Origin of the sequence: Stutzerimonas balearica DSM 6083, from assembly GCF_000818015.1 — a bacterium.
Classification (GTDB): Bacteria; Pseudomonadota; Gammaproteobacteria; order Pseudomonadales; family Pseudomonadaceae; genus Stutzerimonas; species Stutzerimonas balearica.
The window spans coordinates 285,238-396,182 of record NZ_CP007511.1 but is presented as its reverse complement, the minus strand read 5'-3'; the positions used below and the strand labels follow the sequence as shown (position 1 = coordinate 396,182).

Genomic DNA, 110,945 nt, shown 5'->3' with positions numbered 1-110,945 from the left:
GGCTCGAGCAGCAGCCATTTGGCGACAAAACCGCCACTGGGCGGCAGCCCGATCAGGCTGCCACCGGCCACGGCAAAGGCGGTCAGCGCCACCGGCACGTTCTGGCTGGCTCCCTTCATCCCGCGTACGCGCGTGCTGCCCAGAATGCTCTTCAGCTCACCGGCAGCGAGAAACATCGAGGCCTTGGCCAGCCCGTGCGCCAGCACGAACAGCCACAGCGCAGCGTGCAGTCGCGGGTCCTGCAGCTGCAGCAACAGGCCGAGCGCGAGCAGCGCATACCCCAGCTGGGCCACCGTCGAATAGGCGACCAGGCTCTTGAGCAACGGCGCACGCAGCGCCGACCATCCGCCCGCCAGCAGCGCCAGCACGCCGGCGGCGGCGAACAGGCCACCGGCCTCGCGGCCCAGCTCGGCGGGGGCAATCTCGCTCCACAGCAGCCAGAGGATGTACAGCGGCCCCTTGACCACCAGCGCCGAAAGCAGGGCGCTGACTGCCGTCGGCGCCGCGGCGTGGGCCGGTGGCAACCACAGGTGCAGTGGCCACAGCGCCGCCTTGAGCATCAGGCCGAGGCTGGCCAGCAACAGCGCCGTGCGGGTGGCGGCATCCGCCTCGGCCAACGCCGCCAGCGAGGGGATGTCGAGTACGCCGTAGCGTCCGTAGAGCAGTGTCACGCCCAGCAGATAGGCCAGCGAACCGGCGAGCGACAGCAGCAGGTAATTGAGCGCCGGCTTCCAGGCCGCATCGCCGGCCAGTGCGACCAGCGCCACCGCGCAGAGGGCGAGCAGCTCCAGCGTGACGTAGAGATTGAACAGATCCGCTGACAGCCAGAGCGCCGCGAGCGCCGCCTGCAGCAGGCAGGACAGTGGCCAGAAGTCCTCGCCGCCCGCCGCATGGGCGATGCGCGTGGCGTACAGCGCTACCAGCAGGTGCAGCAACGCGGTGAACAGCAACAGCAGCGCGGCCAGCGGGGTCAGCCGCAGGCGGATCGCCAAGCCTTCCGCCCAGCCACCGACCAGCAGCTGCTGGCTGCCACCGGCGAGGACCTCGACGAGCGCCAAGGCTGCGGCCAGCAGGCTGGCGAGGCTCACAGCGACCACCCAGCGTCCCGGTCGACGCGGCCGGGCCAGCAGCAGCCAGAGCGCGCCGGCCAGCGGCAGCAGCAGGCTGAGCAAGGCGCTGTTCATGACCGTTTCTCGTCGCGGCGGGCCAGGCCGTTGACCAGGCGCAGGGCCAGGGCCGTGGCGCTGACGGCCACCACCAGACCGGTGACCACCAGCGCCACCAGCAGGGGATCGGTCGGCGTGTGGCGCGCCGCCAGGGCGATCATCAGCAGGAACACGCCACTGCCCATCAGGTTGATGGCGATGATCCGCCGCAGCGGCTGGCGCAGGGTCAGCAGGCCATGCAGGCCGAGCAGCCAGAGCCCGAGGCCAAGGGCGACCCACAGCAGTGTGGCGTTCATCGCTGGCGCTCCGCGCGCTCGCCGACCACCAGCAGCGCCAGGCTGAGGCCGATGGACAGGGTCGCGGCGGCCTCGATCAGCAGGATCAGCGGTTTGGCCCAGCCGCTGGGATAGGTCAGCCAGCCACGCCCGAACCAGGCGCACGCGGCAGCCACGCCGACGAACAGCAGCAGCCCGCCGAGCACCGCCAGGCGCAGCGGCAGGCGGTGCCAGCCGAGCGGCGGCAGGGCATCGGCCAGGCGCAGCAGCACCAGCCCTGCGGCCAGCACCGCGCCGGCCTGAAAGGCGCCACCGGGCGAGGCCGCGCCGCGCCAGAGCACATAGCCGCTGGCCAGCACCAGCAGCGGCGCCAGGGTCGGGGCCCAGGCGCGCAGCAGCGGCCAGGGCCGGCTCAGCGCCAGCCGGGCCGGGCCGCTCTGCCGGGCGCCGAGCAGCGCCAGCAGCAGCACCGCCAGTTCGAGCAGGGTGTCCCAGGCCCGGAAATTCAGCAGCACGGCCGTCACCGGGTGGCTCACGCCGCTGTCAGGCAACGCCGCCTCGACCGCTGCCGGCAGCGGCGAACGCGCCTCGGCCAGCGGCGCCACGGCATCGAACAACAGCCAGAACAGGGGCAACAGCACCGCCAGCACCGCCAAGCGCCGCGGTGCCGGCAGGCGCGGCTCGCTGCCTTCCAGCGGTTGCCGGGCCAGCGCAGCGAACAGCAGCACGCCGGTGAGGCCGGCGCCGATCGCCGCTTCGGCGAGCGCCAGGTCCGCCGCGCCGAGACGGGCCCAGACCAGCGCCAGGATCAGCCCGAAAGCGATGAACAGCAGCACCGCCGCGTACAGCTGGCGGGCATGCAGTGCCCCGGCCGCCAGGCCGAGCAGCAACACGCCGAGGGTGCCGTCGAGCAGCAGCTCAGTCATGCCCGTCCTCCTCGCTCTGCCGCGCGAGCAGCTGGCAGGCGACGGCGCCGGAGGCCAGGATCAGCAGCCAGATCAGCAGCATCTGCGCGATTGCCAGCAGGCTGTCGGCGCGCAGCGACAGGCCGAGGACGATCAGCCCGAGGCCCAGGGTGTCAGCCTTGGTCAACGCATGCAGCCGGCTGACCGCATCGGGGAAACGCAGCAGGCCGAGGCTGCCGGCCACCAGAAAGCCGAGGCCCGCCAGCAGCGGCGCCCAGCTGGCCCAGTGCAGCCAGTCACTCATGGCGGCTCCGCCGCAGCAGCTGGACCAGCGCAGCACTGGCGATGGCCGCGAGCAGGGCCAGCAGCAGCGCCACGTCACGCAGCGCCGGCTGCTGCCCGGCGTCGGCCAGCACCAGCAGGACCGCGGTGCCGGCAGTGCCGAAGAGCTGGATCACCAGCAGCCGGTCGACCCGAGCCGGCCCGCGGACCACGCGCACCAGGCCGAGCAGCAGGGTCAGCAGCACGAACGCCGCGAGCACTGTCATGTGCCCCTCCCCTCGCCGAACAGCCGCTGCAGCCGCCGCTCCAGCTCCGCCACGGTCGGCTCCCAGGCCTGCGTGGCGTCGAGCACATGGACGCGCAACACATCGCCCTCGATGCGCGACGCCAGGGTCCCGGGCAGCAGCCCCACCAGCGCCGAAAGCAACAGCCGCACGCGCGGCACGCGGCTGGCCAGGCGATAGCCGGCCCAGGCCGGTGCGACGCTCCGGGGCGAACCCAGGGCCCGCCGCGCCACGTCGATGCCACCGATCGTCATGTGCCAGAGGAAGAAGCCGAGAAACCCCGGCAGGGCGCGCCAGCGCAGCCGCCAGGGCTGCAGGCCCAGGCGCAGGCTCAGCCAGGTGGCGAGCAATACCGCGGGGATGCCGACCAACCAGCCGCGCCCCTCGCTGAACAGCGCCCAGAGGGCCGCGTAAGCGAGCAACCAGCCGAGCGGGTTGAAGCCTGGGTGTCTGCGCATGGTGCGATCCATGGGGTTTTCCCGAGTCATGGCTTCTTTGTTTGACAGTCGAGGCCAAGAGTTCGGTGCTGTCCACTGCCGGCCCGAGCCGCCTTGTTTCAGCAGATTGCCGTTTCGCTCCCGCCCGCCGCGGCCCGGCAACCGGCAAGGAACGCCTGCGCCGCTGGCGGGTCAGTGATCTGAGCGCCCGCGCGCGCAGCGACAACAAGACCAAGCCGCCTCGCGGGCACCGACAGCGGCCCGGCCCGACGGCACGACCAAGGAAATCGCCATGAGCGCCATCGTTCTGCTGCTGATCGGCCTGGGGGCCATGAGCCTCGGCTACCTGTTCTATTCGAAGTTCATCGCCGAGAAGATCTACCGGCTCGACCCGAACTACCGCACCCCGGCGCACAGCATGCGCGACGGCGTGGACTACGTGCCCACCAACAAATTCGTGCTCTGGGGCCACCACTTCACCTCGGTGGCCGGCGCCGCGCCGATCGTCGGCCCGGCGATCGCGGTGATCTGGGGCTGGGTGCCGGCATTTCTCTGGGTGGTGCTGGGCACGATCTTCTTTGCCGGCGTGCATGATTTCGGCGCGCTCTGGGCCAGCGCACGCAACAAGGGCCAGTCGGTCGGCATGCTCAGCGGCCGGCTGATCGGCTCGCGCGGGCGCAGCCTGTTCCTGGTAGTGATCTTTCTCGTCCTGCTGATGGTCAACGGCGCCTTTGCCGCGGTGATCTCCAACCTGCTGGTGTCCACGCCGACCTCGGTGATTCCGGTGTGGGGGGCGATCCTCGTCGCGCTGGTGATCGGCCAGATGATCTACCGCTACAACATGAAGCTGCTGTGGCCGTCGGTCGGCGGGGTGATCGTGCTCTATGCGCTGATCCTGCTCGGCAACGCCTATCCCATCGTGCTCCCGGAGAGCGTGCTGGGCCTGTCGGCCAAGTCGTTCTGGATCCTGCTGCTGTTCCTCTACGCGGCGATCGCCTCGCTGCTGCCGGTATGGGTGCTGCTGCAGCCGCGCGACTACATCAACGGCCTGCAACTGTTCGTCGGCCTCGGCCTGCTCTACCTGGCGGTGCTGTTCGGCGCACCGGACATCGTCGCCCCGGCCTACAACGCCGAGATGCCGGCCGACACGCCGAGCATCGTGCCGCTGTTGTTCGTCACCATCGCCTGCGGCGCGATCTCCGGCTTCCACGGGCTGGTCGCCTCGGGCACCACGTCCAAGCAGCTGGACAAGGAAACCGACGCCCGCTTCGTCGGCTACTTCGGCGCCATGGGCGAAGGCATGCTCTCGCTCGCCGCGATCATCTGCTGCACCGCGGGCTTCGCCAGCCTGCTCGACTGGCAGCAGGTCTACACCGCGTTCGGCCAGGGCGGCGTGAACGCCTTTGTCGCCGGCGGCGGCACCCTGCTGGCCAACGGCCTGGGGCTGCCGGCCGACCTCGGTGCCACGGTGCTGGCGGTGATGGCGATTCTCTTCGCCGGCACCACCATGGACACCGGCCTGCGCCTGCAGCGTTTCGTCATCCAGGAAGCCGGCGAGCTGGCCGGCTTCAAGGTCAACACCCTGGTCGGCACCCTGATCGCCGTCGGCGTGTGCATGGCACTGGCCTACGGCGCCGGCTCGGACGGCACCGGCGGCATGGTCATCTGGCCGCTGTTCGGCACCACCAACCAGCTGCTCGCCGGGCTGACCCTGGCGATCATCACCGTGATCCTGATCAAGCAGGGCCGCCCGGCGATCTACACCCTGGTGCCGCTGGTGTTCCTGCTGGTGATGTCGATCTATGCGCTGCTGGTGCAGATGGGCCAGTTCTTCCGCGCCGAGAACTGGCTGCTGCTGGGCATGGACGTGATCATCCTCATCGCTGCGCTGTGGGTGACCTTCGAAGCGGTGATCGCCATGCGCGGCGGCCGCGATCCGCTGGTCGACGTGCCCACCGACGAGCCGCTGCCGTGAAGATCCTCGCCCAGCTCTCGGCCGGGCTGCGCGAGTTCTACGTCGCGCCCTACCGGCGCACCTTCGCCCGCGCCCGGCGCGACGAGGAGGACCTGTTCATGCTGCTGGTGTTCTCCGAGATGCTTGGCGTACCCAACCCGGCGGCCTGGTACACCCTGGAACTGATGCCCGAGCTCTACGAGCGCTTTCACGACTGGCACCGGCGCATGGGCATGGAGCGCTCGCCGCTGGAGCACATCGGATGCTGCTGACACTGGCCGCGCGCCGCCGCGTGCTGTTCTTCAGCGGCAAGGGCGGCGTCGGCAAGACCACCGTTGCCGCCGCCACCGCGCTGGCCCAGGCCGAGGCCGGGCGCCGCGTGCTGCTGGTATCCACCGACCCGGCGCACAACCTCGGCCACCTCTGGCAACGCGAGGTCGGCCCGCAGCCGGTACGCCTGGCGCCGGCGCTCGACGGCCTGGAGCTGGACCCGGAGCTGACCACCCGCGAACACCTGGCGCAGGTCGGCGCCGCGCTGCGTCAGCTGATGCCGCCGCACCTGGCCGGCGAGGTCGATAAGCACATGGCGCTGTCACGCGAGGCGCCGGGCATGCACGAAGCCGCGCTGCTCGAGCGTATCGCCGACACCCTGCTCGACGGCCTGGCGAGCTACGATCTGCTGGTGTTCGACACCGCGCCTTCGGGCCATACCGCGCGGCTGATGGCGCTGCCGGAAATGATGACCGCCTGGACCGAAGGCCTGCTGCAGCGCCAGCAGCGCCAGTCGCGCTTCAGCCAGGTCCTGAAGAACCTCGGTCAGGACGAGGGCCTGGGGCGCAACGTGCTGGGCGGGCCCGAGGAGCAAGCGGAAGGCGACCGCGGCGCGCGCATCCGGCGCATCCTCAACCGGCGCCGCGAGCGCTTCGCCGCACTGCGCGAGCTGATCGGCGACAGCGAACGCTGCGCCTTCGTCGTGGTGCTGGCGGCCGAACGCCTGCCGGTACTCGAGACCCTGGAACTGCACGACAAGCTTGCGCGCAGCGGCATCGCGGTGGCCGCCCTGGTCGTCAACAAGCGCTCACCGAACGATGCCGGCCGCTTTCTCGCCGAACGCCACGCGCAGGAGGCGCAGCACCTGGCCACCCTGCGCCAGCGGCTCGGCCAGCTGCCCTTGCAGGAGCTGCCGTTGCTGCCCGGCGACGTGGTGGGCCAGGCCGCCCTGCAGGCCTTCGCCCGGCGCCTTGCCGAGCACTGAACCGGCGCCGCCGCCCGGCCGGCCCTACACGGCGCGCGTGCTCAGCTGCTCGGCGATGTACTCGGCCTGGCGGATCGCCAGGCTGACGATGGTCAGCGTGGGGTTTTCCGCCGCGCTGCTGGTGAACTGGCTGCCATCGGAGATGAACAGGTTGGCCACCTCGTGGCTCTGCCCATAGCGATTGCAGACCCCGTCACCCTCCTTCGCGCTCATCCGGCAGGTGCCGAGGTTGTGCGTCGAGGGAAACGGCGGCAGACGATGCGCCTTGGTCGCACCCACCGCCTGGTAGAGCGCCTCGCCCTGGCGGTAGGCGTGCTCGCGCATGGCCAGGTCGTTGGGGTGATCGTCGTAGTGGACGTTCGCCACCGGCATGCCCCAGGCATCGCGCACCGCCTCGTTGAGGGTGATGCGGTTGGTCGGCCGCGGCATGTCTTCGCCAACGATCCACAGCCCGGCGAGATGGGTGTAGCGATCCATCACGCGGGTGAAGTCGCTGCCCCAGGCGCCCGGATCGAAGAACGCCGCCATGAACGGCAGGCCCAGCGACAGCGTCTCCATCTCGTAGCCGCCGGCGAAGCCGCGTTCGGGACGATGCAGCACCTCGTCGCTGATGATCCCGGCCATGATGGTGCCGCGGTAGAAGTGCACCGGTTCGTCGAACTCGGCGAACACCGAGCCGGTGGTGTGGCGCATGTAATAGCGCCCGACGGTGCCCGAGCCGTTGCCCAGACCGTGGGGAAACAGGCTCGACTGCGAGTTGAGCAGGATTCGCGGCGTCTCGATGGCATTGCCGGCCACCGCGACCACCCGCGCCTTCTGCCGCTGCAGCCGGCCCTCGGCATCGGCGTAGACCACCGCACTGGCGCGGCCATGGGCGTCGTGCTCGATGCGCAGCACCTGCGCCTGGGTGCGCAGCTCCAGCTTGCCGGTAGCCTCGGCGGCAGGGATCTCGGTGTAGAGCGTCGACCACTTCGCGCCCATCTTGCAGCCCTGGAAGCAGAAGCCCAGCTGCTGGCAACCGGCACGGCCGTTGCGCGGCCGGCTGTTGATCGCCATGCGCCCGGTGGAGCAGTGCCGGTAGCCGAGTTTCTGCGCACCGGCGTACATCACCTTGAAGTTGTTGTTGCCCGGCAGCCCGGGGATGTCGTGGGTGCGGGTCACGCCCATCTTGTCCTCGGCGCGCGCGTAGTACGGCGCGAGGTCTTCGAGGGTCAGCGGCCAGTCGAGCAGGTCGGCGCCGTCGATCGCGCCGTAGGTGTCGCGGGCACGGAATTCGTGCGCCTGCAGGCGCAGGCTGGCGCCGGCCCAGTGCGTGGTGGTGCCACCGACGGTCTTGCAGATCCACGCCGGCAGGTTGGGAAAATCGCGGGCGATGCGCCAGGAGCCGGAGGTGGTGCGCGGGTCGCCCCAGCTCAGCTGGTTGAACGAGGGCCACTCGTCGTTGATGAAGGTCGCCGGGGACTCGCGCTTGCCGGCCTCGAGCAGCACCACCGGCACGCCCTTCTGGCACAGCTCGTTGGCCAGGGTGCCGCCACCGGCACCGGAGCCGATGATCACCACTACCGAATCGTCGTCGTACTGATAGGTCGTCATCTGGGTCACCTCAGGCAAAGGGCTTCGGGCTGGCGTTCAGCGGCGGGTCGGGCAGCCAGGACAGGTCGTTGAAGCCACGGTGCAGGTAGCCGCCCTTGGGAAAGGAGGCGCCTTCATAGCCGAAGTGCAGGTAGGCCAGCTCGTTGCTGTACAGCGCGGTCACCGCCACGCCGCGCACCTGGGCGAAAAACGGCTGCGCCTGCAACGTTTCGAGGATCGCCTGCTGTTCCCCGGCATCGGCCGCCAGCCAGTCGCCGCCCGCGGCGCGGTCAAGCGTGACCACCCCTTCGCGCAGCAGATCGGCGAGCCCCGGGTCGGCGGCGGCACGGCTGTCGAGTTCCTTGACCACCAGGGCGTAGACGGCATCCTCCATGCTGTCGTGGGGATAGAGCCGGCGGACCATGACCAGCAGGCGCTCGGCCTGGTGGCCATCGAGGCGGCTCAGCGGCAACGACCAGCTGCGCGTCGGCGCGGCCAGCGCCACCGGGCCGTTGACGAACAGCAGGGTGCCCATCAGCAGGCTGCCGGCGCCCTGCAGGAAGCGCCGGCGGTCGAGCGTCATCTCGCTCATGGCATGTCTCCTCTTGTTGTTCTTCTGGGCAGGACGGGACAGGCCTGCCTTGGAAGCCATCCTAGGCAGCCTTCGCCGGCGCCGGGTAACACTGAGGTACTACGTTTGTGCGCAGGGATTTGTGTGCAACGGTTTGTTCGGAAGGGTCGCGCGGGCGCGCCTGCGAAGCCGGGACTGCGAGGTTGGCGGAGCCATTGCCGAACCGATATGGTCCTATGCGCGTACCTGCCCGCCGCGGCGGGCCATTCACAACGTCGCCGGGATGGCGCAACCGCAACCTGGAGCCGCTATGTGCAATCTGTATTCATCCACCGACCCTTCGCTCTACGAACACCAAACCCGCTCGATCCGCCTGCAGGGCGCGGTGACCAGCGTGCGCCTGGAACGCGAGTTCTGGTCGATCCTCGAGGAAATTGCCGCCGGCGAGGGTTATGGCGTGCCGCAGTTCATCAACCAGCTGTACAGCGAGGTGATCCTGCGCCGCGGTGAAGTCGGCAACCTGGCGTCCCTGCTGCGCGTGGTCTGCACGGTCTATCTGACGCATGGCCGGCAGTCGGCCAGAACCCTGGAGCTGCTCGCCATGCCGGCACGGCAGCGACGCGGTGCGGCGAGCAACGCCCAGGCCTGAACCGCGGCGTAGTAGTCCGGTGCTACCCGTGGCCGGCGGGCGTGCTTCTAGAATGGGCCGCCTTGCCTAGCCCGATGGAGAGCGCTCAATGCCGTTCAATACCGAACTTCAGCCCGGCGTCTGCGAACAGCCCGATGCCGAGACCCAGGACTACGTGTTCAACCACACCATGCTGCGGGTCAAGGACCCGGAGCGCTCGCTGGACTTCTACAGCCGTGTGCTGGGCATGCGCCTGCTGCGCCGGCTGGACTTCGAGGAGGCGCGCTTCTCGCTGTACTTCCTCGCCATGACCCGTGGCGAGGCGGTGCCCGAAGATGCCGCCGAACGGCAGCGCTACGCCTTCGGCCGCCAGTCGGTGCTCGAGCTGACCCACAACTGGGGCACCGAGTCCGACGACAGCCAGTACCACAACGGCAACGCCGAGCCGCGCGGCTTCGGCCACATCTGCTTCTCCGTACCGGATATCGAACGCGCCTGTGCGCGCTTCGCGCAGCTGGACGTGTCCTTCGTCAAGACGCTCGACAAGGGCATGAAGCACGTCGCCTTCATCCGCGACCCGGACGGCTACTGGATCGAGATCGTCCAGGCCGACCTGCTCGGCGAACTCGGCCGCACTTGAGCCGCCTCAGGGCGCCAGCTGCCGCACGAACCAGTCACCGGCGAGCCGCGCCACCTCTTGCAGGCTGCCCGGCTCGTCGAACAGGTGCGTGGCGCCTTCGACCAGCGTCAGTTGGTGCGGGCAGCGCAGCCGCGCGGCGGCGTCGCGGTTGAGGCGCAGCACTTCGTGGTCGCGCCCGCCGACGATGAACAGCGTCGGCGCATGGACCTGCTCCAGGGCATCGGCTGCCAGGTCGACCCGCCCACCGCGCGAGACCACCGCGGCAATGTCCGCCGGGCGCGAAGCCGCGGTGATCAAGGCCGCGGCGGCGCCCGTGCTGGCGCCGAACAGGCCGATGCGCAGCTCGCGCAGCCCGGCGTCCTGACGCAGCTGGTCGACTACGCCGGTCAGCCGCTGGCTGAGCAGCGGAATGTCGAAACGCAGGCGCCGGGTCAGTTCGTCGAGGGGCTGCTCCTGTGTGGTGAGCAGGTCGAACAGCAGCGTGGCCAGGCCGCGCTCGTTGAAGTAGCGCGCCACGTTGCGGTTACGCGGGCTGTGCCGGCTGCTGCCGCTGCCATGCACGAAGACCACCAGCCCGCACGCCTGCGGCGGAACGCGAAGGTCGCCATGCAGCCGGGCCCGGCCCAGGGTGAAGCGCATCGGGGTGCTGACGAGCGGGTTCATGCCGGTTCACCTCCCCGCGCCCAGGCCTGCTGCAGCAACTCCACCACCTGGCGGTCGGAGGTCTGGTCGAACAGTTCGTACCAGCGGCCGATGGCATAGAGGTCGTACGGCATGTGCAGGCAGACGACCCGATCGGCGATCCGCTCCAGCTGCGCGACGCTCTCGGGTGCCGCCACCGGCACCGCCACGGTGATGCGCGTAGCGCCCAGCTTGCGTACCGCCTCGGCCGCCGCACGCATGGTCGCGCCGGTGGCCAGGCCATCGTCGACGAGGATCACCGCGCGGCCCTTGATCACCGGTCGCGGGCGGTCGGCGCGGTAGGCCTTCTCGCGGCGGTACAGCTCGTCGGTTTCCTGGACCATGGTGGCATCGATCTCGGCCTGCGAAGCATGGCTGAGCCGGACCACGTCGGGGTTCATCACCCGCACGCCGCCACTGGCGATGGCGCCCATCGCCAGCTCGCGGTTGCCCGGCGCGCCGAGCTTGCGCACGACCAGGATGTCCAGCTCCAGCCCCAGCCGTTCGGCTACCTCGAAGGCCACCGGCACACCACCGCGTGGCAGGGCCAGCACCAGGGCGCCGGCCCAGTCGCCCAGCTGGTGCAGGCGCTCGGCCAGCGCCTGGCCGGCATAGCGGCGGTCGGGAAAGGGAATGGTCAGGGACATGGTCGTCTCCTCCGCGTCGGCGAATATCGTCTGAGTCTGGCCCAAGTTGCGGCCGACCGCCTGTCCGGCCAGGCAGCGCAGACGGCGCATCGAAACCTGCACCAGTGAACTACGCTGAAAAGGCCCCTCTCCTTACTTGTCGAGACTCTGAAAATGGACAAACAGCGTCAGCGCCTCAGCGACAAACTCCTTTAACCCGAACACCACGACCCCTACCTCAAGGCCTGGCATCAGCGCAGCGATACGCTTTGCCCGCAGTGCGGCGCCGCCTACCAGGAAGGCCGCTGGACCTGGCAGGGGCTGGTCAACCCGGCCGATGCGCAGGAAGCGCTGTGCCCGGCCTGCCAGCGCATCGACGAAGACGTGCCGGCCGGCACCGTCAGCCTGCACGGCGCGTTCGTGCTGCAGCACCGCGACGAACTCTGCGGCCTGATGCGCAAAACCGAGGAACTGGAAAAGCGCGAACACCCGCTCGAGCGCCTGATGGCCATCAGCGACGCGACCGACGGCCTGGAGGTGACCACTACCGGCGTGCATCTGGCTCAGCGCATCGGCCATGCGCTGGAAGCGGCCTACGACGGCGAGCTGAAGATCCACTACAACGACGAGGAATACTTCGTCGATGTGCACTGGCAGCGCGACTGACCCTCAGCACGGCTGCGGTGGCAGGGCTGCCGCCGCGACCTGACCGCTGGCCGCGAGCAGTTGCAGGTAGTCGTCGTAGCGATAGGTCGGCCCGTCGAGGCAGGCGTAGCTCGCACCGATGTAGCAGTGCCCACAGAGCCCGACGCCGCAGTGCATGCGGCGCTCCAGCGACAACCACACCCGGTCCGCCGCCATGCCGGCTTCCAGGCAGCAGCGCGCCACCGCCAGCATCAGCGCCTCGGGCCCGCAGCTGAGCACCAGGGCCGGCGCCTCGCCTTCGCCCAGCCACTGGCGCACGACGGTGAGCGGGTTGCCGCCCGGCAGGCCGGCTTCGCCCTGGTCGAGCGTCTCGATCAGCCGCAATCGCGCCCGCCACCGCTCGCGCTCGCGCCCGAGCACCTGGTGGGCCCGACTGCGGGCGGCGTAGACCAGCGCCAGCCGCTCCGGGGCCTGTTCGAGCAAGCCGGCCAAGGGCGCCAGCCCGCAGCCGCCAGCAACCGCCAGAACACGTCCGGTCGCCGGTAGCTCGGGCCAGGGGCGGCCGAACGGGCCGCGATAGCCGAGCACCGCGCCCGCCTCGAGGGCGAACAGCGCCGCGGTGAGGCTGCCGGTCCGGCGGATCAGCGCGCTGAAGCGGCCGTTCGCATCGGGTGTGCTGACATAGGTAAAGGCGGCCTCGCCAACACCGGGCAGAGCGAGCATGAAGAATTGCCCGGGGCGCCCCCTCGGCTCGTCCCGCCGGGGCTCGAAGGCAAAGGTGAAATGCCGCGCGGCCTCACCGTCGGCATAGGCCTCGAGCAGGCGCAGCGGCCTGGGCGTCAGGTCGATCATGGCTGGCTGATCCTCTGCATCACCTGGTGCACGCCGATGCTCCCGGGGCAGACCGCATCGCAGCGGCCGCAACCCACGCAGCCATCGCGGCCGAAGCGCTCGGCAAAGGCCTCGCCGAACTTGTGATACCAGAAGCGCTGCACGCGCTGGCCCGGGCCGGCGCTGGGGTTGTGGCCGCTGGCTTCCTTCTGGAAGCCGGCATACAGGCAGGAATCCCAGACGCGCTCCTGAACGACACCGCCCTCGCCCGCCTGCTGCGCTGGCGCGAAGCACGAGCAGGTCGGGCATACCGAGGTGCAGCCGGAGCAGCCGAAACAGCGCAGGCCCAGTTCGTCCCAGGCGCCCTGCGCTACGGTTCCGGCGTTCAACGCTGCGCGGCCGGCGGCGATCGCTGGCTGCTCGCCCTGTTCGGCGGCCACGCGCTGGGCATTCGCGGCCCGCTCGTGCACCCAGCCCGGCGCGGCGGCGGGCAGCGCCAGCCCGGCGAGCGCCCGCTCGCCCGCCGCGGAGGCCACCAGCAGCAACCAGTGCGCATCGAGCCGCGAGAGGATCAGGTCGGCCGTCGCCGGGCGAACGTCCGGCCCGCTGTCCATGCGCGCGCAGAAGCCGTGCCGGCAACTGTGCGCGCAGTCGACACCGACCAGCAGGGTGGCGCGACGGCGCAGTTGATAGTGCGGGTCTTCGGCGAAGAAGCGGTCCTGATAGGCGATCGCGGTCAGGTCGCAGGCGCTGAGGCCGAACAGCACCTGCGGTTGCGGCTCGGGCAGCAGCGCAATGAAGCGGCCGTGCTCGTAGCGGAACAGCGCCTCGCGCTCGGCGAAGAAGAACGCCTTGGCGGCGAACTGCGGCGTCTCCTCCGGCGCGGCGAAGGGCAGCGCGGAGCCGGCCTCCAGCCGCTGCCAGCGCAGCGCGCCCTGGCTGTCCGGCAGCGGTTGGTAGAGCTGCCGCCCCTCGCCCAGATGAGCGCGCAGCAGCTCGGGCGATTCCAGTTCAAGGGCCTGCATGGCAGTCCTCCGGGGGCCGTTCGAGTTCGATGCGCGGCGCCTGGTCGGCCGGCAACGGTTCGAGCGCCACAGCGCAGGCCTTCAGCTCGGGCATGTGGCTGATCGGGTCCTGGGCGCTATTGGTCAGTCGATTACAAGGGGCCTCGCGGAAGTGATACGGCATGCCGACGGTGCCCGGCGGCACGTCGTCGGTCAGGTGTGCCCGCGTCTCCAGCACGCCGCGCCGCGAGCGCACCCGTACCCCCTGCGCCTCGTGCAGGCCCAGCTGCGCCGCGTCCTGCGGGTGGATGAACAGCAGCCCGGCCGGCGTCTCCCGCTCGAGCAGCGGCGACTTGCGGGTCATCGCCCCGCCGCCGTAGTGGAAATGCAGCCGGTGCGTGGTGAAGCAGAACGGGTATTCGGCGTCCGGGCATTCATCCGGTTCGACCTGCGAAACGGGCAGCAGCTGTGCGCGCCCGCGCGGAAAACTCTGCACATGCAGGATTGGCGAGCCCTCGGGATGCGCCGCATCGCACGGCCACTGCAGGCCGCCGGGACGCTCGAGCCGCGCATGGCTCATGGCGCTGAAGCAGGGCGTCAGTGCCGCCATCTCGGCGAACACCGCGGCGGCATCCGCCCAGCCCATGCCGGAATAGCCCATGCGCTCGGCAAGGGCGGCGAGGATCTGCCAGTCCGCGCGCGCCTCACCCGGGGGTTCGACCGCCTTGCGCACCTTAGCTGCGTTACGGCCTTGGCGAAATGGCAGTTTGTAAGTTGTGGCTTTGTGGATTACTTTTGCGCAGCAAAACCACAAAGCCGCGACTTACAAACTGTCCAGCGCACGTAGTGCGCGAGTTGCAGCACTTTGTTATGTGATTAAATGCCAAAACTGCCTATTTAAAAAATACCTTTGTGATCAACTACGGACCTCGGAATACCATTACTGTCGAAGTAGCCAACCCAATATTTTATTGTTTTAACAACATAGTCAGTTAAGTTTTCAGTTGTGCCGTCCGTGAATGTAACGATAAAACTTGGGCTTTCTTGAGTTTGAGATTCTCGATACTCGGCACTTTGCTGAGCTTTTTCCATTTTTTCCGGTATGTTTTCATTTGAGTAAAACGCAACACCCTGTGTTGTTGAGGATGAAGTTCCTTTTACATCCGGGGTGTACATAGTAATTTTGAAATGCTTTACTGAATTAGCTATATCCTTTGCTATAACCAAATGTTTTTCAGTGTCCCATGTTTGGTTGAGCTGCTTTTTGTTTCCTTGCTGAGAAAGATGGTTGATGCACCAGTCTCGTAGAGAGTGAGCCGTAACTGAAAAATTAAAAAAATGATCCATTACATTCTCTGGGTTTTCCTCAAAATTTATCCTATTACCCTCTCTCACCAGCTTAAGCAGCATGTCTTTTGGCTCACCAATTCCGGAAATGAACGACACTCTCTATCTCCTTTCACATAACGTTTGGTTAAGGGGCCGGCTTTAGCCGGTCCCGAGTGAGCGAAGCGAGCGACTTGAACCAATTGTTATGAGCTTTAACTCGCATCCCATGTGCAGTATTTTTTGCCGTTACAGGTAAACAAGTAAACGGAAACATTAAAGTTTCCATCTTTGTGATTGGCTATGCGTTTCTCAGGGAGCATTTCCCATAGCCAGTCCATGTCAGAGTTTTCTTTTTCAAAATCTGAGAATGAACCTTTAAACTCGTCTTTATCTACAAAATCTGCCTTGGATGCCATTCGCTCGAAAACGCAATACTGACCATTAATAAAAGGCCAGACTCTGTCTTGCCATGTTGGCAAGGCTGGCGTTCTATATATGATGGTTTCCTGTTCTTCGACACTACCTTCGAATGCTTCGTTGGTTTCGATTTCTAATTCTTTAAGTTTTCCATCTGCAAGGCAATTGTCGCATATGCAGTCGATTTCATTTCCTCCATAGAAACCGCCAGCATCAAACCACAAACCCACTGCGCCACAAATAGAGCATTTCGAATTATCGTCGGCTCTGAATGCAAAATTTTCTGGGTCGCGAAAGTATTTGAATTTCATATTGCTCATAACGATTAAGCTAACGGGCAGACAAAAGCGCAGCTTTTGGCTGTCCAGCGAACGAAGTGAGCGACAGTTGAGCGCATTGTTAGAGGTTACACTCTAAGTATGCGTCGGTGGCTTTGACTAGGTCTTTGATGAAACGAATTACTTTTTCAAGCTCATCGCGCTTGATTAAGTGAGCCGCAGGCGAGCCATTATTCAATGGCTTGGAGCGGTGTACTGCGTCGCCGCGCTTTGAAATCCATTGGTTCAGTGCTGTCTTGGCCTTTTCTGGCCCATGGTTTGCCCAGTTCCAGCCTTGGGTTACATCGATGTCGAGATAGTCGACAAATAGTTTTTTGGTTTTGTCCGAGGTTGGGTTGTGGAACTGCTTTAGCTCAACCTGCAGTTTTTTCAGGATGAAATTTCCAACATAGCTGCCTGCAACAGCAGCAAGGCGTTTTTGAACCCCTTCTGTCACTCTGTCTTCTACGTATGTTTCCCATGCCGTTAGCGCCATTACCAGCCCCGCGCGCTTCAATACTTCGGCATTTGGCGGCGGAGGATTTGCATTTATGGCGTCAAAATGAGCAAGGAGCTCTTCGGCGTCTTTTATTCCGTGCTCGAATGAGAGTTTGGCAAGGGACATCTTGTAATCTCTAACGTTTGGTTAAGGGGCGGGCTTTAGCCCGTCCCAGTGAGCGAAGCGAACGGCCTTGAACCAGTTGTTAGGCAGAGATGCCTGAGCCGGCACGTTGCTGATTGCGGCACGATGACCGAGCCGTTGCGAAGATTCAAGCGCGTTCGCAGTAGCAGGAAAACACTTTTGCACGGTGCTTGCGCGCGAGCCAGGGCGATGATAGGCGATAGCTTGCACGGGCGACACGGCGCCCTGGCCGCTTGCGCATAAGTGGCGATGAGACAAGAAATGATGCGACGGCTAAACCAACTTCCATATTGAGCACGTCCTTAAAAGAGATAACCGCCTAACGATTAAGCTAACGGGCAGACAAAAGCGTAGCTTTTGGCTGTCCAGCGAACGAGGTGAGCGACAATTGAGCGACTTGTTAGGGTGGTGCGCCAGTTCAACTACATTGTCGATTTAATAATTCTATTTGAAATTTATGTTTTGAAAATGCTCTCGCCTTCTTGAAGGATTTTTGTGTATGAGTCTAGGTGTTTCCTTAGCGTTTCTGTTGCTGGCGCTGGAGGTGTTTCAAAGAAATATAGCTGAGCAGCTGTTGTTACGGGATTAAACGAGATGACTTGACCAATTTTGGTCGGGCCCTCTTTCAGTAGAAAGTCGCGATTTCCGCGGAAGAACTCCACTGCGGGATGGCCTTTTAACTGTGTGAACCATTTTCCCCAAGATGGGTGATTGCTGCACTTACTTTTTAGTCAATGCAGTGCGGTTCTTGCGAAAATAATTGATGCGTCGACATAGGCTTCGAATTCGGCACGTTGATCGGGTGTGCATTTCTCAGCAAGGTGTAAGAAGAACTCAGCGCGGCCTAAAGCTGTTCGCGAATGAGCAGTGCTCATGGTGCCCCCTGTTTTATTTTTGGAGTGAATTTTACCCGCTGCGAAGCCTGATAAGCGATTTAATGTTCTTCTTTGTTTTTGAAAATTGATGCTACATTTCCGCCTAAATATGACGGTTCTTTTTTGATTGAGTCTTCAAATGAGTGTTCTTCCTCGTTTTCTTGTGCCGCCAGAGCGGCGCGATTCTCTTGGAACTCAGCGCGGGTGCTCGCCCACGTGTCAGTTATAAACTCGCCTAGGGCTGCGCTCATTTCGACGCATTTACGCATTGCCTTAAACGATGCTTCGCCAATTTCATATGTTTTGAAAGATTCTCCGCATTTTTCACAGGTTCTAGCCCGTACATATACGTTTATATAAGGATTTTCAAAATATAATGTTCGGGTGGTGGGCTGGGGGCTCTCGACTCGGCATTCCGAAACTGAGTGGCATGATTGGCAGTACATTATTGTCATGTGATTCTCCTTTAGGCCTAACGATAAGCTAAGGGGCGGGCTTTAGCCCGTCCAAGCGAACAAAGTGAGCGATTTGAGCGACTTGTTATGTTCTTTTCGCCGATTTTTCTCTAGCCTTTCTTTTCTACAGGAGGGCAGGAGACATTAATTATTTTATGGCAGCTCTTACAGCTAACCAGCTCGCACATGCCACCTGCTCCAAACGTGTGTGGGCATAATGTTACGTCGAAACCGTGGTCATTCTCGCAGTATGGGCACTTGGGGTAATAGCCTAACTTGCTCTCTACGCTTTCCATTCGAACCTCCGTTGTTGGTGATGGTAAAGGTCGGTGCGCCAGCCAAACTGAATACGCACCTAAGCATTACACTTTAGCTAGGACTAACGAAGCTAGCAGAGCCAGCCCGAAAGCTGCTAATGGAGTGAATGATGCAGCCAAAACTGCAAACAAAGCCCCAAAAGCACCCAGCCTCAGGTGCAAGCTTGCTGAACTTGTTAAATTAGGTTTAGCCATTGGCTCTCCTTCTTTAACTGGCCTCAGTCTTTCAAAATACCTGGATCAAGGCCGTCCAGACTTTTGCTGCTTTTTTAAATACCCGCCAATTTTCAGGAAGCAGCAAACCAGGCGGGCCGGTTAATGAGCGCACCCAAGGATGCCACTCATTGTTCTTGCACATAACGTTTGGTTAAGGGGCGGGCTTTAGCCCGTCCCAGTGAGCGAAGCGAACGGTTTGAACCAGTTGTTAGGCTCGGTACTGAGATGAAAGCCGCTGCCGAAAACCACACTTTGGCTTTACCAAAACAGCCCTGCAAAAGGCATGATGATTGCGATCATTAACTATTCTGGCCAACTGTTAGAAGAATGACGTGAAACTCTCGTTTGGCCATGCGTGTTTGCTATTGACTTGTTGTGAAAGAATTCTGTTCTGCAGTGCGGGCATATATTTGCGTCACGCCGCGCACTTTCTTTGCACTGCGGGCAGCTCTTCAATATTGATGCAAACAATGAGTGTGGCAAGGCAATAATCAAAACAAGAGTGCCATATACCCACCAGACAAAGAAGCGCCGCCCTTTGAGTGCTGCAATTATAGCCGGGATAAGACCCAAAATTAATGCAATGAAAAAGATCATGAAATTTCCTGTGTGTATATAACTGCGTTTTCCGATTGTTTTGCTTGGCCTAACGCCGCGCTCACCGGCAAATTTGGAGCGAAGCGGAAAATTTGTCCGAGTGCAGCGCCTTGTTAGTTTTGATCATTTTCATCCCAAAAATGAAGAACCCTTTTTTCTCTAAGATCTTTCTTGACCTTTTCAACGACTTCTTTCATTTTTGGGTTTTGCTCATTCTCCGATAGCACTTCCATTGCTTTGAAGATTGCCTCTCTACCCTTGCTAGTTAAATGACGCTTGGCCATTGAAGCCTGTATTGTGCTGCATGCAAATCTATAGGGAAAAGGATTAGCTTCGATCTCTTTTAGCCGTTCCCGATATTCTTCCGTTACATCTTCCCAATCTGACAAGGAATCTGCCTCTTTATCAAAATGGGCTGGAGCCACCTTACTCGGCTGCTTACCGTCTAATATTCTTACCCCTGCTTTTTCATACACTTTTGCAATTAATTCTGAACAGAATGACGAGTGATCAGTTCCAGACCCCATGAAGACCTTGTTGTAGTCTTGCCGAAGGAAATATAAGCCTGCCTTCCCAAGCTTCTCCTGCTGTTCCTCGGAGATTCCCTTTAGGCGAATAGCCCTCCATTCACCTTTACACTCTTTGAGTTCTTCAAGAATAAATGTGATATGAACCCCGCCATCGCCCGTTGCGTGGACAAATGTGCCATCTCCAAGCCCAAGCTCTACATGGCTAGAAATTGCGTTCTTGTAAATTGCCTTCTGTGCCATAGCAAGTCCTGAAGATATTTTGTTATCTCCAGTGACTAGCAATACATCTCCAATTAGCACGTAACCTCCTTAAAAACTAACGCCAGCCATAAGCGGCGCCCTGGCAAGGGCGTCCGGTGGAGGGCCAAAGGCCCGTAACAAACTTAATGGCCTTGTTGTACATTTACTCGAACCAAGTCTCGAAATGCTTGGCTACTTTTTTATTGAACGCATTGAATATGTGTCCAAACACAAACATTGCTCCACCCAGGATAGCCAGCCAAAAGAAAACTGCCCAGGCAGCCGCATTCACCTCGGCACCTGCCTCAACCAAAGCCATGACCTCGCTAAATAATGAGGGAACGAATGATGTGAGAATCAATAGGGCTGCTCCAGAAGCAGCGCCCATTAGGGTGTGTAGGAATCCTTTCACTGATGCTCCCTTTGTGTATAACGTTTGGTTAAGGGGCCGGCTTTAGCCGGTCCCGAGTGAGCGAAGCGAGCGACTTGAACCAATTGTTATGCTTACGGCTCGTTGGTGTTGGTGGCTGAGCGCTCAATTAGAACCTGCTCCATAGCTCTTTTTATATCAACATCTGATGGGGACTTTAGCGTGAAGTAGAAGCTTATTGCCCCAACCACAAAGCTGATAATCGTTATTATGTAAGCTCTGCTTGTCTGCTTCTTTGTTTTTTCTTGCTCTAATTTGAGTTCAGTGTATTTGTTTAGAGTTGATGTTATTGGCAGAAGAACATGTTTGTCTGATTCATCTTTTGATGATTCAATAATTTTAAGCAGCCTGGATAGAGATGGTTTTACCTCATCAGGCAGCTCGTCAAATGGTTCTTCTTTTTCGATTTCAACTACCAAATTCTGTAACTCTGAAAAAGCTTTTGGCTCATTAACCTCAGCATAAAGTCTATAAATTACATCGCGACTGCTTTTAGGGGATAGGTCGAAGCCGCGGCCAATTAATGTAATGTCTTTTGCGGAAAGTGAAACTGATGATGAGAGCTTATGCTTTATATTTCCTTTCATCCTCTCCATGTTCTTTCTTTTCTGAATCGTCATCCAGAAAACGAAAACTATAGCGCCAGCTATTACTGCAATGTAGAAGGCTGCCATGAATAAGTTGAATACTTCATTTGTCACATTGCACTCCTAAGATGCATAACGATTAAGCTAACGGGCAGACAAAAGCGCAGATTTTGGCTGTCCAGCGAACGAAGTGAGTGATAGTTGAGCGCATTGTTAGGTGGCAAGCGCACGCTGGAATTGCTCTCTAAGCTTTGGAAGTTCCTCTGCTATGTAGTGTGCTACACCTCCACGCATGTTCGACCAACTCGGGTGATAAAGCTTTCCAACGGGTAGGTTGTGTCTAGCTCTGACGTTTGGCCTTACAAGATAGTCGAATGCCTCACCGCCGAGAGCCAGCAAAAACTTTGGCTTCAACATCTCTATCTCGCGATACAGAAATGTACCTGCGCAGGTGTTTTTGGTTGTGTCCGGCAACGAGTCAGTTTTGAGGTTTGCGGAGTGGCACTTAACTAGTGCAGTCATTGCCACGCGCGAGAATACAGCATCGTGCTCAGCAGGTACGTTAAGGATGACAGAAACCCAGTTGATAATATTTGCATGATAGCGGGACGTGATGATTTGATTCGTTCCGAGAAACCGGGTGCGCACGAAATCTTCGTGAGCATTGACTCGATCTCGACCGCCTAGCGGCGCGTATAAAGCGTTTTCTCTCGGATCGGATATTCCAGGGTTCTTGCTGACCAGAAGTATGTCGATGCCGGAACTCTCGTCTAGACAGTAGAAGCTTCGTCCCATAATGCCGTTGATTGGATCGTTCTGCACTCCATTGCACTGCCTAGCACATGTGGTCACGTTGGCGTAGAGATCTATTAGTTCCTCAGAGCACGGCATATTCTTGCTACCTAACAGTGATTAGACCGCATGCGGCGTTAACGCGTAACGGTAGCGTTCGGTATAACTCCGAAAACACGGAGTCGCTTTGTAAAACATTTCCCTCTTAAAACAATGCCTTAGCTGATCGATCATGGCTTCCACTGTGTTCGCTTGGCGGTTCTCTATTGTGAATCCAGGAATACTGTACAAACAACCAGCCAAGGAAGTCATATGGATAGCCAACCGCCCAAGCCGCGCCTGCGGGAGCAGTTTCAGGCCGTGATGCGCGCGCATCACTACAGCATCCGCACCGAGAAAAGTTACGGGTACTGGATACGCTTTTACCTGCGGTTTCACCAGATGCGCCATCCGCTGGAGCTCGGGCCTGCCGAGGTCAACCAGTTTCTGAGCTGGCTTGCCAGCGAGCGCCACGTGGCGGCGGCCACGCAAAATCTGGCGCTGAATGCCGTCGTGTTTCTGTACGCCCGTGTACTTGAGCGACCGCTGGGTGATATTGGCGAGACGATCCGAGCCAAACGCCCACCGCGCTTGCCGGTGGTGCTTTCGCACCAGGAGGCGCTGGCGATCATTGGTCGGCTGGCACCACCCTATGATCTGCTGGCGTCGCTGATGTATGGCGCAGGCTTGCGCGTGGTGGAAGCTGCGCGGTTGCGGATTAAGGACATCGATTTCGACAAGCAGGTCATTATCGTGCGTGACGGCAAGGGCGGTAAGGACCGCACCACCTTGCTGCCAACCAGCCTGACTGCGCGGCTGACGGAACGGATTGCGCTGATTCGCGCGCGGCGGCAGGCGCGGGAGGCGTTCTACCAGGTGCCGGTGACGGTGCCCCACGCACTCAAACGCAAGTACCCCAGCGCTTCCGGTTCGCTGCAATGGCAATGGCTGTTTCCCTCCGCCGGGGTATGCATGGATGCGGACGGCGACCCGGCTCGTCATCACGTGCATGTCAGCTCCATTCAGCGTGCCATCAAGCAGGCGGTGCAGGCCTGTGGGTTGGGCAAGCCGGCGAGTTCCCACACCTTTCGGCATACCTTTGCTACCGAGCTGCTGCGCCGGGGCAGCGATATCCGCACGGTACAGACGCTGCTCGGGCATGCCGACGTGCGCACGACGCAAATCTATACGCATGTGCTGGGCCAGGCATTTGCGGGGGTGCGCAGCCCGCTGGGTTGAGCGGTAGGGCGACCCATGGTTGGCGTCTGGGTATTGATGACGGCGGTCCCTGCCAGGAAGGTGGCGACGTGCCACTATCCTGGAAGGGTAGTTCGCGCAGATGCCGTGGCTCAAGTCCATGGGCGCGATTTTTGGATAGAAACAACAAAGGCGCCCGAAGGCGCCTTTGTCTGACTGCAACGGCGTTTAGACCTTGCTGCGCTCGTAGCGCTTGCGGTCGTTCTCGTTCAGCATCTTCTTGCGCAGGCGGATCGACTTCGGCGTGACTTCCACCAGCTCGTCGTCAGCAATGAATTCCAGCGCCTGCTCGAGGGTGAATTTCAGTGCCGGGGTCAGCTGGATGGTCTCGTCCTTACCCGAAGCGCGCATGTTGTCGAGCTTCTTGGCCTTGGTCGGGTTGATCACCAGGTCGTTGTCGCGGCTGTGGATGCCGGCCAGCTGGCCTTCGTAGACCTCGTCGCCCGGGCTGAGGAACAGCTTGCCGCGGTCCTGCAGGGTTTCCAGCGAGTAGGTCAGCGCAGTGCCGGTAGCCATGGAGACCAGCACGCCGTTCTGGCGGTTGGTCACTTCACCGGCCTTGATCGGCCCGTAATGGCTGAAGGTCGAGGTCAGAATGCCGGTGCCCGAGGTCAGGGTCAGGAAGGCGTTGCGGAAGCCGATCAGGCCGCGCGCGGGGATGGTGTATTCCAGACGGATACGCCCCTTGCCGTCGGGGATCATGTTGGTCAGATCGCCCTTGCGCAGGCCCATCTGCTCCATCACCGGGCCCTGGTGCTGCTCCTCGATGTCGATGGTGACGTTCTCGTACGGTTCCTGCTTCTCGCCGGCCTCGTTCTCGATGATCACCACTTCCGGGCGGCCCACGGCCAGCTCAAAGCCTTCACGGCGCATGGTTTCGATCAGTACCGACAGGTGCAGCTCGCCGCGGCCGGAGACCTTGAACTTCTCCGGGCTGTCGCCCTGTTCGACGCGCAGCGCCACGTTGTGCAGCAGCTCCTTGTCCAGACGATCCTTGATATTGCGGCTGGTGACGAACTTGCCTTCCTTGCCGGCGAACGGCGAGTCGTTGACCTGGAAGGTCATGCTCACGGTCGGCTGGTCGACGGTCAGCGGCGGCAGCGCCTCGACGCTCTGCTGGTCGCAAAGCGTGTCGGAGATGAACAGCTCGTCCATGCCCGAGACGCAGACGATGTCGCCGGCGGTGGCTTCTTCCACCTCGACGCGCTGCAGGCCGTGGTGGCCCATGATCTTGAGGATGCGGCCGTTGCGCTTCTTGCCGTCGGCGCCGATGGCGGTCACCGGGGTGTTGGAGCGGACCTTGCCGCGGGCGATGCGGCCGATGCCGATCACGCCGAGGAAGCTGTTGTAGTCCAGCTGCGAAATCTGCATCTGGAATGCGCCTTCGGTGTCGACCTTGGGTGCCGGCACGTGGTCGACGATGGCCTGGAACAGGGCATCCATGTTGTCGTCCATGGCTTCGTGATCGAGACCGGCGATGCCGTTCAGGGCGCTGGCGTAGACGATCGGGAAATCGAGCTGCTCATCGGTGGCGCCGAGGTTGTCGAACAGGTCGAAGATCTGGTCGATGACCCAATCCGGACGCGCGCCCGGGCGGTCGATCTTGTTCACCACGACGATCGGACGCAGGCCGGCCTTGAACGCCTTCTGGGTCACGAAGCGGGTCTGCGGCATGGGGCCGTCCTGGGCGTCGACCACCAGCAGCACGGAGTCGACCATCGACATGACGCGCTCGACCTCGCCACCGAAGTCGGCGTGGCCGGGGGTGTCGACGATGTTGATGCGGTAGTCGTTCCACTTGATGGCGGTGTTCTTCGCCAGGATGGTGATGCCGCGTTCGCGTTCCTGGTCGTTGGAGTCCATCACGCGCTCGCCTTCGGCTTCCTTGCGGTCAAGGGTGCCGGAGAGCTTGAGCAGCTTGTCGACGAGGGTGGTCTTGCCATGGTCGACGTGGGCGATGATGGCGATGTTTCTGAGGTTCTCGATCACTTTGGTTACCTAAAAATATGCGGGAAGCGTGAAGCCGAAACGGGACGGAAGGCGCAGGCAGCAGCCCGGTCGGGAGGGTGCTTGCGTCGAATGACGATACGGCTGGTCGGACGGGCGCTCTTCACTGGGCGCTTCCAGCAACGGCTTTCGGGCTTGCCGGTCGGTAGACCCGCACGTTCTGGTGCCCCTCGCTCAGCAGGTGATGAGCATGCAGGCGGCTCATGACACCTTTATCGCAATACAGCAGGTACTGGCGGTTGCCATCCAGTTCCTTGAAGCGGTTGTTCAGCGCGTAGAAGGGCACCGTTTCGACTTCGATGCCGGCCAGCTCGAGGGGTTCGTCCTCGGCCAGGTCCGGGTGTCGGATGTCGAGGACGACCTGGCCGGGAAGCGCTTCGCCGACTTCCTCGACCGAGAGGTCCTGGCCCAGTTCATCGATGACCCGGTCGATGGCGACCTGTCGGGTGTTCGCCAGGGCGCGCTCAAGAATCGCCATGTCGAACTGCTTTTCCTCGTGCACGACCCGGTAGCCCTTGGCTCGGGTGGTCGGGTTCACCGAGATCACGCCGCAGTATTCGGGCATGTTGCGGGCGAATTCGGCGGTGCCGATGGCCGTCGCGGTGTCGATGATGTCCTGCTTGTGGCTGGCGATCAGCGGGCGCAGGACGAGCATGTCGGTAGCCGAGTCGATCACCTTGAGGTTGGTCAGCGTCTGGCTGGACACCTGGCTGATCGCCTCGCCGGTGACCAGCGCATCGATGCTCAGGCGCTCGGCGATCTGGGTCGCGGCACGCAGCATCATGCGCTTGAGGACCACGCCCATCTGGCTGTTGTCGACCTTCTGCAGGATTTCGCCGACCACCTCTTCGAAGGGCACGCTGATGAACAGCACGCGGTGCGAGCTGCCGTACTTCTTCCATAGATAGTGGGCCACTTCCATCACGCCCAGTTCATGGGCGCGGCCGCCGAGGTTGAAGAAGCAGAAGTGGGTCATCAGCCCGCGGCGCATCATCTGGTAGGCCGCGACAGTGGAGTCGAAACCGCCGGACATCAGCACCAGCGTCTGCTCCAGCGAGCCGAGCGGGTAGCCGCCAATGCCGTCATGCTGCTGATGCACGACGAACAGGCGCTGGTCGCGGATCTCCATGCGCACTTCGACTTCCGGCGCCTTCAGCGAGATGCCGGCGGCGCCGCAGCGCTGGCGCAACTGGCTGCCGACGTGGCGCTCGACGTCCATCGAGCTGAACGGATGCTTGCCGGCACGCTTGCAGCGCACGGCGAAGATGCGCCCCGGCAGGCGCTCGGCATAGTGCGCCTGGCATTTTTCGACGATGTCGTCCAGGTCGCCCAGCGGGTATTCGTGGACCTCGAGAAAATGCGCAATGCCTGGCATGCAGCGCAACCGCTCGATCATCTCGCGCAGCGCCTTGGCCTCGCCGACGGAAGTCTCCACCTCGATGTTGTCCCACACACCCTCGACCTGGAGCGCAGGGTCCAGATCCTTGAGCACGGCGCGGATGTTTTTCGTCAGCTGACGAATGAAGCCCTTGCGCACCGGTGGGCTCTTGATGGTGATTTCGGGGAAAACCTTGACGATCAGCTTCATGGACGCAGCGCGTGGCCGGCGAGGCCTGAAAAAGAGGGGCGCGGAGTATAGCGGAAATGGCCAGACCTTTAGTCGGTTTTCTGCACCACTGGCGCAAGGCACCAAAAGGAGGCAGCGCACTGCAGAGGCGCACCATTAGCGTGCACAGCAATGGCATGGATAGGCTGCCCTGACCGGGGGCCAGAGGCGCAGGCGGCGCCGGCGGGCGCACCGGACCCAACTCGGAGCACTGGCATGCAATTTGCTCTCTTGTGAGGCAGGTCGCCTTGGCGGAACATCGCCACCCGGCTTCAACCTCGATACAGGGAAGCTACTGTCACGCTTCCACCACTTGGAGAACACCCATGTCGAAGTCGCTTCAACTGATCAAAGATAACGATGTGAAGTGGATTGATCTGCGCTTCACCGACCCCAAGGGCCGCCAGCATCACATCACCATGCCGGCCCGCGACGCCGATGACGACTTCTTCGAAGTCGGCAAGATGTTCGACGGGTCTTCCATCGATGGCTGGAAGGGCATCGAAGCCTCCGACATGATCCTGCTGCCGGACGACAGCACCGCCGTGCTCGATCCGTTCACCGAAGAGCCGACCCTGATCCTGGTCTGCGACGTCATCGAACCTTCGACCATGCAGGGCTACGAGCGCGACCCGCGCGCCATCGCCAAGCGCGCCGAGGAATACCTCAAGTCCACCGGCATCGGTGACACCGTATTCGCCGGCCCGGAGCCCGAGTTCTTCATCTTCGACTCCGTGAAGTACAAGTCGGACATGTCTGGCTCGATGTTCAAGATCTTCTCCGAACAGGCTTCCTGGAGCAGTGACGCCGACCTCGACGGCCGTCAGGGCAACAGCGGCCACTTCATCCGCGTGAAGGGCGGCTACCTGCCGACTCCGCCGGCCGATCCGGATCACGAGATCCGTACCGCCATGTGCAACGCCCTGGAAGAAATGGGCCAGGCCGTCGAAGTGCACCACCACGAAGTGGCCGGCGCGCAGAACGAAATCGGCGTGAAGTTCAACACCCTGGTGGCCAAGGCTGACGAAGTTCAGACCCTGAAGTATTGCGTGCAGAACGTCGCCGCCGCCTACGGCAAGACCGTGACCTTCATGCCGAAGCCGCTGTACGGCGACAACGGCTCGGGCATGCACGTGCACATGTCCATCGCCAAAGACGGCAAGAACACCTTCGCCGGCGAAGGCTATGCCGGCCTGTCCGATACCGCGCTGTACTTCATCGGCGGCATCATCAAGCACGGCAAGGCGCTGAACGCCCTGACCAACCCGTCGACCAACTCCTACAAGCGTCTGGTTCCGGGCTTCGAGGCTCCGGTCATGCTGGCCTACTCGGCCCGCAACCGTTCCGCCTCCATCCGCATCCCGTATGTCGCCAGCCCGAAGGGCCGTCGCATCGAGGCGCGCTTCCCGGATCCGTCGGCCAACCCCTACCTGGCCTTCGCCGCGCTGCTGATGGCCGGCCTGGACGGCATCCAGAACAAGATTCACCCTGGCGACGCCGCCGACAAGAACCTGTACGACCTGCCGCCGGAAGAAGCGGCCAACATCCCGCAGGTCTGCGGCAGCCTGAAGGAAGCCCTGGAAGCGCTGGAAGCCGACCACGAGTTCCTGCTCAAGGGCGGCGTGTTCACCAAGGACTTCCTGGATTCCTACGTCGAGCTGAAGGCGGCCGAGGAAATCAAGGTACGCACCTTCGTGCACCCGCTGGAATACGATCTGTACTACAGCTGCTGATCGCCGAATCGAGGCCGGCCAACACCGGCCTCGACCGCGCCCACGAACCCCGCCACCCGGCGGGGTTCGTCGTTTATGGGCCACCCGGGCCAAGCGATGGCCGCCATCAGCAGGGCGTCGCAATTCCGCGCGATCGAACTTGCCTGCCATAGCTGGCGGTGCAAGGCTTCGATCACCCAACCCCCGCGGAGCCTTTCCGATGCGCAACGCACTGCTCGGCCTGCTCGCACTGCTGGCCCTCCAGGCACATGGCAGCGAGATCTACAAATACACCGATGCCCAGGGCAACACGGTGTTCACCAACCAGCCACCGGAAAACGTCCAGGCCCAACCCGTCGAGCTGCCGCCGGCCAACACCGTCGATATCCGCACGCCGGAGCCGCCACCGCCGTTGCCGGGCGAGGCGCAGCAGAACGGCCAACCCTATCGGCACCTGGCGATCGCCGGCATCCCCGACGAACAGGCGCTGCGCGCCAACAACGGCACCTTCGTGGTCAGCGCCGAGCTGGACCCGCCTCTGCAACCGAGCCATCGCCTGCGCTTCGTGCTCGACGGCATTCCGCAGGCCGAGCCGAGCCAGGCCACCAGCCTGCAGCTGAACAACATCGACCGCGGCCAGCACCGCCTGGAAGTACAGATCCTGCAGGGCGAACGCGTGATACAGCGCAGTGAACCGCAGCTGTTCACCGTGCAGCGTGCCCACACCTCCAGCCCGGCCCTGCGGGGGCGCTGAGGGTGCAATTGCTCGCCTGGCTTTTGCTGGCCCTGCTGGCCGCCCCGGCACAGGCCGGCATCTACAGTTATCTGGATGCCGAGGGCAACCGCGTCTTTACCGACCGCCCCACTACGGCAGCCGAGCCGATCGAGCTCAAGCCGGCGAACCAGATGCCAGCGATGCCGCTGCCCGCGCCCGCAACACAAGCACCGCCCGCGACGCCCGCACGCGCCGGCTACCAGGCGTTGCGAATCATCAGCCCGGCGGCAGATGCCACCGTCCGCGACAATGCCGGCAACCTGACCATCAACGGCGCGAGCGAGCCACCGCTACGCCCCGGGCACCGCTACCAGCTGCTGTTCGATGGCCAGCCATACGGCGAGCCGGGCGAGTCGGGCACATTCGCCCTGCACAATGTCGACCGCGGCACGCATCGCATCGCCCTGCTGATCCTTGCTGCCGACGGAAGCGAGCTGGCCCGCAGCGCCGAGCAGGACGTCCACCTGCGGCGCATGTCGCTGGCTCAGCGCCGCAAGGCTCGGCCCTGTGCGAAAGACGACTACGGCGTGCGCCTGGAGTGCCCGCTGAAGGACAAGCCGGAAGAAAAACGCGACATCCCGTTCGTGCCCTATCTATGATCAGGCGGCGCACTTTTTTGGTGCGCTAGCTCGCCAACGGCTGCGGGAAAGCCCAATTTGGTTCACGCAGCCTGCCCGAGGCGTGCAGGGAACCGCCATTTCGCGCCGCTATGGCGCGTTGGTTTGCTTCTTGCATTTGACGGTCTACCCACCGGATGCGGACCCGCCATGATCAACGATGCCTTGCAACGCCTGCTGCTCGAGAATCTGACTACCGCAACCCTTCTGCTCAATGCGCGGCTGCGCCTGGAGTACATGAACCCGGCTGCCGAGATGCTGCTGGCGGTCAGCGGCCAGCGCAGCCACGGCCAGTTCATCAGCGAGCTGTTTACCGAATCCCCCGAGGCGCTCTCGGCCTTGCGCCAGGCAGTTGCCGAAGCCCATCCGTTCACCAAGCGCGAGGCGACCCTGACCTCGGTCAGCGGCCAGACGCTGACCGTCGACTACGCCGTGACGCCCATCCCGACGCAGCAGGAAACCATGCTGCTGCTTGAAGTGCTGCCGCGCGATCGCCTGCTACGCATCACCAAGGATGAGGCCCAGCTGTCGACCCAGGAAACCACCAAGCTACTGGTGCGCGGCCTGGCCCACGAGATCAAGAATCCGCTGGGCGGCATCCGCGGAGCGGCGCAGCTGCTGGCCCGCGAGCTGCCCGACGAGCACTTGAAGGATTACACCGAGGTGATCATCGAAGAGGCCGACCGCCTGCGCAATCTGGTCGACCGCATGCTCGGCTCGAACAAGCTGCCGTCGCTGGCGATGACCAATATCCATGAGGTGCTGGAACACGTTGCCAGCCTGATCGAGGCCGAGTCACAGGGACGCCTCATTTTGGTGCGCGATTACGACCCAAGCATCCCGGAAGTGCTGATGGACCGCGAGCAGATGATCCAGGCGCTGCTCAACATCATGCGCAACGCCATGCAGGCGCTGGCCGGGCAGACCGAACTCGGGCTCGGCCGGCTCACCTTGCGCACGCGCACGCTGCGCCAGTTCACCATCGGCCATGTGCGCCATCGCCTGGTCGCACGCATCGAGATCATCGACAACGGCCCGGGCATCCCCGCCGAACTGCAGAACACCCTCTTCTACCCGATGGTCAGCGGCCGCCCCGACGGCACCGGGCTGGGCCTGGCCATCACCCAGAACATCATCAGTCAGCACCAGGGCCTGATCGAGTGCGAGAGCCATCCGGGGCACACCGCCTTCTCGATCTTCCTGCCGCTGGAACAAGGAGCCACAACGCCATGAGCCGAAGCGAAACCGTCTGGATCGTCGACGACGATCGCTCCATCCGCTGGGTGCTGGAGAAGGCCCTGCAACAGGAAGGCATGGACATCCAGAGCTTCGACAGCGCCGACAGCGTGCTCAACCGGCTGGCCCGGCAGCAACCCGACGTGATCATCTCCGACATCCGCATGCCGGGCACCAGCGGTCTCGACCTGCTGGCCAAGATCCGCGAACAGCATCCGCGCCTGCCGGTGATCATCATGACCGCGCACTCGGACCTCGACAGCGCAGTGGCCTCCTACCAGGGCGGCGCCTTCGAGTACCTGCCCAAGCCGTTCGATGTCGACGACGCCGTTTCGCTGGTCAAGCGGGCCTACCAGCATGCCCAGGAGCAGCAGGCCCAGGCGCCGACGCCCGATCAGCACCACACGCCGGAGATCATCGGCGAGGCGCCGGCAATGCAGGAGGTATTCCGCGCCATCGGTCGCCTTTCGCACTCGAACATCACCGTACTGATCAACGGCGAGTCCGGCACCGGCAAGGAGCTGGTCGCCCATGCCCTGCACCGCCACAGCCCGCGTGCAGCCTCGCCGTTCATCGCGCTGAACATGGCGGCGATCCCGAAGGACCTGATGGAATCCGAGCTGTTCGGCCACGAGAAAGGCGCGTTCACCGGCGCGGCCAGCCAGCGCCGCGGGCGCTTCGAGCAGGCCGACGGCGGCACGCTGTTCCTCGACGAGATCGGCGACATGCCGGCCGATACCCAGACCCGCCTGCTGCGCGTGCTCGCCGATGGCGAGTTCTACCGTGTCGGCGGGCATACCCCGGTGAAAGTCGACGTCCGCATCATCGCCGCAACCCACCAGGATCTCGAGGCGCTGGTGCAGGCCGGCAAGTTTCGCGAGGACCTTTTCCATCGGCTCAACGTCATCCGCATCCACATCCCGCGCCTGGCCGACCGGCGCGAGGATATCCCGGCGCTGGCGCGGCACTTCCTCGCCAACGCCGCACAGGAACTGGCTGTCGAGACCAAGCTGCTCAAGCCGGAAACCGAGGAATACCTCAAGCACCTGCCCTGGGCCGGCAACGTGCGTCAGCTGGAAAACACCTGTCGCTGGATCACGGTGATGGCCTCCGGGCGCGAGGTGCATGTCAGCGACCTGCCGCCCGAGCTGCTGCACCAGCACGGCGAGACGCAGCCAGTCGACGACTGGCAGCAGGCACTGCGCAACTGGGCGGATCTGGCCCTTGGCCGCGGCCAGTCGAACCTGCTCGACGAGGCGGTGCCGGCCTTCGAGCGGATCATGATCGAGACCGCGCTCAAGCACACCGCCGGGCGCCGTCGCGATGCCGCGCTGCTGCTCGGCTGGGGGCGCAACACACTGACGCGCAAGATCAAGGAGCTGGGCATGCGTGTCGACGGCGCCGACGAGGACGACGGCGAGGAGGGCTGACGCCGCGAGGCTCAGGATTTGGGGATCAGGGCTACCCTGAGGGCCTGGTCGCGATCTCCTTCGAGGTGCCAGCGACCCTGCAGCGGACGGGTGGCGACGAAGTGCAGCAGCAGGCCCGTCTCGCCGGGCTGCAGCCGCCAGCGCACCGGCATGCCGGCCAGCTGCAGCTCACCGCTGCGGCCCGACGCCTCAGCCGCCAGCAGCAAGGCGAAGGCGCCGTCGACATCCTGCTGCTGACGTACCTCGGGCTCCCCGTCGAACACCAGACGCAGTCCATCCTCGGTCGGTTCGATACGCTGCAACCGCACCGGCTCGGGCGTATCGAGCCGGCCGAGCATCAGCCCGACGAGAAAGCCGATCAGCACCAGCGAAGCGAAAAACCGCCGGCGCAGGCGCGGCATCGGGTCTGGCGCAGTAGAATCGCCGCGGTCGTCCACTCGGGTGCTGCGCATGTTTCACGTGATCCTCTTCCAACCGGAAATTCCACCGAACACCGGCAACATTATCAGGCTCTGCGCCAACACCGGCTGCAGCCTGCACCTGATCGAGCCACTGGGCTACGAGCTGGACGACAAGCGCCTGCGCCGGGCCGGCCTTGATTACCACGAGTACGCCCCGGTGCGCCGCCATGCCGATCTTGCCAGCTGCCTGGCCGCACTGGGCATCGCCCCGCCCGGCACGCCCTGCGACGGCACCGCGCCGCGCCTGTTCGCCTTCACCACCAAGGGCTCGCAGGCCTTTCATGAGGTCGAGTTTCGGCGCGGGGATGCCTTCCTCTTCGGCCCGGAGAGCCGCGGCCTGCCGGACGAGGTACGTGACGCCTTCGCTGCGCAGCGCCGCCTGCGCCTGCCGATGCGCCCCGACAGCCGCAGCCTGAACCTCTCCAACACGGTTGCCGTGGCGGTCTACGAAGCCTGGCGCCAGCTGGACTTTGCGATGGACTGAACGTTGAAATGCCGGTGACGGCCCCCATATCACCCGCATTCGGGCATTCATCGCCCCGCTGCGTGGAGATTTCCCCCTTGACCACCATCGTTTCAGTGCGCCGCAACGGCAAAGTCGTCCTGGGCGGCGACGGCCAGGTTTCCCTCGGCAACACCGTGATGAAAGGCAACGCCAAAAAGGTCCGTCGCCTCTATCACGGCCAGGTACTGGCCGGCTTCGCCGGCGCCACCGCCGATGCCTTCACCCTGTTCGAGCGCTTCGAAGGCCAGCTGGAGAAGCATCAGGGTCATCTGGTCCGCGCCGCGGTCGAGCTGGCCAAGGACTGGCGCACCGACCGTTCGCTGAGTCGCCTGGAGGCCATGCTCGCGGTGGCCAACAAGGACGCCTCGCTGATCATCACCGGCAACGGCGACGTGGTCGAACCCGAGCACGGGCTGATCGCCATGGGCTCGGGCGGCGGCTTCGCCCAGGCCGCCGCGCTGGCACTGCTGCAGAAGGCCGGCGACGACATGTCCGCCCGCGAGATCGCCGAAACCGCCCTGAACATCGCCGGCAGCATCTGCGTGTTCACCAACCAGAACCTGACCATCGAGGAGCTGGACAGCGCGATCTGACAGGCCGATGAAAAACCGGTTGCTGCGGCAATACCGCCTTGCCCGCCTCGCCCAGGTTTTCGAGCTGCCCGTTCATTCACTGTCCAGCTCCCGGAGTATTGAAAAAATGTCCATGACGCCCCGCGAGATCGTCCACGAACTCAACCGCCACATCATCGGCCAGGACGACGCCAAGCGCGCCGTGGCCATCGCCCTGCGCAACCGCTGGCGGCGCATGCAGCTGCCGGCCGAGCTGCGCCAGGAAGTCACCCCGAAGAACATTCTGATGATCGGCCCCACCGGGGTCGGCAAGACCGAAATCGCCCGGCGCCTGGCCAAGCTGGCCAACGCGCCCTTCCTCAAGGTCGAAGCGACCAAGTTCACCGAGGTCGGCTATGTCGGCCGCGATGTCGAATCGATCATCCGTGACCTGGCCGACGCGGCGCTGAAGATGCTGCGCGAGCAGGAAGTGCACAAGATGCGCCACCGTGCCGAAGACGCCGCCGAGGAGCGCATTCTCGACGCCCTGCTGCCACCCGCACGGCCGGTAGGCTTCTCCGAGGAGCCGGTGCAATCCGGCGATTCCAACACCCGCCAGCTGTTCCGCAAGCGCCTGCGCGAAGGCCAGCTCGACGACAAGGAAATCGACATCGAGGTCGCCGAAAGTCCGGCTGGCGTGGAAATCATGGCCCCGCCCGGCATGGAAGAGATGACCAGCCAGCTGCAGAACCTCTTCGCCAACATGGGCAAGGGCAAGAAGAAGAGCCGCAAGCTGAAGATCAAGGATGCGCTCAAGCTCGTCCGTGACGAGGAGGCCGCACGCCTGGTCAATGAGGAAGAACTCAAGGCCCGCGCGCTGGAGGCGGTCGAGCAGAACGGCATCGTCTTCATCGACGAGATCGACAAGGTCGCCAAGCGCGCCAACGCCGGCGGCGCCGACGTGTCACGCGAAGGCGTGCAACGCGACCTGCTGCCGCTGATCGAGGGCAGCACGGTGAACACCAAGCTGGGCATGATCAAGACCGACCACATCCTGTTCATCGCCTCGGGTGCCTTCCACCTGTCCAAGCCCAGCGACCTGGTGCCGGAACTGCAGGGCCGCCTGCCGATCCGCGTCGAACTCAAGGCACTGTCGCCGGAGGACTTCGAGCGCATCCTCACCGAGCCGCACGCCTCGCTCGCCGAGCAGTACCGCGAGCTGCTCAAGACCGAGGGGCTGCAGGTCGAATTCCTCGAGGACGGCATCAAGCGCATCGCCGAGATCGCCTGGCAGGTCAACGAGAAGACCGAGAACATCGGCGCACGTCGCCTGCATACGCTGCTCGAGAGGCTGCTCGAGGAGGTTTCGTTCAGCGCCGCAGACCTGGCGGTCAAGCAGGATGGCGAGGCGATCCGTATCGATGCCGCCTACGTCAACGAGCACCTCGGCGAACTGGCGCAGGACGAAGACCTGTCGCGCTACATCCTCTAACCGCTGCGGCCGATCCTTCCGGAGCGTTGCATGCGCATTCCTACTGCGATCAAGCTGCACAAGGCCTCGAAGACGCTGGAGCTGGAGTACGGCGCCAGCGAGCGCCATGTCCTGCCGGCCGAATTCCTCCGCGTGCATTCGCCCTCGGCCGAAGTGCAGGGCCACGGCAACCCGGTGCTGCAGACCGGCAAACTGAACGTCGCGCTGGACAAGGTCGAGCCGGCCGGCCAGTACGCGCTGAAGCTCACCTTCAGCGATGGCCATGACAGCGGGCTGTATTCCTGGGAGTACCTCGACCACCTGGCGCAGAACCAGCAGGCGCTCTGGTCCGACTATCTGCAAGCGCTGGAGAAGGCGGGCAAGTCACGCGACCCGGACGAATCGGTGGTCAGGCTGATGCTCTGAGCACGCAGCCGGAGGATGGATGTCGCTTCCTGCATCCACCTCAGCGCGGCGCGGTGGATCGGTGAAACGCGAGCAACGCTGGCTCGATGTCCACCTCTGGCGGAGCACAAGCGCGATGCGCCGGCTCAGGCCAGTGCCTTGTCCAGTGCGCGCTCGATCTGCCCCTGGATGCTCGGCCCCATCGCCGACAACAACAGCCCCAGGTTGAGCAGCACCTTCACCCGATCCTCGCCCACTTCAATGTGGCCGTCCGCGCCGCTGCGCCGTACGGCCAGCACGTCGCCCTGCCACTGGCAGCTCACACCGAACTCGCTGGCCAGCCGTCCGGCCAATTGCTCGGCCTTGGCACGCGCGGCTTCGCGACCGAGGCTGTGGGAACGCTCAACGATGATTCGGGCCATGCCGACTCCTGACTGCGGGCCGATGAACGGCCGGCACTATACAGCAGCGCGGCGGCAGCAAAACCGCGCAGCCCGATCCAGATCAAGTTTTCCGCTCAGGCCATCGCCCGCCCCGGCACAAGCGTGGAGCTTGCCAACGCCTTTGGGTTTAGAATGCCGCGACATTCTTCCGGTGACAGTGACATGACCGATCCTCGCAAAGTGCATGACGCAGAACCGACCACCCACTTCGGCTACAAGAGCGTGCCGGAGAGCCAGAAGGCGCAGAAGGTGGCCGAGGTGTTCCACTCCGTGGCCGCCAAGTACGACCTGATGAACGACCTGATGTCTGGCGGCATCCATCGCCTGTGGAAGCGCTTCACCATCGAACTGTCCGGCGCGCGTCAAGGCAACCGGATTCTCGACATCGCCGGCGGCACCGGCGACCTGACCCGGCAGTTCTCGCGCATCGTCGGGCCTACCGGCGAGGTGGTGCTGGCCGACATCAATGCCTCGATGCTCAAGGTCGGCCGCGACAAGCTGCTGGACAAGGGCGTGGCCGGCAACGTCAAGTTCGTACAGGCCGATGCCGAGAAGCTGCCCTTCCCGGACAACCACTTCGACGTGGTCACCATCGCCTTCGGCCTGCGCAACGTCACCCACAAGGAAGACGCGATCGCCTCGATGCTGCGCGTGCTCAAGCCGGGCGGCCGCCTGCTGGTGCTGGAATTCTCCAAGCCGACCAACCAGCTGTTCTCCAAGGCCTACGATGCCTACTCGTTCAGCCTGCTGCCGATGATGGGCAAGCTGATCACCAACGACGCCGACAGCTATCGCTACCTGGCCGAGTCGATCCGCATGCACCCGGATCAGGAAACCCTCAAGGGCATGATGGAAACCGCCGGCTTCGAGCGCGTGACCTATCACAACCTGACCGGGGGCATCGTCGCCCTGCACCGCGGAATCAAACCCTGATGCTGCGCCAGGCTCTGCTTGCCAGCGCCGAGCAGGGGCTCAACCGCGTGTTGCGGCTGGACCCCACGGCCCTGCCGCGCCTGGCGCGGCTGGCAGGACGCATCATTGAGATCGACTGCAGCGCGCCGGCCATGCAGCTCTTTGTGCTGGTCGAGGAAGACGGCCTGCGCCTGGCCTCGAGCTGGGCGGCCGACGCCGACTGTCGCCTGCGCGCACCGGCCTCCAGCCTGGTTCGCCTGCTCGTCAGCCGCCAGAAGACGGCCGTGCTGCACGAGCCACAAGTCAGCATCGACGGCGACAGTGGCGTGCTGATGAGCCTGGCCGAAGTGCTGCAGGACCTCGAACTGGACTGGGAATACGAAGCGTCGCGCTGGCTCGGCCCGGTCGGCGCGCAGCTGCTCGGCACAGGGGTGCGCACACCCACCCGCTGGCTGCGCGAGAGCGGCGATTCGCTACGCCAGGACCTGGCCGACTACCTCACCGAGGAAAGTCGTGCACTGGTCGGCCAGCAAGAGGCCGAAGTCCGCTTCAGCGAAATCGATGAGCTCAAGCTGGCGCTCGACCGCCTCGAGGCGCGCATCGAGCGCCTCGCCCACAACCTCGCGCCAGAAAAACCCGAATGAAGCTGTTCGCCGCCGCCGCTCGCCTGTTTCGCATCCTGCTGGTGGTGATCCGCTACCGCCTCGATGACATCCTGCTCGATCTGCCGATGCCATTCTGGCTGCGCGCCAGCAGCTATCTGCTGCCCTGGCGCTGGATCCCGCGCCGCCATAGCGCCTTGAGCCGCGGCGCCCGCCTGCGCCTCGCGCTCGAAGGGCTGGGGCCGATCTTCATCAAGTTCGGCCAGATTCTCTCGACCCGTCGCGACCTGCTGCCGCCTGATATCGCCGAGGAACTGGCGATGCTGCAGGACCGCGTCCCCCCTTTCGACTCGGCCGTCGCCACGGCACTGATCGAACAGCAGCTCGGCGCGCCGATCGACAAGCTGTTCGCCCGCTTCGACACCAAGCCACTCGCCTCGGCGTCGGTCGCGCAGGTCCATGCCGCACGCCTGCACACCGGCGAAGAAGTCATCGTCAAGGTCGTCCGGCCGAACCTGCGCCCGGTCATCAGCCAGGACCTGGCCTGGCTGTTCCTGCTGGCACGCTCGGCCGAACGCCTCTCCGCCGACGCGCGACGCCTGCACCTGGTCGAGGTGGTCGACGACTACGCCAAGACCATCTACGACGAGCTCGACCTGTTGCGCGAGGCGGCCAACGCCAGCCAGCTCAGGCGCAACTTCGAGGGCTCGCGGCTGCTCTACGTACCGCAGGTGTACTGGGACTACTGCCGCCCGCAGGTGCTGGTCATGGAGCGCATCTACGGTGTTCCGGTCACTGACATGGCGGCGCTCAAGCGGCAGAACACCGACATGCGCCAGCTGGCCGAGCGCGGTGTGGAGATCTTCTTCACCCAGGTGTTCCGCGACAGTTTCTTCCACGCCGACATGCATCCGGGGAACATCTTCGTCAGCACGCGCGAGCCCTGGAGCCCGCAATACATCGCGGTGGACTTCGGCATCGTCGGCAGCCTGACGCCGGAGGACCAGGACTACCTGGCGCGCAACCTGGTGGCCTTCTTCAAGCGCGACTATCGCAAGGTCGCACAACTGCACATCGACTCGGGCTGGGTACCGGCCGAAACCAAGGTCAACGAGTTCGAGGCGGCGATTCGCACCGTTTGCGAGCCGATCTTCGAAAAGCCGCTGAAGGACATCTCGTTCGGCCAGCTGCTGGTACGCCTGTTCCAGGTGGCGCGACGCTTCAACATGGAGGTGCAGCCCCAGCTGGTGCTGCTGCAGAAGACCCTGTTGAACATCGAGGGACTGGGACGCGAGCTCTATCCCGAGCTGGACCTGTGGACCACCGGCCAGCCCTACCTCGAACGCTGGATGCGCGAGCGCATGAGCCCCAAGCAGGTGCTGAAGAATGTGCAGGCCCAGGTCGAGCAGTTGCCACACCTGGCCAACATGACCCGCGAGCTGCTCGAACGCATGTCGCACCCGCATGCCGACAACCCACCGCCGCCCTGGCAGCACCACCCGCGCGGCTGGCCGCTGCGGCTGCTGGGCGCGCTGCTGCTCGGCGGCGGTGCGGTACTGGCCGCCGAAGCCGCGACCTTGACCGCCGTGGCGGCATGGCCGGCCTGGCTGATGCTCGTCGCGGGTACCTATATCGTCGTACGCCGATAGCCAGCTGCGGGGGCGGCTGGCACACTGGACGGCACTGAGCGGAGAATTCGATGAACTGGCTGGACGAGATCAATTGGAACGCCGACGGGCTGGTCCCGGCGATTGCGCAGGACCACCAGACCGGCCGTGTACTGATGATGGCCTGGATGAACCGCGAGTCGCTGCAGCTGACGGTGCAGGAGAGCCGCGCCATCTACTGGTCACGTTCGCGCGGCAAGCTGTGGCGCAAGGGCGAGGAATCCGGCCATGTGCAGAAACTGCACGAGCTGCGCCTGGACTGCGACGCCGATGTGATCATCCTGATGGTCGAGCAGATCGGCGGCATTGCCTGTCATACCGGGCGGCAGAGCTGTTTCTATCGGGTACTGGAGCAGGACCAGTGGAAGACCGTCGAGCCGGTACTCAAGGACCCGCACGCCATCTACGCGGAGCACAAGCATGAGTGACACCCTGACCCGGCTGGCCGAAGTGCTCGAGGCGCGCAAGGGCGCCGCGCCGGAGAGTTCCTATGTCGCCAGCCTGTATCACAAGGGGCTGAACAAGATTCTGGAAAAGGTCGGCGAGGAATCGGTGGAAACCATCCTGGCCGCCAAGGATGCCGCAGGCAGCGGCGACTGCAGCGACGTCATCTACGAAACCGCCGACCTCTGGTTCCACAGCCTGGTCATGCTTGCCGCCCTCGGCCAGCATCCGCAGGCGGTACTGGATGAGCTGGATCGACGTTTCGGCCTGTCCGGGCACGCGGAAAAAGCCGCGCGCCCGCAAAACTGATTCACTTCGGAGACAACATCATGGGTCTTGGCGGCATCAGCGTCTGGCAACTACTGATCATCCTGCTCATCGTCATCATGCTGTTCGGCACCAAGCGCCTGAAGGGCCTGGGGTCGGACCTGGGCGATGCGATCAAGGGCTTCCGCAAATCGATGGGCACTGACGAGGAAAAGCCCGGCGTAGAGGAAAAACCAGGGCAGACCATCGATGCCCAGGCACGCAAGGTCGACGATCCGGCGAAAAAAGACTGACACAGGCGCGCCGCGATGTTCGATATCGGTTTTACCGAACTGCTGCTGGTCGGGCTGGTGGCGCTGGTGGTGCTCGGCCCCGAGCGCCTGCCCGGTGCCGTGCGCACGACGGGCCTGTGGATCGGCCGGCTCAAGCGCAGCTTCGCCAACATCAAGGCCGAAGTGGAGCGTGAGATCGGCGCGGACGAGATCCGCCGCCAGCTGCACAACGAGCGTATCCTCGATCTGGAGCGCGAGATGAAACAGAGCATCATGCCTCCGGGCAACAGCGGTGCCTCGGCGCCGAGCAGCCCGCCGAGCCCGGCTGCCGAGCCTTCGGCAGCCGCACCGGCCAAGCCGGCCGGCGATGCCGAAACGGCACGCGAGGATGTACCCGCCGCGGCTTCCGAAAAGCCCTCCGCCCCGACTGAACGCCCCAATCCATGAGCAAGCCGTCCCTCGACGATCAGGAAATGCCGCTGATCGCGCACCTCACCGAGCTGCGCAAGCGCCTGCTGCGCAGCGTGATCGCCATTGGCCTGGTGTTCGCCGGGCTGTTCTACTTCTCCCAGCAGATCTACGCGCTGGTGGCCGCTCCGCTGCGCGCCTACCTGCCCGAAGGCGCGACGATGATCGCCACCGGGGTGGCCTCGCCATTCCTCACCCCGTTCAAGCTGACGCTGATGGTCGCGCTGTTCGTTTCGATGCCGATCATCCTGTATCAGATCTGGGGCTTCATCGCGCCCGGCCTGTACAAGCACGAGAAGCGCATCGCGGTGCCCTTGCTGATCTCCAGCATCTTCCTGTTCTACGCTGGGATGGCCTTCGCCTACTTCGTGGTGTTCCCGATCATGTTCGGCTTCTTCGCCAGCGTGACGCCCGAAGGCGTGGCGATGATGACCGACATCGGCCAGTACCTGGACTTCGTGCTCACGCTGTTCTTCGCCTTTGGCGTGGCCTTCGAGATTCCGGTGGCGACCTTTCTGCTGATCTGGGTCGGCATCGTCGAGGTGCAGACGCTGCGCAAGAGCCGGCCCTACGTGCTGGTCGGTTGCTTCGTGATCGGCATGGTGCTGACGCCCCCCGACGTGTTCTCGCAGACCCTGCTGGCGGTGCCGATGTGGCTGCTGTTCGAAGCCGGCCTCCTGTGTGGCAGCATGATCAGCAAGCGTGAAGCCGCGTTCCGCGGCGATGCCGAAGGCGACAGCGAAGCCGACAGCCAGCCACCCGCGCCGCGCCCGTGAACCTGCTGCTGCTCGAGCCGGCCGACTTCATCGCCGCCGACCGCGTGCTGCTGCGCGGTCGGCGGCTGAAGCACATGCGCGAGGTCCATCGGGTCGAGGCCGGTGAATGCCTGCGGGTCGGCCTGCTCGGTGCGCAGATGGGCAGCGGTCGGGTGCTGCGACTCGATGAGCAAGAGGCGGAACTGGCGGTCGCCTTCGACCAGCCGCCGCCGGCCAAGCTGCCGATCACCCTGCTGCTGGCCCTGCCCCGACCGAAGATGCTGCGCCGGGTGCTGCAGACGGTCGCCGCGATGGGCGTGCCGCGCCTGGTGCTGCTCAACAGCGTCCGGGTGGAAAAGAGCTTCTGGCAGACGCCCTTTCTCGAGCCCGCTGCGATCCGCGAGCAACTGATCCTCGGGCTGGAACAGGCCCGCGATACCGTGCTGCCGACCGTTACCCTCGAGAAGCGCTTCAAGCCGTTCGTCGAGGATCGGCTTCCCGCGCTGGCCGCCGGCACCCGCGGCCTGGTCGGCCATCCGGGCGATTACCCGCCCTGCCCGCGCGCGCTGAGCGAGCCGGCGACGCTGGCCATCGGCCCCGAGGGCGGCTGGATTCCCTACGAGGTTGAAAAGCTTGGCGAGGCCGGGTTGCAGCCCGTCCAGCTCGGCGAGCGCATCCTGCGCGTGGAGACAGCCGTCAGCGCGCTGCTGGCTCGCCTGTATTGAGGCACTCGCCGCGCCGATGAACGGCGGGCACAGTGGCGCCGTGCCTCGGTCAGATGCACGTACCCAACGAGTAGGTGACTGCCCATGCGCCCCCTGACCATCGACATGCACCGCCTCGAATACGCGCTGGACCACCGCGACACCAGCGAGCACTACCTCGACCTGGAGACCGGCCAGATCCTCGCCGTGCTACCCGGCCAACCGACGCCCGGCGCCGAGGAGAAGTACGACGTGCAGGACGACCGCCACCTGCACATCGAACCCCTGGAGTTGGCCCAGCACCTGGCCATGCGCGAGGCGTTTCTGTTCACCCAGCACGATCCGCACGCGCACGCGGTACTGGCCAGCGCACTGGGCGGACGCAAGCCGCTGCGCACCTTCGACTTCAAGCTCGAGGATTTTCCGGCAGTGCGCCAGGCCTGGCTGCGCTACCAGGAGGTTCAGCTGCGCGAATACGCCACCACCTGGCTACGCGAGAACGGGCTGGAGCCGGCCCACACGGCTAGCTTTCCAGCAGAAAGGTGACCGGCCCGTCGTTCTGCAGGAAGACCTGCATATCGGCGCCGAAGCGCCCGCAGGCGGTCGGTGCGTGCTGTGCGCGCGCCCGGCTGAGCAGGTAATCGTAGAGCGCCGCCCCATGCTCCGGCGGCGCCGCGCTGGAAAAGCTCGGCCGTAGCCCGCTGCGGGTGTCGGCCGCCAGGGTGAACTGCGAAACCAGCAGCAGGCCGCCCCCGACGTCCTTGAGCGAGCGGTTCATGCGCTCCTGGTCGTCGGCGAATACCCGGTAGTTGAGCAGCTTGTGCAACAGCTTGTCGGCACGGGCCTGGTCGTCGTCGCGCTCCACCCCGACCAGCACAAGCAACCCCTGATCGATCGCCCCGATCACCTCGCCAGCCACCTCGACCCTGGCCTGACGTACCCGCTGGATCAGCGCCTTCATCAGGCGTCCTCCGCCGGCGGCAGGTCGAGCAGACGGTGCGCGATATCCGCCGCCGCCCGCACCAGCGCATCGGTGATGCCGCATTCGGCCGCCGAGTGGCCAGCGTCGCGGATGATCTGCAGCTCGCTTTGCGGCCAGGCCTGGTGCAGTGCCCAGGCATTGTCCAGCGGACAGATCGAATCGTAGCGCCCGTGCACGATGATGCCCGGCAGGTGAGCGATCCTGGGCATGTCGCGCAGCAGTTGGTCGGGCTCGAGAAAGGCCTGGTTGATGAAGTAGTGGCATTCGATGCGCGCCATCGCCAGCGCCCGGTGCGCATCGCCGAAACGGTCGACGACCTGGTGGTTGGGGCGCAGCGTGGCGGTACGCCCTTCCCAGCAGGACCACGCCTTGGCGGCGTGCATCTGGGCGATCTGGTCGCTGCCGGTCAGGCGCGCATAGTACGCGCCGATCAGGTCGTCGCGCTCCTGGGGCGGGATCGGCGCAAGAAACTCTTCCCAATAGTCGGGGAACAGCCGGCTCGCGCCGTCCTGGTAGAACCAGCTCAGGTCCTGCGGGCGGCAGAGAAAGATGCCTCGCAGGATCAGCGCATGCACCCGCTCGGGATAGGTCTGGGCGTAGGCCAGCGACAGCGTCGAGCCCCAGGAACCACCGAACAGCACCCATTTGTCGATACCCAGGTGCTCACGGATGCGCTCCATGTCAGCGATCAGATGAGCGGTCGTATTGTTTTCCAGGCTCGCATGCGGCGTGGAGCGGCCACAGCCGCGCTGATCGAAGGTGACGATGCGATAGATGGTGGGGTCAAAGAACCGCCGGCTCAGGGCATCGCAGCCGCCGCCAGGACCACCGTGCACGAAGAGCACCGGCAAACCGTCCGCCACGCCGCTCTCGTCGACATAGAGCACATGGGGCTCCTGCACCGCCAGCTCGTGTCGCGCATAGGGTTTGATCTCCGGATACAGGCTCTGCATGGCACACTCCCGCGTCTGCATGGCGGGCATCGGGCCCGCATGAGTTTTCCCGGCATCATAACGAGGTTGGAGCACTTGGGCATGTCACCCCGCATCCTGCTAGCGCTGTTGCTGAGCCTCCTGCTCGCCGTGGGCGGCTGCGAACGCGACGACGCGCAGGCCGCGCTCGAAAAGGCCGCCAGCGAACTGCAGGAGAGCCTCGAGGCGAAACGGGTCGCCGCCCTGCGCGACGCTCTGCACCCGGACTTCCTCGCCCAGGACAGGCACGACCGCAACTGGGCGACGCGCACTGCCGGTACGCTGTTCCTACGTCACCGAAAGGTGCGGGTGCTGGTCCTCAGCGGATCCAGCTGGATCGATCCGGCGCTGCCGGCGCGCGGCTTCAGCGAAGCGCAGGTCACCCTGAGCGGCGCCGAAGGCCTGCTGCCCGAGCGCCTCGGGCATTACCAGGTGCGCCTGGAGTGGTGGCGCGAAAACGAGCGCTGGCTGCTGGCGCGTCTGTACTGGCAGTGAGCGGCGGCTCACTGCGTCTCGCCGCGCCAGATCAGCTCGCGGGTGTCGTAACCACGCGCATGGGCTTCATCCAGCAGACGCTCTCGCGTCTCGGTGGAAACCTCGGGCGTGCGCGAAAGCAGCCAGAGGTACTCGCGGTCCGGGCTGCCGACCAGCGCCACGCGGTAGTCGGGATCGAGATAGAGCACCCAGTAATGACCGCGGGTCAGGGTCGGGAACAGCCGGCTGAACCAGTTATCGAAGCGCACCCACAGGCGATCGCTGCGGCCGGGCTCCTGAGGCACCGCTGTGCCCGTCGCTTCCTGCCATTGGACATCCTCGGTCCGGCAGCGATTGGTCACCGCGACACGCTCGTCGCCCTGCAGGCGATAGTGCGCCTCCGATTCCACGCAGTTGCGCTGGAAGAACATCGGCAGACGGGCCAGTTCGTACCAGGTGCCCTGGTAACGGGCCAGGTCCACCTCACCCGCGGTGTAGGGTTCCTGAGCCGGCTCGCTGGCACAGCCGGCGGTCAGCAAGAGGGCGAGGAGCAGGCTCGGAAAACGCATGAAACCTCCGTCATTTCAGGCCTTTGCCGGAGAACATCATGACCTGGTCACCGGCGAACTGGATGCTGATGAAGCGGTTCTTGTCGCCCCAGGTGCAGCTCGACATGCCGAGCGCTCCGGCACACTCCTCAGGCTTGCCCAGCAGCTGCTCGACCTGCGCCCGGCTCATGCCGGCCTCGAGCTTGGCGTAGTTCTCCTGAGTGATCGGGCTGCAGCCGCCAAGCGCGAGCAGAACGGTCAGCAGGGCAAAGGGACGCAAAGACATATCGGACTCCTTGAAGTGTCTAGACACGATAGCGGGCCAGAGATTCAGCGCCAGCCGCGCTCAGAAGCCTGAGCCGGGCTCGGCCAGATAAGCCAGTTCGGCCGCCGTCGAATCACGGCCGAGAATGGCGTTGCGATGCGGAAAACGCCCGAAGCGGGCAATCACGGCGCGGTGGCGCTGTGCGAAATCGAGAAAGTCGGCGAACAAGGCCTGCTCGTCCGCTGCCGCATGCTCGCGCAGCGCACCGAACTGCAGCACCGCCTGCTCCTGCAGGGCCAGGTTCTCGGCGTGCTCGAGCACCAGATAAACGAACACCCGCTGGATCGGCGCGAGCAGCACGTCGCCACCCTGCACCAGGCCGTCATGCACGAGATGCTGCGCGCGGGCATCGCCGGCAAACGCCTTGGGCGTATTGCGGTAGATCATCCGGGGCAGCTGATCGAGCAGCAGGATCAGCGCCAGCCAGCCCTGCGGCGTCGCCGCCCAGTCACCAAGCCCGCCACCGAGCGCCTCGTCGACCTGGCTACCGAACCGCTCGGCGGCCTCGGCATCCTGCTCGGGGCGATAGCCGAACCACAGCCGGTGCTTTTGCGCAGCGACCTCCCCGGCCGTGGCGCCGTCGCCGAACCACCAGTCGAGCAACGCCTGCCAGGGGGCCTGCATGGCTCAGGCCTGGTGGTAGCCGGTCACGCGCTCGACTTCTTCCTTCGAGCCGAGGAACACCGCCACGCGTTGATGCAGCGATTCGGGCTGGATATCGAGGATGCGCTGCGTGCCATTGGTGGAGGCGCCGCCGGCCTGTTCGATGATCATCGACATCGGGTTGGCCTCGTACATCAGGCGCAGCTTGCCGGGCTTCTCCGGCTCGCGGGCGTCGCGCGGGTACATGAAGATGCCGCCGCGCGTCAGGATACGGTGCACATCGGCCACCATCGAGGCGATCCAGCGCATGTTGTAGTTCTTGCCCAGCGGGCCTTCCTTGCCGGCCAGCAACTCGCTGACGTAGCGCTTGACCGGCTCTTCCCAGTGGCGCTGGTTGGACATGTTGATGGCGAACTCGGCGGTCGATTCCGGCACGCGCAGGTTTTCGTGGGTGAGCACGAAGCTGCCCAGCTCGCGGTCGAGGGTGAAACCCATCACGCCGTGGCCGAGGGTCAGTACGAGCATGGTCTGCGGGCCGTAGATGGCGTAGCCGGCGGCGACCTGCTTGGTGCCCGGCTGCAGGAAGGCTTCCTCGCCGAGGGCGTCGTTCTGGCTGAAGCAGGCATCCGGGCAGCGCAGCACCGAGAAGATGGTACCCACCGAGACGTTCACATCGATGTTCGAGGAGCCGTCCAGCGGATCGAATACCAGCAGGTACGCCCCCTTGGGGTACTTGCCGGGAATCTGGTAGGCGTTGTCCATTTCTTCCGAGGCCATGCCTGCCAGGTGCCCCCCCCACTCGTTGGCCTCCAGCAGGATCTCGTTGGACAGCACGTCGAGCTTCTTCTGTACCTCGCCCTGCACGTTCTCGCTGCCGGCGCTGCCCAGCACGCCGCCCAGCGCGCCCTTGGAAACCTGATGGCTGATGGCCTTGCACGCACGTGCCACCACCTCGATAAGGAAGCGCAGGTCCGCCGGGGTATTGTTACTGCGGGTCTGCTCGATCAGGTAGCGGCTCAGGGTGATGCGTGACATGGACTGGCTCCAGAGGGGGAAAAAACCGACGCAGTTTAGCAGGCCGGTGGAAAACAGACTCCCCTCAGACCGGCGCGCCCCGGGCAGAGTTCAGCCCCGGGCGGCAACTGGCCAGCGTGCTACATGACCTTCCAGATCTCCGTGGCGTACTCGCTGATGGTGCGGTCCGAGGAGAACCAGCCGGTACGCGCCGTGTTGAGCACGGCCGAACGCCACCAGGCGTCCGCATCGCGCCAGCGCGCCTCGACCTCCAGTTGCGCCTGCCAGTACGCCTCGAAATCGGCGCAGACCATGAAGGTGTCGTGCCAGCCGAGCCCGTCGATAAGGCCGGTGTAGCGCCCCGGATCGTCGGAAGAGAAGGCGCCGCGGCGAATTGCCGAAAGCACCTCACCCAGACGCGGCGAGCCGATGATGGTCGCTTCGGCGTTGTACTCGCCGGCACGCTTGCGCGCCTCGACCTGCTGCGCGGTGAGGCCGAAGATGAACATGTGCTCGCGGCCGATCTGCTCGCTCATCTCGACATTCGCCCCGTCCAGCGTGCCGATGGTCAACGCGCCGTTGAGCGCGAACTTCATGTTGCTGGTGCCCGAGGCCTCGAGGCCGGCAGTGGATATCTGCTCGGAAAGGTCGGCCGCCGGGATGATGTCCTCGGCCAGGCTGACGTTGTAGTTGGGCAGGAACACGACCTTGAGCAGGCCACGCACGGTCGGATCGTCGTTGATCGTGCGGGCGATGTCGTTGGCCAGTTTGATGATCAGCTTGGCCTGGTGGTAGCTCGCCGCCGCCTTGCCGGCAAAGATCTTCACCCGCGGCACCCAGTCGCCGCCCGGGTCGGCGCAGATCGCGTGATACAGCGCGACGGTGTGCAGCAGGTTGAGCAACTGGCGCTTGTACTCGTGGATGCGCTTGACGTGGACGTCGAACAGCGCCTCCGGGTCGACCTGGATGCCGAGCCGCTCGTGAATCACCTTGGCCAGGTGGCGCTTGTTGGCCTGGCGCTGCTCGGCGAAGCGGCGGCGGAACTCGACCTGCTCGGCGAAGGGCTCGAGGTCGCGCAGGCGCGTCTGCGGTGAGTCGAGCACGTCCTCGCCAAGCGTCTCGACGAGCAGCCGGGTGAGCCTCGGGTTGGCCTGGTACAGCCAGCGGCGGAAGGTGATGCCGTTGGTCTTGTTGTTGATGCGCTGCGGATAGAGCCGGTGCAGGTCGGTGAACACCGTCTTGCGCATCAGCCCGGTGTGTAGCGCGGAGACGCCATTGACGCTGTGCGAGCCGAGAAACGCCAGGTTGCCCATGCGCACGCGGCGGCCATGGCCCTCTTCGATCAACGACACCGAGCGCAGCAGTTCGCCATCGTGCAGGCCGCGGTTGCGCAGGGCATCCAGGTGCTGGGCGTTGATCAGGTAGATGATCTGCATGTGCCGCGGCAACAGGCGCTCCATCAGGCCCACCGGCCAGGTTTCCAGCGCCTCGGGCAGCAGGGTGTGGTTGGTGTAGCAGAGCGTCGCGGTGGTCAGGCTCCAGGCCTTCTCCCAGGGCATGCCATGCACGTCCACCAACAGGCGCATCAGCTCGGCCACGGCGATCGCCGGATGGGTGTCGTTGAGCTGGATGGCCGCGTAATCGGGCAGGTTGTCCAGCGTGCCGCGCTGGTCCAGATGTCGACGCAGGAGATCCTGCAGCGAGGCGGCGACGAAGAAATACTCCTGGCGCAGGCGCAGTTCCTGGCCGGCCTCGGTGCTGTCGGCCGGATAGAGCACACGAGAGATGCTCTGCGCCTTGGCTTCCTCGGCGACCGCACCGATGTGGTCGCCAGCGTTGAAGCGCTCGAGATGGAAGTCGGCCTCGGCGCGCGCGCGCCACAGGCGCAAGGTGTTCACGCTGGCCCCGCGCCAGCCGACGATCGGGGTGTCGTAGGCGTTGGCGCGCACGCCCTCGGCCCAATGCCAGAAGTGCCGCGGCTCGCCATTGCCGTCGGGCAGCGCAGTGACGTGGCCGCCAAAGCCGATCAGGTAGCTGACCTCCGAGCGTTCGAATTCCCAGGGGTTGCCGAAATCGAGCCAGGTCTCGGTCTGCTCATGCTGCCAGCCATCGACGATCACCTGGCGAAACAGCCCGTGGTCGTAGCGGATGCCATAGCCGTGCGCCGGCACGCCGAGTGTGGCCATGCTCTCCATGAAGCAGGCGGCCAGGCGCCCGAGGCCGCCGTTGCCCAGCGCCGCGTCCGGCTCGGACAGGCGGATGCGGTCCAGGTCCAGGCCCAGCTCGGCGAGCGCCTGGCGCGCCGTGTCCAGCAGGCCGAGGTTGCTCAGGCTGTCGAACAGCAGGCGTCCGATGAGAAATTCCAGCGAAAGGTAATAGACGCGCTTGCAGCCCTTGTCATAGGTCTGTCGGGTGCACTCCATCCAGTGGTCGATGACCCGGTCGCGGGTGGCCAGCGCCACCGCCTCGAACCAGTCGAACTCGGCCGCATGCTCGGGATCCTTGCCGACCGAGTAGGTCAGCTTGCGCAGCACCTTTTCACGAAAGGCGGCCACTTCATCGGCGGTGGGAGCGTTGGGTTCCTGCGTCATGAATTACCCTCGCAAGCAAGAGAATCTGGAAGAACGACGGCACCTGCAGGCCGGCAGAAGGCAGTCTAGACAGCTCGCGGGGCATCCGGCCGTCGCCTGGACCAGCGGTTCGCCATTCGAACGCAGGGCAGCGCTGGAAATTCCCCGGGCAGAGGTTATGATCGCGCGCCCCTGCCCAGCGACAACCGCCGTGAAGACCCGACTGATCGCCTCTGCCGACCCCGAACGCCTGGAAACCTGGGTGCGCTACAGCAACGGCCTGTGCCGCGATTGCCAGGCAACCTGCTGCACGCTGCCGGTCGAAGTGCGCATCGACGACCTCATTCGCCTGCAGCTGGTCGATGAGTTCGAGCGCGACGAGCCGGCCAAGCAGGTGGCCCGCCGCCTGTCCCGCGAAGGCGTGGTCGAGCACTTCAACCAGAAGCACGGGCTGTTCACGCTGACGCGCATGGCCAATGGCGACTGCCTGTTTCTGGATACTCGCACGCGTCTGTGCAAGGTCTATGACAAGCGCCCGGATACCTGCCGCAACCACCCGCGCATCGGCCCGCGCCCGGGGCATTGCGCCTACGTCCGCAAGGCGGGTCGCTGAGCCGGCGCGAGGCGGCCAGATCGCGCCGGGATCGCGGAAGAACGCCGAGCGGAACTGGCAAAAACGTGACTCAGCGGTCATGCTTGGCGTCTGCCTGTATCTCCGTCACGTTTTAGGAATCCAACCGGCATGAGCCGCGAAAGCCGCTATCTGGAAGCCATTCTCCACCACGACATTCCGCTGACCCGTTCAATGGGCCTGCGCGTCGATGTCTGGGAAAACCACGAGCTGCGCCTGAAGGTCCCGCTGCAGGCCAACATCAATCACAAGAGCAGCATGTTCGGCGGCAGCCTGTATTGCGCGGCGGTGCTGGCTGGCTGGGGCTGGCTGCACCTGCGCCTGCGCGAGGCCGGTATCGACGACGGCCACATCGTCATCCAGGACGGCCGGATCGAATATCCGCTTCCCGTGGTCGACGACGCCACGGCCATCTGCAACGCCCCGGTCGAAGGCGCCTGGGAGCGCTTCGAGGCGATCTACCGCCGCCGCGGCCGTGCCCGCCTGGAGCTGCACAGCCGCATTCTCGCCGCCGACGGCCGTGACGCCGTGCGCTTCACCGGGCAGTACGTACTGCACAAGTAAGCCGCGACGAACGGCGCCCGCCGGATGACGGCCTGGCCTATGCTGGGCGCTTTGCCCGGAGGAAAAATCCGGCATGCGCATCGGCGTCATTTCCGATACCCATGGCCTGCTGCGTGCGCAGGCCAGCGTGGCCCTGCAGGGCTGCGACCTGATCATCCATGCCGGTGACATCGGCAAGCCTGAAGTGCTCGACGCTCTGCGCCAGATTGCGCCGCTTCAGGCCATTCGCGGCAACGTCGATGTCGCGGACTGGGCGACGGCCCTGCCCGAGGAGTTGGACCTCGAGTACGAGGGCCGGCGCCTGCATGTGCGTCACGACCTGAAGACGCTGGCGTTCGACCCGGCCGCCCGCGGTTTCGCCGTGGTCATCAGCGGCCATTCGCACAAGCCCTCGATCGAACGGCGCGACGGTGTGCTCTACCTCAACCCAGGCAGCGCCGGGCCGCGGCGCTTTCGCCTGCCAATCTGCCTGGCGCTGCTCGAGCTGAGCGCAGAAGGCGCCGCAGCCCAGCTGATCGAGCTCAGCTGACCCCGGTATAGCGGTCGGCACGGTGGTTGATTGCCAGCACCAGATTCAGCGCCACCGCGCCGAGCACCGAGAGCAGCACCCGATCCAGCGGTACCGCCAATACCGCGCCGAGCACGATCAGCGCATCGATACCCATCTGTACCTTGCCGGCGCGCACGCCGAAACGCTCCTGGATGTACAGCGTCAGGATGTTCACTCCGCCGAGGCTGGCGCGATGGCGGAACAGCATGAGCAACCCGACGCCCATGGCGAACCCCCCAAAAAGCGCGGCGTAGACCACATCAAGCCTGGCGAACTGGACCCAGTTGGGCATCAGTTCCGCATACAACGAGACCAGCCCGACCGCGCAGGCGGTGCGCAGGGTGAACTTCCAGCCCATGCGCCAGATCGCCAGCGCATAGAACGGCAGGTTGACGAGAAAGAACAGCGGGCCGAACGACCAGTCGCTCAGGTAGCTGAGCAGAAAGGCGACACCCACGGTGCCACCCGTGAGCAGTTGCGCATGGCTGTAGAAGGTAATGCCGAGGGCGACCATGGCGGTGCCGAGCAGCAGCGCCAGGAGATCCTCCCACAGAGGATGGCGCACAAAGATCGGGGCGACCCGGTCGGTGGCCGGGGCGCCGGTTTCATCGGATGACATGGTCAGATTCCCGTTGGCGACGCGCAGAAGCTTAGAGAGCCACGCCCGAGCACGCCTTGGCCTCGGTCAAGCGCGGCGGTCGGCGCGTACCCAGGTCTCGAAACGGTACGCCGGAGCGTCGCCTTCGGCCGGATGCGCCTCGCGCTCGACGCACTGCCACTCGGCCTCGTCGAAGGCCGGAAAGAAGGCATCGCCTTCCGGGCGCGCATCGATGCGGGTGAGATAGAGCCGCTGCGCACGGGCCAGCGCCTGGGAATAGAGCTGCGCACCGCCGATCAGCATCAGCTCGCCCGCGCCCTGCTCCAGCGCCCACTGCTCGGCCCGCTGCAGCGCAGATTCGAGATCGGTGAAGGTCTCGGCGCCCTCGAGCTGCAGGCCGGCCTGGCGACTGACCACCAGATTGAGCCGGCCCGGCAACGGCCGACCGAGTGAATCCCAAGTCTTGCGTCCCATGATCACCGGCTTGCCGAGGGTCATGGCCTTGAAATGGCGCAGGTCCGCCGGCAGGTGCCAGGGCATGCTGTTGTCGCGCCCGATCACGTGCCGCTCTGCGAGGGCCGCGATCATCGCGAGGGGAAGTGAGGGCTGAGTCATGCCCGCGAGGATAGCAGAGCGCCAGGGCGAGCGGCACGTGCGCATGGTCGGGCAGCTCACCTTGTAGCCCGGCGCCCTGTCTCAGGCATTCGCGCCACGCTCAACGCACACCCGCTTTGCCTGCTCGCTACCGGCCAGCGACGAATGCCCGGCAAAACCTGAACCAACCGTTCGTCGGCTTTTGCCTTTCAGAACCAGAGGCCGTTCGCCATCCGGGCCGTGCCGCCGCGCGGCTCGTCGGACAGATGCCGATCTGCCAGCAGTGCTCAGCTGTGGAAAAACTTGTATACAAAAGCTGGCATAAAGCGCATTCAATTTTCTACAGTGGCAGCACAATAAAAAAGACGGGAGAAGCTACCCCATGTCAGTCGCGTCCGCCCCCGAAAAACGCCCCGAATACGAAAACCTCGGCATCGGTGCGAACCTGGCCTACGGCCTGCAACACGTGCTCACCATGTATGGCGGCATCGTCGCCGTGCCCCTGATCGTCGGCCAGGCGGCCGGCCTGTCACCGGCCGACATCGGTCTGTTGATCGCCGCCTCGCTGTTCGCCGGCGGGCTGGCCACGCTACTGCAAACACTTGGCATCCCTTTCTTCGGTTGCCAGCTGCCCCTCGTGCAAGGCGTCTCCTTCGCTGGCGTGGCGACGATGATCGCCATCATCGGCAGCGACGGCGCCGGCGGGCTACCGGTGGTGTTCGGCTCGGTCATTGCCGCCTCATTGATCGGCCTGCTGATCACGCCGGTGTTCTCTCGCATCACCAAGTTCTTTCCGCCGCTGGTCACCGGCATCGTCATCACCACCATCGGCCTGACGCTGATGCCGGTCGCGGCGCGCTGGGCGATGGGCGGCAACAGCCAGGCCCCGGATTTCGGCAGCGTCGCCAACATCTGCCTGGCTGCGTTCACCCTCTTTACCGTGCTGGCGCTGAGCAAGCTGGGCAATGCCAGCATCTCGCGCCTGTCGATCCTCCTGGCGATGGTGGTCGGCACCCTGGTCGCGGTGTTCTTTGGCATGGCCGACTTCTCCCAGGTGCTCGAGGGGCCGCTGGTCGCCCTGCCGTCGCCGCTGCACTTCGGCGCGCCGGAGTTCCAGGTGGCGGCGATCCTGTCGATGCTCATCGTCATCGTGGTCACCCTGGTGGAAACCTCGGCGGACATCCTCGCGGTGGGCGAAATCATCGAGACCAAGGTCGACTCCAAGCGCCTGGGCAATGGCCTGCGCGCCGACATGATCTCCAGCTCTCTGGCGCCGCTGTTCGGCTCCTTCACCCAGAGCGCGTTCGCGCAGAATGTCGGGCTGGTCGCGGTCACCGGCGTGAAGAGCCGCTACGTGGTAGCCACCGCCGGCCTGATTCTGGTCACCCTCGGTCTGCTGCCGGTGATGGGACGCCTGATCGCCGCGGTGCCCACCGCCGTGCTCGGTGGCGCCGGCGTGGTGCTGTTCGGCACGGTGGCCGCCAGCGGCATCCGCACCCTGGCGCAGGTCGACTACCGCAACAACATGAACCTGGTGATCGTCGCCACCTCGATCGGCTTCGGCATGATCCCGATCGCCGCACCGAGCTTCTACCACCACTTCCCCGCCTGGTTCGAGACGATCTTCCACTCCGGCATCAGCTCGGCGGCGATCATGGCGATTCTCTTGAATCTGACCTTCAACCACCTGAAGGCCGGCAACTCCGATCAGCAATCGGTATTCGTCGCCGCCAGCGAGCGCACGCTGCGCTACCAGGACATCGCGGCCCTGCACGATGGCGACTACTTCCGCAACGGCAAGCTGTATGACGCCGACGGCAACGAAGTTCCGCTGGTCGACGCTCACCATCACGCCGCACCGCCGCCGCGGCCACAGATGCGCGCGGCCAGCTCGAGCAGCGCCTGAGCCCAGCCGGCGGCCAGGCAAAGCAAAAGGGCGGTCATTCGACCGCCCTTTCGTTTCAGGCCTTGCTGGCCACCTTCTGCAGGTTTTCGTGAATCTTGAACAGCACGATCAGCAGCTCGCACCAGACGCGCGTGCCGATCAGGCCGAACACCAGCACAGCCAACCCGGACCAGAGCCCGCCGCCGAACATACCGGCCATGAGTGCGATCGAGCCGACCACCACGCCGACCAGCCCGAGCCAGTACAGCAGCGTAATGATCTTGGGTGTCACCATCGCGTCGAAGAACAAGGTTTGTTTCATGAAAAGTCCCTTTTTCGGTGCGCAGGGGCAGCGAGCACATGGTGCTGAGCATCGGCCGGTCCCTGGCGGATGATGCGGCGAACCGCGGAGTCGATCGGTTGATCGGCGGCGCATACTAACGGACAGCGCCCCCGCGTCATTTGACCGATTTCACCCTTCCAATCGGGAGCGGTTATCCTGCCGATCGAGCCCCACGACGAGAAGCCGCGTGCCTGCATCCGCACCGTTTTCACCCGAGACCCCAGCCGACCCGCTCGATCGCCTCTGGCTCACCGAGGCCGTTCGCCTGCGCGAAGAACACGCCGGCCCCCTGGAGGACGACGAGGCCAATCGCCAAGCCCGCGCCGCCGGCGGCGAGCTGCAGGCGAGGATCGAGCACCGCGCGCTCTGGCTGGCGCGTCGCGACGGCCTGATCGAAGCCCTGATGCACTGGCGCCAGGGCGCCCGTCTGGGCGCTTTCGCCCTGGCGTTGCTGGCTGCTGCCAGCGGTGCCGGGCTGGCCTGGGCGGCCCTGGGCGACGGTACGCGGCCGGTCAACGTGTTCTGGGCGCTGGGCAGCCTGCTCGGGCTGAACCTGCTGACCCTGCTCGGCTGGCTGCTGGCCTTTTTCCTCACGCGTGACAGCGGCGGCGCCCTCGGCCGGCTCTGGCTGTGGCTCAGCGAAAAGCTCGCCCGCGACGCCCGCGCGGCTCAGCTGGCGCCGGCCCTGCTTGCCGTCCTGCACCAGCGCCGGCTTGGCCGCTGGCTGCTCGGCCTTGGAGTGCATGGACTCTGGCTGCTGGCGATGGGCAGCGCCTTGCTCACACTGCTCGCGCTGCTCGCCACCCGCCGCTACGGTTTTGTCTGGGAGACCACCATCCTCGGCGAGAGCGCCTTCATCGGCCTGACCCAGGCACTCGGTGCGCTTCCGTCGCTGCTCGGCTTCAGCCTGCCGGATGTCGAGCAGATCCGCGCCAGCGGCATGCTCGGTGGCGACCTCGAGCGCGCGCGGCAGAGCTGGGCCGGCTGGCTGGTCGGCGTGCTGCTGGTCTATGGCCTGCTGCCGCGCCTGGGGCTTGCCGCGCTTTGCCTGTGGCGCTGGCGACGTGGCCGGGCGGCGTTGCGTCTCGACCTCGACCTGCCGGCCTATCGCCTGCTGCGTGAACGTCTGCAGCCGACCAGCGAGCGCCTCGGCATCCGTGATGCGGCGCCTGCCCAACTGCACGCGCCCAGCGCCGGCGCTCAGCTCGATGGCAGCGCCGGTGCCGTACTGGTGGCCATCGAACTGGATGGCCGTCGCCCATGGCCGCCGGTTCTACCAAAGGGTGTTGCCGATGCCGGCGTGCTCGACGATCGCGAAGGCCGGCGGCGCCTGCTCGAACAGCTCAGCCGTTTTCCGCCAGCGCGTCTGGTCATCGCCTGCGACCCGCGGCGCTCGCCGGACCGCGGCACGCTGGCGCTGCTCGGCGAGCTGTCGCGCTGTGCGGCGGCGACTCGCGTCTGGCTGCTGCAGGCACCAGCCGGCGAGGCGCTCGACAGCGCGCGTCTGCAAGACTGGCATCAGGCCCTCGATACGCTGGGGCTGACGCATTCCAGCGCTGCCCCGCTGCGCTGGCTGGAGACTGGCCATGACTGACGCCCTCAAGCTGGCCGTGGTCGGCCACACCAATGTCGGCAAGACCTCGCTGCTGCGCACCCTGACCCGCGACATCGGCTTCGGCGAGGTCTCGCACCGGCCGAGCACCACGCGTCACGTCGAAGGCGCACGGCTGTCGGTGGATGGCGAAGCGCTGCTGGAGCTCTACGACACCCCGGGTCTCGAAGATGCCATCGCCCTGCTCGACTACCTCGAGCGGCTGGAGCGCCCCGGCGAACGCCTCGACGGCCCGGCACGCACCGCGCGCTTTCTCGACGGCAGCGAGGCGCGGGGGCGCTTCGAGCAGGAAGCCAAGGTGCTGCGTCAGCTGCTCGCCAGCGACGCCGGGCTCTACGTGATCGACGCCCGTGAGCCGGTGCTGGCCAAGTACAAGGACGAGCTGGCGGTGCTCGCCGGCTGCGGCAAGCCGCTGTTGCCGGTGCTCAACTTCGTCGCCCAGCCGGGGCACCGCGACGAGGAATGGCGTCAGGCCCTGGCCCGCCTCGGCCTGCATGCACTGGTGCGCTTCGACAGCGTGGCGCCACCCGTGGACGGTGAGCGCCGGCTGTATGAAAGCCTGGCGCTGCTGCTGGAACAGGCGCGCCCCAAGCTGCAGCGCCTGATCGAGGACCACGAGGCCCAGGCTGCCGCACGCCTGGCCAGCGGCCAGCGGCTGATCGCCGAGCTGCTGGTGGATGTCGCCGCCTGCCGACGCAGCGTGGCGGCCCAGCCGGAGCTGGAGCGTGGCGCCATTCGGGAATTGCACGACGCCGTGCGCGGCCGCGAGCAGCGCTGCGTCGAGGCGCTGCTGCGCCTGTACGCCTTTCGCCGGGACGACGCGGCAGCCAGCGATCTGCCGTTGCTCGATGGGCGCTGGGGCGACGATCTGTTCAATCCCGAGACCTTGAAGCAACTCGGCGTGAAGATCGGCGGCGGCATGGCCGCAGGTGCCGCGGCAGGTGCCGGCGTGGACCTGATGGTCGGCGGTATCACCCTCGGTGCGGCGGCGCTGCTCGGCGCCATTGCCGGCGGCGGTGCGCAGACCGCGCGGCACTACGGCAACCGCCTGCTCGGCAAGCTCAAGGGCAAGCGCGAGCTGACCGTCGATGATGCCGTGCTGCGCCTGCTCGCCCTGCGCCAGCGCCAGTTGCTGGCCGCGCTGGCCAGCCGTGGGCATGCCGCCACCGAGGCAATCCGCCTGGCCGCGCCGCAGGATCAGAGCTGGCGCGAAGGCAAATTGCCGGAGGCCCTGGTTCGCTGTCGGGCGCACCCGCAATGGTCGTCGCTCAACCCGGGCGCGCGGCTCGCCGAGGACGAGCGACGGCAGGTGCTCGACCAGCTGCAGGCCGATTTGCAGCACGGATGACCACCGGGCGCCTCAGCCGGCGGCCATGCGCTCACGCCCTTCGACCGCCGGCGCGGCGCTGCCCAGCCGCAGCGTCCAGAGCGTCGCCACAACGATCAGCAGGCCGCCGGCCCAGCCCAACGGATCGAGCCGCTCACCCAGCCAGAGCCCGGCGATCAGCGCACCGAACAGCGGCTCGGACCCCATCAGCAGCGAGACGCGGGTCGCACTGCTCCGCGCCAGGGCGAGATTCTGCGCATAGAACGCAAACAGCGTGGCGAACAGCACCAGGTAAAGGCTCAAGGCCCAGAACTGCGGCTCGCGCGGTAATGCCGGCAGGCCACCCGTAGCCGCAGCCAGCACCAGGCAAGCCAGCGCCACCACGCCGCTCTGCACGCCGGTCAGCGCCAACGCCGGCACGCCGCGGGCCGCGGTGAGGCGCCGCGTCAGGCAGACGAACAGCGCCCGCAGCAGCGCGGCCAGCAGCATCAGCCCGTCGCCGACGTTGAAGCCGGCCTGCGGCCCGCCGGTGAGCAGCCACACGCCAAGCAGCGACATACCGGCCGCCGCGCAAAGGGCTGGATGAGGCCGCTGCCCGAGCAGCAGCCACTCGAGCAATGGCGTCAGGATGACGCACAGGCTGATCAGGAATGCGGCATTGCTCGCGCGGGTGAGGCTCACGCCATAGATCTCGCAAAGAAAGATCGCCAGCAGCAGCAGGCCAAGCGGCAGCCCCGGGCGCCAGGCACGCCGGCCGGCGCCGCGCAACTGCGGCAGCAGGAGCACGAAGGTCAGGCCGAAGCGAATCGCGATGAAGCCCAGCACCGGGTAGAACAGCAGGGCCTGCTTGGCCGCCGCGTAGCTGCTGCCCCAGATGATGGCGACCAACAGCAGCATGCCGTCGGCGACACCGGGCCAACGAGCGGGGACAGGCGTGGAAGAAATCATCGGCGGGCGCTCCAGGGGTCGGAGCGTCATTGTCCGACCAGGCACCTCTGGCGATAATCCCGTCGAAACGAACAGGACTTTTGCGCCATGGGAACGAATCAGGCCGCTGACCTCCTGCCCTACATGGCGGCGTTCGCCCGCGTGGTCGAGGCCGGCAGCTTCTCCGCAGCGGCCCGCGAGATCGGCAGCACGCCCTCGGCGCTGAGCCGGCAGATCGCCCGCCTGGAGCAACGGCTGGGCTTGCGGCTGCTCGAGCGCACCACCCGCCAGCTGCGGCTGAACGAAGCCGGCCAGGCGTTCTACGCGCAGTGCCGCCAGGCGCTGCAGGCCGCCGACGCCGCGCTGGCGCTGAGCGAAGGCATGATGCGCAGCCCACGCGGCCAGGTGCGCCTGAGCGTGCCCAAGGCCTACGGCAAATTCCTCATCGCGCCGCTGATGGGGCCGTTTCTGCAGCGCTATCCGGAGATCGACGTGCAGCTGCGCATCAGCGATCTGTCACCGGATCTGATCGAGGATGGCTTCGACCTGATGGTGCAGGTCACCGACCAGCCGCCCGAAGGCCTCGCCGGCCGGCCGCTGGGCGAGGTGCGCCAGCTGCTCTGCGCCAGCCCCGAATACCTGGCTCGCCATGGCACGCCGGACCATCCGCAGGCGCTGCTGCGGCACAGCTGTCTGTATCTGGGGGAAACCGCCGGGGATCATCGCTGGCACCTGCGCCGCGACGGCGAGCAGCAGGTGGTCGCCGTGCACGGGCGCTTCGTCAGCAACCACAGCGAGGCGCGATTGCAGGCGGCGCTGGCGCACCTGGGCATCACCTGCCTGCCACACTTCACCGCAGCCGAGGCACTGGCCGCGGGCCGCCTGGTCGAGGTGCTGCCCGGCTGGCGCTACACCGGTTCCTACCAGGGTGCCGCCTGGCTGCTCTGGCGTCAGGACCGCCAACTGCCGCCAAAGCTGCGTGTGCTGATCGATTTTCTCGCCGCGCAGCTGGCCTGAGCGGCCTCAGCGGTTCTTGCCGCTCTCGACTTCCTCGGCGATGCGCGCCAGGCCCAGGTGACGGACGTCGGTGCCGCGCACCAGATAGATCACCAGCTCGGCGATGTTGCGCGCGTGGTCGCCGATGCGTTCGAGCGAGCGCAGCACCCAGATCACGTTGAGCACGCGGGAGATCGAGCGCGGGTCTTCCATCATGAAGGTCACCAGCTCGCGCAGCGCGGTCTTGTACTCGCGATCGACGGTCTTGTCGTACTGCGCCACCGACAACGCCAGCTCGGCGTCGAAACGGGCAAAGGCGTCGAGCGCTTCCTGCACCATGCGCCGCACCTGGTCGCCGATATGGCGCACCTCGACGTAGCCGCGCGGCGACTCGCCTTCCTCGCACAACTGGATGGCGCGGCGGGCGATTTTCGAGGCCTCGTCGCCGATGCGCTCGAGGTCGATCACCGACTTCGACACGCTGATGATCAGGCGCAGGTCGGATGCCGCCGGCTGGCGGCGGGCGAGGATGCGGATGCACTCCTCGTCGATGTTGCGCTCCATCTGGTTGATCTGGTCATCGACCTCACGCACCTGCTGCGCCAGGCCCGAATCGGCCTCGATCAGCGCGGTGACCGCGTCGTTGACCTGCTTCTCCACCAACCCGCCCATGGCCAGCAGGTGGCTGCGCACCTCCTCGAGCTCGGCGTTGAACTGCTGGGAGATGTGTTGGGTGTGGCTGTCTTTGCTGATCATTGTTCTCGCTCCGAGGAGACTGCCGCTAGGCGGCTCTGGTGCGCAGCGCACCTGGAAATAGTCGAGTCGACATTGAGGCCCTTGGGAAATCTTCGCTGGCGCGGAGGGCGTGCGCAGACAGTACATCTAGTACGGCAAGCGCGCCCGACAAGGCCAGGGGAGATTTCCCATGGCCTCAACCGTAGCGTCCGGTGATGTAGTCTTCGGTCTGCTTCTTGGCCGGGTTGGTGAACAGCGTATCGGTATCGCCATATTCGATCAGCTTGCCCATGTACATGAACGCGGTGTAGTCCGACACCCGCGCGGCCTGCTGCATGTTGTGGGTAACGATGACGATGGTGTACTTGGATTTCAGCTCGTAGATCAGCTCCTCGACCTTCAGCGAGGAAATCGGGTCGAGGGCCGAGCTCGGTTCGTCGAGCAGCAGCACTTCCGGCTGCACGGCGATGGTGCGGGCGATCACCAGGCGCTGCTGCTGACCGCCGGACAGGCCGAGTGCCGACTCGTGCAGGCGATCCTTGACCTCCTCCCACAGCGCCGCGCCCTTGAGCGCCCATTCGACGGTTTCGTCGAGCACGCGCTTCTGCTTGATGCCCTGGATGCGCAGGCCGTAGACGACGTTCTCGTAGATGCTCTTGGGGAACGGGTTGGGCTTCTGGAACACCATGCCGACGCGACGGCGCAGGTCGGCGACGTCTTCGCCCTTGCGGTAGATGTTGGTGCCGTCGAGGTTGATCGCGCCTTCGATGCGGCAGCCATCGACCAGGTCGTTCATGCGGTTGAAGCAGCGCAGCAGGGTCGACTTGCCGCAGCCCGACGGCCCGATGAAGGCGGTCACACGCTGGCGCGGGATGTTCATGCTGACGTTGAACAGCGCCTGCTTCTCGCCGTAGAACAGGCTCAGGTCCGGCACTTCGATGGCCACCGGCTCGTCAGCCAGGCTCAGGCTGCGTTTGTCGCGTCCGAGGGCGGCGATGTCGATGGAATGGGTGTTGGTTTGCATGTGCTCACTCCGTTCGCAGCGGCAAGCTGCAAGCTTGAATGGCAAGCCCGGGCCGGCGCCCGCGGCTTGCGCCCTCGATTAATGATCCAGCGCCTTGTACTTCTCGCGCAGATGGTTACGGATGACCACCGCGCTGAAGTTGAGAATAGCGATGACCAGCACCAGCAGCAGCGCCGTGGCGTAGACCAGCGGGCGCGCCGCCTCGACGTTGGGGCTCTGGAAGCCGACGTCGTAGATGTGGAAGCCCAGGTGCATGATCTTCTGGTCCAGGTGCAGATAGGGGTAGTTGCCGTTGAGCGGCAGGGTCGGCGCCAGCTTGACCACGCCGACCAGCATCAGCGGGGCGACCTCACCGGCAGCGCGCGCCACGGCGAGGATCAGGCCGGTCATCATCGCCGGGCTGGCCATTGGCAGCACCACCTTCCACAACGTCTCGGACTTGGTCGCACCGAGCGCCAGCGAGCCTTCGCGGATCATCCGCGGGATGCGCGCCAGGCCTTCCTCGGTGGCCACGATCACCACTGGCAGCGTGAGGATCGCCAGGGTCAGCGAGGCCCACATCAGCCCCGGGGTGCCGAACACCGGCGCCGGCGCGGCCTCGGGGTAGAACAGGCGGTCGATCGAGCCGCCGAGGACGTAGACGAAGAAGCCCAGGCCGAACACCCCGTAGACGATCGAGGGTACGCCGGCGAGGTTGTTCACTGCGATGCGAATGATGCGGGTGAGCAGCCCCTGCTTGGCGTATTCGCGCAGGTAGACCGCCGCGATCACACCGAACGGGGTGACGATCACCGCCATGATGATGGTCATCAGCACGGTGCCGAAGATCGCCGGGAAGATACCGCCCTCGGTGTTGGCCTCGCGCGGTTCGTCGCTGACGAACTCCCACAGCTTGGCGAAGTAGAAGCCGAGCTTGTCGGCAATCGACATGTCGTTGGGCTGGTAGGCCCGTACCACCTTGCCGAGGTTGATTTCCATCTCGCGGCCGTCGGCGGTGCGCACCGTCATGCTGTCGCGGCTGAACTGCTGGTTCAGCGCCACCAGTTCGCTCTCCAGCGCCTTGTAATGGGCGTCCCACTCGGCCCGCTCGGCGTCCAGGTCGGCCTGGGCCGTCGCATCCAGCCGACCGTCCAACTCGAGCTGGCGGGTTCTCAGGCGCAGGCGCTCGAGGCCATGGTTGATGCGGCCGATATCGACCTTTTCCAGCTCGGCGATCTGCGCGTGCAGCTCGTCGACACGGGCGATGCGCTGCTGCAGTTCGGTCCAGGCATCGGCACCCTCGGCGACCACCTGGCCCTGCTCCTTGACGTTGACCAGATAGCCGTAGAAATTGCCCCACTCACGCCGCTCGACCGCCATCAACTCGGCCGGCCGGCGCATCTCGCTCAGCCACTCGCCGACCACCCAGGTGAAGTCGGCACCGTAGACCTCGCGGTTGCCGACCTTGAGCAGCTCGCGGGTCATGAACTCACCGCCTTCGACGTCCACCGGCAGGCCGCTGGCGGCCAGGCGTGCACGCGGCACCTCTTCGGCTTCGACCACTTCGCCGGCGACTACCCGCGCCGGACTGCCGGGCACCTGATAGTCGGCGACGATGACATCGGCCGGCCAGAAGTGCGCCAGGCCACGCACCGCGATCACCGAGAGCAGGCCCAGCGTCATCAGAATGGCGATGGCCACCGCGCCGGCGTTCATCCAGACCCACGGCGTGCCGCTCTTGAACCAGGTCTTGAGGTTCTGCTGTTTCACGTTCGTCTACCTTCAGTTCTCAGAGCGACGCATATTTCTTGCGCAACCGGGTACGAATCAGCTCGGCGGCGGTGTTCATCACGAAGGTGAAGCTGAGCAACACCAGCGCGGCGAGGAACAGCACGCGGTAGTGCGTGCTGCCCACTTCCGACTCGGGCATTTCCACGGCCACGTTGGCCGCCAGGGTGCGCATGCCTTCGAAGATGTTGGCCTCCATGATCGGCGTGTTGCCGGTGGCCATCAGCACGATCATGGTCTCGCCGACCGCACGGCCCATGCCGATCATCAACGCCGAGAAGATCCCGGGGCTGGCGGTCAGCAGCACCACGCGGGTCAGCGTCTGCCAGGGCGTGGCGCCCAGCGCGAGCGAACCGAGGGTGAGGCTCTTGGGCACGCTGAACACGGCGTCCTCGGCGATCGAATAGATGTTCGGGATCACCGCGAAGCCCATCGCCAGGCCGATCACCAGGGCGTTGCGCTGGTCGAACGGAATGCCCAGGTCGTTGGACAGCCACAGGCGCATGTCGCCGCCGAAGAACCAGTTTTCCAGGTGGCCGCTCATGGCCAGCGAACCGGCACCGACCAGCAGGATCACTGGGATCAGCAGCAGCGCCTCCCAGCCGTCCGGCACGTTCAGCCGGATGCTGTCGGGCAGCTTGCTCCAGGTCCAGGCGGCGAAGAGGATGCCCAGCGGCATCAGCAGCAGCAGGCTGAAGATGCCCGGCAGATGGTTTTCCAGGAACGGCGCGAGAAACAGGCCGGCGAAGAAACCGAGGATCACCGTCGGCAGCGCTTCCATCAGCTCGATCACCGGCTTGACCTTGCGGCGCAGGCGCGGCGCCATGAAGTAGGCGGTGTAGAACGCGGCGCAGATCGCCAGCGGCGCGGCCAGCAGCATCGCGTAGAAGGCCGCCTTGAGCGTGCCGAAGGCGAGCGGCGCGAGGCTCAGTTTGGGCTCGAAGTCGATGTTCGCCGAGGTCGACTGCCAGACGTAGTCAGGCTCCGGATAGCTCTCGTACCAGACCTTGCTCCACAGCGCGCTCCAGGAGATCTCCGGGTGCGGGTTGTCGATCACGAAACGTTGCAGGCCGGCGGCGCTCTGCACCAGCACGCGGGTCGCCCGTGGCGACAGCGCGGCCGTGGCCTGGCCGTCGGCCACTTTCTCGACCAGCAGCGTGCGGTGCGCGGTGCTGTGGAAGATGCCCAGCTGCCCCTTGGCATCCAGCGCGAGGAAGCCCTTGCGGCGCTCTTCCGGAATGATCTGGGTGATCGGCGCGTCACCGAGGCTGAACTGGCGAACGTGCTTGAGTTCGGCCTGGCCGTCCGCGCCTCGAACCATGAACCACTGGCCGATGCCACCCTTGGAGTCGCCGACCATCAGCGAGATGCCGCCGAGCAACGGGCTGACCGTGGTCACCTCGCTGCCGTCGGCCGCCAGCTTGTAGCGACCGTTGAGCTGCTTGCGACGCAGGTCGAACACGTCGGCACTGGCCTTGCCGCTGAATGCGTAGAGCCACAGGTGGCGCGGGTCGATTTGCAGCGCACGGATCGGCTCGGCGAGTTGCGGCAGATCGAGCCGCTGCTGTTCGATGCTGGTCTCGCCGGTCAGCAGGTTTTCCGTGGAGGAGATGCGCAGCGCGTGCAGCTCGGTATCGGTCGCGCCGGCGACCAGCAGGGTGTCGCCGTTACGGCTGACTGCCGGATGGGCGATCGGCCGGCCCTGCTCGTCCAGCGTCAGCGGCGTCTCGCCGTGGGGATACAGCAGCGCGGGCGTGATGGTCTTCTGGTTGTTCGGGTAGCTGACCTTGTAGCTCTGCTCGACCACCAGCACCTGACCGTTATCCAGGCCCAGCACCAGACGCCGGCTGCCAGGCACGTCCTGACCGATGGAGGCGATACGAACGCCTTCGGCCAGCGGCACGGCAACCTGCTTGAGCAGCTCACCACTCTTGAGCGCGAAGAAGCGTGCCTGGCCGTCGGCGCCCAGATGCATGGCCACCTGATTCTGTTCCTCGATCGCCAGCAGCAGCGGTTCGCCCGCCTCGGCCAGCCAGGCCGGCGTGTGCGTCTCGCGCGCCTCGACCTCGGCGCCCTGGAACATCGGCACGACGACCTGGGCGAGATAGAAGAAGATCAGCGTGATCGCCCCCAGCACGGCCAGACCGCCGATGGACACGTACCAGCGCGCCAGGTGGTCTTTGAGCGCGCGAATGCGGCGTTTGCGCTGCAGGGCCGGGGTGTTGAAATCCAGCCGTTGCACATCGGAATTAGCGGTCATGGGCTCTATGTCGTTCATGCCAGGAATCCTGCTCCGGCCGGGTGCCGGGTTTCACAGCCCGCACACTGTACTGCCGGTCTGTGACAGAAAAGTTACAAGGGCAAGACGTGCGAAACCCGCCGACACGGAAGGCGCGGCGGGTTCCGGGGACGGTGGCGGCGCCAGGCGCCGCCGACCGGCCGTCGTTACAGGCCCAGGTCCTGCTTGGTCTTGTCGATGACCTTTTTCGGCAGCGGGATGTAGCCGTCCTTGACCACGACTTCCTGACCCTGCTTGGACAGCACCAGCTTGAGGAACTCGGCGTCGATCGGGCTCAGCGGCTTGTTCGGCGCCTTGTTCACATAGACGTAGAAGAAGCGAGCCAGGGGGAACTTGCCAGCCAGCGCGTTCTCTTCGCTGGCCTCGAAGGCCTCGCCACCCTTGGACAGCGGTACGGCGCGAACGCTGGAAGTCTTGTAGCCGATACCCGAGTAGCCGATGGCGTTGAGGGTGCTGGACACCGACTGCACCACCGAGGCCGAACCCGGCTGCTCGTTGACGTTCGGCTTGTAGTCACCCTTGCACAGGGCTTCTTCCTTGAAGTAGCCGTAGGTGCCCGATACCGAGTTACGACCGAACAGCTGGATCGGCTTGGCCGCCCACTCGCCGGTCAGACCCAGGTCGCCCCAGGTCTTGATGTCCTTCTCGCCACCGCACAGGCGGGTGCTGGAGAAGATGGCATCGACCTGCTCGATGTCCAGGCTCTTGATCGGGTTGTCCTTGTGCACGAACACGGCCAGGGCGTCGATGGCCACCGGTACGGCGGTCGGCTTGTAACCGTATTTCTCCTCGAAGGCCTGGATCTCGTTGTCCTTCATCGGGCGGCTCATCGGACCCAGGTTGGAGGTGCCCTCGGTCAGCGCCGGCGGTGCGGTGGAGGAGCCGGCAGCCTGGATCTGTACGTTGACGTTCGGGTACTGACGCTTGAATTCTTCGGCCCACAGGGTCATCAGGTTGGCCAGCGAGTCGGAACCGACACTCGACAGGTTGCCGGAAACGCCGGAAGTCTTCTCGTAGCTTGGCAGGGCCGGATCGACCGCTGCGACCGCACTGGCCGCGCCCACTCCAGCCGCGACGAAGGTCAGGGCCGCCATCAAACGATTCAGTTTCATACCATGCTCCTAGCAGGGTTGTGTTCGTGTGTGTTGGAACGGTGGCCAGTATCGGCAGGCCGTATGAACACTCTATGAACCGAATGTGACAATCTGGTGACGGCGAAACGACTTGATCCAGATCGGTCGCCCCGGTACGCAGGCAGTCGGTATACTCGCCCGACCCAGACGGGTCTGCGCCACAAGAACAACCGCGCCGCGAGTCTTCACGATGAAAGATTACGAACAGGAAGATCCGATCCCCCAGGGCGACCTGGCCCTGCAGCTGACCGCGCTGCCCCGCGAAACCAACGGTTTCGGCGACATCTATGGTGGCTGGCTGGTCTCGCAGATGGACCTGGCCGGCACGGCGATGGCCAGCCGCGTGGCCGGCGGCCGGGTGGCCACGGTATCCATCGACCGCATGGCATTCATGGTCCCGGTCGCGGTCGGCGCTCAGCTCTCCTTCTATACCCAGACACTCGAAGTCGGCCGCAGCTCGATCCGCATGCTGGTGGAGGTCTGGAGCGACGACCCGCTGTCCAGCGAATGGCGCAAGGTCACCGAGGCGGTATTCGTCTTCGTCGCCATCGACGGCAGCGGCCGTACCCGCCCGGTCCCGCCGCGGCGCAGCTGAACTCAGCCGGCGGCCGGCGCAACCGCGACGTCGATGCGGTTCTTGCCCGCCTGCTTGGCCCGGTATAGCGCAGCATCGGCGTCGTGGTAGAGCTGTTCGGCGGTCTGCTCGGGCTGCAGCATGGCCAGCCCGATGCTCACCCCCACCCGACCGCTCGCCGACTGAGGATGCGCGATGTTGCGTGCGGCGAACGCCGCGAGGATCTGCTCGGCGATGCGCCGGGCGGAGTCGGCGTCGCAGTCGTACAGCAGGACCGCGAATTCCTCGCCGCCGACCCGCGCCACATGATCGAGCGGCCGGCGCGCGAAGCTCTGCAGCAGCTCGCCGCAGATCCGGATCAGGGCATCGCCGGCCGGGTGGCCGAGCCGATCGTTGTAGGGCTTGAAGTCGTCGATATCCAGCAACAGCATCGCCAGCGGCGTCTGCTCGCGATGCGCCTGCCCGGCCAGACGCGCCAGCGTCGCGTCGTGGCTGCGGCGGTTGGCCAGCCCGCTCTGGGCATCGTGCTCGGCGACCCAGCCAAGCAGCTTGCGTACCAGGAACTGCTCGCGCTGCGAGTATTCGTGGGCATAGCGGCTAACCGCCCCGATGATCAACAGCACGCCGTAGTAGCTGACCGCAAGCCAGTGCTCGGGCAGTTGCTCGGGTGCCAGCAGCAACAGCGCGAGCAGCACGTCGATCACGATCATTGCCGTGGCGCAGAGCAGGGCGCGCCAGAAGGTAATGCCGAGAAAGGAGAACGAGGCGATGATCAGCAGCCCGGCGCCATAGCGAAAGGCGATGTCCAGACCGATGCGCTCGTACTGGATATCGATGCGCGAGGCGATGGCGCCGATCAGCACCAGCAACAGCGGGAACAGCCGGTCGGCCTGCGCGCGCACCCAGCGGTTGAAGAAGGACAGCGCCAGCACCACCACCCCGGGCACCAGCTGCAGCAGACGCAGCAACGTGAGTTCGCCGATCCAGCCGCTTTTGCCGATCGGCAGATAGCGCCATTCGACGTACAGGTAGCTGCTCACCACGAGAATCAGCAGCAGCGCCGCCAGCTGCTGCGAGAGCCGCGCATGACGGTCCAGATAGCCACGGAAATCCCCCTCCAGCGGCGCGCGGAAGCGCAACAGGCGGAAGCCTTCATGCAACTGCCGCCCATACGGCGTGTCGCGGAAGTCTTCGACGTAGGGATGAGCGGGCTTGCGCATCGGGAACCCCGGTTTTCTGGCGCCAAGAATAATATCACCTGGCCATTACGTTGAAAGGGAAAACTCCGCCTTGCGCGCAGGCGCCCGCCGACCGGTTGGTCGCGCTGTGGCCGCCGCACCGCTCAACAGAGCTTGTCTGATACGACACAGGACTTGCGGCCGGCGTTGCGTCAGCCCTAGATTGCCCTGACCTACAAGAATGGATGTATCCGTGACCGACCTGCTGCTGGCCCTGTGGCCGCTGTTCGCCCTCATCGTCGCCGGCTATGCGCTGCGCCTGCGCGGCTTCCCGAGCGAAGCCTTCTGGCCCGGCGCCGAGCGACTCAACTACTTCATCCTCTTCCCGGCCCTGCTGTTCAGCAGCCTGGCCCGCGCGCCGCTCGACAACCCCGCCCTGCCCGATCTGGCCGGTGCCGTGCTGCTGGCGCTCGGCTGCGGCTGGGTCGCGCTGTTGATCTGCAAACGCGTGCGCGGCTGGCCAGCCAGCCGCTTCGGCGCGCTGACGCAGGGCACACTGCGCTTCAACACCTACCTGGGGCTGGCCGCGGTCGGCAGCCTGTTCGGCGAGCAGGGCCTGGCCCTGGCGGCGCTGATGCTGGCGCTGATGGTGCCGACAGTGAACGTGATGTCAGTCTGGTCGCTGACCGCCGAACGCGGTGTCAGTGCGCGCAGCCTGCTGCTGCCGATCCTGAAGAACCCGCTGATCCTGGCTTGCCTTGCCGGCGTGCTGGTCAACCTCTCGGGCCTTGGCCTGCCCGGCGGCAGCGACCGCCTGCTGGGCCTGCTCGCCGCGGCCAGTCTGCCACTCGGCCTGCTCTGCGTGGGCGCGGCGCTGAAACCCCAGGAACTCGGCGGGGAAGTCCCGGCGCTCGGCTGGAACAGCGCGGTGCGCCTGCTGCTGGTGCCGGCAATGGCCTACGGCGTGGCGAGGCTGACCGGCCTGCCGACGATGGAGACCACCATCCTGGTGCTGTTCTTCGCGCTACCCACCGCCCCTACCGCCTACGTCCTGACCCGTCAGCTGGGCGGGGACAGTCACCTGATGGCGGGCATCATCACCCTGCAGACGCTGCTCGCCGCCGCCAGCCTGCCGCTGATTCTGCTGCTGCTCGAAGGCTGATCAGCGCGCCACCTGGCCGCGCAGGGCGCGCAACAGCACCGCGGCCATGCCCAACCCGAGGCTGCCGAGCAGCAGCAGCGGGCCGAGATAGCCCAGCGCGCTCTGCAGCCAGCCGAGCAGTGGATGCAGCCAGGCGGCACGGTGCAGCGGGTCGACCGCCAGGTAGCCGTCTGCCTGCCAGACGCGATAGGCAACCTGCAGCGGTACCAGGGCCAGCGGCAGCAGCAACAGGCATAGCCAGTAACCGCTGCGTCGATGCCGGCCGAGCAGGCCCCAGGGCAGAAAGGCCGCGCGGATCAGCCCGAAGAAGCAGAACGCGTAATAGATCACCAGCGCCAGGGCGAACAGCGACGGTGCGCCGGGGCGTAACCACAGATTGGTCACGGCCAGACCGCCGAGGCCAAGGCTGCACAGCGCCCAGAGAAGGTAAAACAGCTTTTGCATAGGCCCGCTTCCGCTCGCGTCAGACAGACGCGCATCGGAGCAGAAAGCCCTCGTGCAAACGCACAACCGTTTCACGAAACGACGCATCGAGCGCCGCAAAACCGGCTGCAACCCGCATCAGCCGTGGGCTGCAGCTCAGTTGCGCTCAGAACAGGCTGAGCTGGTCGCCATCGGCTGGCGCTGCGACAGCCGGCGCCGTCGGCGCGGGAGCGGCCAGCCGCTCGGCCAGGCCGGACGCACGCTCGGCCCGCGCGTTGACCGCCTCGGCCAGCCGCGCCGGCAGCGCCCACAGCTCGACCCGCTGGCGCGCCCGGGTGATGCCGGTGTACAGCAGGGCGCGGGTCAACAGCGGGCTCGGCTGTTCGGGCAGGGCCAGCAGCACTTCGCTGAACTCCGAGCCCTGACTCTTGTGCACGGTCATAGCGAAGGCACTGTCGTGGCTCGGCAGGCGGGCCGGGGCAAAGCCGCGGAAGCCCTGCTCACCCTCGAAGAACACACGCAGCCCGTCGCCACTCTGCAGGCACAGGCCGATGTCACCGTTGAACAGGCCCAACGCGTAATCGTTCTGGCGCACCATGATCGCGCGCCCGGGATACCAGCGCTCGCGGCTCGCCACCCCGAGGCGACGCTTGAAGCGCGCCTCCAGGGCCTCGTTGAGGCCGGCCACGCCGAACGCGCCCTCGCGCTGCGCAGTCAGCGCACGAAAGCCATTGAACGCCGCGAAGGCCGCCGCCGGATCACCCTGGCGCGCGGCCTGCAGGTAGGCCGCATAGCCCTGCTCCAGCCGCTCGACCAGCGCAGCCGCCGAGGGCTCGGCGTTCCACAGCAGTTCGGCCGCGCCCTCGCGCAGCAGGGCCAGGGTGCCGGGCGCATCGCCGGCATTGAGTCGCCGGGCCAGTTCGCCAATGCCGCTATCACCGGCGAAGCGATGGCTGTGGGTCAGCAACACCACCGCATCGCCGAGGCGCGAGCGTGGGGCCTGGATCGGCACCGCCTGGCCCGTCAGGCGCTCGAGATCGGCGGCCGCCCGGGCGTCGAAGCCGCGCCCCTCGCAGAGCTCGGCGAACACCGCGCCGGCTTCTACCGCGGCGAGCTGGTCCTTGTCGCCCAGCAGGATCAGCCGGGCGCGCGGTGGCAGCGCCTCGACCAGCTTGGCCATCAGGGCCAGGTCGACCATGGAGGCTTCGTCCACCACGAGCACGTCGAGCGGCAGTGGGTTGGCCGCATCATGGCGCACCCGCGGGCTGTCGCCCCGGCTGCCGAGCAGCCGGTGCAGCGTCCGCGCCTCGTCTGGCAGCGCTGCTCTGATCGCCTCGGCGACCGGCAACTGGGCCTTGGCGTTGCGGATTGCCTCGGCCATGCGCGCCGCCGCCTTGCCGGTGGGCGCCGCCAGGCCGATGGCCAGGTTCGCCCCATCGGGTTGTTCGAGCAGGGCGGCGAGCAGACGCACCACGGTGGTCGTCTTGCCAGTGCCCGGCCCGCCGGAAATCACCGCCAATCGGCGCCGCACCGCCTGCGCAGCGGCCAATCGCTGCCAGTCGGGCGTCTGCCGGTTGAAGGCGAACAGCCGCGCCAGGCTGTCGGCAAGACAGGCTTCGTCAACCTCCGGCGCGTCGCTGGCGCGGGCCAGCAGGCGTTCGGCCAGCTGTTGTTCATAAGCCTGGTAGCGCGCGAGATAGAGCCGCTCGCCATCGAGGATCAGCGGCGCATAAGCGCCAGGCCCGCCGACCAGTGGCGAAGCCTCGAGCTGGGCGCGCCAGGCCTCCAGCGCGGGCAACACAAGGTCGATCTCCGGCCAGGGCCGCCTGCCGGCCAGCCGTCGCAGTGGCAGGCAGACATCCCCGCCTGCCAGCGCTTCGCAACACAGCGCAGCGGCCAGCAGCACCGATTCGGGCGCCTGCGGCTCGAGCCGTTGCAGGCTGGCGACAAAGGCCCGCTCCAGCGGGCCGAGGGGTAGAACGGCAGAGGTCATCGGGCGCTCCTTGAAACAAACGTCACGGCGTCGCGCGGCGCCGACCCGCGGCCAAGCTCGCCCCCAACGTGGCAGGGCCGGCTCGCCCAGCGTCGGGCGCCCCGCTGCACCGCCGAGGCGGCTCGAAACGGACGCTCAATGAGCGCAGCAGCGCGTGGCCCGAGCGCTGCCGCCCGGCCCGGCGCAGCGGCCGGCTGCCGGTGGTGGGCCGAGGCCGGCCCTACAGCCGATGCGCCCTGATCTCCCGGCAGGGTGGGCTTCAGCCCGGCAGGACAGGCGCGTCGATACGCCGCCAAGCGCTTCACCTCTTCCACGCACATCACCTGCCCTCCTCGAACAACCGATCCAGCGCATCGAGCAGGTGCTCGTCCGGTCGCGCGAAGTACACGCCGGCCTCCGGCATGCCGCGCAGGAACAGGTAGAAGGCACCGCCCAGGCAGTCGTCGCGATAGTCGGCCAGGCGCTGGCGCAGGAAGCGGCGCAGGGCCACGAGGTAGATCAGGTATTGCAGGTAGTAGTGCTCGCCGGCGAGCGCCTGCAGCAATCGCTCCCCGCCGTAGTAGCTCGCGTCCGGGCCGAGCCAGTTGGACTTGTAGTCGGCGATGTACCAGCGCCCGGCATGCTCGAAGGTCAGGTCGATGAAGCCCTTGAGATAGCCGCGCAGGCTGTCGAACTCCAGCCGCGCCGCGGCCTCGCGCAAGGGCGCCGGAAGGCCGCTGGCGGGGTCGCCGAGCAGCGCGCGCAGGCGCGCCACATCCAGCTCGCGCACCGGAAAGGTGAAGCCCAGTTCCGGCAGGCGTCGGGCCGGCGACAGCGCGGACAGGCGCAGGCCCTGGCCGTCGAGGTCGGTGTCCAGCACCTGTTGCAGCTGCGCCGCGGCGACGTCGCGCCATTCGCCCGACAGGCCGTGGGCAGCGAGCGCTGGTTCCACCAGCTCGGCCAATGGGGCCTTGCCGCGTGCCCAGTCCTCGAGAATCGCGTGCAGGCAGGTCCCGGCGCGCGCGCCACGGGGAAAGGCAAAGAAACCACTGCCCGGCTCGGCCGGATCAGGCATCGCCAGGGCGTCGCGATCCGGCGCCTCCATGTGCAGGCCGGCAGCCAGACCGGAAAAGCTGCCGATTCGCCAGGCGCTGTGCAGGCTGCGCCCCAGCTCGGCCAGGCGGCGCGGCGGCTCGGCTCGAAGATTGCCTGCGGCGCTGGCTTCATGCGCCTGCAGCGGCAGGCAGGCAAGGCTGCCGGCACTCGCCTCGGCCAACCGCTCGACCTCGCGGCGCAGGCCGAGCGCATCGCGCTCGCCGAGATAGTTACCCAGCTCGCCGAGCGCGTCGTTTCCAGGCAGGGCTCGACCGTGCAGCAGCCAGGCCATGGCGCTGGTATGCAGGCCCTCCTCGGCGAGGCTGCCGTCCTTTTTCGGCTTGCACAGGTTCACCGGCCCCCAGTGCACCCAGAGCCGGTCGCGCGCACGCGTCAGCGCCACATAGGCCAGGCGCAACTGTTCGGCAAAGGTCTCGCGGCGCGACTGCTCAAGGTGCGCCTCGAGCCGCTCGCTGCCCAGGTCGAGCAGCGGCCGGCCGCTCTCGTCGTGGCAGCTGGCGGCGTCACGGTTCTTGCCGAGCAGCTTGCCGTCCCAGAGGAAGGGGCAATAGACCAGCGGGTACTCCAGCCCCTTGCTGGTATGGATGGTGACGATCTGCACGCGCTCGGCATCGCTTTCCAGACGCAGCAGGGCCTCCTCGCCACCGCTTTCGCCGGCCCGCTGCGCCTCGAACCAGGCGAGCAGCGGCTCGAGACCGGGGCGCAACAGGCTCTCGGCCTGCAACAGCTCGCCCAGGTGCAGCAGGTTGGTCAGCCGCCGCTCGCCGTCGACCCGGGCCAGTAACCGCTCGGCCACGGTCTGTTCATCGAGCCAGGCACGAAACACGCGCATGAAGCCATGCTGCTGCCACAGCTGGTGATAGCGCTCGGCACTCTCACGCTCGGCATCCCACTGCTGGGGATCATCCTGGCAACGCGCCAGGGCGGTGCTATCGCGACCCAGCAGGCGTGTCGCCAGCGCATAACGCAGCAGGCCTTCGCGCCCGGGTTCGACGTAGGCGGCCAGCACCGCGGCCAGTTCGGCGGCCTCCTCGCTCTGCCAGACGCTATCGCGCCCACGGCGCACGCTGGGCACACCGCGCCGGGCCAGTTCGTCGGCGATCAGCGCGGCCTGCCGGTGGTTGGCCACCAGCACCGCGATGTCGCCGCCCTTGAGTGGCGTGAACTCACCGTCCCGCTCGAAACCGACACGTCCCTCGGCAGCCGCGGCCAGCTGCCCGGCAATGCGTCGTGCGCAGTCCACCGCCGCCCTTTCGGCTGCCTCGCCCTTGTTCAGCGGCTCGTCGCCAAGCCAGACCAGCGCCAGCGGCGCCGCTTCATCGTCCAGCCGCAGGCGCGCACGCGGGCGCTCGGCAGCCCGCACCGGCGGGTATTCCAGGCCGGCCTCGGAGAACGGGCGCGGCCGCTCGAACAGCAGGTTGAGCGCGTCGATCAGTTGCGGCGTGGAACGGTGGTTGACCGGCAGGCTGTAGGGTGCGCGATCGACCTGCTGCTTGGCCTTCAGGTAGGTCGCCAGGTCGGCGCCGCGAAAGGCATAGATGGCCTGCTTGGGGTCGCCGACGAAACACAGCGAGGCTCCGCTGCCCGGCGTGTAGATGCGATCGAAGATCGCGTACTGGATCGGGTCGGTATCCTGGAACTCGTCAATCAGCGCCAGCGGATAACTATCGCGCAGCGATGCCGCCAGTGCCTCGCCGACCGGGCCGCGCAGGGCCTGATCGAGGCGGTTGAGCAAGTCGTCGAAGGCCAGCAGGCGCTGCTCTGCCTTGCGTTCGGGCAACTCGCGATTGAGGCGCTCGAGCAGCCGCACCTGCAGCCCGACCAGGCGCTGCCGGCCAGCCGGTACGGCCAGCGCGAGGGCGTCGGCCAGCGCATCGAGGGCCTCGGCCAATGCACACTGCGGCGCCGCGTGACCCTTCTTGCAGGCCTTGGCAAGCGCGCGAGCGCCCAGCTTGAGCAGGCCTTCGGGCGCGTCGTAACAGGCCGCCGGGTCGGCGAAATAGCTGTCCAGCTCGGCGCGCCAGGCCGGAAGCTTCAGCGCCTTGTGGGTGGTCTGGCTGAGCCCCGGGTGCGCCGCCAGCTCGGCCGCCCAGGCGTGGCCAGTCGCTTGCCAGAGCGGCGCGGCGCGCTGCCAGGCCGCGTCAACCGCCGAGAGGTCGGCCGCTGGTGGCGGCTCGGCCGGCTCGACCCGCAGGTAGGGTTTGCCCAGATGCGCGCGCAGGCGCCCGCGCAGCCAGGTCGGGGTGATGCGCTGCTTGGCCAGGAAGCGCGCCCAGGCCGGATCGGCGTCGGCCAGCTCGCTGCGCCAGCAGTCGGCGAGCAGCGCATCGATGAGCTCGCGGTCATCGGCGGTCAGCTCGCTGTCGAAGTCGCCACCGGCCTCGAACGCGGCATCCTGCAGGGCGCGCTGACAAAAGCCGTGAATGGTGAAGATCGCCGCCTCGTCGAAGCCATGCACCGCCAGCAGCAGGCGCCGTCGCGACGCCTCGTCGGGAAAGCGCGCATGCAGGCGTTGCAGGAAGGCATCGTCGCCTGGCGTACCGTCGTAGATCGCCAGCAGGTCGGCCAGGCGCGTGCGGATACGCTCGCGCAATTCGGCGGTGGCGGCGGTGGTATAGGTCACCACCAGGATCTGCCCCACCGACAGCTGCCGCTCGAGTAGCAGCCGCGCATACAGTGCGGTGAGCGTCCAGGTCTTGCCGGTGCCGGCGCTCGCCTCGATCAGCGAGCGCCCGTCGAAAGGCGATTCGAGCAGGTCCAGGCTCATGCGTCCGTCTCCTCGTCGTCGGCCAGCGCATCGAGTATCGGGCCGATGAGCTGCTCGGCCAGCGCCTCGAAGCGCTCATCCAGTGGGTCGCGATCACGAAAGGCCAGGGCGTTCCAGGGGTCCTCGCATTCGGCGGCGACAGGGCTGAAATCGGCACCGAGCCAGGCCTCCTTCGCGCGCTTGCGGGCGGTTTGCAGCGGCTCGCTGCCACGGCTCGGGTTGCGGTAGCCACGGGCGAAGGCATGACTGCTGCGTGCCAGCAGCGGCAGCGGCTCGCGGATCGCGGAACGGTAGGCGGCCAGCCAGGGCTCGAGCAGCGCCGCGGCATTCTCGAGCGGGCCGAGCTGCCAGTCGCCAGCCGGCGACAGCAGCAGGCTTTCGCGTGCGATGTCCGGGGTGGCGCTGAGGTTGAGCAGCAGATGGCGCAGCCAGAACGGCGCCAGGTCCCACTCGCCGAGACGACCGAGCTTCCAGCCGAACAGGCCGCTGGGCGTGACGCCGTCCAACCAGCCGTGAATGCGCACGCCGCCCAGCTGCACATCCACCGCCAGCGGCGCCGGCACCGCGTCCGGGCGCATCTCGAACAGGCGCGGCGCAAAGGCACGCACCGGCCCGCGCAGCTTGCCCCACAAGGCCTGGCCCAGCTCGCCGCTGGGCAGCCAGCCGGCGGCACAGGCCAGGCGCCGCTCGTCTCCCTCGCTCCAGCCCCGCTCGAGGGCCTCGATGGCCAGGTGACGCAGGCCGTTCCAGGCGGGCAGCTCGAGCTCGAACGGCTCATCGCTCGCCAGCGCCTGCTGCGCATCGGGCAGACGCAGCCCCAGGCGCTGCTCGAGCAGGAAGCGCGGCGGGTGGCGGAAGCACTGCAGGAGCTGGGAGGGCTCGAGGGTCAGCCAGGCCTCGTCCGGCTCGTCGAGTTGGCTGGCGAAGGGGCGTGGCGGCTGCGGTGCGGCGGCCAGGCGCTGCGCGGCGCGGTACCAGTGCTCGGCGAAGCCCGCGCAGGGGTCGTCAGCGAAGTTGCCCGGGGCAAAGGGCTGCAGCGGATGCTCGACGCGAATGCGCTGGCTGGCCTTGCGCCCGTCGGCATCGGCCTGCGCGGTCAGGTCGACGGCTTCGAGCACCTCGCTGAGCAGCACCGAAGGCGGCAGTTCGGCGTTGTCGCGCGGGTCGCGGCCGACATAGGACAGGTACAGCGCCTGGCGTGCCGAGAGCAGGGTTTCCAGCAGCAGGTAGCGGTCGTCCAGCCGCCGCGCCCGATCGCCACGCCGGGGGTGACGGGCAATGAGGTCGAAGCCGGCCGGCGGGTTACGCCGCGGGAACACGCCATCATCCAGACCGAGCAGGCAGACCAGGCGGAACGGCAGGCTGCGCATCGGCACCATGGTGCAGAACGTCACCGCGCCGGTGAGAAAGCCGGAGGCGCCACCGCCCTGCTGCAGCGCCGCGGTAAGCTGCTGGCGCACCAGATCGAGCTCGACCGGCCGCTCCAGCCCGGACGCCTCGGCCTGCGTGCGCAACGCCGCGCAGGCCTGCGACAGGGCGAGCAGCGTGTCGCCCGCCTCGCGTTCGTCGAACAGCTCATCGAGCAGGGCCTGCAGGTCGTCGGCCCAGGCCGCCAGCGGGCGCGGTGCGGCCAGGCGATCGGCAAGCCGGCCGAGCCGCTCGACGAACTCCACCAGCCGCCCGAGCAGCTGGCCACGCGCACCTTCCAGGGCATCCAGCGGCCAGTGCGCACCGAGCAGCGGCGCCTGCGCGCCGGCCAGCTGCGGCGGCGCGGCGAAGCCCAGTAGCAGGCGATCCAGCCCCTGGCGCCAGGTGAACGCCGGATCATCCGGCAGGCCGAGTCGGGCGCGCTGCTCAGCGTCGCGCCCCCAGCGCACGCCGGCCTCACGCAGCCAGTCGCGCAGCAGCGGCAGATCCTCGTTCTCGATACCGGCGCGCCGGGCGATCGCCGGCCGTTCCAGCCAGGCGAGCACCTCCTCGGCGGCAAAACGGCTCTGCGGCAGGCCGAGCAGTTCGAGAAAGGCCTCCACCAGCGGCACTTCGGCGCGCAGGCTGCGGTCGGCCAGGCTGTAGGGTATCCGCGCGCCGCTGGCCCGCCCGCCCGGCGCCCGCGCGGCGAACACCGCCTCGATGAAAGGCGCATAGCGCTCGATGTCAGGGGTCAGCACGACGACCTGGTCGGGAGTCAGCCCGGGGTCGGCGGCGAAACGCGCAAGCAGCTGATCGTGGAGGATTTCCACCTCGCGCAGCGGCGAATGGGCGACGTGCACTTCCAGCGAACGGTCGCCCTCGGCCAGCGCGATACGTTCCTCGGGGCGGCGCGTGCGCAACCGCAGGATGTCGTTCTGCAGCGCCTGCAGCAGGCTGCCATCGTGCAGGTCGGCATCCTCGGAATAGAGCCCGAACTCCTGGCCGCCGAGGCCGAACAGCGCATCGAAGAAATCGCGGCCCTGCTTGCCGAGGCTGGCCAGCAAGGGATGCCCCACGTCCAGATACCAATCATCGGCACTCGAGGGTTGATCTGCCACGGCGCGGTCGACGCCAGGCTGCTCAGCCGCTGTGCGCGCCGAGCCCGCGGGCTGCGGGAACTGCCGGGCCAGCTCGCGGATGTCGCGAATCTCGCCCCAGGCTTCGCGGCTCGGGTTGAGCGCGAAGACCACCACATCGATGTGTCGAGCCAGCCCGTCGAGCACGCGCAGGTGATGCGGTGGCAGGCTGCTGATGCCAAACACCAGCAGGCGCTCGGGCAATCCCGCCAGCGGTTCGTCGCCGTGCAGGCGCTGCAAGAGGTCGCCGAGCAGGCGCGCCCGGTGCGGGTGGCCGTCCTTCGTCAGCTCGCGCCAAAGCAGCGCCTGCCAGGCCTCGTCGGGCCCCAGATCACGCGTTTCGCCCCGTTCCCAGGCCGACAGCCAGTCGTCGCGGTAGAGCAGGTACTGGTCGAAGGTATCGGCGATCTTCGCCGCCAAGGCCAGGCGCCGGCGTTCATCGCCGCCGTCCAGGTACTGCCGGAGGCGCGGTGCCTGCGCCAGGTTGTCCGGCTCGCAGAGCCAGCCATACAGGCGCCAGGTCAGGGTGGTCGGGGTAAACGCCGACTGCTCCGGCAGGCTGCCGAGCACCTGGCGGCTCAGCGCCCAGACGAAGGCGGCCGGCAGCTGCAGCTCGAGCTGCATGGCGATGCCCTGCTTGCGCGCCAGCGCGAGGGTCAGCCAGCGCCCCATGCCCTGACTCGGGACCACCACCTGCGCCGGGGCGAAGGGATCGGCCAGCGGCTGGGCGAGCAAGGCCGTGGCCAGTTCACCGAGGGTTTCCAGGTCGGGCGCGTGGTAGAGGCTGAGCATGGGCGGTCCCTTGTGAGCAGGCGGCTAGGTTACCGAGCCCCTGCCGCCAGAGCGAGCACCCAGCCCCTGCCGGGGGGCCGCGCTCTAGTTCTTTCGCCGGGCCTTTTTCCTCCCACAGACCAATATGAATTGCCGCCAGAGGCTCACAGGATGCTTTGAAAGGGCCTGTCGGCCCGCTTTTGCCAGGAGTCGTTCATGCAAACGAAACACAAGACACTGCTCGTTCTTTCCATGCTCGGTGCGCTCGGCACGGCGCCGCTGGTCAGCGCCGCGCCGGACGCCGAACAGGCGCGCCCGACGGGTTCGGTCGAGCGCAGCCACGCGCGCCAGGCCGAAGCACTGCTGGCCGATGCCGTCGAGCACCTGAAGCGTAACGGTGCCGAGCAGGCACTGGCCGACTTCAACCAGCGTAACGGCCGCTTCGCTCAGGGCGAGTACTACGTGTTCGTCCTGGACAAGGCCGGCACCATGCGCGCCAGCAGCGGCGCCTCGCATAACCTGGTGGGCCTGGACGTGACGCAGCTGCAGGACGCCGCCGGCAAGGCGTTCATGGCCGAGATTCTCGACAAGGCAAAGAGCGCCGAGAGCGGTGCGGTCGACTACCACTGGCTGAACCCGAGCAACAACAAGCTGCAGAACAAGACCAGCCTGTTCCGCCGCAGCGGCGACTACATCGTCTGCGTCGGCTATTACATTCCACGCTCCAGCGCCGAGCAGGCGCGGACCCTGCTCGACAAGGCGGTTGCGCTGGTCGAGAAGGAAGGCGGCGATGCCGCGTACCGTCGCTTCAACGACCCGCAGGGCGGCTTCGTGATCGGCGATGAGTACGTCTTCGTGATCGGTCTGGAAGATGGCAAGTACCGCGCCAGCGGCGGCTCCCCGAACCTGGTCGGCACCGATGTGCGTGAGGTGCGCGACGCCGCCGGCGAACCGCTGTTCCAGGAAATGATCGAGCTGGCGAAGAAGGACGGCAGCGGCAGTGTCGATTACGTCTGGCGCAACCCGGCGACCAATGCCGTCGAGCAGAAGCACACGCTGATTCGCCGCGTCGGCGACGTGCTGCTGGGCGTGGGCTACTACACGCCCCGCTGAAGCGGACACCCGCCGATGCGTTGATGACAATTCGGTGAACGGGCCCCGTTGGCCAGTGGTCAACCTTTAGAGCCGCCGCGGAGCGAACGTATCGCTCCGCTCGCGCGGCCGACCACTGACCGAGACCCTGTACGCCCATGCTCACGCTGCTGCACCTGCTATCGTCGATCGCCCTGCTGGTCTGGGGGACGCACATCGTGCGGACCGGGATCATGCGGGTGTACGGCTCGCACCTGCGGCGCCTGCTCAGCCACAGCATGGCCCACACGCCACTGGCGTTCGGCGCCGGTATCGGCGTCACCGCCCTGGTACAAAGCAGCAACGCCACTGCGCTGCTGACCTTTTCCTTCGTCGCCCAGGGCCTGATGGCGCTGCCCACCGCACTGGCGATCATGCTCGGCGCCGACGTCGGCACGGCATTGATGGCACGCGTGCTGACCCTGGATCTTTCCTGGCTCTCGCCGGTGCTGACGCTCGTCGGTGTCAGCCTGTTCCTGTCGCGCAAGCAGAGCCGCGTCGGTCAGCTCGGCAGGGTGATGATCGGGCTGGGCCTGATCATTCTGGCCCTGCAACTGATCGTCGCCGCCGCCGAACCGATCACCGAGGCACGCGGCATGCAGGTGCTGTTTGCCGAACTGGCTGGCGACACCCTGCTGGCCGTGGTGGTTGGCGCGCTGTTCGCGTTGCTGTCCTATTCCAGCCTGGCCGCCGTGCTGCTTACCGCCACGCTGGCCGGCGCCGGGCTGATCGGCATGCCGGTAGCGCTCGGCGTGGTGATCGGCGCCAACGTCGGCAGCGGCGTGCTGGCCTGGCTGAATGCCAGCCTGCAGCCTCCGCAGGCCCGCCGCGTGGCGCTCGGCAACCTGCTGTACAAGCTGGCCGGGCTGGCGGTGGTGCCGTTTCTCGATCCCCTGGTGGGCTGGATGGCGACCCTCGGCTTCAGCCTGCAGACCCAGGTGATCGCCTTTCACCTGTTCTACAACACGCTGCGCTGCCTGGTGCTGTTGCCCACGGTGCGACCGATGGCCCACCTGTGCGAGCAGCTGCTGCCGGACCGCCGCATCGAACAGGGCATCGCCCAGCCCCGGCACCTCGATCCCGCCGCACTGGAGACGCCAAGCCTGGCGTTGGCCAACGCGGTGCGGGAAACGCTGCGCATCGGCGACCTGGTGGAAAGCATGCTCGCCCGCCTGCTGGAAGTACTGCAAAGCGAGCACCCGCAGGCCGCCGAGGAGATCCGCCGGCTGGATGACGACGTCGATGCGCTGTACAGCGGGGTCAAGCTCTACCTGGCGCGCATGCCGCGCGAGGATCTGGCCGACCAGGAGAGCCGGCGTTGGGCGGAGATCATCGAACTGGCGATCAACCTCGAGCACGCCGGCGACATCATCGAGCACATGCTCGGCAAGGTGCAGACATTGAAAAAGACCCGCCGCATGAGCTTTTCCGAGAGCGGCCTGGAAGAACTCGGCCAGTTGCACGCGCTGCTCAGCGCCAACCTGAGCCTGGGGCTTTCGGTGTTTCTCTCCGGCGATCCGCACAGTGCGCGCCGCCTGCTGCGGCAGAAGCGCGACTTTCGCCAGCGTGAACGCGAGCTGGCCCACGCCCACGTTCACCGCCTGCATCAGCAGGTGCTGGAAAGCATCGAGACCAGCGCCGCCCACCTCGAACTCATCGCCGACATGAAGCGGCTCAATTCGCTGTTCTGCAGCCCCGCCTATGCCGCGCTGGAAGGTAAGGGCGCAACGCGTGAGCGCCTGCCGAGCGAGCCGGCGACGACGCTGCTACCCGCCGAGCGCCATCTGCCGGGGCGCCCGGTTTGACCGGCGTCCAACTGCAAGCGGCCGGGCATGAAAAACCCGGCCATGCGCGGGGCTTAGCCGGGTTCATCTAGCCGCGGGCAACCGCTCAGCGCGGCCGGCGGCGACGCTGCAGCCAGATCACCAGACCGAACAGCAACAGGCCGGGGATCCACATCCACTCCTTGGGCAGACGCTCCGTCGGCGCGCGTACGCGCAGGATCTCCTGATCAAACTCCAGCCCCGCCTCGGCCGCCGGGCTGCCGAAGGTGACGCTGTCGATCAGCACCTTGCCGTCTTGTTCGTAGGTCATCAGGCCGAGCTTCTCGAGCTTCTGCGCGCCGCTTTCGCCATCGGGAATGGCCAGCAGCAGGCTGAACTCCAGCGGGTCGCCCACCGCATCCTCACCGCGGATGCGCAGACGCAGCTGGCTGTCCGGGTCCACCCGGTCGAGTGCCTGGACCAGCTCGCTCGGCGGGATGTCGCGATAGGGGTCGTGCACCAGATCCATCCAGAACCCCGGACGGAACAGGGTGAAGGCCACCAGCAGCAGCAGCACGCTCTCGTACCAGCGGCTGCGCACCAGGAAGTAGCCCTGGGTGCCGGCGGCGAAGATCAGCATGGCGCCGGTGGCAACGATGAAGATCAGCACGCCGTGCCAGAAGTCGACGTCGATCAGCAGCAGGTCGGTGTTGAAGATGAACAGGAACGGCAACGCCGCGGTGCGCAGGCTGTAATAGAACGCCGTGACGCCGGTCTTGATCGGGTCGCCCTTGGACACCGCCGCGGCAGCGAACGAGGCCAGCCCGACCGGCGGCGTCACGTCGGCCATGATGCCGAAATAGAAGACGAACAGATGCACCGCGATCAGCGGCACGATAAGGCCGTTCTGCTGCCCGAGCGAAACCACCACCGGCGCCAGCAGGCTGGAGACCACGATGTAGTTCGCCGTGGTCGGCAGCCCCATGCCGAGGATCAGGCTGAAGACCGCGATGAGCAGCAGCATCAGCAGCAGGTTGCCCATCGACAGCAGCTCGACCAGATCGGCCAGCACCAGGCCGACGCCGGTCTGCGACACCGCGCCGACGATGATCCCGGCCGCCGCGGTGGCGATGCCGATACCGATCATGTTGCGCGCACCGGCGATCATGCCCTCGCGCAGGTCGATCAGCCCGTCCATGGCGGTGCCGTGGGTCGCCCCGCCGTCGCCACGCATCCAGGACAACAGCGGGCGCTGGGTGAGCAGGATGATCACCAGCATCACGGTGCCCCAGAACGCCGAGAGCCCGGGCGACAGTCGCTCGATCATCAGGCACCAGACCAGCACCACCACCGGCAGCACGAAATGCAGGCCCGAGAGCAGCACGGCACGGGTGTCGGGCAGTTCTTCCAGCGGTTTGTCCGGGTCTTCGCCAGGCAGCGGCGGGTTGCTCGCCGCCACCTTGAGCAAGCCCAGATAGACCAGCGCCAGCAACGCGCCGATGCCCGGCAGGGCAAAGTCGCCAAGCGCCGGTTTGAGCCAGCCAAGGCCGTAGTAGACCGCCAGCGAGAGGCCGCTGATCAGTGCCGCGCCAAAGGCGAAGCCGGTCAGCCGGCGCAGCCAGGGTTTGGGCTGGTGCGTGCCGATCGGCTGCATGTCCTGCTTCAGCGCTTCCAGATGCACGATATAGAGCAGCGCGATGTAGGAGATCGCCGCCGGCAGGAAGGCATGCTTGATGATCTCCACATAGGGCATGCCGATGTACTCGACCATGAGGAACGCCGCCGCGCCCATCACCGGCGGCATGATCTGGCCGTTGACCGAAGACGCGACCTCCACCGCCCCGGCCTTTTCCTTGGAGAAGCCGACCTTCTTCATCATCGGAATGGTGAAGGTCCCGGTGGTCACCACGTTGGCGATCGACGAGCCGGAGATCAGGCCGGTCATGCCCGAGGCGACCACCGCGGCCTTGGCCGGGCCGCCGCGCATGTGACCGAGCAGGCTGAACGCCAACTGGATGAAGTAGTGGCCGGCACCGGCGCGCTCGAGCAGCGCACCGAACAGCACGAAGAGAAACACGAAGCTGGTGGACACGCCCAGGGCGATGCCGAACACGCCCTCGGTGGTGATCCACTGGTGGTTGGCCATCGCCGTGAAGCTCACCCCGCGATGCGCCAGCAGCCCCGGCATCCAGGGGCCGGCCAGGCTGTAGACGATGAACACCAGCGCGATGATCGCCAACGGCGGGCCGAGCGCCCGGCGGGTCGCCTCGAGCAGCAGCGGAATGCCGATACAGGCCGTGACCAGGTCGGCGGTCGTCAGGTTGCCGGGGCGCTGCGCCAGTTGCTCGTAGAAGATGAACAGGTAGGCGGCACTGGCCGCCGCCACCAGGCCGAGCGCCACATCCAGCAAGGGCACGCGATCACGCGGCGAACGCTTGAAGGCCGGATAGGCGAGAAAGGCCAGCAGCAGGGCGAAGGCCAGGTGGATCGAGCGCGTCTCGGTATCGTTGAGCACGCCGATGCGGAAGATGAATGGCAGCGGCGAGGCGATCCACAGCTGGAACAGCGACCAGGCCAGGGCCAACCCGGCGATGGCCTTGGCCATGAAGCCTTCCGGCAAACGAGCACCGACGTCCTGAGCGATCAGTTCCTCGGTGGAAAGATGTTTGTCTTGCATCAAATGGGGCCTGTTTTTCAGGAATCGTTAACCCAAGAAACCCGTGGCCGACTCGGCACACGGGTTTCGGGTGAGGCATGAGACGCAGACGGGCCGCAGCCACGGCCCGCCGGCCGCCTTACAGCCAGCCACGCTCCTTGTAGTAGCGCTCGGCGCCTTCGTGCAGCGGCGCGGTCAGGCCGACCTTGATCATGTCCTCGGGCTTGAGGTCCTTGAACGCCGGGTGCAGACGCTGGAAGCGCTCGATGTTTTCGAACACCGACTTGACCAGCTGGTAGACGACGTCGGCATCGACCTTGGAGGTCGTCGACAGCACGGCCTTGCCGCCGATGGACTGCGTTGGCGAGTCATTGCCCTTGTACAGGCCGCCGGGAATCTCGGCCTTGGTGTAGTAGGTCTTTTCCTTGAGCAGCTTGTCGATTTCCGGACCGGTGATCGGTACCAGTACCGCATCGACGGTGGTGGTCGCTTCCTGGATCGCGCCGTTCGGATGACCGACGAAGTAGGTCATGGCGTCGATGTTGTTGTCGCTCAGGGCGCTGGCCTGCTCGGCCGGCTTGAGCTCGGCGGCCAGGGCGAAGGCCGACTTGTCCCAACCCTTGACCTGCATGATTTCTTCGAGGGTGTCGCGCTGGCCGGAACCGGGGTTGCCGATGTTGACGCGCTTGCCCTTCAGATCGTCGAGGCCCTTGATGTTGGCGTCGCGGCGCGCGAGTACGGTGAAGACCTCGCTCTGCAGCGAGAAGACCGCGCGAATGTCATCCATGGCGCCTTCCTTCTCGAACGGTGCCAGGCCCTTCATCGCCTTGTATTGGTGGTCGGACTGCATGATGCCGAAGTTGAACTCGCCGCTACGCAGACCGTTGACGTTGGCCACGCCACCGCCGCTGGCCGGGGCGTTGCACTTGATGTTCTCGGCGTTGCGGTTGACGAAACGACAGATCGACTGGCCAGCCACATAGTAGACGCCGGTCTGACCGCCGGTGCCGATGGTGACGAATCGCTCCTGGGCCTGAGCCAGGTTGCTCAGACCGGCACCCGCCAATGCAGCGGTGAAGATCCATGCCAAGGATTTGCCTTTCATGGATGCACTCCTTTTCTGGTTGTTTTCGGTTGATCCGGCATCCCTCGTGAGTCTGCGCGGAACAGGGAGTCTAGCAGGCGACCGAGCTGGCAACAGCCGAAACCGGCAAAGGCGCTCGCATGCCAGAAATAGACCGGCCATCGCGTTCAGGGTTGCGGCCTGCAAGACAGATTTATTGTACATACTTATAATTCTGTACAAGTTTGCTGTGCCAAGCAGGCAAATACCTCCAAGAAGGTACTCCCTAAGTACGCTTGTGATCGCGGATTCGCTGATATCAATATGAGATCAGCGTCACATTCTTTCCGTGGTGAGGAAGCCCGGAAAGCCTCGCGATACATGCGCGCCAACGGAGACCGTCCCCGGATGATCGACGTTGGCGCTTTTTTTTCTGGGTAGTTTTTCCCGTGGCGGTGCGCCTCGGGCCTGCAGGACCGTCCGAGACAGGGATTCTCACTGGAGTTGATCACGGCAAGGGCGACGCGCCATAGCGCATCGCAGCCAGACGTGCGTAGCGGTACAGAACAACAACTTCGGCTAGCTCGCGAGAATCCATCATGCGTATGAACCTGCCCGTCACTGGCCGCGAGGTCAATTACAGCGATAGCGCCAACATCCTCTCCACCACCGACCTCAACGGCGACATCACCTATGTGAACCCGGACTTCATCCGGATCAGCGGTTTCGACGAGCAGGAGTTGCTCGGCCAGCATCACAACGTGGTTCGCCACCCGGACATGCCGCCCGAGGCCTTCGCCGATCTGTGGTCCTGCGTGCGTGCCGGCCGCTCCTGGATGGGCATGGTCAAGAATCGCTGCAAGAACGGCGATCACTATTGGGTCAGTGCCTTCGTCACGCCGATCAGCCGGGACGGGCGAGTCGTCGAATATCAATCGGTACGCACCAAACCGCGGCCGGAACAGGTCGCTGCGGCAGAGCAGCTCTATGCACGCCTGCGCGACAAGCGGCCGCCCGCAGCGTTGCGTCGTCGGCCGCTGAGCGTCCGCGGCCGGGTGGCAGCGCTTGCCGGTGTCGCTGCCGCGGCCTGCGCCGGTATCGGTGGCGCCATCGCCGGCGTGTCGCCAGGCGCCGCGCTGCTGCTGGCCGCCTGCGCCGCGCTTGCCAGCGGCGGCCTGGCCTACGCGGCCCTGGCGCCCCTGCGGCAACTGGCCGAGCAGGCGCGCCGTCTCGGCGACAACCCGGTCGGCCAACTGGTCTATACCGGGCGACGCGACGAGTTCGGCGAGATCGGCTTCGCCATGCAGATGCTGGAAACCGAAGCCGGTGCGATGGTCGGCCGTATCGGTGATGCCTCACGCCAGTTGAACCGGCACGCGCATGAACTGCTGGCCGCCATGGACAGCAGCACCCGGAGCGCCTCGCGCCAGCAAAGCGAAACCGATCAGGTCGCCACGGCGATCAACCAGATGGCGGCCAGCGTGCAGGAGGTGGCCGCCAGTGCGCAGCGCACCGCCGAGGCAGCCAGCCGCGCCGATAGCGAAGCCGGCAGCGGCACCGAGGTAGTCAACCGCGCCGGCGCGAGCATCGGCCAGCTGGCCCGGGACATCCAGCAGGCCGGCGAGGTGATCCACCAGCTGGAGGCGCACAGCAACGACATCACCAAGGTGCTCGACGTGATCCGCGGTGTCGCCGAGCAGACCAACCTGCTGGCGCTCAACGCGGCCATCGAGGCGGCACGCGCCGGCGAGCAGGGCCGCGGCTTCGCCGTGGTCGCCGACGAGGTGCGCAGCCTGGCGTCGCGCACCCAACAGTCCACCCAGGAGATCAACGCGATGATCGCCGCGCTGCAGGACGGTGCACGCCAGGCCGTGCAGGTCATGCAGCACAGCCGCGAGCAGGCCGTGCAGAGCGTGCAGCAGGCCGAGCAGGCCGCCAGCTCCCTGCGCGACATCAACCTGCGGGTCAACGAGATCAGCGCGATGAGCATGCAAATTGCAGCGGCCGTGGAGGAGCAGAGCGCGGTCAGCGAAGACATCAACCAGAACGTCGCGAGCATCCGCAGCAGCTCGGATCATCACGTGGAAAACGGCCTGCGCAGCCGACAGAGCGCCAACGGCGTCGCGCAGCTGGCCGACAGCATGGAGATGCTGGTCCAGCAGTTCTGGACGCAGCGCCGCGGCCCGGCCAGCCGCTGAGGCATACCGCGGCCCATGAATCGGACACGGCATTGGGAGGCAGACTTGTTAGCGCATCAAGGTAAAGGCAAAATGCCATCAGTCTCGTGTACAGCGAGAACGGCTTTACCGCTCAGGGCAACCCGGACCTGAAAGCTAAGGCGCCATTCGTGTTGCTCCTCTGGAGCACCCACGACTGGCGCCTTTTTTGTTTTCAGGCCTGGCCGTACCTGCAGCGTCACAATCGCCATGCATCCTGACCGGGTAGCCAGAAGAAGACGCATGTTGACCGAAGAAACCTTGCGCACCGCATTGGAAGAGACCGTCCAGGTGCTCGAGCGCACACGCCGCTCATTCAAGTCACGTGAGCTGGGGCAGCTGCGCCGGCGCCTGATCGAGCTGCTCGAGCGGCTGGAGACCGACGAACCCGTCAAGGATAAAGACTGACCGCCACACCACGATCGACCATAACAACGAGGCGCGCCGGCTGATGCGCGCCCATTGCCTCGCGTATTCAGACCATTTACCAGGGACGTTCTGTCTATGCGCACCAACCATCCCGTCAGCGGCCGCGAAGTCGCCGTCGGCGAAACCGCCAACATCCTTTCCACCACCGACCTCAAGGGTACGATCACCTACGCCAACGCCGATTTCGTCGCGATCTCCGGTTTCAGCGAAGCCGAGCTGCTTGGCCAGCCGCACAACATCGTGCGTCATCCGGACATGCCGGAACCGGCCTTCGCCGATCTCTGGGCCACGCTGCGCAGCGGCAAATCCTGGATGGGCATCGTCAAGAACCGCTGCAAGAACGGCGACCACTACTGGGTCAGCGCCTTCGCCACGCCAGTCAGCCGCAACGGCGAGACCATCGAATACCAATCGGTCCGCACCCGGGCGCAACCGGAGCAGATCCGCAATGCCGAGGCGCTTTACGCCAAGCTGCATGGCGGCGGCCTGCCGGCGGCGCTACGGGCGCGTCGGCTCGGCTTGCGCGGCCGGTCCGCTCTGCTCGCCGGCGGTGGCGCCGCGCTGGGGGCCGGCGTCGGCCTGCTGCTGGCTGGCGCGCCGGCACTCGCCCTGGCCGTTGGCGTGGTGCTGGCCGGCGGCATGGCTGCGACGCTGGGCATGGTGGCCCTCAGGCCCTTGGCGCAGCTGGCCGAGCGGGCCCGCGCGATCGGCCACAACCCGGTCAGCCAGCTGATCTATACCGGGCGCGCCGATGAGATCGGCGAAATCGGCTTTGCCATCAGCATGCTCGAAGCCGAAGCCGGCGCCGTGGTCGGACGCATCGCCGACTCGAGCCGACAGCTCAGCCGGCACTCACGCGAGTTGTTGAGCGCGGTACAGAGCAGCTCGCAAAGCGCCTCGCGCCAGCAGAGTGAGACCGACCAGGTCGCCACGGCGATCAACCAGATGGCCGCGAGCATCCAGGAGGTCGCGGCGAATGCCCTGCGCACCGCAGAGGCGGCTACCCATGCGCATGGCGAGGCAGCCAGCGGCGAGCAGATCGTCAGCCTGACCGGCAGCAGCATTCTGCGCCTGGCCGAGGAGATCCAGCGGGCCGCCGAAGTGATCCACCAGCTGGAAACGCACAGCCAGGAGATCAGCCGGGTCCTCGAGGTCATTCACAGCATTGCCGAGCAGACCAACCTGCTTGCGCTCAACGCCGCCATCGAAGCGGCGCGCGCCGGTGACCAGGGCCGCGGCTTCGCGGTGGTCGCCGACGAGGTGCGCAGCCTGGCCCTGCGGACCTCGTCGGCGACTGCGGAAATCCAGCGCACCATCGCCACCCTGCAGGACGGCACCCGCCAGGCCGTGCAGGTGATGCAACACAGCCGCGAGGAGGCACAGCGCAGCGTCGCACATGCCGGCGAGGCCGAGCGCTCGCTCAACGGCATCAACAGCCGGGTCAACGAGATCAGCGAGATGAGCAGCCAGATCGCCGCGGCGGTGGATCAGCAAAGTGCCGTGAGCGAGGAGATCAATCGCAACATCGTGAGCATCCGGGTCGGCTCCGACGACCACGTGACCAGCGGCCTGCAGAGCCAGGAAAGCGCTTCGGGCGTGGCGCGGCTGGCCGAAGGCATGCAGGAGCTGGTTCAGCAGTTCTGGGGCCGCCGGCGCGGCTGAGCACGCGGCCTCAACGCTCGTTGCCGGGAAAACGCACCTGCACCAGCAGACCGCCGAGCGCGCCCTCGCCGAGCTCGATGCCGGCCCGGTGGGCACGGACGATCTCGCCGACGATGGCCAGCCCGAGGCCCGCGCCGTGGCCGCCGGTGTCACGGCGGTAGAAGCGGGCGAACACGCGATCGCGCTCGGCGACGGGGATGCCCGGGCCGTCGTCCTCGACCTCCAGCACGGCGCCGTCGAACACCCGCAGCACCACGTTGCCGCCCTCGCCGGTATGCGCCAGCGCGTTTTCCAGCAGGTTGCTCAGCAGTTCGCTGATCAGCGTCGGCTCGCCGTCGATCCACACCGGCGCCTCGGCCTCCAGCGCCAGGGCGACGCCGCGCTTGTGCGCCAGCGCGGCCATCGCCAGGCCCAGCTCGCGGGCCAGCTGCGACAGGTCCAGGCGCTGCGCGCCGCCCTCGGCGATCGACTGCGCACCGCTTTCGATACGCGCCAGCGAAAGCAGCTGGTTGGCCAGATGAATGACCTTGTTGGTGCTCTGTCCGGCGTCTTCCAGGGTGCTGCGCCACGCCGCGGGCTCGGCTTCGCGCAGACCAAGTTCGATGCGCGCCTTGAGCGCCGCCAGCGGCGTGCGCAGCTCGTGTGAGGCATCGGCGATGAAGCGCGCCTGGCGCTCGAACTGCCCACGCAGGCGCTCGGTGAAGCCGTTGAGCGCGACGACCAGCGGCTTCAGCTCGCGCTGCACATCGACCAACGGCAACGGCCTGAGGTCGTCCGGGGCGCGTTCCTGCACGGCCTCGCTGAGCCGGGCCAACGGGCGCAACGCCGCGCTGACGGCCAGCCAGACCAGCACCAGCGCGGCAAGCGCCAGCAAGCCCAGGCGCCACAGCGTGTCGCTCAACAGGCTGCGCGCCATGCGCTCGCGCGCGCCGAGCGTCTCGGCCACGCGAATCTCGGCGATGCCGTTGAGCTCGGGTTCGCTGACCGGCTGCAGCAAGCTCACCAGGCGCACGCCCTGGCCCTGGAACTCGCCGTCGTAGAAGCGCGCCAGCGCCGGGTAGTCGTCGGTGCGACGGACCTCGGCACTCGGTGCGGGCAACTGTTCGTAGCCGCTGACCAGGCGCCCCTCGGTGTCCAGCACCTGGTAGTAGATGCGCCCGGCACTGTCGTAGGCGAAGGTGTCCAGCGCCACATAGGGCACGTTGGCGCGCAGCCTGCCGTCGCTGGTCACCAGCCCCTCGGCGATCGCCCGGGCCGAGGCCAGCAGGGTGCGGTCGTAGGCGGTATCGGCGGCGGCGCGGCCGTTCCAGTAGGCACTCCAGGCCCCGTACAGCAGCAGCGGCGTGAGCAGGATCGCCAGCCGCAGCAGCAGCCGCGCACGCAGGCTGCCGGCCGCCCCGCGCTCAGCCATCGAGCGCCTCGAGCATATAGCCCAGCCCGCGGAAGGTGACGATGCGTACCGGCTGGCCCTCGAGCTTCTTGCGCAGGCGGTGGATGTAGATCTCGATGGCGTCGGCGCTAGCCTCCTCGTCGAGGCCGAATACCTGGGCGGCCAGCTGATCCTTGCTCATCACCCGACCGGGGCGGGCGATCAGCGCTTCCAGCACGCCCTGCTCGCGGGAGGTCAGCGTCAGTGGCTCGTCGGCCAGGCTGAAGCGCCGCGCATCCAGGTCGTAGACCAGCGCGCCGCAACGCTGCTGGCGTTCGCCGCCGCCGACGCTGCGGCGCAGCAGCGCCTTGACCCGCGCTTCCAGCTCAGACAATTCGAACGGCTTGGCCAGGTAATCGTCGGCACCGAGGTTGAGCCCGTGCACGCGATCGCTGACCTCGCCGCGTGCGGTGAGCATCAGTACCGGCAGCGTCTTGCCACGCTCGCGCAGGCGCGCCAGCACCTGAAAGCCGTCGAGCCGTGGCAGGCCGACATCGAGAATCGCCAGCGCATAGTCTTCGCTGGCCAGCGCCAGGTCGGCGGCGACGCCGTCGTCGAGCAGGTCCACGGTCCAGCCGGCGGCGCGCAGGGCCTGGGCCACGCTTTCGGCCAGTGGCGGGTGGTCCTCGACCAAGAGAATGCGCATCTGCCTGCCCTCTGCGATTGCCAACGGAGCGCCAGTGTAGCGGCAGAAATCACCCGACGGCGCGCTGAAAGGCTGGCGAAAGCTTGGCCGCCTAGGATCGCTCGCAGGTGGCTCGACCCACCCCGCGCGGCGCCTGCGCCGCTACAACAAAAACAACAGTGGAGAAAACCGATGCTGACAGCCGTCAGACGTTCCCCCGTCCCTGCCCGCCTCGCCCTTGCCGTGGCCGCCGCCTCGCTGGCGCCCCTTGCCCAGGCCGCATTCATCGAAGACAGCAGCGCGACCCTGCAGACCCACAACATCTACCTGAACCGCGATTTCCGCGAAGGCAGCGGCCAGTCCAAGCGCGAAGAGTGGACCCAGGGTTTCATCCTCGACGTTCAGTCGGGCTTTACCGAAGGCACCGTCGGCGTCGGCCTCGATGCCCTGGGCATGCTCGGCGTCAAGCTGGATTCCGGTGGCGGTCGCGCCGGCACCGACCTCTTGCCGGTACAGGACGACGGCGGCACGCCGGACGAGTTCAGCCGCCTGGGCCTGACCGCCAAGGCCAGGATCGGCGAGACCGAGCTGCGCTACGGCTCGCACATTCCCGAGACGCCGGTGGTCAAGGCCAGCGACAGCCGTACGCTGCCGCAGGTGTTCGAAGGTGCCACCGTCACCTCCACCGATATCGACGGCCTGATCCTGACCGGTGGGCGCCTGGACAAGGTGATCGACCGCTCCTCGACCAATTCCCAGGACCTGCAGCTGAACAACAAGAACAGCCGCTTCGCCAGCGCCGCCGAGGCCGATCACCTGAGCTACGCCGGCGCCGAGTACGCCTTCAACAAGAACCTCACCGGGCGCTACTACTATGGCGAGCTGGATGACATCTATCGCCAGCACTTCTTCGGCCTGCTGGCGGTCAAGCCGCTGAGCGACAACTCCGCGTTGAGCGCCGACCTGCGCGTGATGCTCAGCGACGACAGCGGCGCGGCGAATGCCGGCAAGATCGATAACCAGGCCTGGAACGGCATGCTCGGCTACAGCCTCGGCGGGCACAAGTTCAGCCTCGGCTACCAGCAGATGCGCGGCGACACCGGCTACGCCTACATCGATGGCGGCGACCCCTTCCTGGTCAACTTCGTGCAGATCAACGACTTCGCCAACGCCGACGAGCGCTCCTGGCAGGCCCGCTACGACTACAACTTCGCCGCTGTCGGCATCCCCGGGCTGACCTTCCTGACTCGCTATATCTCCGGTGACAACGCCGAGTACTCAGGCGGCAACAACGGCAGCGAGTGGGAACGCGACTTCGAGTTCAAGTACGTGGTGCAGAGCGGCCCGCTGAAGAACGTCGCGCTGCGCTGGCGCAACGCGATGTTCCGCTCCGACTTCGCCCGCGACGCCGACGAGAACCGTCTGATCGTCAGCTACAGCCTGCCGATCTGGTAAACAGAACAAGAAGAGGACCTTTCGATGAAAACCCGACTCAGCCGTTTTGCCCTGCTGTCGTCCTGCCTGCTGCTCTCCAGCCAGCTCTTGGCCGAACCCAAGCGCCCCGAGTGCATCGCCCCGGCCAAGCCCGGCGGCGGTTTCGACCTGACCTGCAAGCTGGCCCAGAGCGGCCTGAAGGACAGCGGCCTGCTCGAAGCGCCGATGCGCGTCACCTACATGCCCGGCGGCGTCGGCGCGGTGGCCTACAACGCAGTGGTCGCCCAGCGCGCGGACGAACCTGGCACCATCACCGCCTTCTCCAGCGGTTCGCTGCTCAACCTCGCGCAGGGCAAGTTCGGTCGTTACGACGAGAACGCCGTTCGCTGGCTGGCGGCGGTCGGCACCGACTACGGCGCCATCTCGGTGCGTGCCGACGCGCCTTACAAGAACCTCGACGAGCTGATTGCCGCCGTGAAGAAGGACCCGGGCAGCGTGGTGTTCGGCGCCGGCGCCACCATCGGCGGCCAGGACTGGATGCAGACCGCGCTGATCGCCCGCGCTGCCGGGGTCGATCCGAAGAAGCTGCGCTACGTCGCCTTCGAGGGCGGCGGCGAAACGCTCACCGCCATGCTCGGCGGCCATGTGCAGGTCACCAGCAGCGGCCTCGGCGAAGTCACCCCGCAGCTCGACGCCGGCAAGATCCGCATCCTTGCCGTGCTCGCCGACGAGCGTCTACCGGGCAAGCTCGCCGACATCCCCACTGCCAGGGAACAGGGCTACGACATCAGCTGGCCGGTAATCCGCGGCTTCTACATGGGGCCGGAAGTCCCTGACGAGGACTTCAACTGGTGGAAGACCCAGTTCGACACCCTGCTCGCCGACGAGGACTTTGCCAAGCTGCGCGAACAGCGGGACCTGTTCCCGCTGTCGATGACCGGCGACGAGCTGGAAGCCTTCGTCCAGAAGCAGGTGCAGGACTACAAGGCGCTGGCCGGCGAGTTCGGCCTGGTCAAGTAATGCGAACCGGCCCGCGTTCGCGGGCCGCACGGCGGGCCCGGCAGTTGCCGGGTCGCCGAATCCCTGAGGTATCCCGTCATGTACGTACGTGTCTTCGCCGCGGCGTGGCTGCTCGCCTGCGCCGGCCTCGCCCTGCTCGCCTGGGGCTTCGAGGCGCCCTTTGCCTATGACCCGGTCGGGCCGCGCGCCTACCCGCTGCTGCTGTTGCTGATGGCCTGTGGTGCGGCGTGGCTGCTGTTCAAGCCGCACGGTGAGCCGACACCGCCATTCGATCGGCCCAAGGCGCAGCGCGCCGTGCTGTGCGTGCTGGCCCTGCTGGCCTACGCGCTGCTGTTCGAAACCCTGGGTTTCGTCATCAGCACCGCCCTGGCCGGTTTTGCCCTCGGCCTGCTGTTCAACGGTCGCCTGTGGCCCAGCGTGATCAGCGGTACGCTGCTTGGCGTGCTGCTCTACGGGCTGTTCGATTACCTGCTGGACGTGCCGCTGCCGCTCGGCCTGCTGCGTCTGCTGGAGAGCTGATATGGAAACTTTGAATTTCTTGCTGCAGGGCTTCGACGTCGCCACCCGGCCGACCAACCTGCTGGTGGCGCTGTTCGGCGCCTTCGTCGGCACCGTGGTCGGCCTCTTGCCGGGGCTCGGCCCGATCAACGGCGTGGCGCTCTTGCTGCCCTTGGCCTTCGCCCTCGGCCTGCCGCCGGAGACCGCGCTGATCCTGCTCGCCGCGGTGTACCTGGGCTGCGAGTACGGCGGACGCATCTCGGCGATCCTGCTCAACGTGCCGGGTGATGCCGCCGCGGTGATGACCACCCTCGACGGCTACCCGTTGGCACGCCAGGGCAAGGCCGGCATCGCCCTGTCGCTTTCCGCGGTCAGCTCCTTTATCGGCAGCACCATCGCCACCTGCGGGGTGGTGCTGTTCGCCCCGCTGCTGGCCAAGTGGGCGGTGGCCTTCGGCCCGGCGGAATACTTCGTGCTGATGATCTTCGCCATCGCCTGCCTCGGCGGCATGGTCGGCGACAAGCCGGTGAAGACGTTGATGGCCGCGCTGATGGGCCTGGCCCTGGCCACCGTCGGTGTCGATTCCACTACCGGCGTCTACCGCTTCACCTTCGGCAGCGTCAGCCTGTCCGACGGCATCCAGTTCGTCATCGTGGTGATCGGCTTCTTCAGCGTCAGCGAGATCCTCCTGATGCTGGAAAAAACCCACAGCGGGCAGCAGGCGGTGAAGGCCAGCGGCCGGCTGCTGTTCAACTTCAAGGAGTTCTGCCTGACCTTCTTCACCATGGTGCGCAGCGCCGTGGCTGGCTTCGTCATCGGCACCCTGCCGGGCGCCGGGGCGACCATCGCCAGCGCCATGACCTACATGAGCGAGAAGCGCATGGCCGGCGACAAGGGCCGCTTCGGCGATGGCGACCTGCGCGGTCTGGCCGCGCCGGAAGCGGCCAACAACGCTTCGGCCTGTGGCTCGCTGATTCCCATGCTGACCCTCGGCGTACCGGGTTCGGGCACCACGGCGGTGATGATCGGTGCGCTGACGCTGTACAACATCACCCCCGGCCCGCTGCTGTTCGAACAGCAGCCGGACGTGGTCTGGGGTCTGATCGCCTCGCTGTTCATCGGCAACGTGATCCTGCTGGTGATGAACATCCCGCTGGTCGGCCTGTTCTCGCGCATGCTCGCCGTGCCGAACTGGGTGCTGGTGCCGGCGATCACCGTGATCAGCATGGTCGGTGTGTATTCGGTGCACAGCACTACGTTCGACCTAGTACTGATGGTCGGCCTCGGCGTGTTCGGCTACCTGTTGCGCAAGCTGGACTTCCCGCTGTCGGCGCTGATTCTCGGCTTCGTGCTCGGCGAGATGATGGAAGACAACCTGCGCCGCGCATTGTCGATCTCCAACGGTGAGCTGGGCATTCTCTGGGGCAGCCCGATCACCCTGGCGCTGTGGGCGCTGACCGTGGCGATGCTGGCCATGCCGGGGCTGCGCTGGTACCTCAAGCGCCGTCGCGGCAACGTGGTCGAGGCACAGGCCTGACATGCGCCAGCGGCTGCCGGCCTGGTGGGCGACACCACTGATCGGCGCGGTCGGCGGCTGGCTGGCGAGTCTGGCCAACTGGCCACTGCCCTGGATGGTCGGCTCGCTGCTGGCGGTGATCGCGGTGCGCTGCAGCGGCTGGCTGGTGAGTGAGATGCCGCGCGGCCGTCAGGCCGGGCAGTGGATCGTTGCCAGCGCCATCGGCCTGCACTTCACCGGCGAGGTGATGCGCGAGGTGCTGGTGCACTTTGGCGTGATCCTCGCCGGCGCGCTCGGTACCCTGGCGTTGAGCCTGATCGGCATGGCCATCCTCTCGCGCGGCGGCTGCGACCGGGCCACCGCCTACTTCGCCAGCATGCCGGGCGGCGCCAGCGAGATGGTCAACCTGGCCAGCCGCCACGCCGCCCACCCCGGCCGCGTCGCCGCCGCGCACAGCCTGCGCATGCTGCTGGTGGTGCTGCTGATCCCGGCGTTCTTCACCTGGAGCCTGCCGCCGATCCAGGCACCGGCACCGCTACCGGTCGACGGCTTCTGGCTGGCCGTGCTGCTACCGGCCGGCGGTCTGCTGGCCCTGCTCTGGCGCCGGCTCGGCCAGCCCAATCCCTGGATGCTCGGCCCGCTGACCGTCTGCGCGCTGGCCAGCGCCGGGTTCGATCTGCACATCGGCTTGCCGGACGGGTTCGGCCAGGTCGGCCAGTGGCTGATCGGCTCGTCGCTGGCCTGCCACTTCGACCGGGCTTTCTTTCGCAGCGCACCGGCCTTTCTGCTGCGGGTGCTGCTGTTCACCCTCTCGGCCATGCTGGTCGCCGCCGCGCTGGCAGCCGGGCTGGGTTGGCTGACGGCACTGGACCAGACCTCACTGATGCTGGGGATGATGCCCGGCGGCATCACCGAGCTGTGCCTGACCGCCGAGGCGCTGCAGCTGTCGGTGGCGCTGGTGACGGCGGTGCAGGTGCTCAGGTTGTTTCTGGTGATGTTTCTCGCCGAGCCGGTGTTTCGGCTCTGGCAACGAGCCACGCTTTAGCCCGCCGCCCGGCGGGCTCTTTTTTTGTGGCAGCCGCAGGGACAAGGCTTCGTATAGGGTTCGATCGCCGAGGCCATCCAGCGGCAGAGCCGCGCACGTTGCTCTGCACGTTCGAAGAGAAAGTGACCCGGCCCACCAGGCGGCTCGTTGAACGGCAGGACGATGCAGCTCACGGTGGATGGCTTCGACCATCCACCCTACGAGCACACCAAGCCGCAGCCAGCGTCAACCAAAGAACCAATAACAAACACCAATCGCCGCGATCACCCCGGCGAGGTCCGCCAGCAGCGCACAGCCCACCGCATGCCGTGCCCGCTGGATGCCGACGGCGCCGAAATACACCGCCAGCACATAGAAGGTCGTCTCGGTACTGCCCTGCAGCGTCGCGGCGACCAACGCGGGAAAGCTGTCGACGCCATGGTTCTGCATGGTTTCGATCAGCATCGCCCGTGCCGCCGAACCGGAGAACGGCTTGACCAGCGCGGTGGGCAAGGCATCGACGAAGCGGGTGTCCCAGCCGAACGCCTCGACCAGCCAGCGGATGCCGTCCAGGCCGAACTCCAGCGCACCGGAGGCGCGCAGGGCACCGACCGCCACCAGCATCGCCACCAGGTAGGGCAACAGGCTCTTGGCCACGTCGAAGCCTTCCTTGGCGCCTTCGACGAAGCTTTCGTAGACCGGCACCTTGCGCAGCGCGCCGACCATCACGAAGACGATGATCAGGCCGAACAGCGTGAGGTTGCCGAGCAGCGAGGACAACGACGCCAACGCGGTCGCCGAGAGCCCGGCGAGCAGCGCCATGAAGCCACCGAGCAACAGCGCCCCGGGCACCAGGTAGGCCAGCACCACCGGGTCCCAGAGGCGCAGGCGCTGCATTACGGCCACCGACAGCAGGCCGGCCAGCGTCGAGGCGCTGGTCGCCAGCAGGATCGGCAGGAACACCAGGGTCGGATCATCGGCGCCCTGCTGCACGCGGTACATGAAGATCGACACCGGCAGCAGGGTCAGCGAAGAGGCGTTGAGCACCAGAAACAGGATCTGGGCGTTGCTCGCAGTGCTTTCCGACGGGTTGAGCGTCTGCAGGGCGCGCATGGCCTTGAGCCCGATCGGCGTGGCGGCGTTGTCCAGGCCGAGGCCGTTGGCGGCGAAGTTGAGGGTGATCAGGCCCAGCGCCGGATGGCCCGGCGGCACCTCCGGCATCAGCCGACGAAACAGCGGGCCGAGCAGCCGCGCCAGGGCTTCGACCAGGCCGGCCTTCTCGGCGATACGCAGGAACCCCAGCCACAGCGTCAGGGTGCCGAACAGCAGGATCATCACTTCCACGGCCAGCTTGGCCATGGCGAACAGGCTTTCGACGAGGGCGGCAAAGACGCCGGGATCGCCGCCCACCAGCCAGCGCGCCAGCGCAGCCAAGGCGGCAACGATGAAGAATCCCAGCCAGAGGCCGTTGAGCATGACGTTCTCCTTTGCGAGTGCCGGCGATGATAGCGGCCCGCAAGGAGGAATGATGACGGTGATGCGAAGAAAGGGACTGGCTGCGCGCCGGAGCGGTCGTTCAAGCCGCTCCGGCGGCAGCGCCTGCCGAACCTGGTCCGTTACCGGAGGCACCCCCTGTACCCCTAGATCGCTCCGCCAGGCAGAGCAACCCGACCCCCTGGTTCATCCCGTACGGGATCTGTCCCTGTGAGCAACCCGGTCAGGGGAAGCTCCTCTGTCGAAGGATGCGGCTGCATCCTTCGGAAAGACTGGCATCCTATGCCGCTGCAGCTCCCTGGCCCGAGCCGCCCGAAGGCGGCTCATACGCGTGGTCAGACTCGCGGCCCGCGACCCCGTCCGAAGATCAGCGAAGCGACGAACAGCACCAGGAAAACCACGAACAGGATCTTGGCGATACCCGTTGCGGTGCCGGCGATACCACCGAAGCCCAATACCGCGGCGATGATGGCGATGATCAGGAAGGTAATGGCCCAACTCAGCATGGCGTGACTCCTCTTGCTACGGAACTGATTGCGAACTGCTCGCCGATCGTCCTTGGCCGTGCTTCATCCTTCTCTCAGAACACCCAACGCTGCTCCGAGCGCAGCGAGCGATAGTCCAGCGACTGCGGCGCTTGACCGGTTCGCGTGATCTCGATTGGTTGAGCGTCGTACATGCCGATTCGTTCCGCTGCCTGCGGCGCTTCCTGACCAACTGGCTGGGAAAGCGGACGCTCGGCGCCCATGATCAGGACAACCACGGCAGCGGTGAGGAAACCTTTGCTGGCTAGGGAAAAGCGGGCTTCGCGGTTCATCCTCAACTCCTTCTAAGCATGGGGTACGTGCAATTGCGTTTGCAGAACACATTGCAGTAGCCGTGCCAGAAGCTATTTGAAGATTTTTCCTTTATTTTTCAATAGGTTGTAAATACACATCGATCAGCCCGCCAGCGTAAATTGCAAGAGCCCCCTATGGGGCCCGTGCATTTTGCAAGCCTTCAGCCAAAGCTGTTCTTCAGCTGCAGCATGCGCTGGTGGCAGGCGCGCAGTTTCGGCAGCTCGACCGCGAGCAGCGCGCGGACGTCCGGCTCGGCTCCGTCGCAGGCGCTCTCGAAGGCCTCGAGGATGCGCTCCTCGGCATGCAGCAGCTGCTCGACATAGGCCTTCGAACGATCGCCGATATGCGCCCGGGTGTCGGCATAGAGTTCACGCAGCCGCCCGAGCGCGGTGCCACCCGCGGCGGGTTGCGCATGGTTGGCGGCTACCTTGACGGCCAGCGCCTGGATGATCTGGGTCTTGGCCTGCGCCATGTCGCGGAACAGGTGCTGCAGCTCGACATCCTTTACTTCATCGATGGCGTGCTGGTAGAAACGCTGGCCGTCGCGGGTGATCTCGATCAGTTCGTTGAGCTGCTGGACGTTGGTGTTCATGCGATCCTCCTCGAATATGCGCGTTGGTCTCGGCACGCGAAGTGCCGCTGAGTGTTCGACCTCGCCAGCCGGCGATGGCTCCGCGCCGCGGCGCGCCGGCTCGAGACGCCAGATGACACGCCGTAGCGCTTGCGACGCTCGGACCGTGCAACTTGCAAGACTTTTCGTAGACTAAGCACTCGCGCTGGCGGGCGAGACGCCAGCGGCACCTCTCTTTTCCCTTTTCATCGCCTTGCTGACTGGAGCGTTCATGGAGCAGACCACGGAAACCGGCGGACGTATTCTTCTGGTGGATGACGAAGCGGCGATCCTGCGCACCTTCCGCTATTGCCTGGAGGATCGCGGCTATACCGTGATGACCGCCGCCAGCGCCGCACAGGCCGAAGCCATCCTGCAGCGCCAGGTGTTCGACGTCTGCTTCCTCGACCTGCGCCTGGGCGAAGACAACGGTCTCGACGTACTGCAGATCATGCGCACGCTGGCACCCTGGATGCGGGTGGTGATCGTCACCGCACACTCAGGCGTGGACACCGCCGTCGATGCCATGCAGGCCGGCGCTGCCGACTACCTGCTCAAGCCATGCAGCCCTGAGCAGCTGCGGCTGTCGGCAGCCAAGCAACTGGAAGTGCGGCAGATGGCTGCCCGTCTCGAGGCGCTCGAGGGGCAGGTCCAGCAGCGTAGCGACGCGCTCGGCTCGCACAGTCCGGCCATGATGGCCGTGCTGGAAACCGCCAGGCAGGTCGCCGATACCGACGCCAACATCCTCATCCTCGGCGAGTCCGGCACTGGCAAGGGCGAACAGGCGCGCGCCATCCACACCTGGAGCCGGCGTTCGAAGAAGGCCTTCGTCACCATCAACTGCCCCTCGCTGTCGGCGGACCTGATGGAGAGCGAGCTGTTCGGCCATAACCGCGGCGCGTTCACCGGGGCGACCGAAAGCACCCTGGGTCGGGTCAACCAGGCCGACGGCGGCACGCTCTTCCTTGACGAAATCGGTGACTTCCCGCTGGCGCTGCAACCCAAGCTGCTGCGCTTCATCCAGGACAAGGAATACGAGCGCGTCGGCGACCCGGTGACGCGTCGCGCCGACGTACGCATCCTCGCGGCGACCAACCTCAACCTCGAGGAAATGGTGCGCGAGGGCAAGTTCCGCGAAGACCTGCTCTATCGCCTGAACGTCATCACGCTCAACCTGCCGCCGATGCGCGAGCGGCCCGAAGACGTGATGCCGCTGGCCGAGCGTTTCCTCGCCTCTTTCGTCAAGAACTACGGGCGGCCGGCCCGCGGCTTCACCGATGAGGCGATTGCCGCGCTGAAGACCTATCGCTGGCCGGGCAACGTGCGCGAGCTGCGCAACGTCATCGAGCGCGCCAGCATCATCTGCCCGCAGCAGATGATCGAGGTTCACCACCTCGGGCTCGGCGAGCAGGCGGGCAGCAATGCCCCGCGCATCGGCGAACCGATGAGCCTCGAGGCGCTCGAGCGCGCCCATATCGCCGGCGTGCTGAGCACCAGCGGCACCCTCGAGCAGGCAGCGCGCATCCTCGGCATCGACGCCTCGACGCTGTACCGAAAACGCAAGCAGTACGGCCTATGAAACTGCACATGAAGCTTCGAACCCGGCTGTTTCTCGGGTTCTCGGCACTGATGACCGTAGCCCTGCTCGGGTTGATGCTGGCGCTGGTCAGCGTGATGCAGATGGCCAAGAGCCAGGAGCGCCTGATCGGCGACAATTTCACCGCCATCGAACTCAACCAGCAGATGCGCCATGCCCTGGGCAACATGCTGCTCGGGCGGATGCATGCCGAGACCGATGTGGCGCTGCTGGAGCGTGAGCAGGCCAAGTTCGAGGCGCTGCTGGAGCAGCGCCTCGGCGAGAGCACGAGCGCCGAGCAGGAGCGGGACCTGCGCGAGATCAGCGCGGCGTTCGCCCGTTTCGTCGAGCAGCTCACGGTGCCGCACAGCGCCGACTGGACGACCGCGGACGACCAGGCGTTGGGCGATGCCTTCTCCGCCGTGCGCGAGCGCCTGCTGGAGGTGCAGAACCGCGCCTATCAGCACATCCGCGAAATGGAGGAGCACAGCCGCGATCGCGCCATTCTACTGGCCGGCGTGCTGGGCCTGACCGGCGTAGCCGTGCTGCTGATCGGCTTCATTACCGCGCACGGTTTCGCGCGCCGTTTCGGCGAGCCGATCGAGCGGCTGTCCGCCGCCGCCGACCAGATCGGCCGCGGCGACTTCAACATTGCCCTGCCGAGCTCGCCGATCGCCGAGCTGTCCTCGCTGAGCCGGCGCTTCGGGCTCATGGCCCAGGCGCTGCACGAATTCAAGCAAACCAACGTGGAAGCCCTGGTCAACGGCCAGCAGCGCCTGCAGGCGCTGCTCGACAGCATCGATGACGGCCTGCTGATCATCGATCGCGAGGGCCGCCTGGAGCACGCCAACCCGGTCGCGCAACGCCAACTGGCGTGGGAGGAGGAGCACCTCGGCGCGCGTGTCGGCGAGGCGCTCGACGCACCGGAACTCGACCAGGCGACCCGCCAGGTGCTGGACGACAAGCCGCTGGCCGCGCCCCCGCAGGACCTGGTCATCGAGGCCGATGGCGAGCGGCGCCTGCTCGCCTGGCGCATGAGCCCGGTCAGCCATCACGACGGCAGCATCAGCGGCGCCGTGATGGTGCTGCACGATGTCACCGACCAGCGCACCTTCGAGCGGGTGCGCAACGAGTTCGTCCTGCGCGCCTCTCACGAGCTGCGAACCCCGGTCACCGGCATGCAGATGGCCTTTAGCCTGCTGCGCGAACGCTTGAAGTTTCCCGAGGGCAGCCGCGAATCGGACCTCCTGGTCACAGTGCACGAGGAAATGCAGCGGCTGGTCCGGCTGATCAACGACCTGTTGAACTTCTCGCGCTATCAGAGCGGCCAGCAGAAGCTCGAGCTGGTCCAGTGCGACATTGCCGAGCTACTGGAGGGCGCGCGTCAGCGCTTCCTGACGCCTGCCGCCGAACAGGACATCACGCTCACCCTGGAGGTACAGGCGCCGCTGCCGAGCATGCTGCTCGACCGTCAGCAGATCGACCGGGTGCTGGACAACCTGTTGAGCAATGCGCTGCGCCATACCCCCAAGGGCGGCGAGGTGCGATTGCTTGCCCGCCATCATGGCGAGCGGATCATTCTCAGTGTCGAAGACAATGGAGAGGGCATTCCCTACAGCCAGCAGGCGCGGATCTTCGAGCCCTTCGTGCAGATCGGCCGCCGGCGTGGCGGGGCCGGACTGGGGCTTGCCTTATGCAAGGAAATCGCCCAGCTGCATGGTGGGCGGATTGGCGTGCACTCGCGGATCGGCCACGGCACCATCTTCTACGTCGCGCTGCCCATCTGACGGCGCCCGTTCGAGGAGACCCCATGCCGAGTCTGAATCCCAGCGCGCAGCAGCTGGCCCACTATGCCGAGGCAATGCCCGCCGGCACGCCGGTGCTGATGCTCAACCTGCTGCGCTATCACGCCGAGGCCAACTACCCCTCGGGCAGCGCGCATGCAGCCTGCAGCGGCCGCGAGGCCTACGCCCGCTACAGCCGTACCGCGCTGGCCAAGGTCAAGGCCGCTGGCGGCGAGGTAACGCTGATGGCCCAGGCCCACGCTGCGCTCATCGCCCCGGCGGACGAGCAGTGGGACGACATTCTGTTGGTCAGCTATCCGTCCAGGGAAGCCTTTCTGGCCATGCTCGCCGACGAGGAATATCGCGCCGCCACGGTACATCGCACGGCGGCCCTGGCCGATTCGAGGCTGATCGGCGCGACGCGGCGCTAGGCCTTAGCGCTGCGCCTCTAGGGCGGCGAGAATCGCCGCGGTTTCGGCATCGGGCATGCCGTCGAAGCGCGCCGGCCGATATTTCATCTGGAAAGCGGCGACCACGTTGCGCGTTTCTTCGTCGAGCATCCCGTGCCGCGGCACCCGGTAGCCCTGCTGCGCCAGTTGCGTCTGGAACCATTCGGTAGCCGGCAGCGCACGACTGAAGACTTCACGGTGCGCGGCGACCAGCCGGGCGTCCGGCCAGGGCAGCAGCCCGGCATCGGCCAGGCGCTTCCAGGGAAACAACGGACCAGGGTCCACCTTGCGCTGCGCCGCGATGTCGCTGTGGCCGATGATCGCCCCCGCTTTCAGCCCGTGGCGCTGCATGATGTCCTTGAGCAAGAGGATCAAGGCATCGATCTGCGGCTCCGGGTAGGGGTACCAGAGCCGACGGCCGTCGGCGGTCTGCTCATAGCCCGGATTGACCAGCTCGATACCGATGGAACTGGAGTTCAGCCAGGTTCGGCCCTGCCATTCGCTCTCGCCGGCATGCCAGGCACGGCGATTCTCGTCGACCAATCGATAGATCTTCGCCGGTGCCCGGTCGATCAGGTAATGGCTGCTGACCTCGCCCCGAGAGAGCAGCTCGAGGGAGTGCTCGAAATCGGTCGAGGTGTAGTGCAGAACGATGAACTGGGCGCGGCTGTCCTGGGCGACCGCGCTGTAGCGCGTGTCGATTTCCGGGCCGCTGGCGCAGCCGGCGAGCAACAGCAGCAGGGCAACAAGGCCGAAGGCTTTCATGGGTGACCTCTGGTCGACGACTGGATGACGCAGATAGGCGACGGGGCGCGGATTATACGTGCCGGGCCGCTGCCATCCCAGGCAACCCGTCAGCCCGCCTCGATCCGATTGCGCCCGGCGCGCTTGGCTCGATACAGGGCCTGGTCGGCCCGTTCGAAGGCCTGCTCGCCATCGTCCTCCCCGCTGAAGGCGGTAACGCCGGCGGAAAAGGTCACCTGCACCCGTTCGCCCTTGAAGTGGAACGGGCAAGCCTCGATCGCCGTCCGCAGCGCTTCCAGCACACCCTGGCCAGCGGCGATGGCGGTCGCCGGCAGCAACAGGACGAACTCCTCGCCGCCGAAACGGGCGATGAAGTCGGTCTTGCGCAGCCGCTTGCGCAACTCGGTGGCGATGATACGCAGCACGCGGTCGCCGGCGAGATGGCCGAAGTCGTCATTGATACGTTTGAAATGGTCGATATCGATGACTGCCAGCAGCAGGTCCCCGCCATAGCGCTGCCAGCGCGACACCTCGATCTCCAGGCGCTCGCTCCAGGCGGCGCGGTTCGGCAGGCCGGTCAGTGAATCCTCCAGCGCTTTCTGCCGCTGCTCGGAGAGGTTTTCACGCAGGCCGCGCGCCGCCTCTTCGAGCACACCGACCCGGGTGACCAGCTGCTGCAGGCGCTCGCCGAGCGCCTGTTCCTGCTCGCTGCGCTGTTGCTTGTAGCAGTCGACGGTGTGCAGCAGCCCGTCCAGGCGCGTCTGCACTGCCTGCTTCAGGCTGGCCAGATCGGTGGCCTGGTGCATGCTGGTCTGCAGGCCGCCGACCTGCTCGCGCAGCTGGGTGTCCAGGACATCCGCCGCTTCCCGCCCCTGGGTATGCCCCTGGTGAGCGGCGGCCAGGCTGTTCTGCATCGCCACCAGGCGCTCGTTGAGCGTCTGCAGGTAGGCCTCGAACTCGCGCTGGCTCTGGTCGCTGACCGCGACCATCAGCCCGGCGAGGTCGTCGAGCACCGGGACCAGTTCGTACCAGTTGAGGCCGTGCTGAATGCGTACCCGCAGGGCCTCGGCCTGCGGCTGCCGGTGCTCGGGCAGCCGCAGCGCATCGAGCAGGCTACGCAGCGTGCTCTCGACGTGCTCGGCAATCGCGCTATAGGGCTGATCCGGCGATTCGGGCAGGGCGTAGTCGGCCGCACTGGCGGCCTGGAAGACCACGGGCTCGGCCGGTACCGTCGGGGCTGCCGTGTCCGGGGCGGCGTCGGCGTCGGCGTCGGCGTCGGCGTCGGCAGATTGCTCTACCACTTCGGCCGCCAGCGACAATGGCGTCGGTGCCACGTCCGGGCCCGGCTCGTCCAGCGGAGGTGGTGAGGCTGGCTCTTCGGCCAGCACGGGCGTAATTGGCTCGCCCAACACGCCGTCTGCCTCGTTGCGTTTGCCGAACAGGCGCCGCAGCAGTCCCGGCGCCGGTTCCGGCTGACGGACCTGCAGCGCCTGCGCCTGCAGCGCGCCGAGTTCCCCGATCAGCGACGGCAGCTCGCGCAGCTGGGATGCACGGCGGTCCAGCTGTTTGCCAAAGCGCTTGAGCGCCCGCCGAACCTCGCCCGGCAGTTCCAGGGCCAGCAACTGAGCCACCAGGCGCTGCAGCGCTTCATGCAAGCGCAGGCTGCGCTCATGGCGGTGCCGCTCGGAATCCAGCACGGCCTTTTCCAGGCGCGGCACCAGCACGTCGAGCCCGCTGTCGAGATCACCGTCCCGCAGGATCTCGCGCATCTTCCTCAGGCACTGCTCGACTCCCGGGTCGGCGCCCTCGACCGCCAGGCTGCTGCGGACCAGGCTGCGCCGCAACAGGTCCAGGCGCTGCTCCCAGCGCGCCTCCTGGCGCTCCTGCTGCTCCAGCAGCTGCAAATACTTTTCCCGCCAGCGCTGCTCTTCTACGGTCATCCGGCTTGCTCCTGCTTGGCCGGCAGAGCCTGCGCATGCAGCGCGTCGGGCAGGCGGATCTCCACCGCCACCGGCAGATGATCGGATATCGGCAACGGCAGCACTTCCACCCTTTCCAGCGCCAGGCCGGGGCTGAGCAGGATATGGTCGAGACAGCGCTGCGGGCGCCAACTGGGAAAGGTCGCCTGCACCTGCGGCGCCAGCAGACCGAGATCACGCAACGGCGACACTTCCAACAGCTCGGTGGCGTGGGTGTTCATGTCGCCCATGAGCACGACATGCCGACAATCGCCGATCAGTTCGCGGATATAGGCCAGTTGGCGGGCTCGCACACGACCACCGAGCGCCAGGTGCATCACCACGACCATCAGCGCGTCGGGTGTGTCACCAAAGCGCAACAGGATGGCGCCACGCCCGGATGGCCCGGGCAGCGGGTGATCTTCCAGTTCGCGCGGCTGCAGGCGACTCAGGACACCATTGCTGTGCTGGGCGAAACGCCCGAGGTTGCGGTTTAGCTGCTGATACCAGTAGGGAAAAGCACCCAGGTGAGCCAGACGCTCGACCTGGTTGATGTAATCGGAGCGCAGGCTGCCGCCATCGACCTCCTGCAGCGCAACGAGGTCGTAACCTTCGAGCAACTCGCCGATTCGCTGCAGGTTGATCGCACGCCCGGAATGCGGCAACAGGTGCTGCCAGCTGCGCGTCAGATAGTGACGGTAGCCTTCGGTGCTGATACCAACCTGGATATTGAAACTGAGCAAGCGCAGCCGGCCGTCGCGGGGCAGACCGCTGCGATCAAGGCAATGCGGGTTGACCTGGGCCTGCCCGGCCCTGGCCGCCCGCGTGGCGCTCCAGCGGCGCAACATGGTGGTTTACTGCGCCGAACGCTCTTTCTCGATGAGGAAGTCGGCCACCTGCAGGGTGCGCTCCGGGCCACCGGCCGAGCCCAGATCGAAGCGGTATTTGCCATTGACGATCATTACTGGAACGCCGCTGATCTGGTAAGCCATGCCCAGCTTCTTGGCCTGTTCGACGCGGCTCTTCACGCCAAAGGAGTTATAGGCTTTGAGAAAGGCGTCCCGGTCGACCCCCTGGGTCTGGAGGAAGTCGGCCATTGCCTCGGGCGTAGCCAGCTTGTTGCCCTGCTCGTGGTAGGCGCGGAACACGGCGTCGTGCACCTTGCGCTCGACACCCATGCTTTCCAGCGCGATGAACATCTGCCCGTGCGCGTTCCAGACGCCGCCAAACATCGCCGGGATGCGCTTGAAGGCGACATCATCGGGAAGCTGCTCGACCCACGGATTGATCGTCGGCTCGAACTTGTAGCAGTGCGGGCAGCCGTACCAGAACAGCTCGACGACCTCGATCTTGCCGGGCTCGGAAACCGGTACCGGGCTTTTGAGCTCGACATACTCCTGGCCGGCCTGGAAGTCGGCAGCTACGGCCGGCAGGCCGAACAGGCTGCAGGTAGCCAGAACGGCGGCGAGTACGAGTTTGCGCATGGAAGACTCCTTGACCCTCAGAACGTTTGCGCGACAGGCTCCTATAAAACGCGGCAGCTCGCCAGCGTTTTCCGCCGGTCGCGTGCACGACATTCTAGAGCCGGACGCAGAATGCAAAAAGGGCGGCCGGACTCGCGTCCGACCGCCCTTTTCAGGCTAGCCCGCTACGATCAGTGCAGGCCCTGGATGTAGCTGGACAGCGCTTCGATGTCCTTGTTGCTCAGCTTGGCGGCAATGTTGCGCATGATCATCGTGTCGCCATCGTTGGTACGGTTGCCCTCACGGAAATCGGTGAGCTGCTTGGCCACGTAGGCCGCGTGCTGACCGCCGAGTTTCGGGAAGCCCGCCGCCTCGATGCCGACGCCGTTCGGCGCGTGGCAACCGGTGCAGGCCGGCATGCCGACATCGACCTTGCCGCCACGGAACAGCTTCTCGCCCTGCTTGACCAGTTTGGGATCGGCCATGCCGACAGTCATCTTCTGGCTGGAGAAGTAGGCGGCGATATCCGCAAGATCCTGATCGCTGTACGGATCGAGCAGCCCGGTCATCTCCAGCACCTTGCGGCCGACGCCTTCAGGCGCACCCGGGGTGCTGCCGGCCTTGATGTCCTGCAATTGCTTGAGCAGATAGCGCTCGCCCTGACCGGCGAGCTTGGGGAAATTCGGGGCCGCGCTGTTGCCATCGGCACCGTGGCAGGCGCCACACACTGCAACTTTGCCCTGCCCGGCTTCGGCGTTTCCAGCCGCGTGGGCCATACCGGTGATGCCAAGGGTCAACAGCAGACTCACGAGTATTTTGTTCATCAGCTCATCCAACTACGGCTAAAGGTTTGTGGTGTTCTCGGGCCGCGCATACCGGCGAGGTCATGACGGCGCTCGTTATGGACGCACCGGGCAGCGTTCCGCCAGGGCGGCTGCGGCTGTTCGGCACCGCATCGGCGCGCATGTGCCAAGGCTCCAGAGAGCAAAGCGCACACAAAATCCGCGGCATTATATACTCCCGCTTGCGAAACGGAAATGAACCATTGCCGCACCCCCTGCGCCGCCACCGGACTCCCCATGCCCCCGAAGAACCCGATTCTCGGCCTCTGCCAGCAGGCCAGCTTTCTCATCAGCGCCGCCAAGGTGGACCAGTGCCCCGCCGACGAAGGCCGCGAGGTCGCCTTTGCCGGTCGTTCCAATGCCGGCAAGTCCAGCGCGCTCAATACGCTGACCCACGCCAACCTCGCGCGCACCTCGAAGACTCCCGGCCGCACCCAGCTGCTCAATTTCTTTCGACTGGATGACGAACGTCGGCTGGTCGACCTGCCCGGCTACGGCTATGCAAAGGTTCCGATTCCGCTGAAACAGCACTGGCAACGGCACCTTGAAGCCTACCTGGGTAGCCGGGAAAGCCTGGTCGGCGTGTTTCTGATGATGGATATCCGCCACCCGCTGACCGAGTTCGACCGGATGATGCTCGACTGGTCCGGCGCCGCCGAGATGCCGCTGCACATCCTGCTGACCAAGTCCGACAAGCTGGCCTTCGGCGCGGCAAAGAATGCCCTGCTGGCAATCCAGCGAGACATCCGCAAGGGTTGGGGCGAAAGCGTCAGCGTGCAGCTGTTTTCCGCGCCCAAACGTCAGGGCGTAGACGAAGCGCAGCAGGTGCTGGCCAGCTGGCTGGGGCTGGAAGAGCCGGCCGACAGCGGCCAAGAGACAGGCGCATAAGCGGGCGCCTGTCTCACTGCCGCGCCAGGCCCGAACGGGATGCAAGGCCCCACGCCAAGCAGAAATGCATCGGCGCCAGATGCTGGTTCAGCGCCGATCATCCTTCCTCGGCCAACCGGGCGGGTTGACGCCGCTGAACGGCGCCCGCCCAGCCCGCCCACTCAATCGCGATAAGCCTCCACCGGCACGCAGGCGCAGAACAGATTGCGGTCGCCATAGACGTTGTCCACGCGGTTCACCGCCGGCCAGTACTTATGCGCACGGGCATGGGCGCTTGGCGTTACCGCCTCGGCGATGCTGTAGGGGCGATCCCAGTCGCCGATCACGTCGGCCAGGGTGTGCGGGGCGCGCACCAGCGGGTTGTTGTCTGCCGGCCACTGGCCTTCCTGCACCTTGGCGATCTCGGCGCGGATGCTCAACATGGCTTCGACGAAGCGGTCGAGCTCGGCCTTCGACTCGCTTTCGGTCGGCTCGATCATCAGCGTGCCGGGCACCGGGAAGGACATGGTCGGCGCGTGGAAGCCGTAGTCCATCAGACGCTTGGCGACATCTTCCTCGCTGATGCCGGTCTCGGCCTTCAGCGGTCGCAAGTCGAGGATGCACTCGTGCGCAACCCTGCCGTTGCGTCCGCTGTATAGCACCGGGAAGGCGCCACCCAGACGGTTGGCCAGGTAGTTGGCGTTGAGGATCGCCACTTCAGTGGCATCACGCAGGCTCGGCCCCATCATGGCGATGTACATCCAG

The 110,945-nt window shown here is 65.9% G+C and carries 109 protein-coding genes and 1 pseudogene (2 of these 110 only partly in view); 50 read left to right on the top strand and 60 right to left on the bottom strand.

Features of this window, described 5'->3' with window-relative positions:
- The 6 genes in view from CL52_RS01750 to CL52_RS01725 are tightly spaced (each overlapping or abutting the next) and all read right to left on the bottom strand, a layout consistent with a single transcriptional unit that may run on beyond the window.
- Positions 1-1,184 carry the 5' portion of a proton-conducting transporter transmembrane domain-containing protein gene (locus tag CL52_RS01750; protein WP_043218039.1) on the bottom strand. 238 nt of this gene lie to the left of the window's left edge, so 1,184 of the gene's 1,422 nt are visible here — the first part of the coding sequence; its start codon is at positions 1,182-1,184; its stop codon lies beyond the left edge, outside the window.
- Positions 1,181-1,462 (bottom strand): NADH-quinone oxidoreductase subunit K, encoded by a 282-nt coding sequence (locus tag CL52_RS01745; RefSeq protein WP_043218038.1) that lies wholly within the window; start codon positions 1,460-1,462, stop codon positions 1,181-1,183. Before CL52_RS01745 ends, CL52_RS01750 begins: the two co-directional genes overlap by 4 nt.
- Positions 1,459-2,367 (bottom strand): hydrogenase subunit MbhD domain-containing protein, encoded by a 909-nt coding sequence (locus tag CL52_RS01740; protein ID WP_043218036.1) that lies wholly within the window; start codon positions 2,365-2,367, stop codon positions 1,459-1,461. The genes CL52_RS01745 and CL52_RS01740 overlap by 4 nt, the downstream gene beginning before the upstream one ends.
- On the bottom strand, positions 2,360-2,650 hold the full coding sequence (locus CL52_RS01735; RefSeq protein WP_043218034.1) for a cation:proton antiporter: 291 nt from the start codon (positions 2,648-2,650) through the stop codon (positions 2,360-2,362). The genes CL52_RS01740 and CL52_RS01735 overlap by 8 nt, the downstream gene beginning before the upstream one ends.
- Positions 2,643-2,894, bottom strand: coding sequence for a monovalent cation/H+ antiporter complex subunit F (locus CL52_RS01730; RefSeq protein ID WP_043218032.1), 252 nt, complete (start codon positions 2,892-2,894; stop codon positions 2,643-2,645). The genes CL52_RS01735 and CL52_RS01730 overlap by 8 nt, the downstream gene beginning before the upstream one ends.
- Positions 2,891-3,370, bottom strand: coding sequence for a Na+/H+ antiporter subunit E (locus tag CL52_RS01725; RefSeq protein WP_235366390.1), 480 nt, complete (start codon positions 3,368-3,370; stop codon positions 2,891-2,893). Before CL52_RS01725 ends, CL52_RS01730 begins: the two co-directional genes overlap by 4 nt.
- 271 nt (positions 3,371-3,641) lie before the next feature.
- On the opposite strand from CL52_RS01725, the gene CL52_RS01720 reads away from it, so the two are divergent.
- The 3 genes from CL52_RS01720 to CL52_RS01710 are packed head-to-tail and all read left to right on the top strand — an operon-like array spanning position 3,642 to position 6,558.
- Positions 3,642-5,324 carry a carbon starvation CstA family protein gene (locus CL52_RS01720; RefSeq protein WP_041110752.1) on the top strand — a complete coding sequence of 561 codons (1,683 nt, stop codon included), beginning with the start codon at positions 3,642-3,644 and terminating at the stop codon, positions 5,322-5,324.
- Positions 5,321-5,575, top strand: a complete 255-nt coding sequence (locus CL52_RS01715; protein WP_041110754.1) for a cory-CC-star protein — start codon at positions 5,321-5,323, stop codon at positions 5,573-5,575. Before CL52_RS01720 ends, CL52_RS01715 begins: the two co-directional genes overlap by 4 nt.
- Complete coding sequence (locus CL52_RS01710; protein WP_043218028.1) at positions 5,566-6,558, top strand: ArsA family ATPase; 993 nt, start codon at positions 5,566-5,568, stop codon at positions 6,556-6,558. The genes CL52_RS01715 and CL52_RS01710 overlap by 10 nt, the downstream gene beginning before the upstream one ends.
- Before the next feature lie 24 nt (positions 6,559-6,582).
- Here CL52_RS01710 and CL52_RS01705 read toward each other — a convergent pair whose 3' ends face one another.
- Both CL52_RS01705 and CL52_RS01700 read right to left on the bottom strand, forming a co-directional pair.
- Complete coding sequence (locus CL52_RS01705) at positions 6,583-8,151, bottom strand: GMC family oxidoreductase (RefSeq protein ID WP_043218027.1); 1,569 nt, start codon at positions 8,149-8,151, stop codon at positions 6,583-6,585.
- A gap of 10 nt (positions 8,152-8,161) precedes the next feature.
- Positions 8,162-8,722: a tat (twin-arginine translocation) pathway signal sequence gene (locus tag CL52_RS01700; RefSeq protein ID WP_041110760.1), complete on the bottom strand. Its 561-nt coding sequence runs from the start codon at positions 8,720-8,722 to the stop codon at positions 8,162-8,164.
- 289 nt (positions 8,723-9,011) lie between these two features.
- On the opposite strand from CL52_RS01700, the gene CL52_RS01695 reads away from it, so the two are divergent.
- Both CL52_RS01695 and gloA read left to right on the top strand, forming a co-directional pair.
- A complete protein-coding gene (locus tag CL52_RS01695; RefSeq protein WP_041110762.1) occupies positions 9,012-9,350 on the top strand; it encodes a ribbon-helix-helix domain-containing protein in 339 nt (112 codons plus the stop codon).
- An 88-nt stretch (positions 9,351-9,438) separates the two neighbouring features.
- Positions 9,439-9,969 (top strand): lactoylglutathione lyase, encoded by a 531-nt coding sequence (gloA, locus tag CL52_RS01690; RefSeq protein WP_043218025.1) that lies wholly within the window; start codon positions 9,439-9,441, stop codon positions 9,967-9,969.
- A 6-nt stretch (positions 9,970-9,975) separates the two neighbouring features.
- On the opposite strand, the gene CL52_RS01685 is transcribed toward gloA, so the two are convergent.
- Entirely contained in the window at positions 9,976-10,632 is a 657-nt protein-coding gene (locus tag CL52_RS01685) for a dienelactone hydrolase family protein (RefSeq protein WP_080773457.1), read from the bottom strand.
- Complete coding sequence (locus tag CL52_RS01680; RefSeq protein WP_041110766.1) at positions 10,629-11,297, bottom strand: phosphoribosyltransferase; 669 nt, start codon at positions 11,295-11,297, stop codon at positions 10,629-10,631. The genes CL52_RS01685 and CL52_RS01680 overlap by 4 nt, the downstream gene beginning before the upstream one ends.
- 153 nt (positions 11,298-11,450) lie before the next feature.
- On the opposite strand from CL52_RS01680, the pseudogene CL52_RS21600 reads away from it, so the two are divergent.
- Positions 11,451-11,942, top strand: a pseudogene (locus CL52_RS21600) (BCAM0308 family protein).
- A 3-nt stretch (positions 11,943-11,945) separates the two neighbouring features.
- Here CL52_RS21600 and CL52_RS01670 read toward each other — a convergent pair.
- From CL52_RS01670 to CL52_RS20445, 11 genes are all read right to left on the bottom strand, one after another.
- Complete coding sequence (locus CL52_RS01670) at positions 11,946-12,773, bottom strand: FAD/NAD(P)-binding protein (RefSeq protein ID WP_043218024.1); 828 nt, start codon at positions 12,771-12,773, stop codon at positions 11,946-11,948.
- Positions 12,770-13,777: a 4Fe-4S dicluster domain-containing protein gene (locus CL52_RS01665; RefSeq protein WP_043218022.1), complete on the bottom strand. Its 1,008-nt coding sequence runs from the start codon at positions 13,775-13,777 to the stop codon at positions 12,770-12,772. The genes CL52_RS01670 and CL52_RS01665 overlap by 4 nt, the downstream gene beginning before the upstream one ends.
- Positions 13,764-14,489, bottom strand: coding sequence for a molybdopterin oxidoreductase family protein (locus tag CL52_RS01660; protein WP_235366387.1), 726 nt, complete (start codon positions 14,487-14,489; stop codon positions 13,764-13,766). Before CL52_RS01660 ends, CL52_RS01665 begins: the two co-directional genes overlap by 14 nt.
- A 164-nt stretch (positions 14,490-14,653) precedes the next feature.
- Positions 14,654-15,202 carry a hypothetical protein gene (locus CL52_RS20985; protein WP_143008614.1) on the bottom strand — a complete coding sequence of 183 codons (549 nt, stop codon included), beginning with the start codon at positions 15,200-15,202 and terminating at the stop codon, positions 14,654-14,656.
- A gap of 95 nt (positions 15,203-15,297) precedes the next feature.
- The gene (locus CL52_RS20460; protein ID WP_074519792.1) at positions 15,298-15,813 is read right to left on the bottom strand and encodes a CbrC family protein; all 516 of its coding nucleotides are present in this window, start codon (positions 15,811-15,813) and stop codon (positions 15,298-15,300) included.
- Between the two features lie 88 nt (positions 15,814-15,901).
- On the bottom strand, positions 15,902-16,444 hold the full coding sequence (locus CL52_RS20310; protein ID WP_052264505.1) for a HEPN domain-containing protein: 543 nt from the start codon (positions 16,442-16,444) through the stop codon (positions 15,902-15,904).
- Between the two features lie 952 nt (positions 16,445-17,396).
- Complete coding sequence (locus CL52_RS20980; RefSeq protein WP_143008613.1) at positions 17,397-17,792, bottom strand: hypothetical protein; 396 nt, start codon at positions 17,790-17,792, stop codon at positions 17,397-17,399.
- A 1,243-nt stretch (positions 17,793-19,035) separates the two neighbouring features.
- Entirely contained in the window at positions 19,036-19,752 is a 717-nt protein-coding gene (locus CL52_RS20450; RefSeq protein WP_074519788.1) for a YiiX/YebB-like N1pC/P60 family cysteine hydrolase, read from the bottom strand.
- A 103-nt stretch (positions 19,753-19,855) separates the two neighbouring features.
- Positions 19,856-20,104 (bottom strand): hypothetical protein, encoded by a 249-nt coding sequence (locus CL52_RS01655; protein WP_143008612.1) that lies wholly within the window; start codon positions 20,102-20,104, stop codon positions 19,856-19,858.
- 92 nt (positions 20,105-20,196) lie between these two features.
- Positions 20,197-20,823, bottom strand: a complete 627-nt coding sequence (locus CL52_RS20975; RefSeq protein WP_143008611.1) for a hypothetical protein — start codon at positions 20,821-20,823, stop codon at positions 20,197-20,199.
- A gap of 99 nt (positions 20,824-20,922) precedes the next feature.
- Positions 20,923-21,531 (bottom strand): uracil-DNA glycosylase family protein, encoded by a 609-nt coding sequence (locus tag CL52_RS20445; protein ID WP_235366386.1) that lies wholly within the window; start codon positions 21,529-21,531, stop codon positions 20,923-20,925.
- Positions 21,532-21,753: 222 nt separating this feature from the next.
- Here CL52_RS20445 and CL52_RS01650 point away from each other — a divergent pair, with 222 nt between their 5' ends.
- Positions 21,754-22,779: an integron integrase gene (locus tag CL52_RS01650; protein ID WP_305809518.1), complete on the top strand. Its 1,026-nt coding sequence runs from the start codon at positions 21,754-21,756 to the stop codon at positions 22,777-22,779.
- A gap of 186 nt (positions 22,780-22,965) precedes the next feature.
- Here CL52_RS01650 and typA read toward each other — a convergent pair whose 3' ends face one another.
- Together typA and thiI are read right to left on the bottom strand one after the other, a co-directional pair.
- Positions 22,966-24,786 carry a translational GTPase TypA gene (gene typA / locus CL52_RS01645; RefSeq protein WP_041108499.1) on the bottom strand — a complete coding sequence of 607 codons (1,821 nt, stop codon included), beginning with the start codon at positions 24,784-24,786 and terminating at the stop codon, positions 22,966-22,968.
- 121 nt (positions 24,787-24,907) lie between these two features.
- Complete coding sequence (gene thiI / locus CL52_RS01640; protein ID WP_041108501.1) at positions 24,908-26,392, bottom strand: tRNA uracil 4-sulfurtransferase ThiI; 1,485 nt, start codon at positions 26,390-26,392, stop codon at positions 24,908-24,910.
- A 344-nt stretch (positions 26,393-26,736) separates the two neighbouring features.
- Between thiI and glnA the strand changes: the two genes are divergently transcribed.
- The 5 genes from glnA to ntrC all read left to right on the top strand — a co-directional run bounded on the left by glnA (position 26,737) and on the right by ntrC (position 32,180).
- Positions 26,737-28,143 carry a type I glutamate--ammonia ligase gene (glnA, locus tag CL52_RS01635; RefSeq protein WP_043218017.1) on the top strand — a complete coding sequence of 469 codons (1,407 nt, stop codon included), beginning with the start codon at positions 26,737-26,739 and terminating at the stop codon, positions 28,141-28,143.
- A gap of 199 nt (positions 28,144-28,342) precedes the next feature.
- Complete coding sequence (locus tag CL52_RS01630) at positions 28,343-28,876, top strand: DUF4124 domain-containing protein (RefSeq protein ID WP_043218015.1); 534 nt, start codon at positions 28,343-28,345, stop codon at positions 28,874-28,876.
- 8 nt (positions 28,877-28,884) lie between these two features.
- Positions 28,885-29,496: a DUF4124 domain-containing protein gene (locus CL52_RS01625; RefSeq protein ID WP_369804579.1), complete on the top strand. Its 612-nt coding sequence runs from the start codon at positions 28,885-28,887 to the stop codon at positions 29,494-29,496.
- Between the two features lie 168 nt (positions 29,497-29,664).
- Positions 29,665-30,747 (top strand): nitrogen regulation protein NR(II), encoded by a 1,083-nt coding sequence (gene glnL / locus CL52_RS01620; protein ID WP_041108509.1) that lies wholly within the window; start codon positions 29,665-29,667, stop codon positions 30,745-30,747.
- Complete coding sequence (gene ntrC / locus CL52_RS01615) at positions 30,744-32,180, top strand: nitrogen regulation protein NR(I) (protein WP_043218013.1); 1,437 nt, start codon at positions 30,744-30,746, stop codon at positions 32,178-32,180. Before glnL ends, ntrC begins: the two co-directional genes overlap by 4 nt.
- An 11-nt stretch (positions 32,181-32,191) precedes the next feature.
- On the opposite strand, the gene CL52_RS01610 is transcribed toward ntrC, so the two are convergent.
- Positions 32,192-32,632 carry a hypothetical protein gene (locus tag CL52_RS01610; RefSeq protein ID WP_043218011.1) on the bottom strand — a complete coding sequence of 147 codons (441 nt, stop codon included), beginning with the start codon at positions 32,630-32,632 and terminating at the stop codon, positions 32,192-32,194.
- Between CL52_RS01610 and CL52_RS01605 the strand changes: the two genes are divergently transcribed.
- The 4 genes from CL52_RS01605 (at position 32,631) to CL52_RS01590 (ending at position 35,594) form a co-directional block, all read left to right on the top strand.
- Positions 32,631-33,125, top strand: coding sequence for a tRNA (cytidine(34)-2'-O)-methyltransferase (locus CL52_RS01605; protein WP_041108516.1), 495 nt, complete (start codon positions 32,631-32,633; stop codon positions 33,123-33,125). The genes CL52_RS01610 and CL52_RS01605 overlap by 2 nt on opposite strands.
- Positions 33,126-33,202: 77 nt before the next feature.
- Positions 33,203-33,739 carry an ATP-dependent protease subunit HslV gene (gene hslV, locus CL52_RS01600; protein WP_043218008.1) on the top strand — a complete coding sequence of 179 codons (537 nt, stop codon included), beginning with the start codon at positions 33,203-33,205 and terminating at the stop codon, positions 33,737-33,739.
- A 106-nt stretch (positions 33,740-33,845) separates the two neighbouring features.
- Complete coding sequence (gene hslU / locus CL52_RS01595) at positions 33,846-35,189, top strand: ATP-dependent protease ATPase subunit HslU (RefSeq protein ID WP_041108520.1); 1,344 nt, start codon at positions 33,846-33,848, stop codon at positions 35,187-35,189.
- A gap of 30 nt (positions 35,190-35,219) precedes the next feature.
- Positions 35,220-35,594, top strand: coding sequence for a gamma-butyrobetaine hydroxylase family protein (locus CL52_RS01590; RefSeq protein WP_043218007.1), 375 nt, complete (start codon positions 35,220-35,222; stop codon positions 35,592-35,594).
- A 125-nt stretch (positions 35,595-35,719) separates the two neighbouring features.
- Here CL52_RS01590 and CL52_RS01585 read toward each other — a convergent pair whose 3' ends face one another.
- On the bottom strand, positions 35,720-35,995 hold the full coding sequence (locus CL52_RS01585) for a polyhydroxyalkanoic acid system family protein (RefSeq protein ID WP_041108524.1): 276 nt from the start codon (positions 35,993-35,995) through the stop codon (positions 35,720-35,722).
- 183 nt (positions 35,996-36,178) lie between these two features.
- Between CL52_RS01585 and ubiE the strand changes: the two genes are divergently transcribed.
- From ubiE to CL52_RS01535, 10 genes are all read left to right on the top strand, one after another.
- Positions 36,179-36,949 carry a bifunctional demethylmenaquinone methyltransferase/2-methoxy-6-polyprenyl-1,4-benzoquinol methylase UbiE gene (gene ubiE, locus CL52_RS01580; protein WP_041108526.1) on the top strand — a complete coding sequence of 257 codons (771 nt, stop codon included), beginning with the start codon at positions 36,179-36,181 and terminating at the stop codon, positions 36,947-36,949.
- Complete coding sequence (locus tag CL52_RS01575) at positions 36,949-37,572, top strand: ubiquinone biosynthesis accessory factor UbiJ (protein WP_041108528.1); 624 nt, start codon at positions 36,949-36,951, stop codon at positions 37,570-37,572. The genes ubiE and CL52_RS01575 overlap by 1 nt, the downstream gene beginning before the upstream one ends.
- Positions 37,569-39,179, top strand: coding sequence for a ubiquinone biosynthesis regulatory protein kinase UbiB (gene ubiB / locus CL52_RS01570; protein WP_041108530.1), 1,611 nt, complete (start codon positions 37,569-37,571; stop codon positions 39,177-39,179). The genes CL52_RS01575 and ubiB overlap by 4 nt, the downstream gene beginning before the upstream one ends.
- Positions 39,180-39,229: 50 nt before the next feature.
- Positions 39,230-39,625, top strand: coding sequence for a phosphoribosyl-AMP cyclohydrolase (gene hisI, locus CL52_RS01565; protein WP_043218003.1), 396 nt, complete (start codon positions 39,230-39,232; stop codon positions 39,623-39,625).
- On the top strand, positions 39,618-39,950 hold the full coding sequence (locus CL52_RS01560) for a phosphoribosyl-ATP diphosphatase (RefSeq protein WP_041108534.1): 333 nt from the start codon (positions 39,618-39,620) through the stop codon (positions 39,948-39,950). The genes hisI and CL52_RS01560 overlap by 8 nt, the downstream gene beginning before the upstream one ends.
- A gap of 20 nt (positions 39,951-39,970) precedes the next feature.
- Positions 39,971-40,201 carry a twin-arginine translocase TatA/TatE family subunit gene (gene tatA / locus CL52_RS01555; RefSeq protein WP_041108536.1) on the top strand — a complete coding sequence of 77 codons (231 nt, stop codon included), beginning with the start codon at positions 39,971-39,973 and terminating at the stop codon, positions 40,199-40,201.
- Between the two features lie 15 nt (positions 40,202-40,216).
- Positions 40,217-40,627: a Sec-independent protein translocase protein TatB gene (gene tatB, locus CL52_RS01550; protein ID WP_043218000.1), complete on the top strand. Its 411-nt coding sequence runs from the start codon at positions 40,217-40,219 to the stop codon at positions 40,625-40,627.
- Complete coding sequence (gene tatC / locus CL52_RS01545; RefSeq protein ID WP_041108540.1) at positions 40,624-41,424, top strand: twin-arginine translocase subunit TatC; 801 nt, start codon at positions 40,624-40,626, stop codon at positions 41,422-41,424. Before tatB ends, tatC begins: the two co-directional genes overlap by 4 nt.
- A complete protein-coding gene (locus tag CL52_RS01540; protein WP_041108542.1) occupies positions 41,421-42,128 on the top strand; it encodes a 16S rRNA (uracil(1498)-N(3))-methyltransferase in 708 nt (235 codons plus the stop codon). Before tatC ends, CL52_RS01540 begins: the two co-directional genes overlap by 4 nt.
- An 84-nt stretch (positions 42,129-42,212) precedes the next feature.
- Positions 42,213-42,653 (top strand): UPF0158 family protein, encoded by a 441-nt coding sequence (locus CL52_RS01535; protein ID WP_043217998.1) that lies wholly within the window; start codon positions 42,213-42,215, stop codon positions 42,651-42,653.
- On the opposite strand, the gene dtd is transcribed toward CL52_RS01535, so the two are convergent.
- Complete coding sequence (dtd, locus tag CL52_RS01530) at positions 42,631-43,068, bottom strand: D-aminoacyl-tRNA deacylase (RefSeq protein ID WP_043217997.1); 438 nt, start codon at positions 43,066-43,068, stop codon at positions 42,631-42,633. The genes CL52_RS01535 and dtd overlap by 23 nt on opposite strands.
- Positions 43,068-44,042 carry a prolyl aminopeptidase gene (gene pip / locus CL52_RS01525; RefSeq protein ID WP_041108545.1) on the bottom strand — a complete coding sequence of 325 codons (975 nt, stop codon included), beginning with the start codon at positions 44,040-44,042 and terminating at the stop codon, positions 43,068-43,070. The genes dtd and pip overlap by 1 nt, the downstream gene beginning before the upstream one ends.
- Before the next feature lie 81 nt (positions 44,043-44,123).
- Here pip and CL52_RS01520 point away from each other — a divergent pair, with 81 nt between their 5' ends.
- The gene (locus CL52_RS01520; protein ID WP_043217994.1) at positions 44,124-44,555 is read left to right on the top strand and encodes a hypothetical protein; all 432 of its coding nucleotides are present in this window, start codon (positions 44,124-44,126) and stop codon (positions 44,553-44,555) included.
- Between the two features lie 8 nt (positions 44,556-44,563).
- Here the strand turns inward: CL52_RS01520 and CL52_RS01515 are convergent, their stop codons facing one another.
- From CL52_RS01515 to CL52_RS01495, 5 genes are all read right to left on the bottom strand, one after another.
- Positions 44,564-45,103, bottom strand: a complete 540-nt coding sequence (locus tag CL52_RS01515) for a lipocalin family protein (RefSeq protein ID WP_043217992.1) — start codon at positions 45,101-45,103, stop codon at positions 44,564-44,566.
- Positions 45,104-45,113: 10 nt separating this feature from the next.
- A complete protein-coding gene (gene bamE, locus CL52_RS01510; RefSeq protein ID WP_041108548.1) occupies positions 45,114-45,368 on the bottom strand; it encodes an outer membrane protein assembly factor BamE domain-containing protein in 255 nt (84 codons plus the stop codon).
- Between the two features lie 60 nt (positions 45,369-45,428).
- Entirely contained in the window at positions 45,429-46,031 is a 603-nt protein-coding gene (locus tag CL52_RS01505; RefSeq protein WP_041108549.1) for a DUF924 family protein, read from the bottom strand.
- Between the two features lie 3 nt (positions 46,032-46,034).
- Positions 46,035-47,045: a class 1 fructose-bisphosphatase gene (locus CL52_RS01500; RefSeq protein ID WP_041108550.1), complete on the bottom strand. Its 1,011-nt coding sequence runs from the start codon at positions 47,043-47,045 to the stop codon at positions 46,035-46,037.
- 119 nt (positions 47,046-47,164) lie between these two features.
- Positions 47,165-49,615 carry a glycogen/starch/alpha-glucan phosphorylase gene (locus tag CL52_RS01495; protein ID WP_041108551.1) on the bottom strand — a complete coding sequence of 817 codons (2,451 nt, stop codon included), beginning with the start codon at positions 49,613-49,615 and terminating at the stop codon, positions 47,165-47,167.
- A 190-nt stretch (positions 49,616-49,805) separates the two neighbouring features.
- On the opposite strand from CL52_RS01495, the gene CL52_RS01490 reads away from it, so the two are divergent.
- From CL52_RS01490 to CL52_RS01480, 3 genes are all read left to right on the top strand, one after another.
- Positions 49,806-50,207 carry a YkgJ family cysteine cluster protein gene (locus tag CL52_RS01490; RefSeq protein WP_041108652.1) on the top strand — a complete coding sequence of 134 codons (402 nt, stop codon included), beginning with the start codon at positions 49,806-49,808 and terminating at the stop codon, positions 50,205-50,207.
- Between the two features lie 129 nt (positions 50,208-50,336).
- Positions 50,337-50,789 carry a thioesterase domain-containing protein gene (locus CL52_RS01485; protein WP_041108552.1) on the top strand — a complete coding sequence of 151 codons (453 nt, stop codon included), beginning with the start codon at positions 50,337-50,339 and terminating at the stop codon, positions 50,787-50,789.
- A gap of 73 nt (positions 50,790-50,862) precedes the next feature.
- Entirely contained in the window at positions 50,863-51,318 is a 456-nt protein-coding gene (locus CL52_RS01480; RefSeq protein ID WP_043217989.1) for a metallophosphoesterase family protein, read from the top strand.
- Here the strand turns inward: CL52_RS01480 and CL52_RS01475 are convergent.
- Both CL52_RS01475 and CL52_RS01470 read right to left on the bottom strand, forming a co-directional pair.
- A complete protein-coding gene (locus tag CL52_RS01475; protein WP_043217985.1) occupies positions 51,311-51,958 on the bottom strand; it encodes a YitT family protein in 648 nt (215 codons plus the stop codon). The two genes, CL52_RS01480 and CL52_RS01475, sit on opposite strands and share 8 nt — an antisense overlap.
- A gap of 66 nt (positions 51,959-52,024) precedes the next feature.
- On the bottom strand, positions 52,025-52,552 hold the full coding sequence (locus CL52_RS01470) for a dihydrofolate reductase (protein ID WP_043217983.1): 528 nt from the start codon (positions 52,550-52,552) through the stop codon (positions 52,025-52,027).
- 361 nt (positions 52,553-52,913) lie between these two features.
- Between CL52_RS01470 and CL52_RS01465 the strand changes: the two genes are divergently transcribed.
- A complete protein-coding gene (locus tag CL52_RS01465; protein WP_043217981.1) occupies positions 52,914-54,437 on the top strand; it encodes a nucleobase:cation symporter-2 family protein in 1,524 nt (507 codons plus the stop codon).
- Between the two features lie 55 nt (positions 54,438-54,492).
- Here the strand turns inward: CL52_RS01465 and CL52_RS01460 are convergent, their stop codons facing one another.
- Entirely contained in the window at positions 54,493-54,738 is a 246-nt protein-coding gene (locus tag CL52_RS01460; protein ID WP_041108557.1) for a DUF4282 domain-containing protein, read from the bottom strand.
- A 208-nt stretch (positions 54,739-54,946) separates the two neighbouring features.
- On the opposite strand from CL52_RS01460, the gene CL52_RS01455 reads away from it, so the two are divergent.
- Both CL52_RS01455 and CL52_RS01450 read left to right on the top strand, forming a co-directional pair.
- Positions 54,947-56,353 (top strand): DUF2868 domain-containing protein, encoded by a 1,407-nt coding sequence (locus tag CL52_RS01455; protein ID WP_043217979.1) that lies wholly within the window; start codon positions 54,947-54,949, stop codon positions 56,351-56,353.
- The gene (locus tag CL52_RS01450) at positions 56,346-57,719 is read left to right on the top strand and encodes a DUF3482 domain-containing protein (RefSeq protein ID WP_043217978.1); all 1,374 of its coding nucleotides are present in this window, start codon (positions 56,346-56,348) and stop codon (positions 57,717-57,719) included. The genes CL52_RS01455 and CL52_RS01450 overlap by 8 nt, the downstream gene beginning before the upstream one ends.
- Before the next feature lie 12 nt (positions 57,720-57,731).
- Here CL52_RS01450 and CL52_RS01445 read toward each other — a convergent pair whose 3' ends face one another.
- Positions 57,732-58,646 carry a DMT family transporter gene (locus CL52_RS01445; RefSeq protein WP_052264504.1) on the bottom strand — a complete coding sequence of 305 codons (915 nt, stop codon included), beginning with the start codon at positions 58,644-58,646 and terminating at the stop codon, positions 57,732-57,734.
- A gap of 87 nt (positions 58,647-58,733) precedes the next feature.
- On the opposite strand from CL52_RS01445, the gene CL52_RS01440 reads away from it, so the two are divergent.
- Positions 58,734-59,642 carry a LysR family transcriptional regulator gene (locus CL52_RS01440; RefSeq protein WP_043217977.1) on the top strand — a complete coding sequence of 303 codons (909 nt, stop codon included), beginning with the start codon at positions 58,734-58,736 and terminating at the stop codon, positions 59,640-59,642.
- A gap of 6 nt (positions 59,643-59,648) precedes the next feature.
- On the opposite strand, the gene phoU is transcribed toward CL52_RS01440, so the two are convergent.
- The 5 genes from phoU to CL52_RS01415 all read right to left on the bottom strand — a co-directional run bounded on the left by phoU (position 59,649) and on the right by CL52_RS01415 (position 66,558).
- On the bottom strand, positions 59,649-60,377 hold the full coding sequence (gene phoU / locus CL52_RS01435) for a phosphate signaling complex protein PhoU (protein ID WP_043217975.1): 729 nt from the start codon (positions 60,375-60,377) through the stop codon (positions 59,649-59,651).
- A 175-nt stretch (positions 60,378-60,552) separates the two neighbouring features.
- On the bottom strand, positions 60,553-61,380 hold the full coding sequence (gene pstB, locus CL52_RS01430; protein ID WP_043217974.1) for a phosphate ABC transporter ATP-binding protein PstB: 828 nt from the start codon (positions 61,378-61,380) through the stop codon (positions 60,553-60,555).
- Positions 61,381-61,458: 78 nt separating this feature from the next.
- Entirely contained in the window at positions 61,459-63,129 is a 1,671-nt protein-coding gene (pstA, locus tag CL52_RS01425; RefSeq protein ID WP_043217972.1) for a phosphate ABC transporter permease PstA, read from the bottom strand.
- A 19-nt stretch (positions 63,130-63,148) separates the two neighbouring features.
- Complete coding sequence (locus CL52_RS01420; protein ID WP_043217969.1) at positions 63,149-65,425, bottom strand: ABC transporter permease subunit; 2,277 nt, start codon at positions 65,423-65,425, stop codon at positions 63,149-63,151.
- Between the two features lie 167 nt (positions 65,426-65,592).
- Positions 65,593-66,558 carry a PstS family phosphate ABC transporter substrate-binding protein gene (locus CL52_RS01415; RefSeq protein ID WP_043217968.1) on the bottom strand — a complete coding sequence of 322 codons (966 nt, stop codon included), beginning with the start codon at positions 66,556-66,558 and terminating at the stop codon, positions 65,593-65,595.
- Positions 66,559-66,769: 211 nt separating this feature from the next.
- Between CL52_RS01415 and CL52_RS01410 the strand changes: the two genes are divergently transcribed.
- Positions 66,770-67,174, top strand: a complete 405-nt coding sequence (locus CL52_RS01410; protein ID WP_041108564.1) for an acyl-CoA thioesterase — start codon at positions 66,770-66,772, stop codon at positions 67,172-67,174.
- Between the two features lie 2 nt (positions 67,175-67,176).
- Here the strand turns inward: CL52_RS01410 and CL52_RS01405 are convergent, their stop codons facing one another.
- Positions 67,177-68,373, bottom strand: a complete 1,197-nt coding sequence (locus CL52_RS01405; RefSeq protein ID WP_043217967.1) for a GGDEF domain-containing protein — start codon at positions 68,371-68,373, stop codon at positions 67,177-67,179.
- Between the two features lie 211 nt (positions 68,374-68,584).
- Here CL52_RS01405 and CL52_RS01400 point away from each other — a divergent pair, with 211 nt between their 5' ends.
- Entirely contained in the window at positions 68,585-69,493 is a 909-nt protein-coding gene (locus tag CL52_RS01400) for an AEC family transporter (RefSeq protein WP_043217966.1), read from the top strand.
- Here CL52_RS01400 and CL52_RS01395 read toward each other — a convergent pair whose 3' ends face one another.
- The 4 genes from CL52_RS01395 to recC all read right to left on the bottom strand — a co-directional run bounded on the left by CL52_RS01395 (position 69,494) and on the right by recC (position 79,109).
- Positions 69,494-69,937: a hypothetical protein gene (locus CL52_RS01395; protein WP_043217963.1), complete on the bottom strand. Its 444-nt coding sequence runs from the start codon at positions 69,935-69,937 to the stop codon at positions 69,494-69,496.
- Positions 69,938-70,082: 145 nt separating this feature from the next.
- Positions 70,083-71,909, bottom strand: coding sequence for an exodeoxyribonuclease V subunit alpha (gene recD / locus CL52_RS01390; RefSeq protein ID WP_043217962.1), 1,827 nt, complete (start codon positions 71,907-71,909; stop codon positions 70,083-70,085).
- Between the two features lie 319 nt (positions 71,910-72,228).
- A complete protein-coding gene (recB, locus tag CL52_RS01385; RefSeq protein ID WP_043217961.1) occupies positions 72,229-75,771 on the bottom strand; it encodes an exodeoxyribonuclease V subunit beta in 3,543 nt (1,180 codons plus the stop codon).
- Entirely contained in the window at positions 75,768-79,109 is a 3,342-nt protein-coding gene (gene recC, locus CL52_RS01380; protein WP_043217960.1) for an exodeoxyribonuclease V subunit gamma, read from the bottom strand. The genes recB and recC overlap by 4 nt, the downstream gene beginning before the upstream one ends.
- Before the next feature lie 195 nt (positions 79,110-79,304).
- On the opposite strand from recC, the gene CL52_RS01375 reads away from it, so the two are divergent.
- Complete coding sequence (locus tag CL52_RS01375; RefSeq protein ID WP_041108688.1) at positions 79,305-80,201, top strand: cache domain-containing protein; 897 nt, start codon at positions 79,305-79,307, stop codon at positions 80,199-80,201.
- 137 nt (positions 80,202-80,338) lie between these two features.
- Positions 80,339-82,024 carry a Na/Pi cotransporter family protein gene (locus tag CL52_RS01370; RefSeq protein ID WP_043217957.1) on the top strand — a complete coding sequence of 562 codons (1,686 nt, stop codon included), beginning with the start codon at positions 80,339-80,341 and terminating at the stop codon, positions 82,022-82,024.
- Positions 82,025-82,109: 85 nt separating this feature from the next.
- Here CL52_RS01370 and CL52_RS01365 read toward each other — a convergent pair whose 3' ends face one another.
- Complete coding sequence (locus tag CL52_RS01365) at positions 82,110-84,659, bottom strand: TRAP transporter permease (RefSeq protein WP_041108684.1); 2,550 nt, start codon at positions 84,657-84,659, stop codon at positions 82,110-82,112.
- Between the two features lie 118 nt (positions 84,660-84,777).
- Entirely contained in the window at positions 84,778-85,743 is a 966-nt protein-coding gene (locus CL52_RS01360) for a TAXI family TRAP transporter solute-binding subunit (RefSeq protein WP_041108682.1), read from the bottom strand.
- Positions 85,744-86,300: 557 nt separating this feature from the next.
- Between CL52_RS01360 and CL52_RS01355 the strand changes: the two genes are divergently transcribed.
- From CL52_RS01355 to CL52_RS01350, 3 genes are all read left to right on the top strand, one after another.
- Positions 86,301-87,899 carry a methyl-accepting chemotaxis protein gene (locus CL52_RS01355; RefSeq protein WP_043217955.1) on the top strand — a complete coding sequence of 533 codons (1,599 nt, stop codon included), beginning with the start codon at positions 86,301-86,303 and terminating at the stop codon, positions 87,897-87,899.
- Positions 87,900-88,160: 261 nt separating this feature from the next.
- Positions 88,161-88,325, top strand: coding sequence for a hypothetical protein (locus CL52_RS21285; protein WP_165562248.1), 165 nt, complete (start codon positions 88,161-88,163; stop codon positions 88,323-88,325).
- Between the two features lie 96 nt (positions 88,326-88,421).
- Positions 88,422-90,008 carry a methyl-accepting chemotaxis protein gene (locus tag CL52_RS01350; protein WP_043217954.1) on the top strand — a complete coding sequence of 529 codons (1,587 nt, stop codon included), beginning with the start codon at positions 88,422-88,424 and terminating at the stop codon, positions 90,006-90,008.
- A 10-nt stretch (positions 90,009-90,018) separates the two neighbouring features.
- Here the strand turns inward: CL52_RS01350 and tctE are convergent, their stop codons facing one another.
- On the bottom strand, positions 90,019-91,419 hold the full coding sequence (gene tctE, locus CL52_RS01345; RefSeq protein ID WP_043217953.1) for a sensor histidine kinase: 1,401 nt from the start codon (positions 91,417-91,419) through the stop codon (positions 90,019-90,021).
- Complete coding sequence (gene tctD, locus CL52_RS01340; protein ID WP_043217952.1) at positions 91,412-92,083, bottom strand: response regulator; 672 nt, start codon at positions 92,081-92,083, stop codon at positions 91,412-91,414. Before tctD ends, tctE begins: the two co-directional genes overlap by 8 nt.
- A 171-nt stretch (positions 92,084-92,254) precedes the next feature.
- Between tctD and CL52_RS01335 the strand changes: the two genes are divergently transcribed.
- From CL52_RS01335 to CL52_RS01315, 5 genes are all read left to right on the top strand, one after another.
- Complete coding sequence (locus CL52_RS01335) at positions 92,255-93,517, top strand: OprD family porin (protein WP_043217950.1); 1,263 nt, start codon at positions 92,255-92,257, stop codon at positions 93,515-93,517.
- A gap of 24 nt (positions 93,518-93,541) precedes the next feature.
- Complete coding sequence (locus CL52_RS01330) at positions 93,542-94,516, top strand: tripartite tricarboxylate transporter substrate binding protein (protein ID WP_043217949.1); 975 nt, start codon at positions 93,542-93,544, stop codon at positions 94,514-94,516.
- Between the two features lie 78 nt (positions 94,517-94,594).
- Positions 94,595-95,035, top strand: coding sequence for a tripartite tricarboxylate transporter TctB family protein (locus CL52_RS01325; protein WP_043217948.1), 441 nt, complete (start codon positions 94,595-94,597; stop codon positions 95,033-95,035).
- A gap of 1 nt (position 95,036) precedes the next feature.
- On the top strand, positions 95,037-96,551 hold the full coding sequence (locus CL52_RS01320; RefSeq protein ID WP_043217946.1) for a tripartite tricarboxylate transporter permease: 1,515 nt from the start codon (positions 95,037-95,039) through the stop codon (positions 96,549-96,551).
- Between the two features lies 1 nt (position 96,552).
- Positions 96,553-97,575 carry an AbrB family transcriptional regulator gene (locus tag CL52_RS01315; protein WP_043217945.1) on the top strand — a complete coding sequence of 341 codons (1,023 nt, stop codon included), beginning with the start codon at positions 96,553-96,555 and terminating at the stop codon, positions 97,573-97,575.
- A gap of 225 nt (positions 97,576-97,800) precedes the next feature.
- Here the strand turns inward: CL52_RS01315 and CL52_RS01310 are convergent, their stop codons facing one another.
- The 4 genes from CL52_RS01310 to CL52_RS01295 all read right to left on the bottom strand — a co-directional run bounded on the left by CL52_RS01310 (position 97,801) and on the right by CL52_RS01295 (position 100,479).
- Positions 97,801-99,030 (bottom strand): nucleoside recognition domain-containing protein, encoded by a 1,230-nt coding sequence (locus CL52_RS01310; RefSeq protein ID WP_043217943.1) that lies wholly within the window; start codon positions 99,028-99,030, stop codon positions 97,801-97,803.
- 353 nt (positions 99,031-99,383) lie between these two features.
- The gene (locus CL52_RS20440) at positions 99,384-99,554 is read right to left on the bottom strand and encodes a DUF1328 domain-containing protein (protein ID WP_003282841.1); all 171 of its coding nucleotides are present in this window, start codon (positions 99,552-99,554) and stop codon (positions 99,384-99,386) included.
- Between the two features lie 74 nt (positions 99,555-99,628).
- The gene (locus tag CL52_RS01300; RefSeq protein WP_041108696.1) at positions 99,629-99,865 is read right to left on the bottom strand and encodes a hypothetical protein; all 237 of its coding nucleotides are present in this window, start codon (positions 99,863-99,865) and stop codon (positions 99,629-99,631) included.
- Positions 99,866-100,047: 182 nt separating this feature from the next.
- On the bottom strand, positions 100,048-100,479 hold the full coding sequence (locus CL52_RS01295; RefSeq protein ID WP_043217942.1) for a ferritin-like domain-containing protein: 432 nt from the start codon (positions 100,477-100,479) through the stop codon (positions 100,048-100,050).
- A gap of 250 nt (positions 100,480-100,729) precedes the next feature.
- Between CL52_RS01295 and algB the strand changes: the two genes are divergently transcribed.
- Genes algB through CL52_RS01280 form a run of 3 tightly spaced genes read left to right on the top strand, consistent with a single transcriptional unit; the run spans position 100,730 to position 104,288 of the window.
- Entirely contained in the window at positions 100,730-102,076 is a 1,347-nt protein-coding gene (algB, locus tag CL52_RS01290) for a sigma-54-dependent response regulator transcription factor AlgB (protein WP_043217941.1), read from the top strand.
- Entirely contained in the window at positions 102,073-103,860 is a 1,788-nt protein-coding gene (locus CL52_RS01285) for an ATP-binding protein (RefSeq protein WP_043217940.1), read from the top strand. The genes algB and CL52_RS01285 overlap by 4 nt, the downstream gene beginning before the upstream one ends.
- A 23-nt stretch (positions 103,861-103,883) precedes the next feature.
- Positions 103,884-104,288 carry a DUF1330 domain-containing protein gene (locus CL52_RS01280; RefSeq protein WP_041108704.1) on the top strand — a complete coding sequence of 135 codons (405 nt, stop codon included), beginning with the start codon at positions 103,884-103,886 and terminating at the stop codon, positions 104,286-104,288.
- Positions 104,289-104,291: 3 nt separating this feature from the next.
- Here CL52_RS01280 and CL52_RS01275 read toward each other — a convergent pair whose 3' ends face one another.
- From CL52_RS01275 to CL52_RS01255, 5 genes are all read right to left on the bottom strand, one after another.
- Positions 104,292-105,071, bottom strand: coding sequence for an N-acetylmuramoyl-L-alanine amidase (locus CL52_RS01275; protein ID WP_043217938.1), 780 nt, complete (start codon positions 105,069-105,071; stop codon positions 104,292-104,294).
- 89 nt (positions 105,072-105,160) lie between these two features.
- On the bottom strand, positions 105,161-106,990 hold the full coding sequence (locus tag CL52_RS01270; protein WP_043217937.1) for a diguanylate cyclase: 1,830 nt from the start codon (positions 106,988-106,990) through the stop codon (positions 105,161-105,163).
- Positions 106,987-107,856 (bottom strand): endonuclease/exonuclease/phosphatase family protein, encoded by an 870-nt coding sequence (locus tag CL52_RS01265; RefSeq protein ID WP_041108710.1) that lies wholly within the window; start codon positions 107,854-107,856, stop codon positions 106,987-106,989. Before CL52_RS01265 ends, CL52_RS01270 begins: the two co-directional genes overlap by 4 nt.
- A 6-nt stretch (positions 107,857-107,862) precedes the next feature.
- Positions 107,863-108,492, bottom strand: a complete 630-nt coding sequence (locus tag CL52_RS01260) for a thiol:disulfide interchange protein DsbA/DsbL (RefSeq protein ID WP_041108712.1) — start codon at positions 108,490-108,492, stop codon at positions 107,863-107,865.
- Positions 108,493-108,662: 170 nt separating this feature from the next.
- On the bottom strand, positions 108,663-109,295 hold the full coding sequence (locus CL52_RS01255) for a c-type cytochrome (RefSeq protein WP_041108714.1): 633 nt from the start codon (positions 109,293-109,295) through the stop codon (positions 108,663-108,665).
- Positions 109,296-109,550: 255 nt separating this feature from the next.
- Between CL52_RS01255 and yihA the strand changes: the two genes are divergently transcribed.
- Complete coding sequence (yihA, locus tag CL52_RS01250) at positions 109,551-110,201, top strand: ribosome biogenesis GTP-binding protein YihA/YsxC (RefSeq protein WP_043217935.1); 651 nt, start codon at positions 109,551-109,553, stop codon at positions 110,199-110,201.
- Between the two features lie 161 nt (positions 110,202-110,362).
- On the opposite strand, the gene gcvP is transcribed toward yihA, so the two are convergent.
- A protein-coding gene (gcvP, locus tag CL52_RS01245; RefSeq protein WP_043217934.1) for an aminomethyl-transferring glycine dehydrogenase crosses the window boundary here: on the bottom strand, positions 110,363-110,945 show its 3' end. 2,294 nt of this gene lie beyond the right edge of the window; the window shows 583 of its 2,877 coding nt (coding positions 2,295-2,877); its start codon lies beyond the right edge, outside the window; its stop codon occupies positions 110,363-110,365.

What these genes read in the sequence shown, in the direction of transcription:
- CL52_RS01745 (WP_043218038.1), bottom strand. Translation starts at nt 1,462, where the DNA reads ATGAACGCCACACTGCTGTGGGTCGCCCTTGGCCTCGGGCTCTGGCTG.
- CL52_RS01740 (WP_043218036.1), bottom strand. Translation starts at nt 2,367, where the DNA reads ATGACTGAGCTGCTGCTCGACGGCACCCTCGGCGTGTTGCTGCTCGGC.
- CL52_RS01735 (WP_043218034.1), bottom strand. Translation starts at nt 2,650, where the DNA reads ATGAGTGACTGGCTGCACTGGGCCAGCTGGGCGCCGCTGCTGGCGGGC.
- CL52_RS01730 (WP_043218032.1), bottom strand. Translation starts at nt 2,894, where the DNA reads ATGACAGTGCTCGCGGCGTTCGTGCTGCTGACCCTGCTGCTCGGCCTG.
- CL52_RS01725 (WP_235366390.1), bottom strand. Translation starts at nt 3,370, where the DNA reads ATGCGCAGACACCCAGGCTTCAACCCGCTCGGCTGGTTGCTCGCTTAC.
- CL52_RS01720 (WP_041110752.1), top strand. Translation starts at nt 3,642, where the DNA reads ATGAGCGCCATCGTTCTGCTGCTGATCGGCCTGGGGGCCATGAGCCTC.
- CL52_RS01710 (WP_043218028.1), top strand. Translation starts at nt 5,566, where the DNA reads ATGCTGCTGACACTGGCCGCGCGCCGCCGCGTGCTGTTCTTCAGCGGC.
- CL52_RS01705 (WP_043218027.1), bottom strand. Translation starts at nt 8,151, where the DNA reads ATGACGACCTATCAGTACGACGACGATTCGGTAGTGGTGATCATCGGC.
- CL52_RS01700 (WP_041110760.1), bottom strand. Translation starts at nt 8,722, where the DNA reads ATGAGCGAGATGACGCTCGACCGCCGGCGCTTCCTGCAGGGCGCCGGC.
- CL52_RS01695 (WP_041110762.1), top strand. Translation starts at nt 9,012, where the DNA reads ATGTGCAATCTGTATTCATCCACCGACCCTTCGCTCTACGAACACCAA.
- gloA (WP_043218025.1), top strand. Translation starts at nt 9,439, where the DNA reads ATGCCGTTCAATACCGAACTTCAGCCCGGCGTCTGCGAACAGCCCGAT.
- CL52_RS01685 (WP_080773457.1), bottom strand. Translation starts at nt 10,632, where the DNA reads ATGAACCCGCTCGTCAGCACCCCGATGCGCTTCACCCTGGGCCGGGCC.
- CL52_RS01680 (WP_041110766.1), bottom strand. Translation starts at nt 11,297, where the DNA reads ATGTCCCTGACCATTCCCTTTCCCGACCGCCGCTATGCCGGCCAGGCG.
- CL52_RS01670 (WP_043218024.1), bottom strand. Translation starts at nt 12,773, where the DNA reads ATGATCGACCTGACGCCCAGGCCGCTGCGCCTGCTCGAGGCCTATGCC.
- CL52_RS01665 (WP_043218022.1), bottom strand. Translation starts at nt 13,777, where the DNA reads ATGCAGGCCCTTGAACTGGAATCGCCCGAGCTGCTGCGCGCTCATCTG.
- CL52_RS20460 (WP_074519792.1), bottom strand. Translation starts at nt 15,813, where the DNA reads ATGAAATTCAAATACTTTCGCGACCCAGAAAATTTTGCATTCAGAGCC.
- CL52_RS20310 (WP_052264505.1), bottom strand. Translation starts at nt 16,444, where the DNA reads ATGTCCCTTGCCAAACTCTCATTCGAGCACGGAATAAAAGACGCCGAA.
- CL52_RS20980 (WP_143008613.1), bottom strand. Translation starts at nt 17,792, where the DNA reads ATGACAATAATGTACTGCCAATCATGCCACTCAGTTTCGGAATGCCGA.
- thiI (WP_041108501.1), bottom strand. Translation starts at nt 26,392, where the DNA reads ATGAAGCTGATCGTCAAGGTTTTCCCCGAAATCACCATCAAGAGCCCA.
- glnA (WP_043218017.1), top strand. Translation starts at nt 26,737, where the DNA reads ATGTCGAAGTCGCTTCAACTGATCAAAGATAACGATGTGAAGTGGATT.
- CL52_RS01630 (WP_043218015.1), top strand. Translation starts at nt 28,343, where the DNA reads ATGCGCAACGCACTGCTCGGCCTGCTCGCACTGCTGGCCCTCCAGGCA.
- glnL (WP_041108509.1), top strand. Translation starts at nt 29,665, where the DNA reads ATGATCAACGATGCCTTGCAACGCCTGCTGCTCGAGAATCTGACTACC.
- ntrC (WP_043218013.1), top strand. Translation starts at nt 30,744, where the DNA reads ATGAGCCGAAGCGAAACCGTCTGGATCGTCGACGACGATCGCTCCATC.
- CL52_RS01605 (WP_041108516.1), top strand. Translation starts at nt 32,631, where the DNA reads ATGTTTCACGTGATCCTCTTCCAACCGGAAATTCCACCGAACACCGGC.
- CL52_RS01610 (WP_043218011.1), bottom strand. Translation starts at nt 32,632, where the DNA reads ATGCGCAGCACCCGAGTGGACGACCGCGGCGATTCTACTGCGCCAGAC.
- hslU (WP_041108520.1), top strand. Translation starts at nt 33,846, where the DNA reads ATGTCCATGACGCCCCGCGAGATCGTCCACGAACTCAACCGCCACATC.
- CL52_RS01590 (WP_043218007.1), top strand. Translation starts at nt 35,220, where the DNA reads ATGCGCATTCCTACTGCGATCAAGCTGCACAAGGCCTCGAAGACGCTG.
- CL52_RS01585 (WP_041108524.1), bottom strand. Translation starts at nt 35,995, where the DNA reads ATGGCCCGAATCATCGTTGAGCGTTCCCACAGCCTCGGTCGCGAAGCC.
- ubiE (WP_041108526.1), top strand. Translation starts at nt 36,179, where the DNA reads ATGACCGATCCTCGCAAAGTGCATGACGCAGAACCGACCACCCACTTC.
- CL52_RS01575 (WP_041108528.1), top strand. Translation starts at nt 36,949, where the DNA reads ATGCTGCGCCAGGCTCTGCTTGCCAGCGCCGAGCAGGGGCTCAACCGC.
- ubiB (WP_041108530.1), top strand. Translation starts at nt 37,569, where the DNA reads ATGAAGCTGTTCGCCGCCGCCGCTCGCCTGTTTCGCATCCTGCTGGTG.
- hisI (WP_043218003.1), top strand. Translation starts at nt 39,230, where the DNA reads ATGAACTGGCTGGACGAGATCAATTGGAACGCCGACGGGCTGGTCCCG.
- CL52_RS01560 (WP_041108534.1), top strand. Translation starts at nt 39,618, where the DNA reads ATGAGTGACACCCTGACCCGGCTGGCCGAAGTGCTCGAGGCGCGCAAG.
- tatA (WP_041108536.1), top strand. Translation starts at nt 39,971, where the DNA reads ATGGGTCTTGGCGGCATCAGCGTCTGGCAACTACTGATCATCCTGCTC.
- tatB (WP_043218000.1), top strand. Translation starts at nt 40,217, where the DNA reads ATGTTCGATATCGGTTTTACCGAACTGCTGCTGGTCGGGCTGGTGGCG.
- tatC (WP_041108540.1), top strand. Translation starts at nt 40,624, where the DNA reads ATGAGCAAGCCGTCCCTCGACGATCAGGAAATGCCGCTGATCGCGCAC.
- CL52_RS01535 (WP_043217998.1), top strand. Translation starts at nt 42,213, where the DNA reads ATGCGCCCCCTGACCATCGACATGCACCGCCTCGAATACGCGCTGGAC.
- dtd (WP_043217997.1), bottom strand. Translation starts at nt 43,068, where the DNA reads ATGAAGGCGCTGATCCAGCGGGTACGTCAGGCCAGGGTCGAGGTGGCT.
- pip (WP_041108545.1), bottom strand. Translation starts at nt 44,042, where the DNA reads ATGCAGAGCCTGTATCCGGAGATCAAACCCTATGCGCGACACGAGCTG.
- CL52_RS01520 (WP_043217994.1), top strand. Translation starts at nt 44,124, where the DNA reads ATGTCACCCCGCATCCTGCTAGCGCTGTTGCTGAGCCTCCTGCTCGCC.
- CL52_RS01515 (WP_043217992.1), bottom strand. Translation starts at nt 45,103, where the DNA reads ATGCGTTTTCCGAGCCTGCTCCTCGCCCTCTTGCTGACCGCCGGCTGT.
- bamE (WP_041108548.1), bottom strand. Translation starts at nt 45,368, where the DNA reads ATGTCTTTGCGTCCCTTTGCCCTGCTGACCGTTCTGCTCGCGCTTGGC.
- CL52_RS01505 (WP_041108549.1), bottom strand. Translation starts at nt 46,031, where the DNA reads ATGCAGGCCCCCTGGCAGGCGTTGCTCGACTGGTGGTTCGGCGACGGC.
- CL52_RS01500 (WP_041108550.1), bottom strand. Translation starts at nt 47,045, where the DNA reads ATGTCACGCATCACCCTGAGCCGCTACCTGATCGAGCAGACCCGCAGT.
- CL52_RS01495 (WP_041108551.1), bottom strand. Translation starts at nt 49,615, where the DNA reads ATGACGCAGGAACCCAACGCTCCCACCGCCGATGAAGTGGCCGCCTTT.
- CL52_RS01485 (WP_041108552.1), top strand. Translation starts at nt 50,337, where the DNA reads ATGAGCCGCGAAAGCCGCTATCTGGAAGCCATTCTCCACCACGACATT.
- CL52_RS01480 (WP_043217989.1), top strand. Translation starts at nt 50,863, where the DNA reads ATGCGCATCGGCGTCATTTCCGATACCCATGGCCTGCTGCGTGCGCAG.
- CL52_RS01475 (WP_043217985.1), bottom strand. Translation starts at nt 51,958, where the DNA reads ATGTCATCCGATGAAACCGGCGCCCCGGCCACCGACCGGGTCGCCCCG.
- CL52_RS01470 (WP_043217983.1), bottom strand. Translation starts at nt 52,552, where the DNA reads ATGACTCAGCCCTCACTTCCCCTCGCGATGATCGCGGCCCTCGCAGAG.
- CL52_RS01465 (WP_043217981.1), top strand. Translation starts at nt 52,914, where the DNA reads ATGTCAGTCGCGTCCGCCCCCGAAAAACGCCCCGAATACGAAAACCTC.
- CL52_RS01460 (WP_041108557.1), bottom strand. Translation starts at nt 54,738, where the DNA reads ATGAAACAAACCTTGTTCTTCGACGCGATGGTGACACCCAAGATCATT.
- CL52_RS01450 (WP_043217978.1), top strand. Translation starts at nt 56,346, where the DNA reads ATGACTGACGCCCTCAAGCTGGCCGTGGTCGGCCACACCAATGTCGGC.
- CL52_RS01445 (WP_052264504.1), bottom strand. Translation starts at nt 58,646, where the DNA reads ATGATTTCTTCCACGCCTGTCCCCGCTCGTTGGCCCGGTGTCGCCGAC.
- CL52_RS01440 (WP_043217977.1), top strand. Translation starts at nt 58,734, where the DNA reads ATGGGAACGAATCAGGCCGCTGACCTCCTGCCCTACATGGCGGCGTTC.
- phoU (WP_043217975.1), bottom strand. Translation starts at nt 60,377, where the DNA reads ATGATCAGCAAAGACAGCCACACCCAACACATCTCCCAGCAGTTCAAC.
- pstB (WP_043217974.1), bottom strand. Translation starts at nt 61,380, where the DNA reads ATGCAAACCAACACCCATTCCATCGACATCGCCGCCCTCGGACGCGAC.
- CL52_RS01420 (WP_043217969.1), bottom strand. Translation starts at nt 65,425, where the DNA reads ATGAACGACATAGAGCCCATGACCGCTAATTCCGATGTGCAACGGCTG.
- CL52_RS01415 (WP_043217968.1), bottom strand. Translation starts at nt 66,558, where the DNA reads ATGAAACTGAATCGTTTGATGGCGGCCCTGACCTTCGTCGCGGCTGGA.
- CL52_RS01410 (WP_041108564.1), top strand. Translation starts at nt 66,770, where the DNA reads ATGAAAGATTACGAACAGGAAGATCCGATCCCCCAGGGCGACCTGGCC.
- CL52_RS01405 (WP_043217967.1), bottom strand. Translation starts at nt 68,373, where the DNA reads ATGCGCAAGCCCGCTCATCCCTACGTCGAAGACTTCCGCGACACGCCG.
- CL52_RS01395 (WP_043217963.1), bottom strand. Translation starts at nt 69,937, where the DNA reads ATGCAAAAGCTGTTTTACCTTCTCTGGGCGCTGTGCAGCCTTGGCCTC.
- recD (WP_043217962.1), bottom strand. Translation starts at nt 71,909, where the DNA reads ATGACCTCTGCCGTTCTACCCCTCGGCCCGCTGGAGCGGGCCTTTGTC.
- recB (WP_043217961.1), bottom strand. Translation starts at nt 75,771, where the DNA reads ATGAGCCTGGACCTGCTCGAATCGCCTTTCGACGGGCGCTCGCTGATC.
- recC (WP_043217960.1), bottom strand. Translation starts at nt 79,109, where the DNA reads ATGCTCAGCCTCTACCACGCGCCCGACCTGGAAACCCTCGGTGAACTG.
- CL52_RS01375 (WP_041108688.1), top strand. Translation starts at nt 79,305, where the DNA reads ATGCAAACGAAACACAAGACACTGCTCGTTCTTTCCATGCTCGGTGCG.
- CL52_RS01370 (WP_043217957.1), top strand. Translation starts at nt 80,339, where the DNA reads ATGCTCACGCTGCTGCACCTGCTATCGTCGATCGCCCTGCTGGTCTGG.
- CL52_RS01365 (WP_041108684.1), bottom strand. Translation starts at nt 84,659, where the DNA reads ATGCAAGACAAACATCTTTCCACCGAGGAACTGATCGCTCAGGACGTC.
- CL52_RS01360 (WP_041108682.1), bottom strand. Translation starts at nt 85,743, where the DNA reads ATGAAAGGCAAATCCTTGGCATGGATCTTCACCGCTGCATTGGCGGGT.
- CL52_RS01355 (WP_043217955.1), top strand. Translation starts at nt 86,301, where the DNA reads ATGCGTATGAACCTGCCCGTCACTGGCCGCGAGGTCAATTACAGCGAT.
- CL52_RS21285 (WP_165562248.1), top strand. Translation starts at nt 88,161, where the DNA reads ATGTTGACCGAAGAAACCTTGCGCACCGCATTGGAAGAGACCGTCCAG.
- CL52_RS01350 (WP_043217954.1), top strand. Translation starts at nt 88,422, where the DNA reads ATGCGCACCAACCATCCCGTCAGCGGCCGCGAAGTCGCCGTCGGCGAA.
- tctE (WP_043217953.1), bottom strand. Translation starts at nt 91,419, where the DNA reads ATGGCTGAGCGCGGGGCGGCCGGCAGCCTGCGTGCGCGGCTGCTGCTG.
- tctD (WP_043217952.1), bottom strand. Translation starts at nt 92,083, where the DNA reads ATGCGCATTCTCTTGGTCGAGGACCACCCGCCACTGGCCGAAAGCGTG.
- CL52_RS01335 (WP_043217950.1), top strand. Translation starts at nt 92,255, where the DNA reads ATGCTGACAGCCGTCAGACGTTCCCCCGTCCCTGCCCGCCTCGCCCTT.
- CL52_RS01330 (WP_043217949.1), top strand. Translation starts at nt 93,542, where the DNA reads ATGAAAACCCGACTCAGCCGTTTTGCCCTGCTGTCGTCCTGCCTGCTG.
- CL52_RS01325 (WP_043217948.1), top strand. Translation starts at nt 94,595, where the DNA reads ATGTACGTACGTGTCTTCGCCGCGGCGTGGCTGCTCGCCTGCGCCGGC.
- CL52_RS01320 (WP_043217946.1), top strand. Translation starts at nt 95,037, where the DNA reads ATGGAAACTTTGAATTTCTTGCTGCAGGGCTTCGACGTCGCCACCCGG.
- CL52_RS01315 (WP_043217945.1), top strand. Translation starts at nt 96,553, where the DNA reads ATGCGCCAGCGGCTGCCGGCCTGGTGGGCGACACCACTGATCGGCGCG.
- CL52_RS01310 (WP_043217943.1), bottom strand. Translation starts at nt 99,030, where the DNA reads ATGCTCAACGGCCTCTGGCTGGGATTCTTCATCGTTGCCGCCTTGGCT.
- CL52_RS20440 (WP_003282841.1), bottom strand. Translation starts at nt 99,554, where the DNA reads ATGCTGAGTTGGGCCATTACCTTCCTGATCATCGCCATCATCGCCGCG.
- CL52_RS01300 (WP_041108696.1), bottom strand. Translation starts at nt 99,865, where the DNA reads ATGAACCGCGAAGCCCGCTTTTCCCTAGCCAGCAAAGGTTTCCTCACC.
- CL52_RS01295 (WP_043217942.1), bottom strand. Translation starts at nt 100,479, where the DNA reads ATGAACACCAACGTCCAGCAGCTCAACGAACTGATCGAGATCACCCGC.
- algB (WP_043217941.1), top strand. Translation starts at nt 100,730, where the DNA reads ATGGAGCAGACCACGGAAACCGGCGGACGTATTCTTCTGGTGGATGAC.
- CL52_RS01285 (WP_043217940.1), top strand. Translation starts at nt 102,073, where the DNA reads ATGAAACTGCACATGAAGCTTCGAACCCGGCTGTTTCTCGGGTTCTCG.
- CL52_RS01280 (WP_041108704.1), top strand. Translation starts at nt 103,884, where the DNA reads ATGCCGAGTCTGAATCCCAGCGCGCAGCAGCTGGCCCACTATGCCGAG.
- CL52_RS01275 (WP_043217938.1), bottom strand. Translation starts at nt 105,071, where the DNA reads ATGAAAGCCTTCGGCCTTGTTGCCCTGCTGCTGTTGCTCGCCGGCTGC.
- CL52_RS01270 (WP_043217937.1), bottom strand. Translation starts at nt 106,990, where the DNA reads ATGACCGTAGAAGAGCAGCGCTGGCGGGAAAAGTATTTGCAGCTGCTG.
- CL52_RS01265 (WP_041108710.1), bottom strand. Translation starts at nt 107,856, where the DNA reads ATGTTGCGCCGCTGGAGCGCCACGCGGGCGGCCAGGGCCGGGCAGGCC.
- CL52_RS01260 (WP_041108712.1), bottom strand. Translation starts at nt 108,492, where the DNA reads ATGCGCAAACTCGTACTCGCCGCCGTTCTGGCTACCTGCAGCCTGTTC.
- CL52_RS01255 (WP_041108714.1), bottom strand. Translation starts at nt 109,295, where the DNA reads ATGAACAAAATACTCGTGAGTCTGCTGTTGACCCTTGGCATCACCGGT.
- yihA (WP_043217935.1), top strand. Translation starts at nt 109,551, where the DNA reads ATGCCCCCGAAGAACCCGATTCTCGGCCTCTGCCAGCAGGCCAGCTTT.